General features: G+C 71.0%; 118 protein-coding genes and 1 tRNA gene (1 of these 119 cut by a window edge). 74 read left to right on the plus strand and 45 right to left on the minus strand.

Annotated features, from left to right (window positions below; all coding sequences use genetic code 11):
* The 9 genes from pheT to AB0P25_RS12855 form a co-directional block, all read left to right on the plus strand.
* On the plus strand, positions 1-311 hold the 3' portion of the coding sequence (gene pheT, locus AB0P25_RS12815) for a phenylalanine--tRNA ligase subunit beta (RefSeq protein WP_363807802.1). 2230 nt of this gene lie to the left of the window's left edge; 311 of the gene's 2541 nt are visible here — the last part of the coding sequence; its start codon lies off the left edge, out of view; it ends in the stop codon at positions 309-311.
* Positions 312-644: 333 nt separating this feature from the next.
* On the plus strand, positions 645-1691 hold the full coding sequence (argC, locus tag AB0P25_RS12820; RefSeq protein ID WP_363807804.1) for an N-acetyl-gamma-glutamyl-phosphate reductase: 1047 nt from the start codon (positions 645-647) through the stop codon (positions 1689-1691).
* Entirely contained in the window at positions 1688-2842 is a 1155-nt protein-coding gene (gene argJ, locus AB0P25_RS12825) for a bifunctional glutamate N-acetyltransferase/amino-acid acetyltransferase ArgJ (protein ID WP_363807806.1), read from the plus strand. The genes argC and argJ overlap by 4 nt, the downstream gene beginning before the upstream one ends.
* The gene (gene argB / locus AB0P25_RS12830) at positions 2842-3753 is read left to right on the plus strand and encodes an acetylglutamate kinase (protein WP_363807807.1); all 912 of its coding nucleotides are present in this window, start codon (positions 2842-2844) and stop codon (positions 3751-3753) included. Before argJ ends, argB begins: the two co-directional genes overlap by 1 nt.
* Positions 3754-3767: 14 nt before the next feature.
* Positions 3768-4982 (plus strand): acetylornithine transaminase, encoded by a 1215-nt coding sequence (locus tag AB0P25_RS12835; protein WP_363807809.1) that lies wholly within the window; start codon positions 3768-3770, stop codon positions 4980-4982.
* A 36-nt stretch (positions 4983-5018) separates the two neighbouring features.
* Entirely contained in the window at positions 5019-5957 is a 939-nt protein-coding gene (argF, locus tag AB0P25_RS12840) for an ornithine carbamoyltransferase (protein WP_363807810.1), read from the plus strand.
* On the plus strand, positions 5954-7423 hold the full coding sequence (argH, locus tag AB0P25_RS12845) for an argininosuccinate lyase (RefSeq protein ID WP_363807811.1): 1470 nt from the start codon (positions 5954-5956) through the stop codon (positions 7421-7423). Before argF ends, argH begins: the two co-directional genes overlap by 4 nt.
* Entirely contained in the window at positions 7423-7545 is a 123-nt protein-coding gene (locus AB0P25_RS12850) for a hypothetical protein (RefSeq protein WP_363807812.1), read from the plus strand. The genes argH and AB0P25_RS12850 overlap by 1 nt, the downstream gene beginning before the upstream one ends.
* 1 nt (position 7546) lies before the next feature.
* The gene (locus AB0P25_RS12855; RefSeq protein WP_363807813.1) at positions 7547-8176 is read left to right on the plus strand and encodes a DNA-3-methyladenine glycosylase; all 630 of its coding nucleotides are present in this window, start codon (positions 7547-7549) and stop codon (positions 8174-8176) included.
* A gap of 4 nt (positions 8177-8180) precedes the next feature.
* On the opposite strand, the gene AB0P25_RS12860 is transcribed toward AB0P25_RS12855, so the two are convergent.
* Together AB0P25_RS12860 and AB0P25_RS12865 are read right to left on the minus strand one after the other, a co-directional pair.
* On the minus strand, positions 8181-8786 hold the full coding sequence (locus tag AB0P25_RS12860; protein ID WP_363807814.1) for a hypothetical protein: 606 nt from the start codon (positions 8784-8786) through the stop codon (positions 8181-8183).
* Positions 8783-9412 carry a DNA-binding protein gene (locus tag AB0P25_RS12865; RefSeq protein ID WP_363807816.1) on the minus strand — a complete coding sequence of 210 codons (630 nt, stop codon included), beginning with the start codon at positions 9410-9412 and terminating at the stop codon, positions 8783-8785. The genes AB0P25_RS12860 and AB0P25_RS12865 overlap by 4 nt, the downstream gene beginning before the upstream one ends.
* A gap of 134 nt (positions 9413-9546) precedes the next feature.
* Between AB0P25_RS12865 and tyrS the strand changes: the two genes are divergently transcribed.
* From tyrS to xerD, 8 genes are read left to right on the plus strand one after another with little or no spacing between them, the layout of a single operon-like run.
* Positions 9547-10866, plus strand: coding sequence for a tyrosine--tRNA ligase (gene tyrS / locus AB0P25_RS12870; RefSeq protein ID WP_363807817.1), 1320 nt, complete (start codon positions 9547-9549; stop codon positions 10864-10866).
* A gap of 31 nt (positions 10867-10897) precedes the next feature.
* Positions 10898-11053 (plus strand): hypothetical protein, encoded by a 156-nt coding sequence (locus tag AB0P25_RS12875; protein ID WP_363807818.1) that lies wholly within the window; start codon positions 10898-10900, stop codon positions 11051-11053.
* On the plus strand, positions 11040-11840 hold the full coding sequence (locus AB0P25_RS12880; RefSeq protein ID WP_363807819.1) for a TlyA family RNA methyltransferase: 801 nt from the start codon (positions 11040-11042) through the stop codon (positions 11838-11840). The genes AB0P25_RS12875 and AB0P25_RS12880 overlap by 14 nt, the downstream gene beginning before the upstream one ends.
* 58 nt (positions 11841-11898) lie before the next feature.
* The gene (locus AB0P25_RS12885; RefSeq protein ID WP_363807820.1) at positions 11899-12855 is read left to right on the plus strand and encodes an NAD kinase; all 957 of its coding nucleotides are present in this window, start codon (positions 11899-11901) and stop codon (positions 12853-12855) included.
* The gene (gene recN / locus AB0P25_RS12890) at positions 12848-14590 is read left to right on the plus strand and encodes a DNA repair protein RecN (protein ID WP_363807822.1); all 1743 of its coding nucleotides are present in this window, start codon (positions 12848-12850) and stop codon (positions 14588-14590) included. The genes AB0P25_RS12885 and recN overlap by 8 nt, the downstream gene beginning before the upstream one ends.
* 52 nt (positions 14591-14642) lie before the next feature.
* Positions 14643-16370 (plus strand): CTP synthase, encoded by a 1728-nt coding sequence (locus AB0P25_RS12895; RefSeq protein ID WP_363807823.1) that lies wholly within the window; start codon positions 14643-14645, stop codon positions 16368-16370.
* The gene (locus tag AB0P25_RS12900) at positions 16370-17017 is read left to right on the plus strand and encodes an NUDIX hydrolase (protein WP_363807826.1); all 648 of its coding nucleotides are present in this window, start codon (positions 16370-16372) and stop codon (positions 17015-17017) included. The genes AB0P25_RS12895 and AB0P25_RS12900 overlap by 1 nt, the downstream gene beginning before the upstream one ends.
* Positions 17014-17922: a site-specific tyrosine recombinase XerD gene (xerD, locus tag AB0P25_RS12905; protein WP_363807828.1), complete on the plus strand. Its 909-nt coding sequence runs from the start codon at positions 17014-17016 to the stop codon at positions 17920-17922. The genes AB0P25_RS12900 and xerD overlap by 4 nt, the downstream gene beginning before the upstream one ends.
* Here the strand turns inward: xerD and AB0P25_RS12910 are convergent.
* A complete protein-coding gene (locus tag AB0P25_RS12910) occupies positions 17919-18431 on the minus strand; it encodes a GNAT family N-acetyltransferase (protein WP_363808057.1) in 513 nt (170 codons plus the stop codon). The genes xerD and AB0P25_RS12910 overlap by 4 nt on opposite strands.
* A 154-nt stretch (positions 18432-18585) precedes the next feature.
* Here AB0P25_RS12910 and AB0P25_RS12915 point away from each other — a divergent pair, with 154 nt between their 5' ends.
* The 7 genes from AB0P25_RS12915 (at position 18586) to der (ending at position 25216) form a co-directional block, all read left to right on the plus strand.
* Positions 18586-19446, plus strand: coding sequence for a ParA family protein (locus tag AB0P25_RS12915; RefSeq protein WP_363808058.1), 861 nt, complete (start codon positions 18586-18588; stop codon positions 19444-19446).
* Positions 19430-20257 (plus strand): ScpA family protein, encoded by an 828-nt coding sequence (locus tag AB0P25_RS12920; RefSeq protein ID WP_363807830.1) that lies wholly within the window; start codon positions 19430-19432, stop codon positions 20255-20257. Before AB0P25_RS12915 ends, AB0P25_RS12920 begins: the two co-directional genes overlap by 17 nt.
* On the plus strand, positions 20247-20885 hold the full coding sequence (gene scpB, locus AB0P25_RS12925; RefSeq protein ID WP_363807832.1) for an SMC-Scp complex subunit ScpB: 639 nt from the start codon (positions 20247-20249) through the stop codon (positions 20883-20885). The genes AB0P25_RS12920 and scpB overlap by 11 nt, the downstream gene beginning before the upstream one ends.
* Entirely contained in the window at positions 20875-21636 is a 762-nt protein-coding gene (locus AB0P25_RS12930; RefSeq protein ID WP_363807835.1) for a pseudouridine synthase, read from the plus strand. Before scpB ends, AB0P25_RS12930 begins: the two co-directional genes overlap by 11 nt.
* 325 nt (positions 21637-21961) lie before the next feature.
* Positions 21962-23050 (plus strand): prephenate dehydrogenase, encoded by a 1089-nt coding sequence (locus AB0P25_RS12935; protein ID WP_363807836.1) that lies wholly within the window; start codon positions 21962-21964, stop codon positions 23048-23050.
* On the plus strand, positions 23047-23718 hold the full coding sequence (gene cmk / locus AB0P25_RS12940) for a (d)CMP kinase (RefSeq protein ID WP_363807838.1): 672 nt from the start codon (positions 23047-23049) through the stop codon (positions 23716-23718). Before AB0P25_RS12935 ends, cmk begins: the two co-directional genes overlap by 4 nt.
* On the plus strand, positions 23711-25216 hold the full coding sequence (der, locus tag AB0P25_RS12945; RefSeq protein ID WP_363807839.1) for a ribosome biogenesis GTPase Der: 1506 nt from the start codon (positions 23711-23713) through the stop codon (positions 25214-25216). Before cmk ends, der begins: the two co-directional genes overlap by 8 nt.
* 62 nt (positions 25217-25278) lie before the next feature.
* On the opposite strand, the gene AB0P25_RS12950 is transcribed toward der, so the two are convergent.
* The gene (locus tag AB0P25_RS12950; RefSeq protein WP_363807840.1) at positions 25279-27207 is read right to left on the minus strand and encodes a hypothetical protein; all 1929 of its coding nucleotides are present in this window, start codon (positions 27205-27207) and stop codon (positions 25279-25281) included.
* Between the two features lie 360 nt (positions 27208-27567).
* On the opposite strand from AB0P25_RS12950, the gene AB0P25_RS12955 reads away from it, so the two are divergent.
* The 6 genes from AB0P25_RS12955 to AB0P25_RS12980 all read left to right on the plus strand — a co-directional run bounded on the left by AB0P25_RS12955 (position 27568) and on the right by AB0P25_RS12980 (position 34047).
* Positions 27568-29919, plus strand: a complete 2352-nt coding sequence (locus AB0P25_RS12955; protein WP_363807841.1) for a glycosyltransferase family 2 protein — start codon at positions 27568-27570, stop codon at positions 29917-29919.
* On the plus strand, positions 29919-31529 hold the full coding sequence (locus AB0P25_RS12960) for a carbohydrate-binding protein (protein ID WP_363807843.1): 1611 nt from the start codon (positions 29919-29921) through the stop codon (positions 31527-31529). The genes AB0P25_RS12955 and AB0P25_RS12960 overlap by 1 nt, the downstream gene beginning before the upstream one ends.
* Before the next feature lie 291 nt (positions 31530-31820).
* Positions 31821-32246 carry a hypothetical protein gene (locus AB0P25_RS12965; RefSeq protein WP_363807845.1) on the plus strand — a complete coding sequence of 142 codons (426 nt, stop codon included), beginning with the start codon at positions 31821-31823 and terminating at the stop codon, positions 32244-32246.
* A gap of 83 nt (positions 32247-32329) precedes the next feature.
* Positions 32330-32403: transfer RNA gene (locus AB0P25_RS12970), tRNA-Pro, on the plus strand.
* 523 nt (positions 32404-32926) lie between these two features.
* On the plus strand, positions 32927-33523 hold the full coding sequence (locus tag AB0P25_RS12975; RefSeq protein ID WP_363808059.1) for an RNA polymerase sigma factor: 597 nt from the start codon (positions 32927-32929) through the stop codon (positions 33521-33523).
* Positions 33520-34047, plus strand: coding sequence for a hypothetical protein (locus AB0P25_RS12980; protein ID WP_363807846.1), 528 nt, complete (start codon positions 33520-33522; stop codon positions 34045-34047). Before AB0P25_RS12975 ends, AB0P25_RS12980 begins: the two co-directional genes overlap by 4 nt.
* On the opposite strand, the gene AB0P25_RS12985 is transcribed toward AB0P25_RS12980, so the two are convergent.
* Entirely contained in the window at positions 34048-34452 is a 405-nt protein-coding gene (locus AB0P25_RS12985; protein WP_363807847.1) for a hypothetical protein, read from the minus strand. It lies immediately after the preceding gene.
* A gap of 324 nt (positions 34453-34776) precedes the next feature.
* Here AB0P25_RS12985 and AB0P25_RS12990 point away from each other — a divergent pair, with 324 nt between their 5' ends.
* The 3 genes from AB0P25_RS12990 to AB0P25_RS13000 are packed head-to-tail and all read left to right on the plus strand — an operon-like array spanning position 34777 to position 36359.
* A complete protein-coding gene (locus tag AB0P25_RS12990) occupies positions 34777-34902 on the plus strand; it encodes a hypothetical protein (protein WP_363807849.1) in 126 nt (41 codons plus the stop codon).
* 30 nt (positions 34903-34932) lie between these two features.
* Entirely contained in the window at positions 34933-36150 is a 1218-nt protein-coding gene (locus tag AB0P25_RS12995; RefSeq protein WP_363807850.1) for a hypothetical protein, read from the plus strand.
* Between the two features lie 8 nt (positions 36151-36158).
* Positions 36159-36359, plus strand: coding sequence for a hypothetical protein (locus AB0P25_RS13000; protein ID WP_363807852.1), 201 nt, complete (start codon positions 36159-36161; stop codon positions 36357-36359).
* 818 nt (positions 36360-37177) lie between these two features.
* On the opposite strand, the gene AB0P25_RS13005 is transcribed toward AB0P25_RS13000, so the two are convergent.
* The 4 genes from AB0P25_RS13005 to AB0P25_RS13020 form a co-directional block, all read right to left on the minus strand.
* Entirely contained in the window at positions 37178-37492 is a 315-nt protein-coding gene (locus AB0P25_RS13005) for a hypothetical protein (RefSeq protein WP_363807854.1), read from the minus strand.
* Positions 37493-37500: 8 nt separating this feature from the next.
* Entirely contained in the window at positions 37501-38247 is a 747-nt protein-coding gene (locus AB0P25_RS13010) for a hypothetical protein (protein ID WP_363807855.1), read from the minus strand.
* 892 nt (positions 38248-39139) lie between these two features.
* Complete coding sequence (locus tag AB0P25_RS13015) at positions 39140-39760, minus strand: response regulator transcription factor (RefSeq protein WP_363807857.1); 621 nt, start codon at positions 39758-39760, stop codon at positions 39140-39142.
* Positions 39757-40953: a sensor histidine kinase gene (locus tag AB0P25_RS13020; protein ID WP_363807858.1), complete on the minus strand. Its 1197-nt coding sequence runs from the start codon at positions 40951-40953 to the stop codon at positions 39757-39759. The genes AB0P25_RS13015 and AB0P25_RS13020 overlap by 4 nt, the downstream gene beginning before the upstream one ends.
* Before the next feature lie 150 nt (positions 40954-41103).
* On the opposite strand from AB0P25_RS13020, the gene AB0P25_RS13025 reads away from it, so the two are divergent.
* A complete protein-coding gene (locus tag AB0P25_RS13025) occupies positions 41104-42192 on the plus strand; it encodes an FtsX-like permease family protein (protein ID WP_363807859.1) in 1089 nt (362 codons plus the stop codon).
* Positions 42189-42896 (plus strand): ABC transporter ATP-binding protein, encoded by a 708-nt coding sequence (locus AB0P25_RS13030; protein ID WP_363807860.1) that lies wholly within the window; start codon positions 42189-42191, stop codon positions 42894-42896. Before AB0P25_RS13025 ends, AB0P25_RS13030 begins: the two co-directional genes overlap by 4 nt.
* Before the next feature lie 88 nt (positions 42897-42984).
* Here the strand turns inward: AB0P25_RS13030 and AB0P25_RS13035 are convergent, their stop codons facing one another.
* Positions 42985-43203 (minus strand): hypothetical protein, encoded by a 219-nt coding sequence (locus AB0P25_RS13035; RefSeq protein ID WP_363807862.1) that lies wholly within the window; start codon positions 43201-43203, stop codon positions 42985-42987.
* Positions 43204-43317: 114 nt separating this feature from the next.
* Between AB0P25_RS13035 and AB0P25_RS13040 the strand changes: the two genes are divergently transcribed.
* Together AB0P25_RS13040 and AB0P25_RS13045 are read left to right on the plus strand one after the other, a co-directional pair.
* A complete protein-coding gene (locus AB0P25_RS13040; RefSeq protein ID WP_363807863.1) occupies positions 43318-43557 on the plus strand; it encodes a hypothetical protein in 240 nt (79 codons plus the stop codon).
* A 90-nt stretch (positions 43558-43647) separates the two neighbouring features.
* A complete protein-coding gene (locus AB0P25_RS13045) occupies positions 43648-44370 on the plus strand; it encodes a helix-turn-helix transcriptional regulator (protein WP_363807864.1) in 723 nt (240 codons plus the stop codon).
* Between the two features lie 85 nt (positions 44371-44455).
* On the opposite strand, the gene AB0P25_RS13050 is transcribed toward AB0P25_RS13045, so the two are convergent.
* From AB0P25_RS13050 to AB0P25_RS13060, 3 genes are all read right to left on the minus strand, one after another.
* On the minus strand, positions 44456-45226 hold the full coding sequence (locus AB0P25_RS13050; RefSeq protein ID WP_363807867.1) for a hypothetical protein: 771 nt from the start codon (positions 45224-45226) through the stop codon (positions 44456-44458).
* A gap of 254 nt (positions 45227-45480) precedes the next feature.
* Positions 45481-45699: a hypothetical protein gene (locus AB0P25_RS13055; RefSeq protein WP_363807868.1), complete on the minus strand. Its 219-nt coding sequence runs from the start codon at positions 45697-45699 to the stop codon at positions 45481-45483.
* Between the two features lie 10 nt (positions 45700-45709).
* Positions 45710-46486, minus strand: coding sequence for an HNH endonuclease family protein (locus AB0P25_RS13060; RefSeq protein WP_363807871.1), 777 nt, complete (start codon positions 46484-46486; stop codon positions 45710-45712).
* 129 nt (positions 46487-46615) lie between these two features.
* Here AB0P25_RS13060 and AB0P25_RS13065 point away from each other — a divergent pair, with 129 nt between their 5' ends.
* Genes AB0P25_RS13065 through trxA form a run of 3 tightly spaced genes read left to right on the plus strand, consistent with a single transcriptional unit; the run spans position 46616 to position 49349 of the window.
* Positions 46616-47209 (plus strand): PadR family transcriptional regulator, encoded by a 594-nt coding sequence (locus tag AB0P25_RS13065; protein WP_363807872.1) that lies wholly within the window; start codon positions 46616-46618, stop codon positions 47207-47209.
* Between the two features lie 5 nt (positions 47210-47214).
* Positions 47215-48930 carry an AarF/ABC1/UbiB kinase family protein gene (locus AB0P25_RS13070; RefSeq protein ID WP_363807873.1) on the plus strand — a complete coding sequence of 572 codons (1716 nt, stop codon included), beginning with the start codon at positions 47215-47217 and terminating at the stop codon, positions 48928-48930.
* 38 nt (positions 48931-48968) lie between these two features.
* Positions 48969-49349 (plus strand): thioredoxin, encoded by a 381-nt coding sequence (trxA, locus tag AB0P25_RS13075; protein ID WP_064111279.1) that lies wholly within the window; start codon positions 48969-48971, stop codon positions 49347-49349.
* 33 nt (positions 49350-49382) lie between these two features.
* Here trxA and AB0P25_RS13080 read toward each other — a convergent pair whose 3' ends face one another.
* The 4 genes from AB0P25_RS13080 to AB0P25_RS13095 all read right to left on the minus strand — a co-directional run bounded on the left by AB0P25_RS13080 (position 49383) and on the right by AB0P25_RS13095 (position 52016).
* Complete coding sequence (locus tag AB0P25_RS13080; protein ID WP_363807874.1) at positions 49383-50411, minus strand: hypothetical protein; 1029 nt, start codon at positions 50409-50411, stop codon at positions 49383-49385.
* Positions 50408-50554: a hypothetical protein gene (locus tag AB0P25_RS13085; protein WP_363807875.1), complete on the minus strand. Its 147-nt coding sequence runs from the start codon at positions 50552-50554 to the stop codon at positions 50408-50410. The genes AB0P25_RS13080 and AB0P25_RS13085 overlap by 4 nt, the downstream gene beginning before the upstream one ends.
* A complete protein-coding gene (locus AB0P25_RS13090; RefSeq protein WP_363807877.1) occupies positions 50551-50853 on the minus strand; it encodes a hypothetical protein in 303 nt (100 codons plus the stop codon). Before AB0P25_RS13090 ends, AB0P25_RS13085 begins: the two co-directional genes overlap by 4 nt.
* A 143-nt stretch (positions 50854-50996) precedes the next feature.
* On the minus strand, positions 50997-52016 hold the full coding sequence (locus AB0P25_RS13095) for a LacI family DNA-binding transcriptional regulator (protein ID WP_363807878.1): 1020 nt from the start codon (positions 52014-52016) through the stop codon (positions 50997-50999).
* Positions 52017-52177: 161 nt separating this feature from the next.
* Between AB0P25_RS13095 and AB0P25_RS13100 the strand changes: the two genes are divergently transcribed.
* From AB0P25_RS13100 to AB0P25_RS13140, 9 genes are all read left to right on the plus strand, one after another.
* Complete coding sequence (locus AB0P25_RS13100; protein ID WP_363807880.1) at positions 52178-53713, plus strand: sugar ABC transporter ATP-binding protein; 1536 nt, start codon at positions 52178-52180, stop codon at positions 53711-53713.
* Entirely contained in the window at positions 53710-54747 is a 1038-nt protein-coding gene (locus AB0P25_RS13105) for an ABC transporter permease (protein ID WP_363807881.1), read from the plus strand. The genes AB0P25_RS13100 and AB0P25_RS13105 overlap by 4 nt, the downstream gene beginning before the upstream one ends.
* On the plus strand, positions 54744-55784 hold the full coding sequence (locus AB0P25_RS13110; protein WP_363807882.1) for an ABC transporter permease: 1041 nt from the start codon (positions 54744-54746) through the stop codon (positions 55782-55784). Before AB0P25_RS13105 ends, AB0P25_RS13110 begins: the two co-directional genes overlap by 4 nt.
* Before the next feature lie 52 nt (positions 55785-55836).
* Positions 55837-56874 (plus strand): rhamnose ABC transporter substrate-binding protein, encoded by a 1038-nt coding sequence (gene rhaS, locus AB0P25_RS13115; protein WP_363807883.1) that lies wholly within the window; start codon positions 55837-55839, stop codon positions 56872-56874.
* A 69-nt stretch (positions 56875-56943) separates the two neighbouring features.
* The gene (locus AB0P25_RS13120; protein ID WP_363807884.1) at positions 56944-57324 is read left to right on the plus strand and encodes an L-rhamnose mutarotase; all 381 of its coding nucleotides are present in this window, start codon (positions 56944-56946) and stop codon (positions 57322-57324) included.
* Complete coding sequence (gene rhaI / locus AB0P25_RS13125; RefSeq protein ID WP_363807886.1) at positions 57317-58480, plus strand: L-rhamnose isomerase; 1164 nt, start codon at positions 57317-57319, stop codon at positions 58478-58480. Before AB0P25_RS13120 ends, rhaI begins: the two co-directional genes overlap by 8 nt.
* A complete protein-coding gene (locus AB0P25_RS13130; protein ID WP_363807887.1) occupies positions 58480-60516 on the plus strand; it encodes a bifunctional aldolase/short-chain dehydrogenase in 2037 nt (678 codons plus the stop codon). Before rhaI ends, AB0P25_RS13130 begins: the two co-directional genes overlap by 1 nt.
* Entirely contained in the window at positions 60513-61943 is a 1431-nt protein-coding gene (locus tag AB0P25_RS13135) for a rhamnulokinase family protein (protein ID WP_363807888.1), read from the plus strand. The genes AB0P25_RS13130 and AB0P25_RS13135 overlap by 4 nt, the downstream gene beginning before the upstream one ends.
* 11 nt (positions 61944-61954) lie before the next feature.
* The gene (locus tag AB0P25_RS13140; protein ID WP_363807889.1) at positions 61955-63214 is read left to right on the plus strand and encodes an alpha-hydroxy acid oxidase; all 1260 of its coding nucleotides are present in this window, start codon (positions 61955-61957) and stop codon (positions 63212-63214) included.
* 366 nt (positions 63215-63580) lie between these two features.
* On the opposite strand, the gene AB0P25_RS13145 is transcribed toward AB0P25_RS13140, so the two are convergent.
* Complete coding sequence (locus AB0P25_RS13145; RefSeq protein ID WP_363807890.1) at positions 63581-63874, minus strand: hypothetical protein; 294 nt, start codon at positions 63872-63874, stop codon at positions 63581-63583.
* Positions 63875-63978: 104 nt separating this feature from the next.
* Here AB0P25_RS13145 and AB0P25_RS13150 point away from each other — a divergent pair, with 104 nt between their 5' ends.
* From AB0P25_RS13150 to AB0P25_RS13160, 3 genes are read left to right on the plus strand one after another with little or no spacing between them, the layout of a single operon-like run.
* On the plus strand, positions 63979-64470 hold the full coding sequence (locus AB0P25_RS13150; RefSeq protein WP_363807891.1) for a MarR family transcriptional regulator: 492 nt from the start codon (positions 63979-63981) through the stop codon (positions 64468-64470).
* The gene (locus AB0P25_RS13155; protein ID WP_363807892.1) at positions 64467-65123 is read left to right on the plus strand and encodes an NAD(P)-binding domain-containing protein; all 657 of its coding nucleotides are present in this window, start codon (positions 64467-64469) and stop codon (positions 65121-65123) included. The genes AB0P25_RS13150 and AB0P25_RS13155 overlap by 4 nt, the downstream gene beginning before the upstream one ends.
* Before the next feature lie 28 nt (positions 65124-65151).
* Positions 65152-66198, plus strand: coding sequence for an LLM class flavin-dependent oxidoreductase (locus tag AB0P25_RS13160; protein WP_363807893.1), 1047 nt, complete (start codon positions 65152-65154; stop codon positions 66196-66198).
* Positions 66199-66210: 12 nt separating this feature from the next.
* On the opposite strand, the gene treS is transcribed toward AB0P25_RS13160, so the two are convergent.
* Together treS and AB0P25_RS13170 are read right to left on the minus strand one after the other, a co-directional pair.
* Complete coding sequence (treS, locus tag AB0P25_RS13165) at positions 66211-68448, minus strand: maltose alpha-D-glucosyltransferase (protein ID WP_363808061.1); 2238 nt, start codon at positions 68446-68448, stop codon at positions 66211-66213.
* Between the two features lie 106 nt (positions 68449-68554).
* Positions 68555-68971 carry a hypothetical protein gene (locus AB0P25_RS13170; protein WP_363807894.1) on the minus strand — a complete coding sequence of 139 codons (417 nt, stop codon included), beginning with the start codon at positions 68969-68971 and terminating at the stop codon, positions 68555-68557.
* Positions 68972-69140: 169 nt separating this feature from the next.
* Between AB0P25_RS13170 and AB0P25_RS13175 the strand changes: the two genes are divergently transcribed.
* Complete coding sequence (locus AB0P25_RS13175) at positions 69141-69443, plus strand: hypothetical protein (RefSeq protein WP_363807895.1); 303 nt, start codon at positions 69141-69143, stop codon at positions 69441-69443.
* On the opposite strand, the gene AB0P25_RS13180 is transcribed toward AB0P25_RS13175, so the two are convergent.
* Positions 69437-70078 carry an NAD(P)H-binding protein gene (locus AB0P25_RS13180; protein WP_363807896.1) on the minus strand — a complete coding sequence of 214 codons (642 nt, stop codon included), beginning with the start codon at positions 70076-70078 and terminating at the stop codon, positions 69437-69439. The two genes, AB0P25_RS13175 and AB0P25_RS13180, sit on opposite strands and share 7 nt — an antisense overlap.
* Before the next feature lie 144 nt (positions 70079-70222).
* Between AB0P25_RS13180 and AB0P25_RS13185 the strand changes: the two genes are divergently transcribed.
* From AB0P25_RS13185 to AB0P25_RS13210, 6 genes are all read left to right on the plus strand, one after another.
* The gene (locus AB0P25_RS13185) at positions 70223-70534 is read left to right on the plus strand and encodes a hypothetical protein (RefSeq protein ID WP_363807897.1); all 312 of its coding nucleotides are present in this window, start codon (positions 70223-70225) and stop codon (positions 70532-70534) included.
* Between the two features lie 5 nt (positions 70535-70539).
* Entirely contained in the window at positions 70540-70938 is a 399-nt protein-coding gene (locus tag AB0P25_RS13190; RefSeq protein WP_363807898.1) for an ATP-dependent DNA ligase, read from the plus strand.
* Between the two features lie 49 nt (positions 70939-70987).
* Positions 70988-71296 (plus strand): hypothetical protein, encoded by a 309-nt coding sequence (locus AB0P25_RS13195; RefSeq protein WP_363807899.1) that lies wholly within the window; start codon positions 70988-70990, stop codon positions 71294-71296.
* 63 nt (positions 71297-71359) lie between these two features.
* Positions 71360-73261 carry a Na+/H+ antiporter NhaA gene (nhaA, locus tag AB0P25_RS13200; RefSeq protein WP_363807900.1) on the plus strand — a complete coding sequence of 634 codons (1902 nt, stop codon included), beginning with the start codon at positions 71360-71362 and terminating at the stop codon, positions 73259-73261.
* A gap of 39 nt (positions 73262-73300) precedes the next feature.
* Positions 73301-73894 (plus strand): YdeI/OmpD-associated family protein, encoded by a 594-nt coding sequence (locus tag AB0P25_RS13205; RefSeq protein ID WP_363807901.1) that lies wholly within the window; start codon positions 73301-73303, stop codon positions 73892-73894.
* A gap of 96 nt (positions 73895-73990) precedes the next feature.
* Positions 73991-75031: a cupin domain-containing protein gene (locus AB0P25_RS13210; protein WP_363807902.1), complete on the plus strand. Its 1041-nt coding sequence runs from the start codon at positions 73991-73993 to the stop codon at positions 75029-75031.
* Between the two features lie 13 nt (positions 75032-75044).
* Here the strand turns inward: AB0P25_RS13210 and AB0P25_RS13215 are convergent, their stop codons facing one another.
* The 4 genes from AB0P25_RS13215 to AB0P25_RS13230 all read right to left on the minus strand — a co-directional run bounded on the left by AB0P25_RS13215 (position 75045) and on the right by AB0P25_RS13230 (position 78522).
* A complete protein-coding gene (locus tag AB0P25_RS13215) occupies positions 75045-75755 on the minus strand; it encodes a hypothetical protein (RefSeq protein WP_363807903.1) in 711 nt (236 codons plus the stop codon).
* Position 75756: 1 nt separating this feature from the next.
* Positions 75757-76275 carry a hypothetical protein gene (locus AB0P25_RS13220; protein WP_363807904.1) on the minus strand — a complete coding sequence of 173 codons (519 nt, stop codon included), beginning with the start codon at positions 76273-76275 and terminating at the stop codon, positions 75757-75759.
* A gap of 85 nt (positions 76276-76360) precedes the next feature.
* The gene (locus AB0P25_RS13225) at positions 76361-77836 is read right to left on the minus strand and encodes an MFS transporter (protein ID WP_363807905.1); all 1476 of its coding nucleotides are present in this window, start codon (positions 77834-77836) and stop codon (positions 76361-76363) included.
* A 32-nt stretch (positions 77837-77868) separates the two neighbouring features.
* On the minus strand, positions 77869-78522 hold the full coding sequence (locus tag AB0P25_RS13230; RefSeq protein ID WP_363807906.1) for a TetR family transcriptional regulator: 654 nt from the start codon (positions 78520-78522) through the stop codon (positions 77869-77871).
* A 59-nt stretch (positions 78523-78581) separates the two neighbouring features.
* Between AB0P25_RS13230 and AB0P25_RS13235 the strand changes: the two genes are divergently transcribed.
* From AB0P25_RS13235 to AB0P25_RS13245, 3 genes are all read left to right on the plus strand, one after another.
* Positions 78582-79442: an SDR family NAD(P)-dependent oxidoreductase gene (locus AB0P25_RS13235; protein WP_363807908.1), complete on the plus strand. Its 861-nt coding sequence runs from the start codon at positions 78582-78584 to the stop codon at positions 79440-79442.
* A 129-nt stretch (positions 79443-79571) separates the two neighbouring features.
* Complete coding sequence (locus tag AB0P25_RS13240; RefSeq protein WP_363807909.1) at positions 79572-79775, plus strand: hypothetical protein; 204 nt, start codon at positions 79572-79574, stop codon at positions 79773-79775.
* A 57-nt stretch (positions 79776-79832) separates the two neighbouring features.
* Positions 79833-80621, plus strand: a complete 789-nt coding sequence (locus tag AB0P25_RS13245) for an EAL domain-containing protein (protein ID WP_363807911.1) — start codon at positions 79833-79835, stop codon at positions 80619-80621.
* Positions 80622-80696: 75 nt separating this feature from the next.
* Here the strand turns inward: AB0P25_RS13245 and AB0P25_RS13250 are convergent, their stop codons facing one another.
* On the minus strand, positions 80697-80954 hold the full coding sequence (locus AB0P25_RS13250) for a hypothetical protein (RefSeq protein WP_121259778.1): 258 nt from the start codon (positions 80952-80954) through the stop codon (positions 80697-80699).
* A gap of 123 nt (positions 80955-81077) precedes the next feature.
* Here AB0P25_RS13250 and AB0P25_RS13255 point away from each other — a divergent pair, with 123 nt between their 5' ends.
* Both AB0P25_RS13255 and AB0P25_RS13260 read left to right on the plus strand, forming a co-directional pair.
* Complete coding sequence (locus tag AB0P25_RS13255) at positions 81078-81392, plus strand: hypothetical protein (RefSeq protein ID WP_363807913.1); 315 nt, start codon at positions 81078-81080, stop codon at positions 81390-81392.
* A gap of 139 nt (positions 81393-81531) precedes the next feature.
* Positions 81532-81798 carry a hypothetical protein gene (locus AB0P25_RS13260; RefSeq protein ID WP_363807915.1) on the plus strand — a complete coding sequence of 89 codons (267 nt, stop codon included), beginning with the start codon at positions 81532-81534 and terminating at the stop codon, positions 81796-81798.
* Positions 81799-81903: 105 nt separating this feature from the next.
* Here AB0P25_RS13260 and AB0P25_RS13265 read toward each other — a convergent pair whose 3' ends face one another.
* Entirely contained in the window at positions 81904-84459 is a 2556-nt protein-coding gene (locus AB0P25_RS13265) for a DUF4062 domain-containing protein (protein ID WP_363807916.1), read from the minus strand.
* A 126-nt stretch (positions 84460-84585) separates the two neighbouring features.
* On the opposite strand from AB0P25_RS13265, the gene AB0P25_RS13270 reads away from it, so the two are divergent.
* On the plus strand, positions 84586-84861 hold the full coding sequence (locus AB0P25_RS13270) for a hypothetical protein (RefSeq protein WP_363807917.1): 276 nt from the start codon (positions 84586-84588) through the stop codon (positions 84859-84861).
* A gap of 21 nt (positions 84862-84882) precedes the next feature.
* On the opposite strand, the gene AB0P25_RS13275 is transcribed toward AB0P25_RS13270, so the two are convergent.
* The 8 genes from AB0P25_RS13275 to AB0P25_RS13310 form a co-directional block, all read right to left on the minus strand.
* Positions 84883-85530 (minus strand): NADPH-dependent F420 reductase, encoded by a 648-nt coding sequence (locus tag AB0P25_RS13275; protein WP_363807918.1) that lies wholly within the window; start codon positions 85528-85530, stop codon positions 84883-84885.
* 55 nt (positions 85531-85585) lie between these two features.
* The gene (locus tag AB0P25_RS13280; RefSeq protein ID WP_363807919.1) at positions 85586-86782 is read right to left on the minus strand and encodes an OmpA family protein; all 1197 of its coding nucleotides are present in this window, start codon (positions 86780-86782) and stop codon (positions 85586-85588) included.
* A complete protein-coding gene (locus AB0P25_RS13285; protein WP_363807920.1) occupies positions 86779-87666 on the minus strand; it encodes a hypothetical protein in 888 nt (295 codons plus the stop codon). Before AB0P25_RS13285 ends, AB0P25_RS13280 begins: the two co-directional genes overlap by 4 nt.
* Positions 87667-87675: 9 nt before the next feature.
* Positions 87676-88029 carry a hypothetical protein gene (locus AB0P25_RS13290; RefSeq protein WP_363807922.1) on the minus strand — a complete coding sequence of 118 codons (354 nt, stop codon included), beginning with the start codon at positions 88027-88029 and terminating at the stop codon, positions 87676-87678.
* Positions 88016-88630, minus strand: coding sequence for a hypothetical protein (locus AB0P25_RS13295; protein WP_363807923.1), 615 nt, complete (start codon positions 88628-88630; stop codon positions 88016-88018). Before AB0P25_RS13295 ends, AB0P25_RS13290 begins: the two co-directional genes overlap by 14 nt.
* 119 nt (positions 88631-88749) lie before the next feature.
* Entirely contained in the window at positions 88750-89430 is a 681-nt protein-coding gene (locus AB0P25_RS13300) for a glycosyltransferase (RefSeq protein ID WP_363807924.1), read from the minus strand.
* Complete coding sequence (locus tag AB0P25_RS13305; protein ID WP_363807925.1) at positions 89427-90695, minus strand: bifunctional PIG-L family deacetylase/class I SAM-dependent methyltransferase; 1269 nt, start codon at positions 90693-90695, stop codon at positions 89427-89429. Before AB0P25_RS13305 ends, AB0P25_RS13300 begins: the two co-directional genes overlap by 4 nt.
* Complete coding sequence (locus AB0P25_RS13310) at positions 90689-91699, minus strand: acyl-CoA dehydrogenase family protein (RefSeq protein WP_363807928.1); 1011 nt, start codon at positions 91697-91699, stop codon at positions 90689-90691. Before AB0P25_RS13310 ends, AB0P25_RS13305 begins: the two co-directional genes overlap by 7 nt.
* 88 nt (positions 91700-91787) lie before the next feature.
* On the opposite strand from AB0P25_RS13310, the gene AB0P25_RS13315 reads away from it, so the two are divergent.
* Together AB0P25_RS13315 and AB0P25_RS13320 are read left to right on the plus strand one after the other, a co-directional pair.
* Entirely contained in the window at positions 91788-92618 is an 831-nt protein-coding gene (locus tag AB0P25_RS13315) for an ATP-binding cassette domain-containing protein (protein WP_363807929.1), read from the plus strand.
* Positions 92615-93409, plus strand: coding sequence for an alpha/beta fold hydrolase (locus AB0P25_RS13320; protein WP_363807931.1), 795 nt, complete (start codon positions 92615-92617; stop codon positions 93407-93409). The genes AB0P25_RS13315 and AB0P25_RS13320 overlap by 4 nt, the downstream gene beginning before the upstream one ends.
* Positions 93410-93424: 15 nt before the next feature.
* Here the strand turns inward: AB0P25_RS13320 and AB0P25_RS13325 are convergent, their stop codons facing one another.
* Positions 93425-94825: a DUF2252 domain-containing protein gene (locus AB0P25_RS13325; protein ID WP_363807932.1), complete on the minus strand. Its 1401-nt coding sequence runs from the start codon at positions 94823-94825 to the stop codon at positions 93425-93427.
* Between the two features lie 99 nt (positions 94826-94924).
* Here AB0P25_RS13325 and AB0P25_RS13330 point away from each other — a divergent pair, with 99 nt between their 5' ends.
* A complete protein-coding gene (locus AB0P25_RS13330; protein ID WP_363807933.1) occupies positions 94925-95263 on the plus strand; it encodes a hypothetical protein in 339 nt (112 codons plus the stop codon).
* Positions 95264-95318: 55 nt separating this feature from the next.
* Positions 95319-96407, plus strand: coding sequence for an ATP-binding protein (locus AB0P25_RS13335; protein ID WP_363807935.1), 1089 nt, complete (start codon positions 95319-95321; stop codon positions 96405-96407).
* On the opposite strand, the gene AB0P25_RS13340 is transcribed toward AB0P25_RS13335, so the two are convergent.
* The 6 genes from AB0P25_RS13340 to AB0P25_RS13365 all read right to left on the minus strand — a co-directional run bounded on the left by AB0P25_RS13340 (position 96404) and on the right by AB0P25_RS13365 (position 101671).
* Positions 96404-97651, minus strand: coding sequence for an AI-2E family transporter (locus AB0P25_RS13340; RefSeq protein ID WP_363807936.1), 1248 nt, complete (start codon positions 97649-97651; stop codon positions 96404-96406). The two genes, AB0P25_RS13335 and AB0P25_RS13340, sit on opposite strands and share 4 nt — an antisense overlap.
* Before the next feature lie 10 nt (positions 97652-97661).
* A complete protein-coding gene (locus AB0P25_RS13345; RefSeq protein ID WP_363807937.1) occupies positions 97662-98153 on the minus strand; it encodes an SHOCT domain-containing protein in 492 nt (163 codons plus the stop codon).
* Positions 98154-98256: 103 nt separating this feature from the next.
* On the minus strand, positions 98257-99150 hold the full coding sequence (locus AB0P25_RS13350; RefSeq protein ID WP_363807938.1) for an NAD(P)H-hydrate dehydratase: 894 nt from the start codon (positions 99148-99150) through the stop codon (positions 98257-98259).
* The gene (locus AB0P25_RS13355; protein ID WP_363807940.1) at positions 99143-99865 is read right to left on the minus strand and encodes a histidine phosphatase family protein; all 723 of its coding nucleotides are present in this window, start codon (positions 99863-99865) and stop codon (positions 99143-99145) included. The genes AB0P25_RS13350 and AB0P25_RS13355 overlap by 8 nt, the downstream gene beginning before the upstream one ends.
* Positions 99862-100794 (minus strand): hypothetical protein, encoded by a 933-nt coding sequence (locus AB0P25_RS13360; RefSeq protein ID WP_363807941.1) that lies wholly within the window; start codon positions 100792-100794, stop codon positions 99862-99864. Before AB0P25_RS13360 ends, AB0P25_RS13355 begins: the two co-directional genes overlap by 4 nt.
* A gap of 10 nt (positions 100795-100804) precedes the next feature.
* Positions 100805-101671, minus strand: coding sequence for a helix-turn-helix transcriptional regulator (locus tag AB0P25_RS13365; protein WP_363807942.1), 867 nt, complete (start codon positions 101669-101671; stop codon positions 100805-100807).
* Between the two features lie 101 nt (positions 101672-101772).
* On the opposite strand from AB0P25_RS13365, the gene AB0P25_RS13370 reads away from it, so the two are divergent.
* The 3 genes from AB0P25_RS13370 (at position 101773) to AB0P25_RS13380 (ending at position 104067) form a co-directional block, all read left to right on the plus strand.
* On the plus strand, positions 101773-102546 hold the full coding sequence (locus AB0P25_RS13370) for an SDR family NAD(P)-dependent oxidoreductase (RefSeq protein WP_363807943.1): 774 nt from the start codon (positions 101773-101775) through the stop codon (positions 102544-102546).
* A 166-nt stretch (positions 102547-102712) separates the two neighbouring features.
* Complete coding sequence (locus tag AB0P25_RS13375; protein WP_363807944.1) at positions 102713-103786, plus strand: hypothetical protein; 1074 nt, start codon at positions 102713-102715, stop codon at positions 103784-103786.
* A 35-nt stretch (positions 103787-103821) separates the two neighbouring features.
* The gene (locus tag AB0P25_RS13380; RefSeq protein ID WP_363807945.1) at positions 103822-104067 is read left to right on the plus strand and encodes a hypothetical protein; all 246 of its coding nucleotides are present in this window, start codon (positions 103822-103824) and stop codon (positions 104065-104067) included.
* Between the two features lie 25 nt (positions 104068-104092).
* On the opposite strand, the gene AB0P25_RS13385 is transcribed toward AB0P25_RS13380, so the two are convergent.
* Entirely contained in the window at positions 104093-105184 is a 1092-nt protein-coding gene (locus tag AB0P25_RS13385) for a crosslink repair DNA glycosylase YcaQ family protein (RefSeq protein WP_363807946.1), read from the minus strand.
* A gap of 61 nt (positions 105185-105245) precedes the next feature.
* Positions 105246-106331 carry a DUF998 domain-containing protein gene (locus AB0P25_RS13390; RefSeq protein ID WP_363807948.1) on the minus strand — a complete coding sequence of 362 codons (1086 nt, stop codon included), beginning with the start codon at positions 106329-106331 and terminating at the stop codon, positions 105246-105248.
* 155 nt (positions 106332-106486) lie between these two features.
* Between AB0P25_RS13390 and AB0P25_RS13395 the strand changes: the two genes are divergently transcribed.
* Positions 106487-108328: a glycoside hydrolase family 15 protein gene (locus AB0P25_RS13395; protein ID WP_363807949.1), complete on the plus strand. Its 1842-nt coding sequence runs from the start codon at positions 106487-106489 to the stop codon at positions 108326-108328.
* On the plus strand, positions 108328-108876 hold the full coding sequence (locus AB0P25_RS13400; RefSeq protein ID WP_363807950.1) for a hypothetical protein: 549 nt from the start codon (positions 108328-108330) through the stop codon (positions 108874-108876). The genes AB0P25_RS13395 and AB0P25_RS13400 overlap by 1 nt, the downstream gene beginning before the upstream one ends.
* Before the next feature lies 1 nt (position 108877).
* Here AB0P25_RS13400 and AB0P25_RS13405 read toward each other — a convergent pair whose 3' ends face one another.
* Positions 108878-109342, minus strand: coding sequence for a DUF2000 domain-containing protein (locus AB0P25_RS13405; protein ID WP_363807952.1), 465 nt, complete (start codon positions 109340-109342; stop codon positions 108878-108880).
* Between the last annotated feature and the right edge of the window lie 63 nt (positions 109343-109405).

A 109405-nucleotide genomic window follows, 5' to 3' on the forward strand; every position in this document is an offset into this window, starting at 1 on the left:
CGGAGATCGTGGCGGGGGTCATCGCCGGATTCCCGGCCGCGACGCAGGACCTCTCCCTGGTGGTCGCCGCGGACGTCCCCGCGGGTGACGTGCTGCGGGCAGTCCGCGAGGGCGCAGGCGAACTGCTCGAGCACATCCACCTGGTCGACGACTACCGCGGCGCGGGCTTGCCGGAGGGACGCAAGAGCCTCACCTTCGCCCTCCGCTTCCGCGCCGACGACCGCACCCTCACCGCCGCAGAGGCGTCCGAGGCCAAGCTGGCCGGCTCCGCCCACGCCGGCGAGCTGTACGGGGCGACGATCCGCGAGTAGCGGCGCGCGCTCGGCGCGAATGCCGCCGTTTGTCACATCCGCTGCTGTTCGCGCAGCCGCCGATGTGACAAACGGCGGCATTTGTCGTCGGGAGGCGGGGAGGAACACCCCCGCCCCCCGCGATTTGGCGGCGGCGGGGGAGGGCGCGCTAGGGTTGTCCCATGCTTTCCGTCCGGTGCACCCCCTCGACGCGCGCGGCCCTCGCCGCCCGCGCGATGCGCCGACGCCTGCGCGACCGCCGAAGCTAGGCGGCGTTCAGGGCGGTCCGTGCGCGGGCCGACGTGGGCGTCGCCGTCGCCGAGACAACCGTCGTCCACTCGAAAAGGAAGAAGCATGACTTTCTCGGTCGCCGTCGCAGGCGCATCCGGATACGCGGGCGGTGAGCTGCTGCGCATCCTCGCCGAGCACCCCGACTTCGAGATCCGCACCGTCACCGCGCACAACAACGCCGGTCACCCGCTGATCGCCCACCAGCCGCACCTGCGCAGCCTCGCGCACCTGACCCTGCAGGAGACGTCCGCGGCGAACCTCGCCGGTCACGACGTCGTGTTCCTCGCCCTGCCGCACGGAGCGTCCGGCGAGATCGCCGCCCAGATGCCCGACGACACGATCGTCGTCGACTGCGGCGCCGACCACCGCCTCGAGGACCCGGCCGCCTGGGCCGCCTTCTACGGCGGCGACCACTTCGGCGCCTGGGCGTACGGCGTACCGGAGCTGCCGCTGGCCGGCGGCGCGAAGCAGCGGGAGAACCTGGTCGGCGCTCAGCGGATCGCGGCCCCCGGATGCAACGCGAGCGCCGTGTCCCTCGCGCTCGCCCCGGGCATCCAGGCCGGCCTCATCGAGGACGAGGACATCGTCGCCGTGCTCGCGGTCGGCCCGTCCGGTGCGGGGAAGTCGCTCAAGACGATGTACCTGGCGAGCGAAATCCTCGGCTCGGCGAACCCCTACGGCGTCGGCGGCACGCACCGCCACATCCCGGAGATCCAGCAGAACCTCCGGAAGGCCGGAGCAGGAGCGCCGACCGTGTCGTTCACGCCAGTGCTCGTGCCCATGTCGCGCGGCATCCTCGCCACCTCGACCGCCCGCGTGAAGCCGGACGTGACGGCCGAGCAGGTGCAGCAGACGTGGGAGGCCGCGTACGCGGACGAGCCGTTCGTCCACGTGCTGCCGGCCGGCACGCTGCCGCGCACCAGCGACGTGCTCGGCGCCAACACCGTGCTGCTGGGCGTCGCCCTCGACCAGGCCGCGGGCCGCGTCGTCACGGTGCTCGCGATCGACAACCTCTACAAGGGGACGGCCGGCGCCGCCATCCAGTCCGTCAATATCGCCCTCGGCCTCGACGAGACCGCGGGCCTGACCGTGAACGGAGTCGCCCCGTGAGCGTCACCGCTGCATCCGGATTCGCCGCCGCCGGCGTCGTCGCCGGGCTCAAGGCGAGCGGGAACCGCGACCTCGCGCTCGTCCAGAACCTGGGCCCCCTGAACGCCGCGGCCGCGGTCTTCACCACCAACCGCTGCAAGGCGAACCCGGTGCTGTGGAGCGAGCAGGTCATCCAGGACGGCGTCGTCTCCGCGATCGTCCTCAACTCGGGCGGCGCCAACTGCTACACCGGCGCGCGGGGGTTCCAGACCACGCACGCGACGGCTGAGGCGGTCGCCGAGCAGCTGGAGATCTCGGCCGGCGACGTGCTGGTCTGCTCCACCGGCCTCATCGGCGAGCAGCTGCCGCTCGACAAGCTCATCACGGGCGTCACCGCGGCAGCGGGAGCCCTCGCGAGCGACGCGGGCATCGCCGCGGCCGAGGCGATCATGACCACCGACACGCGACCCAAGCAGTCCGCCCACCGCTCCCCGGACGGCTGGACCGTCGGCGGCATGGCGAAGGGCGCCGGGATGCTCGCGCCCGGACTCGCGACGATGCTCGTCGTCCTCACCACCGACGCCGTGCTCACCTCCGAGCAGCTGGATGCGGCCCTGCGCCAGGCGACGCGCGTCACCTTCGACCGCCTCGACTCGGACGGCTGCATGTCCACGAACGACACGGTCGCCCTCCTCGCCTCCGGCGCGAGCGTCGTCGAACCGGCCGAGGCCGACTTCGCCCTCGCGCTGACCGAGGTGTGCCGCGACCTCGCCGAGCAGCTGCAGGCGGACGCCGAGGGCGCCTCGCACGACGTCGCCATCCAGGTCGTCAACGCGACGTCCGAGGACGACGCGGTGACGGTCGGCCGGGCGGTGTCGCGCAGCAACCTGTTCAAGGCCGCCATCTTCGGCAACGACCCCAACTGGGGCCGGGTGCTGGCGGCGGTCGGCACGACCGACGCCGAGTTCGACCCGTACGGGATCGACGTGGCGATCAACGGCGTCCAGGTCTGCACCGCGGGCGAGCCGGACCAGCCGCGCGAGCTGGTCGACCTGACGCCGCGGAAGGTCCACATCCTGATCGACCTGCATGCGGGCGAGGAGACGGCGACCATCCTGACCAACGACCTCACGCACGACTACGTGCACGAGAACAGCGCGTACGCCAGCTGATGGACACCGCAGAGGACATGACGGACACCGCCGAACGCGAGGAGGCGGCGTCCAAGGCCGCCACCCTGATCGAGTCGCTGCCGTGGCTCAAGGCCTTCCACGACGCGATCATCGTCGTGAAGTTCGGCGGCAACGCGATGGTCAGCGAGGAGCTGCAACGCACCTTCGCCGAGGACATGGTCTACCTCCGCTACGCCGGGATCCGCCCGGTCGTCGTCCACGGCGGCGGCCCGCAGATCTCGGCCATGCTCGACCGGCTCGGCATCGAGTCCGAGTTCCGCGGCGGCTACCGCGTGACCACCCCGGAGGCGATGGATGTGGTGCGCATGGTGCTCACCGGCCAGATCAACCGGGACATCGTCGGCAACATCAACAAGCACGGACCGCTCGCGGCCGGGCTGTCGGGCGAGGACGCCGGGCTCTTCCAAGGCCGCCGCCGCGCGGCGGTGGTCGACGGCGAGGAGGTCGACCTCGGGCTCGTCGGCGACGTGGTCGCGGTCGACCCGGAGGCGGTGCTCGCGCAGCTCGCAGCCGGGCGCATCCCGGTGGTGTCGTCCATCGCGCCCGACATCGACGACGCGGGCCAGGCGCTCAACGTCAACGCGGACGCGGCCGCGGCCGCCCTCGCCGTCGCGCTGGGCGCGTCCAAGCTCGTGATCCTGACGGATGTGGCCGGCCTCTACAGCGACTGGCCGAATCGTGATTCGCTGCTCTCGAAGATCGGCGCCGACGAGCTGCGCGAGCTGCTGCCGTCGCTCGAGTCGGGGATGATCCCGAAGATGGCGGCCTGCCTGGACGCGGTCGACGGGGGAGTGGCGAAGGCCGCGATCATCGACGGACGGGTGCCGCACTCGATCCTGCTCGAAGTCTTCACGCAGTCCGGAATCGGGACGGAGGTGGTGCCCGCGTGAGCGAGGCACAGGCAATGACACGATACGAGACGGACGAATGGCGGGACGGGGCCTGGAAGGGCCCGTTCGGCGACCGCTTCATGCGCACGCTGGCGACGCCGAAGCTGATGCTGGTGCGCGGCGAGGGCGCCCGGGTCTGGGATGTGGACGGCAACGAATACCTCGACTTCCTCGCGGGGATCGCCGTCAACTCCCTCGGGCACGCGCATCCCGCGCTCGTCGAGGCCGTGACCGCGCAGGTGGGAACCCTCGCGCACGTGTCCAACTACTTCTCGACCCCTCCGCAGCTGGAGCTGGCCGAACGCCTCCGGCGCATCACCGGCGCCGGGGAGAGCGGCCGCGTCCTGTTCGGCAACTCGGGCGCCGAGGCGAACGAGGCGGCCTTCAAGCTGGCCCGCCTCAACCGCACCGGCCCGCACGGGCGCCGCACGCGGGTCCTGGCCCTGCACAACGCCTTCCACGGCCGCACGATGGGCTCCCTCGCGCTCACGGGCAAGCCGCCGATGCGGGAGGCGTTCGAGCCGCTTCCGGGCGGGGTGGAGCACATCGACTCCACGATCGAGGCACTGGAGGCATCCATCGACGGCCATGTGGCCGCGCTGTTCGTCGAGCCGATCAAGGGCGAGGCCGGGGTGCTCGACCTGCCCGACGGCTTCCTGGAGCGGGCGCGCGAGCTCACCGAGAAGCACGGCGCGCTGCTCATCGTCGACGAGATCCAGACCGGCGTCGGCCGCACGGGCGAGTGGTTCGCCTACCAGCGGGCGGGCATCCTCCCGGACGCGGTCACGGTCGCCAAGGGGATGGCCGGCGGCGTGCCGATCGGCGCGTTGGTGACCTTCGGCTGGGCCTCCGAGCTGTTCAGCCAGGGTCAGCACGGATCGACGTTCGGCGGCAACCCGCTTGCGACCGCCGCAGGCAATGCCGTGCTCGCCGAGATCGAGCGGGCGGGTCTCGTTCAGAATGCCGCGCGCCGCGGCGAGGAGCTGAAGCAGATCATCCGCGACTTGGACCACCCGCTGATCGACGCGGTCCGTGGTCACGGCCTGCTCATCGGCATCGGGCTGACCGAGGGGGAGGCGCACCGCCTCTCCGATGCGGCGCTCGCCGAGGGCCTGATCATCAACGCGCCGAACGAGTCCAGCATCCGACTGGCGCCTCCGCTCATCATCGGCGACGCCGAACTCGCCGGCTTCCGGGAGCGCTTCGGACGCGCGCTCGCCGCCGTCTGACACCGACCACCTCCAGCACCACGAAAGGGCGGGTACATGACCCGGCACTTCCTCCGCGACGACGACCTCTCGCCTGCCGAGCAGGCGGAGGTGCTGGCCCTGGCGGCCGACCTGAAGCGCGACCGCTTCTCGGCGAAGCCGCTCGCCGGTCCCCAGACCGTCGCCGTGATCTTCGACAAGACCTCCACCCGCACGCGCGTCTCGTTCTCGGTCGGGATCTCCGACCTCGGCGGCAGCCCGCTGGTCATCCAGAGCGGCGAGAGCCAGCTCGGCGGCAAGGAGTCGATCGCCGACACCGCGCGCGTCCTGGAGCGGATGGTCGCCGCGATCGTCTGGCGCACCTACGCGCAGGCGGGGCTCGAGGAGATGGCCGAGGGGACGCGCGTCCCGGTGGTGAACGCGCTCTCGGATGACTTCCACCCGTGCCAGATCCTCGCCGACCTGCTCACCGTTCGCGAGCACAAGGGCCGCACCGAGGGGCTGACCATGACCTACGTCGGCGACGGCGCGAACAACATGGCGCACTCTTACCTGCTCGGCGGCGCGACCGCCGGCATGCACGTGCGGATCGCGGCCCCCGCGGCGTACGCGCCCGACGCATCCATCGTCGCGGACGCCCGCGCCATCGCCGAGCGGACCGGCGGCTCGGTCGCCGTGCTTACCGACCCCGCGGAGGCGGCGGCCGGTGCGGACGTCGTGGTCACCGACACCTGGGTGTCGATGGGCCAGGAGGCCGAGAAGGCCGAGCGGGTCGCCGTCTTCGGCGACTACACGGTCGACGGCCGCCTGATGGGGCTGGCCGCGTCCGACGCGATCTTCCTGCACTGCCTGCCCGCCTACCGCGGCTACGAGATGAGCGCGGATGTGCTCGACGGACCGCAGTCGGTGGTGTGGGACGAGGCGGAGAACCGCCTCCACGCGCAGAAGGCCCTGCTGGCTTGGCTGCTGGAGAAGAACACGGAGGCGGGCGCATGACCGACGGAACCGCTGCATCCGCAGGCGCCGGTGGCGGCAGGACCGGCGAGGGCTCGCTCTGGGGCGGACGGTTCGCCGGAGGCCCGTCGCCCGAGCTCGCCGCGCTGAGCAAGTCCACCCACTTCGACTGGGAGCTCGCCGCCTACGACATCGCGGGCTCCCGCGCGCACGCCCGGGCGCTCGCCGCGGCCGGCTACCTCACCCCCGAGGAGCTGGATGGGATGCTCGCCGCCCTCGACGCGCTCGACGCCGACGTCGCCTCCGGCGCCTTCACCGCAGCCGACACCGACGAGGACGTGCACGGCGCCCTCGAGCGCGGCCTGATCGAGCGCGCGGGCGCGGACCTCGGCGGCAAGCTGCGCGCCGGCCGCAGCCGCAACGACCAGATCGCCACGCTCATCCGCCTCTACCTGCGCGACCACGCCGGCGTCATCGCCGAACAGCTGATCGCGTTGATCGACGCCATCGCGTCCCAGGCCGACGCGCATTCCGCCGCCATCCTCCCCGGCCGCACGCACCTGCAGCACGCTCAGCCGGTGCTGCTCGCGCACCACCTGCTCGCGCACTGCTGGCCCCTGGTCCGCGATCTGCAGCGACTGGCCGACTGGGATTCCCGCGCGAACGTCTCGCCGTACGGCTCCGGGGCGCTCGCCGGCTCGACGCTCGGCCTCGACCCGCTGCTCGTCGCCCGCGAGCTCGGCTTCGCCCGGAGCTCGGAGAACTCCATCGACGGCACGGCCGCGCGCGATGTGGTGGCCGAGTTCGCGTTCGTCGCCGCGCAGATCGGCGTGGACCTCTCCCGGTTCGCCGAGGAGATCATCCTCTGGAACACCCGCGAGTTCGGCTTCGTCACGCTCGATGACGGCTACTCGACCGGGTCGTCGATCATGCCGCAGAAGAAGAACCCCGACATCGCCGAGCTCGCGCGCGGCAAAGCCGGCCGCCTGATCGGCAACGCGACCGGCCTGCTGACGACGCTCAAGGGTCTCCCGCTCGCGTACAACCGCGACCTGCAGGAGGACAAGGAGCCGGTCTTCGACTCGGTGCGCACGCTGGAGCTGGTGCTCCCCGCCTTCACCGGCATGGTCGCGACCCTGCGCTTCCACACCGAGCGGATGGCGGAGCTCGCACCGCAGGGCTTCTCGCTCGCGACGGATGTGGCCGAGTGGCTGGTGAAGCAGCACGTCCCGTTCCGCGTCGCGCACGAACTGAGCGGCAGCCTGGTCCGCGTGGCGGAGGAGAACGGGCTGGAGCTGCACGAGGTGTCCGACGAGCAGCTTGCCGCCGTGTCGCCGCTGCTCACCCCGGAGGTGCGGTCGGTGCTCTCGGTCGAGGGCTCGGTCGCCAGCCGCGACGGTGTCGGCGGCACCGCTCCCGACCGGGTCGCGGACCAGCTCGCCGCCCTGACAGACCACGTCCGGAAGGCCGCGCTGGCCCTCCGCGCAGCGAAGAGAGACCTCGTCTGATGGCCCGATTCCAGCCCGAGCGCAAGTACCCGTGGATCATCCCCGTGATCGTCACGGTGGCCGTCGCGGTGATCGTGGTCGGCCTCATCGTCGCCGTGGTCGCGGGCGGCCGGATCTTCTGACGTGACGCTGTACCGGCCTTCGCGCGACGAGTTCCTGGCGTCGTCTCTGGAGGTCGCGTCGCGGCTCCTCGGCGCCGTGCTGCGGCACGAGTCGCCGGAGGGGACGGTCGCGCTGCGCATCACGGAGGTGGAGGCGTACATCGGCGACGGCCTCGACCCGGGTTCGCACGCGTTCCGCGGCCGCACCAAGCGAAATGCGGTCATGTACGGGCCGCCCGGCCACATCTACACGTACTTCACCTACGGGATGCACGTGTGCGCCAACATCGTCTGCTCGCCGGAGGGCGAGGCGTCGGCGGTGCTGCTGCGCGGTGCGGAGGTGATCGAAGGGGAGGACCTGGCCGAGCAGCGACGCGTCGGGGCGAGCGGGAGGCGCATCCCGCCCCGCGATCTCGCCCGTGGACCCGCCCGGCTGGTCGTGGCGGCCGGGATGAGCCTCGCCGACGACGGCGCCGACCTGTTCGAGCCGCCGTTCTCGATCGAGCTGCCGGCGAACCAGACGGAATACGAGACCGGACCGCGCACCGGCGTCTCCGGCGCCGGAGGTGGGCTGGCGTTCCCATGGCGCTACTGGCTGCCGGGGGATCCGACGGTTTCGCCGTATAAGCGGCATCCCAAGTCGGACGACTGACGCGTCAGCCCGCGGCGATCCGGAACACGCCGGCGCAGATGCACGCCCAGATGATGCTGGTCAGCGTGCCGATGAGGAACCGCTCGCGCGCTTCCGCCTGCTCCAGCTCGGTGAACCGGCCGACGCCCTTGATGGCGATCAGCACGGCCAGGCCCTCGGGGAAGCCGGCCATGATCGTGCCGGCCGCGGCGAGCCGTTCGAGCAGGCCGATCGTGGTCCCACCGCGCAGCACCTCGCGCGTCGTGACCCCCTCGGGCGTGAGCGCCCGCACCAGGATGCCGTCGTGCGCGCTGGGCTCGGTCGTGCTGCGGGTGGCGAGCACGAGGACCAGCTGCGATGCCGGCCAGCCGCCGAGCACCGCGAGCGCGAGCGCCAGGATGCCGATGACGATCCGCACCGCGAAGGGCGCGTGCTGACTCGGGATGAGGACGACGACGACGGCCGCGGCGAGCAGGGCGGCGGCGCTGTAGACGAGCGGGCGCCGCGGGGTGCGCAGGGTGGCGACGATGCAGCCGAGGGACGCGGCGAGCAGCAGCACCACGAGCGTCCAGAGGACGACGGGGACGGCCTGGTTCAGCAGAAGGGGCAGCGGCAGCGGCCAGCTCGTCATGCGTCCTCCCGGGTTCCCGTGTCGCCGGCCTGGGCGGCGTCGGCGCGTTCCAACAGCCTAGTGAGGGCGGGCAGGGCGGCGAGCTCGACGCGCAGGCCTGCGGCACGGGCGCGGTCGCTCGCGGACTGCGGGGTGATCCCCAGGCGGGCTCCGGCCTCCTTCTGGCTGAGGCCCGAGCGCACCAGGTCGTACAGCTCCCAGCCCGCGGGCGTCCGGGCCGCCCGCACCGCGAGCAGGAGGGTGAGCAGCGCCTCGACGTCGGCCGCCTCCTCGGGGGAGGCGACGGCTTCGACCGCGAGCCGGTAAGGCGTGCGCTTCGCACGGGTGACGGCGGCGCGTGCGGCCACGAAGGCGTCGCCGGTGGCCTCGCGCGTGCTCTCGGGGAGGGGGAGCCGGACCGGCCCGAGACCGAGCCCGATGCTCCAGGCGTCGTCCCGGGAGAGCGTCAGGAGGATGTCCAGCGCGGTGGCCGCGTCCTCGGTGAGGACCTGGAGCTCGTCTCCGGCGTTCCGGTCCGGCGGAAGCGCCAGCCGCGGGCCGAAGCGCCCGCGCAGCGCCGCGAGCGCGGGGGCGACGGCGTCCGTACGCCCGCGACTGTCGATCTGGTCGGCAGTGATGGCGAACATCTCGCCTCCTCATCAGGTCTGTGCGCCTGACCGACATGCTATCAGGTCTACACACCTGATCGCTAGTGAATCAGGTCTCTGATCCTGATCGGAGTTGCGGAAGCGGCCTCCCGCGCATTGGTACGGTTGTACCCATGTCCGACACCGCGACCTCCCGCGCGCAGAGCCTCACCGCGCAGACCAACGACGCGTCCTTCGACGACGTCTGGGACGAGCTCGTCTGGCGCGGCCTCATCCACGTCTCCACGGATGAAGCCGCCCTGAAAGAGCTCCTCGCTGGGGAGCCGATCACGTATTACTGCGGTTTCGACCCGACGGCGCCGAGCCTGCACCTGGGCAACCTCGTGCAGCTCCTCACCATGCGCCGCCTCCAGCTCGCCGGCCACAAGCCGCTCGGCCTCGTCGGCGGCTCGACCGGTCTCATCGGCGACCCGCGCCCGACCGCCGAGCGCACTCTGAACACGAAGGAGACCGTCGCCGAGTGGGTCGGCTACCTGCAGGCCCAGGTCACGCGCTACCTCTCCGACGAGGGCGACAACGCGGTCCGGCTGGTCAACAACCTCGACTGGACGGCGCCGCTCTCGGCGATCGACTTCCTGCGCGAGATCGGCAAGCACTTCCGCGTCGGCACCATGCTCAAGAAGGACGCGGTCGCCGCGCGCCTGAACTCCGACGAGGGCATATCGTACACGGAGTTCAGCTACCAGATCCTGCAGGGCATGGACTTCCTGGAGCTGTACCGCCAGTACGGCTGCGTGCTGCAGACCGGCGGCAGCGACCAGTGGGGCAACCTGACCAGCGGCACCGAGCTCATCCGCAAGGTGGAGGGCGTCCACGTCCACGCGATCGGCACGCCGCTCATCACCAACAGCGACGGCACGAAGTTCGGCAAGAGCGAGGGCAACGCCATCTGGCTCGACCCGCGGCTCACGACGCCCTACGCGATGTACCAGTTCTGGCTGAACACCGACGATGCCGACGTGATCGCGCGGCTCAAGGTGTTCACGTTCCTCTCGCGCGCCGAGATCGAGGAGCTGGAGCGCAAGGTGGCCGAGGAGCCGTTCCGCCGCGAGGCGCAGCGCCGGCTCGCGTTCGAAGTGACTGCGCTGGTGCACGGGGTGGAGGCGACGGAGGCGGTCATCGCCGCGTCCGAGGCGCTGTTCGGCCAGGGCGACCTGGCCGCGCTCGACGCCGCGACCCTCGAGTCCGCGCTGCGCGAGCTGCCGAACACCACGGACACGGCGCCCTCGTCGACGGTGGCGCAGGCCCTGGTCGACACCGGCCTCACGTCGAGCCTCGGCGAGGCGCGCCGGGCGGTCGCGCAGGGCGGCGTCTACGTCAACAACACCAAGGTCGAGGACGCCGAGCAGGCGATCGGCGACGCCGTGCTTCCGGGCGGCATGGTGGTGCTTCGTCGCGGCAAGAAGACGCTCGCCGGCGTGTTCGTCGCGTGACGACGGGCGATGCGGGACGTACGGTGGCCTCATGACCGATGAACCGCAGCCCGGCGACGGCGCGCTCGTCGAACGGCTCGACGTGATCGAGGAGCAGCCGCTGGCCGACCGCGCCGACGCGTACGCGCAGCTCCACGAGCAGTTGCGGCGCACCCTGGAGGGCGACGACGAGCATGGCCGGGGCTGACCGCCGCCTCGACGTCGCGCTGGCCGAGCTGGGGTTGGCCCGCTCGCGCTCGCACGCGGCCGCGGTGATCGCCGAAGGCCTGGTGACGGTGGACGGGCGTCCCGCCGTGCGTGCATCCCTCAAGGTGTCGGAGGGGCAGGACATCCGCGTCGCGGGCGCCGACCACTACGTCAGCCGGGGCGCGCACAAGCTCCTCGCGGCGCTCGACGCGTTCGCGATCGACCCCGCCGGGCGGATCGCGCTCGACGCGGGCGCCTCCACCGGCGGGTTCAGCCAAGTGCTGCTGGAGCGCGGCGCCGCCCGGGTGATCGCGGTCGACGTCGGACACGGCCAGTTGTCGCCCGCCCTGGCCGGGGAGGAGCGGCTGGCGTCGTACGAGGGCGTCAACGTGCGCTCGCTGAGCCCGTCCTCGCTCGCGGCGCTGACCGGCGACGACGCACGTCCCGATCTCGTCGTTGCCGACCTGTCCTTCATCTCGCTCACGCAGGTCATCCCGGCGCTCGTGGCCACGGCCGCGCGGGGCGCCGACTTCGTGCTGCTGATCAAGCCGCAGTTCGAGGTGGGACGGCAGGGGATCCGGGAGGGCGTGGTCCGGGACGCGGGACTGCGTGCCGATGCGATCTCCGACGTGCTCTGGGCCGCGCACGATGCCGGCCTCGGTACGGCCGGCCTCATCGCGTCCCCGATCGCCGGCGGCCACGGCAACCGGGAGTTCCTGGCCTGGTTCCGTGCGGGCGCGCCCGACCCGTCGGGGCTGCGCGACGAGGTGGTCCGGCTTTCGCGGTAGGTGAACGTTCTCCACAATCCGGGCCGACGGCCTGGTCCTGCTCCCGAAACCGGTAAGAATGGGAGGACGGCTTTCGAGAGGAGACGACGTGGCACAGATCGGTGCAGCGACGCGCTACATCCTGGTCGTCGCGCACACCGGTCGGCAGGACTCGCTGGAGGCGGGCGTGCGGGTGTCACGGCAGCTGCTCGACGCGGGCGTCGTCCCGGTGCTCAGCGCGGACGAACGGCGCGACATCCTCGAGGCCGATCCGTCTCTGGACGCGGTGCGGGTGCTCGGCGACGACGTGGCGCCGAGCGAGCTCGAGCTGGTCATCGTGCTGGGCGGCGACGGCACCATCCTGCGCGCGGCGGAGCTGGTGCGCGGATGCTCGGCGCCGCTGCTCGGCGTCAACCTCGGTCACGTCGGGTTCCTCGCCGAGAGCGAGCGCGACGACCTCGAGACGGCGGTGGCGCGGGGGCTTGCGAAGGACTACGAGGTCGAGGAGCGCATGACGCTCTCCGCGCGGGTCAAGGTCGGCCGCGAGGTGGTCTACGAGAGCTGGGCGCTCAACGAAGCCACGGTCGAGAAGGCGAGCCGCGAGCGGATGCTCGAGGTCGTCATCGAAGTCGACGGCCGGCCCATGTCGAGCTTCGGCTGCGACGGCGTCGTCATGTCGACGCCGACCGGCTCCACGGCCTACTCGTTCTCCGCGGGCGGCCCGGTCGTCTGGCCGGGCGTCGCCGCCCTGCTCCTCGTGCCGCTCAGCGCGCACGCCCTGTTCTCGCGGCCGCTGGTCGTCGACGCCGACTCGTCGCTCGCGGTCGAACTGCTCGACCGCGCGGGTGGCGCGGGCATCCTCTGGTGCGATGGCCGCCGCCCCTTCGACCTGCCGCGCGGCGCCCGCGTCGTGGTGCGCCGATCGCCCATCCCGGTGCGCCTCGCACGCCTCCACCCGGGGCCGTTCACCGACCGCCTGGTGCACAAGTTCGACCTTCCCGTGACGGGATGGAGGGGGCCCGCCGGCCGTGACTGACGTACGCGGAGGAATCGAGGAGATCTCGATCAAAGACCTGGGCGTCATCGCCGACGCCTCGCTGCCTCTCGGCTCGGGATTCACGGCGATCACCGGAGAGACCGGCGCGGGCAAGACCATGGTGGTGTCCGCGCTCGGTCTGCTGCTGGGCGAGCGCGCCGACAGCGGCGCCGTGCGGCTGAACAGCCCGCAGGCGTGGGTGGAGGGCCGCTGGCGCGTGCCGTCCGCCGGGGACGTGGTGGAGCGGGTGCGCGACGCCGGCGGCGATGTGGATGCGATCGACGCATCCGAGGCCGAGCTCGTGCTCAGCCGCTCCGTGTCGGCCGAGGGCCGCTCGCGGGCGGTCGTCGGGGGCCGCAGCGCGCCGGTCGCTGTCCTGACCGAGCTGGGGGAGCAGCTGGTCGTCGTGCACGGCCAGTCCGACCAGATCCGGCTCCGGTCGGCCGTCGCGCAGCGCGCCGCGCTCGACCGGTTCGCCGGGCCCGCGTTCGCGGAGCAGCAGGCCGCCTACGAGCAGGTGTTCCACCGCTGGCGCGACAACCGCTCCGAGCTGGACGAGCTGGTCGCCGACCAGGAGCGCCGCGCCCGTGAGGCCGACGACCTTCGGGTCGCGATGGCCGAGATCGAGACCATCGCCCCGCAGCCGGGTGAGGACGACGAGCTCGCCGACCGCGCCGAGCGGCTGACCAACCTCGAAGAGCTGCGGCTCGCCGCTGCGGCCGCGCGCGAGCTGCTGAGCGCCGAGGAGTCCGAGGGCGCCGACGCGCTCGGTCTGCTCGACAACGCCCGCCGCCAGCTGGAGCGCGTCGCCCCGCACGACAGCGCGCTGCAGCCGCTCGCCGAGTCGGTCGCAGAGGCCAACTACCTGATCTCCGACATCGCGGCGCAGCTGTCCACCTACCTCGCCGCACTCGACACCGACGGCGCCGCCGAGCTGGAGGTCGTGCAGGATCGCCGGGCTCAGCTTGCCGGACTCGTGCGCAAGTACGGCCCGACGCTCGACGACGTGATCCGCACGCTCGAGACGGGCAGCCTGCGACTCCTCGAGCTCGACGGCGACGCCGACCGCATCGACGAGCTGACCCGCGAGGTCGCCGACGACGAGGCGCTGGTCCGCGAGCTCGCCGCCGGTCTCAGCGCCGAGCGCACGGCCGCGGCCGCGCGCCTGTCCGAGGCTGTCAGCGACGAGCTCTCGGCGCTCGCGATGCCCGACGCCCGCATCGTGGTCGAGGTGACCCAGCGCGACGCCGACGACCCCGGAACGTACAGCGCGTCGGGACGCGACCAGGTCGCCATCCTGCTGCAGCCGCATCCCGGCGCGGAGCCGCGTCCACTCGGCAAGGGCGCGTCGGGCGGCGAGCTGTCGCGTGTCATGCTCGCGATCGAGGTCGTCATCGCCGGCAGTGACCCGGTCCCGACCTTCATCTTCGACGAGGTCGACGCCGGCGTCGGCGGCGCCTCCGCCATCGAGATCGGCCGCCGCCTGGCCCGCCTCGCCGAATCGGCGCAGGTGATCGTAGTGACCCACCTGGCGCAGGTCGCCGCGTTCGCGACCAACCACCTCACGGTCGTCAAGGGCAACGACGGCGCGGTCACCGCCTCCAGCGTCCGCCGCCTCGACGGCGACGAGCGCATCGCCGAGATGGCGCGCCTGCTCTCCGGCCTGCCCGACTCCGAGAGCGGACTGGCGCACGCGCGCGAGCTGGTCGAGATGGCGTCCGCCGCACGTCGCTGACACGGGCGCGCGCGGACGGGAGCGGCCGCCGGGGGTGATAAGCTATAAGCCCGTGGTGGATTATTCAGACGCGGGCACAAATAACGGCATTACCAAGCACATCTTCGTGACAGGTGGTGTCGTTTCTTCGTTGGGCAAGGGCCTCACGGCCGCCTCTCTCGGCAATCTTCTGACGGCCCGCGGACTCCGCGTCGTCATGCAGAAGCTCGACCCGTACCTCAACGTGGACCCGGGAACGATGAACCCGTTCCAGCACGGCGAGGTCTTCGTCACCGACGACGGCGCCGAGACCGACCTCGACATCGGCCACTACGAGCGCTTCCTCGACATCAACCTGGGACAGTCGGCCAACGTCACGACCGGCCAGATCTACTCGAACGTCATCGCCAAGGAGCGCCGCGGCGAATACCTCGGCGACACCGTGCAGGTCATCCCGCACATCACCGACGAGATCAAGCGCCGGATGCGCCTCCAGGCCCAGCCGGGCCCGGACGGGCAGCCCGCACCGGACGTCATCATCACCGAGATCGGCGGCACGGTCGGCGACATCGAGTCGCAGCCCTTCATCGAGTCCGCCCGCCAGGTGCGCCACGAGCTCGGCCGCAAGAACTGCTTCTTCGTGCACGTCTCGCTGGTGCCCTTCATGAACGCCTCGGGCGAGCAGAAGACCAAGCCGACGCAGCATTCCGTCGCCGCGCTCCGCTCCATCGGCATCCAGCCGGACGCCCTCGTCCTCCGCAGCGACCGCCCGGTCTCCGACAGCAACAAGCGCAAGATCGCGCTCATGTGCGACGTCGACGAGCAGGCCGTCGTGAACGCGGTCGACGTGCCGAGCATCTACGACATCCCGACCATGCTCCACGAGCAGGGCCTCGACGCGTACATCATCGACCAGCTCGGTCTCGACCAGGCGGGCGACGTCGACTGGAACGGCTGGGCGCGCCTCCTGGAGGCCGTGCACGACCCGAAGCACGAGGTCACCATCGGCCTGGTCGGCAAGTACATCGATCTGCCCGACGCCTACCTCTCGGTCACCGAGGCGCTGCGTGCCGGCGGCTTCGCGCACCGCGCCAAGGTGAAGCTCAAGTGGATCGCCTCCGACGAGTGCCAGACGCCCGAGGGTGCGGCGCACCAGCTGAGCGACGTGGACGCGATCTGCGTGCCCGGCGGCTTCGGCGTCCGCGGCATCGAGGGCAAGGTGGGCGCGCTGCGCTTCGCCCGCGAGAACGGCATCCCGGCGCTCGGCCTGTGCCTGGGCCTCCAGTGCATGGTCATCGAGTACGCGCGGCACGAGGCGGGCCTCGGCGGCGCCTCGTCGTCGGAGTTCGACCCCGAGACCGAGTTCCCGGTGATCGCGACCATGGCCGAGCAGGTGGACATCATCGCCGGCGGCGACCTCGGCGGCACCATGCGCCTGGGCCTGTACCCGGCCACGCTCGCCGAGGGCTCGATCGTCGCGGAGCTGTACGGCGCGAACGAGGCCTCCGAGCGTCACCGCCACCGCTACGAGGTGAACAACAACTACCGCGAGCAGATCGCCGACGCCGGTCTCTGGTTCTCCGGCACCTCGCCCGACGGCCACCTGGTCGAGTACGTCGAACTCCCGCGCGACGTGCACCCGTTCTACGTGGGCACGCAGGCGCACCCCGAGCTGCGGTCGCGGCCGAACCGGGCGCACCCGCTGTTCGCCGGCCTCGTCGGCGCCGCGCTCGACCGCCAGAAGGCCGCCCTGCTCTTCGAGGTCGCCGAGGCCGACGCGGAGATGGTGGCCGAGGCCTGATGTCGGACGCCGCCGAGACCACCGCCACCGACCTGAACGACCAGCCGTTCCGCCCGGAGATCGTCTCGAGCGAGACGGCCTTCGAGGGCAAGATCTGGAACGTCCGCCGCGACGTCTTCCGCTACAACGGCGAGGAGATCACGCGCGAGTACGTCGACCACACCGGCGCCGTGGGCATCCTGGCGATGGACGACGACGGCCGGGTGCTGCTCATCCGCCAGTACCGCCATCCCGTTCGTCACCGCGACTGGGAGATCCCGGCCGGCCTGCTCGACCAGCACGGCGAGGAGCCGCTGGTCGCGGCCCAGCGCGAACTGGGCGAGGAGGCCGATCTCGAGGCGGACGAGTGGAACGTGCTCGCGGACGTGTTCACGAGCCCGGGCGGCAACGACGAGGCGATCCGGATCTACCTGGCCCGCGGCATCCGCTCGACCGGCTCCGCGTTCGCGCGCGAGGCGGAGGAGGCGGACATCGAGGTGCGCTGGGTGCCGCTCGACGAGGCGGTGGATGCGGTGCTGCAGCGGCGCGTCCACAACGCCCCGCTGATCATCGCGCTGCTCGCCGCCCGTACCGCGCGCGAGCAGGGATGGAGCACGCTCGGCGCGGCGAGCGAGCCCTGGCCGAGCCACCCCAAGCTGTCGGTATGACCGTCGCCGCCGATGTCGACGCCTTCCTGAGGCACGTCGCCATCGAGCGCGGCCTCTCGGCGAACACGGTCGCGGCCTACCGCCGCGACCTGGGCGTCTACAGCGGTTGGCTGGAGGCGCAGGGCGTGAGCGACGTGCGCCTCGTGACGCCGGCGACCCTGTCGGCGTTCGCCGTGCACCTCGGGACGCGCGAGGAGTCGCCGCTCACCGCATCCTCGCTGGCCCGCATGCTGTCGACCGTGCGCGGCTTCCACCGGTTCCTGCTGGAGGAGGGCCGGGTCGATGTGGATGCGGCGCGCGACCTGCGCCCGCCGAAGCTCCCGAGCCGCCTGCCGAAGGCGATCTCGGTGGAGCAGGTGTCGGCGCTGCTCGCTGCGACCGACGGCGACGACGTCGCCGCGCTGCGTGACAAGGCGCTGCTGGAGCTGATGTACGCGACCGGCGCGCGGGTGAGCGAGGCGGTCGGACTGAACGTGGACGACGTGATCGACGCCGACGTCGTCCGCCTCACCGGCAAGGGCAGCAAGCAGCGGATCGTGCCGCTGGGGTCGTACGCGCGCGAGGCGGTGTCCGCGTACCTCGTCCGCGCGCGGCCCGTGCTCTCGGCGAAGGGACGCGCGACGCCGGCGCTGTTCCTCGGGATGCGCGGGGCCCGGCTGTCGCGCCAGAACGTGTGGCTGATCATCCGCGCCGCCGCCGAGCGGGCCCAGCTCGACGGCGAGCACCTGTCGCCGCACACGCTGCGCCACTCGTTCGCGACGCACCTGCTGGCCGGAGGAGCGGACGTCCGCGTGGTGCAGGAGCTGCTGGGCCACTCGTCCGTCGCGACGACGCAGATCTACACGCTGGTCACCGCCGACACCCTCCGCGACGTCTACACCTCATCCCACCCCCGCGCCCGCTAGACGCGGTGGCGGCGGCGCGGGGCACGGCGCCGCAGCCAGACGTAGACCGAGCCGCCGTCGAAGCCGGCACGGCGGGTCGCGGTGAAGCCGAGCTTCGACAGCACCCCGAACGACGGCGCGTTCCAGGTCGCGACCGTCGCCCACAGGACCGGGAACCCGGCGTCGAACGCCGCGTCCGCCGCGGCGGCGGCCGCCTCCGTCGCGTAGCCGTGACCCACCTGTCCGCGCAGCAGCTCGTACGCGAGCTCCGGCTGGGACGTGTTCGCTCGGCCGACCACGAGCCCGCAGTAGCCGACCACCTCGCCCGATGACGCGTCCTCGATCGTGTACAGCCCGAACCCGCGCTCGTCGAAGGCCGCGCGCTGCGCATCCAGCCGCTCCCGCTCCTCCTCGAGGGTCCCCGGCGGGCGGCCGACAGGATGCTCGGCGAGCAGCGCGAGGTTCCACTCGGCGTCGCGTCCGTCGCGCGGGCGCAGGCGCAGACGCGGGGTCTCGAGAGCGGACGGCATCGGCTGCACGCGACCACCGTACCGAACCGCCGGGCGTGCGGCCCGCAAGCGGGGCACGTCGCGCATAGACTGTTCCCTTGAAAGACCGCCCACGAGAGGGACGAGGAACACCCAGGTGACGCGCAACGACGAGGTCGAGACCCAGCTTCCGGGCATGGATGAGGCATCCGTCGCCGCGAAGCCCGGGCCCACCGGCCGTCCGCTGCGCGCCTTCCCGGTGCCGGCCCCGCTCGCGCAGCACGGTCCCGCCAAGATCATCGCCCTCTGCAACCAGAAGGGCGGCGTCGGCAAGACGACGACCAGCATCAACCTCGGCGCGTCGCTCGCCGACTACGGCCGACGCGTCCTCGCGGTCGACTTCGACCCGCAGGGCGCGCTGTCCGCGGGCCTCGGCGCACGGACGCACGACGTCACGACCATCTACGACCTGCTGCTCAACCGCAATGCCGACGTGCAGGGAGCCATCCAGCACACCTCCGTGCCGAATCTCGACATCATCCCGGCCAACATCGACCTGTCGGCCGCCGAGGTGCACCTCGTCAACGAGGTGGCCCGCGAGCAGATCCTGGCCGGCGTGCTGCGCAAGGTCGCGAACGACTACGACGTGATCCTGGTCGACTGCCAGCCGTCGCTCGGCATCCTGACCGTCAACGCCCTGACCGCGAGCCACGGCGTCCTCATCCCGCTGGAGTGCGAGTACTTCGCACTGCGCGGCGTCGCCCTGCTCATCGAGACGATCGACAAGGTCCGTGAGCGGCTGAACCCGGCGATCGAGCTGGACGGCATCCTCGCCACGATGTACGACTCCCGCACGCTGCATTCGCGCGAGGTGCTGGAGCGCGTCGTCGACGCCTTCGGCGACCGCGTGCTCGAGACCGTCATCTCGCGCACGGTGAAGTTCCCGGACGCGTCGGTCGCGGCCACCCCGATCACGCAGTTCGCGCCCGAGCACCAGGCTGCGGAGGCGTACCGGCAGCTGGCGCGGGAACTGGTGTTCCGTGGCGCCGTCGCCTGACCTGCCCGACGTCGCGCAGCCGGAGGACGCCCCGGGCTTCCGCGTGTCCCTCGGCGACTTCGAGGGTCCGTTCGACCTGCTCCTGTCGCTGATCACCAAGCACGAGCTCGACATCACCGAGATCTCGCTCAGCAAGGTGACCGACGAGTTCATCGCCTACCTCCGCCAGCTCGACACCGACGACAGCCTGGATGAGGCGAGCGAATTCCTGCTCGTCGCCGCCACCCTGCTCGACCTCAAGGTGGCCGGACTCCTGCCCCAGGGCGAACTGGTGGATGCGGAGGACGTCGCGCTGCTCGAAGCCCGCGACCTCCTCTTCGCCCGCCTGCTGCAGTACCGCGCGTTCAAGGAGGCCTCGGCCTGGTTCGCGCAGCGACTCGAGGCCGAGGGCGCCCGGCACGCGCGCCTGGTACGGCTGGAGGACAAGTTCCGCCAGCGCACCCCGGAACTGGTATGGACGCTGAGCCTCGACGACTTCGCCGCCCTCGCGACCCTGGCGATGACGCCGCGGGAGGTGCCCGTCGTCGGGCTGGACCACCTGCACGCGCCGCTGGTCAGCATCCGGGAGCAGGCGGCGATCGTGGTGGGGATGCTGCGGCACGGCGAGCCGATGAGCTTCCGGCAGCTGGTGGCGGGCGCCGAGCAGAAGGGCGTCGTCGTGGCGCGGTTCCTTGCGGTGCTGGAGCTGTACCGGCGTGCGGCGCTCGCCTTCGAGCAGCTGGAACCGCTCGGGGAGCTGACCCTGCGATGGACCGCCGAGCACTGGTCCGAGGAGAACCTGTCGAACTTGGGAGCCGACTATGACGGTTGAGGATGTGGCCGACGACGTCGTCGTCGAGGGCGACGAGGTGACGGACACCACCGAGGTGCCGGCGCCGGTCGAGGACGCGCAGATCGAGCGGGCGCTGGAGGCCATCCTGATGGTCGCCGACGAGCCGATGAGCCTGGTGACGCTGGCGACGGCGGTCGGCGCGCCCGTGAAGCGGGTGCGCACGGCGATCGCGGCGCTGGTGGCCGACTTCGACGGAGAGGGCGGCGGCGTCCGGCGCGGGTTCGAGCTGCGCGAGGTCGGCGGTGGATGGCGGATCTACGTCCGCGAGGAGTTCGACGCCGTGGTCTCGGGCTACGTGCTGCAGCAGAACCCGACCAAACTGTCCCAGGCGGCTCTGGAGACGCTGGCGGTGATCGCCTACAAGCAGCCGATCAGCCGCGGCGCCATCGCATCCATCCGTGCCGTCAACGTGGACTCGGTGGTGCGCACGCTGCTCGGCCGCGGCCTGATCACGGAGCTGTTCACGGACAGCGAGACCGGCGCGATCAACTACGGCACCACCGACCTGCTGCTTAGCCAGCTCGGCATCAACTCCGTAGACGAGCTGCCGAAGATCTCGCCGCTGCTCAGCGACGGCGTGGACGGGTTCGAGGGCGATGTCCGCTGAGAACGGGGCGCAGGGCTCCCAGGGAGAGCGCCTGCAGAAGGTGATGGCGGCCGCCGGCGTGGCGTCGCGGCGCGTGTCGGAGGAGCTGATCGTCGCCGGGCGGGTGACCGTGAACGGGAAGGTCGTCCAGGAGCTCGGCACGCGCGTCGACCCCGCGGTCGACAAGGTCGCGGTGGACGGCACGGCCGTGCAGCTCGACACCTCCCGCCGCTACGTCATGCTCAACAAGCCGGTCGGCGTGGTCAGCTCGATGCGCGACGAGCAGGGGCGGCCCGACCTGTCGCGGTTCACGGCGCAGTACCCGGAGCGGCTGTTCAACGTCGGCCGGCTGGATGCGGAGACCTCGGGTCTGCTCATCCTCACGAACGACGGCGAGCTGGCGCACGTGCTCGCGCATCCGTCGTTCGGGGTCACCAAGACCTACATCGCGCGGGTGCGCGGCGTGATGACGCCGCAGACGATCGGACGGCTGACGAAGGGCGTGGAGCTCGAGGACGGGCCGATCGCCGCCGACAAGGCGCGCCTGCTGCAGTCGAACCAGCGGGACGGCGAGTCGCTGGTCGAGATCACGCTGCACTCTGGGCGCAACCGAATCGTGCGGCGCATGCTCGCCGAGGTCGGGCACCCGGTGGTCGAACTGGTGCGGCGGCAGTTCGGCCCGCTGCACCTGGGGACGCTGAAGGTTGGCCAGCTGCGCGACCTCACGAAGGACGAGCTCGGCAAGCTGCTGACCATCTCCCGCGAAGGCTGACACGGCCCGACCCGCCGGCGGCCCGCTACGCCTCGGCCGTGACGGAGGAGATCCGGACTCCGCCGCCGGCCGCATTCCTCCCTTTCGCGCGCCGGCCCGGCGTGTCGGGCCGGAACTCCTCCGTTTGGCACGCTGCCGCGCAGAGCGGCGCCGGAGACGCCTGGCCGGGGGCGCGTCGCGCCTCCTGAGCAAAAGGGAGGAATTCCGGGGCGACGCGCCGATGGAACGCCTGGAACGGAGGAATCCGCGACTCGGAGGACCGCATCCTCCTCCCTTCGCAACGGACGCGAAAACGAGGGTCGGCGGCGCTGGCTAAGGTGGACGGGTGACTGACACTCCCGCCCGCCTCGCCGGCCCCGTCCGCGTCGTCGGCGCGGGGCTGCTCGGCGCCTCCGTCGGACTGGGGCTGCGCGCCCGTGGTGTCGACGTGGTGCTCGCCGACGCCTCGCCCGCCCACCTGCGGCTGGCGGCGGACTATGGCGCGGGTCGCGTGGACGACGGGGGAGTGGAGCCCGCGCTGATCGTGGTGGCGGTGCCGCCGGATCTGACCGGCCGCGTCGTCGCCGACGAGCTGGCGACGCATCCGGAGGCGGTGGTCACGGATGTGGCGAGCGTCAAGGTCGCGCCGCTCGCCGAACTCGAGGGCTCCGGGCTCGACCTCTCGCGCTACGTCGGCGGCCATCCGCTGGCCGGGCGCGAGCGCGGCGGCCCCTCCTCTGCCCGCGCCGACCTCTTCATTGGGCGGCCGTGGGTCGTCGCCGCGCGTCCCGAGAACCCGCGCTCGGCGGTCAGCCTGGTCGAAGCGCTCATCCTCGACCTCGGAGCCACGCCGGTCGAGATGGCCGCCGACGAGCACGACGCCGCCGTCGCGCTCGTCTCGCACGCGCCGCAGATCGTGTCGTCGCTCATGGCGAAGCGGCTCGCCGACTCGCCCGACGCCGCGCTCGCGCTGGCCGGCCAGGGCGTCCGTGACGTGACCCGCATCGCGGCGAGCGAGCCGGAGCTGTGGGTGCAGATCCTCGGAGCGAACGCGCCGGCGATCGTCGAGATCCTGCGCGCCTACCGGGATGACCTCGACCGGGTGCTGGTCGCGCTCGGCGACGTCGACGCCGCCGGCGCCCGGCGCACGATCGCGGAGGAGATCGCCGGCGGCAACACCGGCGTCTCGCGCCTGCCGGGCAAGCACGGCCAGGACCGGAGGTATGCGCGCTTCGTGGTGATGGTCGAGGACCGCCCGGGCGAGCTGGCCCGGCTGCTGCACGAGCTCGGCGAGCTCGGCGTGAACATGGAGGACCTGCGGCTGGAGCACTCGCCGGGAGCGCCGTTCGGCCTCGCCGATATCGCGGTGCTCCCCGAGGTCGAACACCGGACCGTGACGGACCTGACCGAACGTGGATGGAGGATCACCGGATGACCGAGACGATCGTGGTCGCGGTCGACGGGCCCGCGGGCAGCGGCAAGTCGAGCGTCAGCAAGGCGGCCGCACGCCGGCTGGGCTGGGCGTACCTCGACACCGGAGCCGCCTACCGCGCCCTGGCCTGGTACGTCGTCGCGCGCGAGCTCGACCCGACCGACTCGAACGTCGTCATCGACGCGCTGCCCGACTTCGACTACCGGATCGGGACCGACCCGGACACCTACCACGTGTTCGTCGGCGACACCGACGTGACCGAGACCATCCGCACCCCGGACGTGACGGCCGTCGTCGCGCCGATCGCACGGGTGCCGGAGGTGCGGGCGTTCCTCACGCAGCTGTTCCGCGACATCATCCGGCACACCGACCGCGACGGGATCGTCGTCGAGGGCCGCGACATCACCACGGTGGTGTGCCCGGATGCGCCGGTCCGCATCCTGCTCACCGCCGACGAAGCCGTTAGAATGGCGAGGCGTTCCGCGGAGCTGACCGGCCATTCCGCCGCCCACGTCGGTGAGGCCCTGCGCAGGCGCGATGCGGCGGACTCCCGCGTCGTCGACTTCATGAACGCCGCAGAAGGCGTCACCACCGTCGACTCCACCGACCTCGACTTCGACCAGACCGTTGACGCGGTCATCCAGGTCGTACAGAAAGCAGCCCATGTCTGACATCGAAAACGAGCCCACCGGCGACGACGACCTCGTCGCACGGCTCTCCGAGCTCGACGAGGACCTCGCGGTCCAGCGCGCCAACGCGCTGCGCAGCGGCCTCGAGGAGTACGAGCTCGACGAGAGCGACCTCGACATCCTCGACATCGCCGGTGAGGACGTCGAGGGCATCACCTACCTTCCCGCGCTTCCGGTGCTCGCCATCGTCGGCCGCCCGAACGTCGGCAAGTCCGCGCTCGTCAACCGCATCCTGGGTCGCCGCGAAGCAGTCGTGGAGGACACCCCCGGCGTCACGCGCGACCGCGTCTCGTACCAGGCGGAGTGGAACGGCCGCCGCTTCACGCTCGTCGACACCGGCGGCTGGGAGCCCGACGCCCGAGGCATCGACGCGTCCGTCGCCGCGCAGGCCGAGGTCGCGATCGACCTGGCCGACGCGGTCCTCTTCGTCGTGGATGCGACCGTCGGCGCGACCTCGACCGACGAGCACGTCGTCCGGCTGCTCCGCAAGACCAAGAAGCCCGTCTTCCTCGCCGCCAACAAGGTGGACGACGCGCGCCAGGAGCCCTACGCCACCGAGTTGTGGTCGCTGGGACTGGGCGAGCCGCATCCCGTCTCCGCCCTGCACGGGCGCGGTGTCGCGGACCTGCTGGACGAGATCCTGAAGGTGCTCCCGGAGGAGTCGGCGGTCGCCAAGCGCGAGATCGGCGGACCCCGCCGCGTCGCGATCATCGGCCGTCCGAACGTCGGCAAGTCGTCGCTCCTGAACAAGACCGCGGGCGAGGAGCGCGTGGTCGTCAACGAGCTCGCGGGCACCACCCGCGACCCGGTGGACGAGCAGGTCGAGCTCGGCGGCAAGGTCTGGCGCTTCGTCGACACCGCCGGCATCCGCCGTCGTGTGCACCTGCAGCAGGGCGCCGACTTCTACGCGTCGCTCCGCACGTCCACTGCGCTGGAGAAGGCCGAGGTCGCCGTCGTCGTGCTCGACGTGTCCGAGCCGATCAGCGAGCAGGACGTGCGCATCATCGACCTCGTCCTCGAATCCGGCCGCGCGCTGGTGCTCGCCTTCAACAAGTGGGACCTGCTCGACGACGACCGCCGCCGATACCTGGAGCGCGAGATCGAGCAGGACCTCGCGCATGTCTCGTGGGCGCCCCGCGTCAACATCTCGGCGCGCACCGGCCGTCACCTCGAGAAGCTGGTCCCCGCGCTGGAGCTGGCGCTCGAGTCGTGGGACACCCGCATCCCGACGGGCAAGTTCAACGCCTTCCTGGCCGAGCTGACCGCTGCGCACCCGCACCCGGTCCGGGGCGGCAAGCAGCCGCGCATCCTGTTCGGCACCCAGGCGTCGAGCCGTCCGCCGACATTCGTGGTGTTCACCACCGGGTTCCTGGACCCGGGATACCGGCGCTACATCATCCGCCGGCTCCGCGAGGTCTACGGCTTCGAGGGAACGCCCATCGTCCTCAACATGCGCGTCCGGGAGAAGCGCAAGCGCTAGCCCTCCCGCACTCGGTCGACGAGTGGTGACTAGTGGCTCCCATCCGCAACGGATGGCGACATCTAGTCACTACTGGCGCGCTGGAAGGCGACGTCGAGGACGGGCGCGAAAGCGTCCGGTGGGTGGATGACCACCACGGGCGCCGTGCCGCCCGGGAACAGGCGGGCGACGTCGGACGGATCGGCGCGGTCGTCGACCGTGATGTCGACGGCCTCGCGCCACCGGCCGTCCGAGAGCCGCTGCAGTGTGGCCTCCCACGTGATCCCGGGCGTCTCACGCGCCTGCAGCCGCAGGTGGATGCCGACGGCGCGACGCCGCGCCAGGAGGGACAGCAGACCGCGATAGACCGCCGTCCGTCCCGCCGCGACCAGCCACGGGTCGAGCACCCGGACGAGGATGTCGGCGTTCCAGAGGATGGTCGTCGCGAATCCGCTGCGCGACTGGTAGACGTCGACGGCGATCACGCCGGGCAGTCGGCGCACCGTCTGGCGGAGCGTCCCGCGCGTGATGCCCTCCTGGACCGTGCTGTGGAGGTACAGCGGCACCGAGGGTCGCGGCGGCAGCCCCGGCCGCACGGCTGAGCGATCGTGGATGCGCTGAGCGCCGCGGAGGAACGGCGCGAGCTCCGCGAGCAGCGTGGCGACACGGACGTCCGGCGGGCTCTCCTCCACGGCGGCCGCCGTGTCCGCGTAGGCCGTCGAGGCGTGCAGCGCGCCGATCTTGAAGCCCACAGCGAGCGGCGGCCGCGCCTTCACGGTGAGGAACGGCCGGCCACCCTCGGTGCGCAGCGGGTTCTCGCGTCCCTCCACCCGTGGCACCGGGTCGAGCACGTGCTCCAGCGCCAGCACCGCGGTCGAGTCCGGCACCGGGATGCGCCCGAGCGGCGACCCGGCGACAAGGAGGTGCGACACGGTGTAGCCCTCGTCGACCGCCGCTGTCGCGACCTGGGCGGCGATCATCCCGCCCAGGCTGAAGCCGGCGAGACAGACCGGCTCGCCGGACCGCACGCCCGCCCGTCGCAGCGCCTCGATCGCCGCGCGCGTCACGGTCGGCCGCTCGTCGCCGCCGATCACAAGGTCGGCCGTCAGGTCGTTCGGCGCCGCGCCCGCGCGCGGGTGCCACGTCCTCGTGCTCGCGAACTGGGCGATCCAGCGGCGCCCGTCCGGTGCGTCCACCTGCACCAGCCGCACGAGGGCGGTGTCGGGGCGGTCGTCGAGGTCCGGGTCGCACAGGTCGTCGATCTCCCGCTGGCTGAGCAGCAACTCCCTCAGCGTCCGGATCGTGCGGCGCCGCATCGCGCCCGCGGCGATCCCGGGTTGGCCCAGCGGGTCGGGAGAGGGGCCCAGCGGCAGGCCGAGCAGGCCCGCCGGCACGTCCGGCAGACCCGGTGTGGGGGTGTAATCGTCGCCGCGCGCGGGGTCGTCCCACCAGTCGAGCACATCCTTGATCAGCGGGAACGCGCGCGCCAGGAAGTCGTCGTACGGAACGATCACGGCGTCCTGGCCGTCGCGGAGGAGTCCCCGGCGGTGCCCGAGCCCGACGACCTTGCGCAGGAGGGCGGGCAGCGTGAACACCGCGAGGTACGGCCGCGCCCGCCAGCGGGGGAGGACGACGCCGACGAGCGAGACCAGCAACGCCAGCGGTGCCAGCAGCCAGCCCGCGAGACGTGCGATCCCGCCGATGGCACGCGGGGCCAGCGACAGGTAGAGGCCGCTCAAAGCGATCCGCCGGGCCCGGCGGGATACCGGCTCGGGCGTGCCGAACGGATACGGAACGGACCGGGATCGCTGGATCCAGAACCACACCCACGCCGCCGCGACGCCGATCAGCCACCCGATGAGCGCGACCGCACCGGCCACCGCGCCGAGGACGAGCAGCACCAGGCCGAGCGCGAGCGCGACCGGGATGCCGACGACCAGCCCGAGGACCAGCGCCAGGAGTCCGCCTGCCGTGCGGCCCCGCCACAGCTGCGGGGACGGCTGCGACGGCATGCGGCCAGCCTAGCCCCGGCCCTCCGACATCCCCGCAGAAGCGCGAACAGAAGGGAGGACGGCGAACAATTCCGCCGGGTGCCGCCACGGAAGGGAAGACATCGGGTGTCGCGGCGGCGGCTGATCCCTCAGAGATGGATGCGCCGGGTTCGATGCGTATGCATGAATCGCCGTCGCGCAAGAGCGACACGCCGACGCAGGGTGTGCAAGATCACGCGTCCTCACCCCCAAAGAAGGGGCGACCAGAAGGGGGGTATTTGTACCCCGGCTTGTCCTCACTAGTGTGGACAACCGGAAGCCACCCGACCGTGCCCACCCGAGGGCCGGGCTTCCGACCCGATCAAGGACGCATACCCGAAAATGAGTTCTACAACCCAATACACCCCTGCCCGGAAACGCCAGCTCGGCTCCGAGAAGCGCACCGAACCGCTCCCGACGGTCCACCCGAAGCCGTCGGACCGCAAGATCACCTGGAGTCGCGTCGCCATCGTGCTGACCGTGCTGTTCTGGGCGATCTACGTCGTCACCACGATCATCCGCCAGTTCATCGACAGCGGCAGCCAGAACTTCCGCTTCACGATGGAGGCGATCGGCTACACGGTCGTCGTCACGTTCCTGACCTTCTCGGCCCTCATGTACCTGGTGGCCCGCCAGGGCGCGCTGCAGCGGTTCCAGAAGCACGTCCGCGTTCCGCGCGCCGAGCTCGACCGCCACTTCGCGGAGAACCAGCCCAGCATCACCGTGCTCGTGCCGTCGTACGCGGAGGAGCCGGAGGTCGTCAAGATGACCCTGCTCTCGGCCGCGCTGCAGGAGTTCCCGTCCAAGCGAGTCGTCCTCCTCCTGGATGACAACCCCGACCCGACCGACCGGGCCGTCCGCGAACGTCTCGAGGCGACCCGCGACCTCGCGCACGACATCACCGCGATGCTCGCCGAGCCGCGCTTCCGCTTCTCCGACGCGCTCCTGCGCTACGAACTGGGCGACGCCGGCGTCTACGCCACCGACGAGGCCGGCCTCGAGCTCGCCGAGCACTACCGCTGGGCCGCGCAGTGGCTCTACGAGCAGGCCGACGCCCACACCGTCGAGGACCACGTCGACGTCTTCTTCGCCGACCAGGTGCTCCGCGCCCTCGGCGACGACCTGGCGCTCACCGGGGAGGCCGTCGCGGCGGCGATCGCGGAGGGCGCGTCCCTCACCTCCAAGCGCGTCGCGCAGCTCTACCGCCGTCTCGCCTGGACCTTCGACGCCGAGCTCGCGGTCTTCGAGCGCAAGAAGTGGGCGTCGCTGTCGCACGAGGCCAACAAGGCGATGAACCTCAACGCCTACATCGGCCTGATGGGCGGCACCTACCGCGTCGAGGAGACGCCGGAGGGCCCCATCCTGAACGCCGTCCCCGCCGGTCAGCGCCGTGCCGGCGACATCGAGATCCCGGACAGCGACTTCCTCCTGACGCTGGACGCCGACTCCATCCTGCTGCGCGAGTACTGCCTCCGGCTCACGTACTTCCTGCAGCAGCCCGACAACGCGCGCGTCGCGGTCACCCAGACCCCGTACTCGTCGTTCCGCGGTGCGGGCACCCGCATCGAGCGTCTGGCCGGTGCGACCACCGACATCCAGCACATCCTGCACCAGGGCAAGTCGTACTACGGCGCCACGTTCTGGGTGGGCGCGAACGCGGTCATCCGCAAGCGCGCGCTGGACGACATCGTCGAGACCGAGTTCGTCGGCGGTTTCGAGGTGCGCCGCTACATCCAGGACCGCACGGTCATCGAGGACACCGAGTCGAGCATCGACCTCGGCACCCACGGGTGGACGCTGTCCAACTACCCGGAGCGCCTCAGCTACTCGGCCACGCCGCCGGACTTCGGTTCGCTGATCGTGCAGCGCCGCCGGTGGGCGAACGGCGGACTCCTCATCCTGCCGAAGCTGTGGCGCCAGGTGAAGGAGCGGAAGCGCCGCGGTGAGACCGTCTCGAAGATCGAGCTGCTGCTGCGCGTCAACTACATGGCGTCGATCAGCTGGGCGAGCTTCGGCCTGGTCTTCCTGCTGGCCTACCCGTACGACGGCCGCCTGCTCAGCCCGATGGTGCTGCTCGCCGCGCTGCCGTACTTCATCAGCCAGGCCGCGGACCTCCGCTACAGCGGGTACAAGGCCACCGACATCTTCCGGATCTACGGCTTCAACCTCATCCTGCTGCCGGTGAACCTCGCGGGCGTGCTCAAGTCGATCCAGCAGTCGCTGACCGGCAAGAAGATCCCGTTCGCCCGGACCCCGAAGGTGAAGAACCGCACCGCGTCGCCGCTGCTGTACGTGATCGCGCCGCTCGCGATCGTCGCGTTCTCGTTGTTCACCCTGTGGCGCGACGTCAACGCGCACAACTGGGGCAACGCCGCGTTCGCCGCCTTCAACGCGAGCCTCGCGATCTGGGCGATCGTCGCCTACATCGGCATCTGGAACACGATCGTCGACATCTGGCTCGGAATGACGAAGCCGCTCTACGTCTCCACGTCGCGCAAGCGCACGGCCGACGTCGCGGAGCCGGCGACGGCGTCCCTCGACTGGCGCTCGGTGCTGTACCACGGTCACGCCGGCGGCGAGGTGCCGCACCTGGCCGGTGTCGGCGCAGTCGTGGAGTCGGCTGCTGCGTCGAACGAGGGCGCGGAGTCCGAGTCCGCCGCCGCTGCCTCCTCGAACGAGAAGCAGGCCGCCTGATGTCGAAGCAGAAGAAGGCGACGGCCGCAGACGCCGTCGAGCGGGCCCAGGCCCCCGAGGCCGACAGCGGCCGCCGCCTCTCGCCGTGGCGGGTCATCGGCGCCGGGCTCGTCGCCGTCATCGTGGTCACCGCCGGCGCCGTCGGCTTCCAGTGGTGGAGCGCCCGGGCGGCGGTCGACGCCAAGCCGTGGTTCGCCTCCTATGTGGATGTGACCGCGACCCCGCGGTTCGCGTTCGAGAACCTGGGCGGAACGTCGACGAAGGACGCGGTCCTCTCGTTCGTGGTGTCCTCGAAGGACGACGGATGCGAGCCCAGCTGGGGTGCCGCGTACTCGCTCGACGAGGCCCGTGGCTCGCTCGATCTGGACCGCCGCATCGCGCGCCTGCAGCAGCAGGGCGGGACGGTCGCCGTCTCGTTCGGCGGTCAGCGGAACGACGAGCTCGCCGTGGGCTGCGATGACCCGTCCGCGCTGAAGAAGGCCTACGCCGAGGTGGTGGACCGCTACAAGATCGGCACGATCGACCTCGACCTCGAGGGCGCCGGTCTCACGGACCGCGACGCCGCCGCGCGCCGCGCCTCCGCGATCGCCGCGCTGCAGCAGGATCGCCGCGCCGCCGGCACGGGCCTCGCCGTCTGGCTGACCCTGCCGGTCGCGCCGACCGGTCTCACCTCCGACGGCACGGATGCGATCGCCGCCATGCTGAAGGCGAAGGTGGACATCGCCGGCGTCAACGTCATGACCATGGACTTCGGCGACGCCAAGAACGCCAAGACCTCGATGGCGAAGACCGCCGAGCAGGCCGTCTCCGCCACCCAGCGCCAGCTCGGCATCCTGTACGACCGCGCGAAGCTGCACCAGAGCGACCCGAGCCTGTGGGCGAAGCTGGGCGCGACCCCGATGATCGGCCAGAACGATGTGGAAGCCGAGGTCTTCTCGCTCGCCGACGCCGCCACCTTCAACACGTGGGCCGTGTCGAACGGCCTCGGCCGCATGTCGATGTGGTCGGCGAACCGCGACAAGACGTGCGGCTCCAACTATGTGGATCTGACGGTCGTGTCGGACGCCTGCAGCGGTGTCAGCCAGGGCAAGAAGACGTTCGCCGGCGTGCTCTCGAAGGGCTTCGACGGCCGCATCGGGCTGGGGGAGGGCCAGGTCACCACGGCCGAGCCGACCTCCGCCGCCACCAAGGACGACCCCGCCACCTCGCCGTACCCGATCTGGACCACGAAGAACTCGTACCTCAAGGGCGCGAAGGTGGTCTGGCACCACAACGTGTACCAGGCGAAGTGGTGGACCAAGGGCGACGTCCCGGACAACCCCGTGCTGAACGCGTGGGAGACGCCGTGGGAGCTGGTGGGCCCGGTGCTGCCGGGTGAGACGCCCATCCCGCAGCCGACCCTGCCCGCCGGGACGTACCCGAACTGGAGCGGGACGGCCACCTACGACAAGGGCCAGCGCATCCTGTTCGACGGCGTGCCCTTCGAGGCCAAGTGGTGGACGCAGGGCGACAGCCCCGAGGCCGCCAGCGCCGACCCCGACTCGTCGCCGTGGGCCCCGCTCACGCAGGACGAGATCGACCAGATCGTCGGCGGCTCCCCGAGCCGCTGAACCAGAATCGGCGGCGGGACGCTGAACCCCCCATCGTGTCCCGTCGCCGACCCCACCTGGACTCCCGCTGCGGGGCGGGAGTGCCCGGGCGCCCGCGTGCCGTGATTTCGGCCGGTGCGCGGCGCAGTGCCGGCGGGGACGCGTGTGCCTTCGGGTGGTGCACGGCGTCGCCGCCGGCACGATAGAACGACCGTGATGCGATCGTGATGGGTCGGCTCTACGTCGCGGGTTCGCCGATCCCTATGCTTGCGTTGCTGCAGCGCGCAGCGATCGATGATTCGGGGGAATCACATGAAATCACTGAGGGGGATGACGCTGTCGGCGGGGGTTGCCGCAGCGTTGCTTCTGGCGTTGTCCGGCTGCGCCGGGGGAGCGGCCGTGGGCACGACGCCGGCGACGACGGTCACGGTCACCTCGACCGTCACCGCCACGCCGTCGCCCGCGTCGGGCGACGAGCCGCTGGATGCGCTCTCGGCCTGGACGGCGTGCGCCGTGCTGGCCCAGGAGGTTTACGCGAAGGACGAGCCGACGGCCAAGCAGATGCCGTACGACCCGGCCCACCCGCCGACGCAGAACGCCGACGGATCGTGGCAGGTGACCATCGGCTTCCCGATCGTCCCGCCGGTGCAAGGGGCAGGGTCGGTCATCGTGATCTGCCACCTGGCCGGCACCAAGGGGGAGCCCAAGCTCCTCGAGTGGGCGACCAAGGACGTCTGACCGGACGTGCGCGAGGCACCCCGCCGACACGGTAGGATGGACGGGTTGCCTCGCGTGGCGCTCCGGCCCGCGCGCGACGACATCGGGCTGTGGCGCAGTTTGGTAGCGCACTTGACTGGGGGTCAAGGGGTCGCAGGTTCAAATCCTGTCAGCCCGACGTAACGAAAGAGCCGGTGGGCACGAAGGTCGCAAAGCGACCACGTGCCCACCGGCTCTTTCGTTACTCGCTGCTGTCAAATGGGGTCCCCGCGCGCGAGGGGCCCCGGGCGCCGCTGCTCGCTCCGCGAGCGGCGGCGTTTGGGGTAGCGCGTGGGGCGCAGCCTGGCGACGGCCGTGGAGAACTGTTAGCGATGGTGATTGAACCGAGCCCGCCCTGCAGCTGAAGCCAGCGCAGATCCCGTGGGCAACCTTTCGGCGCGCTGACGCCGGCCGCCCTATTCCCTATTCGCGTGGGACGGAGCGCCGCCAGCCGACCCCCGGCTGGGCGGCGCTCACCTCGTGGGGAGGAAGCCTCTCTCCACGTGGATCCCGTCCGACGTTCGCCCCTTTTCGACGTCCTGGGCGGGCTCTACTAGGAGATGTCCGGACGGGCCCGCATGGTTCCATCTGAGGGTGAACCGGCTTGTCTGCCGTTCGTGTTATTCTCGCGTGGTTCGCGAACGGAGGTCGGAGTGAGCCTGATGCATGAGGCGTCGGACTCCGCCCTCTGGTTGGAGGCGAGCTCCGGGACGGAGCGCTCCTTCGCCGTACTGTTCGACCGCTACCGCACGCGCGTGTTCCGGAAGGCGTACGCGCAGGTGCGGAGCGTGGCGGACGCCGAGGATGTCGTCGCGCTCGTTTTCCTGGAGGCGTGGCGCAACCGCGCGAAGGTGCGCATCGTCGACGGGTCGTTGCTTCCCTGGCTGCTGACCGTGACCAATTACGTGCTGCTCAATCAGGCGCGCACGGCGCGGCGGTACGGTCGGCTTCTCGCCGCGATGCCGTCGCCCGAGCAGGAGCCCGACCACGCGGACGACGTCCTCGATCGCCTCGACCGGGACGGCCAGCTAGTCGCCATCCGCGCCGCGATGCGCAGACTGAGCGCCCAGGAGCAGGCCATCCTCGACCTCTGCGTCATCGAGGAACTGCCGATCGCAACCGCGGCGGCCGTGCTTGACATTCCGACAGGTACCGTGAAGTCGAAACTTCATCGCGCGAAAGAGAAGCTCCGGAAGCACCTTCCGGCGCGATCGACGGCGATGGACCTCACGGCCCGACTGGACGGAGCACAACCGTGACCCCCGCGTACGACCGCGACGACATGCCGGACATGACCGAGCGTCGCACGGATGCCATCCGTGAGACGCTCCTGACGCAACTCCGGACGGAGACGTCACGGCGACGTCAACGACTCCGGCGCCGCTTCGCGCTGTGGGGCGGGATCGGGATACTCGCGATCGGCGGCGTCGCGACTGCCGCGACCGCGGTGCTTTCGGCACAGCACGTCACCAATAAGGATGGCGTCTACTGCTTCGCGTCGGCGGAACGTGGGGCCAACGGCGAGTACGACATGTCCGGTGCGACGATGTACGACCCCGAGAGCGGCGGCGGTCGTGTCGAGAACGCGCTCGAGCTGTGCCGGACGATGTGGCGGCAGGGCGTGTTCAACAAGGACCACGACCCGCTCGCCGCCACTGCTGCGCCGGGAACCGTGCCCGATCAGCTCCAGGTGTGCGTCATGGACGACGGCACGGCAGCCGTCGTGCCGGGGCGGCCCGGCGTGTGCCAGGCGGTCGGGCTCGCCCCGGAGAAGACGGACTGATCAGCCGATCGTCCCGGTCGGTCGGAAGACCAACGACTTGGTCCGGTCATTAAACGACGGCAGGCTCGCGCAGTTGGGCGTGCAGTTGTACCGTTGGCCGGCATACGACGCCGAGTCGTAGAGCGTGACCCAGCACGACGAGTACGCCTTCGCGCTGCTGATGGAGTTCTGCCAGTCCGACGACAGGCTCGGGAACCCGTAGGTGACACCCGCACACGAGCCCGAACCGTAGAAGGTGTAGCTGCCGCCGCCGTAGTTGTCGTCCCGGAACACGGTGCCGATGAGCACCGAGCTCGCGGCTGTGCGCGCCGACGTGTTCGGCGCAAGTATGGCGCCGAGATAGTCGTCCACGTCGGCCTGGGTGTCGAAGCACACCGACGACGCCTGCGGGGCGGTCGAATCCACTGGCTGAATACGAACGGCGCAGTAGGCGCCATTTTCGGATGGGCTTGCTCCGGCAGGGCCGGACGGAAGCGCAACCAGGGCGGCCGCGACGGACAGAGAGAGAACAAGACGCATGACTTCACCTCGCGTGATCTGAGGCCGGAACACCGGCCTGCACCGGGGCCGGCGGATGTGCGGGCCCACACGCGTATGTCCGTCATCACCACGCTGGTTCCTCGCCGCGCGTGCCGGAACTTTCATGGAACCGGTGGCCACCGGGCGGACATCCCCTTGTAGCCGCAGCCGTTCCGCTGCGACGCACATCAGTTCGGGGAAAGGAATCAGATGTCGAAATCACCGACGAAGCGGACGTGGGGGATTGCGTTCGCTCTAGCGGCCGGCGCCGCTCTCGCGCTGACCGGAGCGGCCCTGCCTGCACAGGCGGCCGACGACACGACTGCGCTCTCGTAGCACCTGTCGGAGTTCTGGTCGGACAACGGGGTGGACCAGTCGACGGTGCAGCGTCTCGTCGCGACGTTCGAGAACGGGGGGCGGGTCGACAGCCTCACGGGGACGGAACAGCCGGCGCGCGTCGAGACCGCCGTGTCCGCGGGCGTTAAGAAGAGCGTTCAGGTGTACGCGGATGGATCGGTCGCTGTCACGAGTCAGCAGATCGAATCCAGTCAGGCGCGCTCGATCAGCGGTTGCACCGTGGTGTCCGGAAGCGGTTTCCGCAGTTACAACCGTTGCAAGGTCGCCGGAGACAACGGTCTGGTCGTGCTGGGCTATTACGCCAGCTACACCTTGGTGCAGGGGGGCTTCGACTACATTTCGTCGGCCGACGGCATCGTCGCGAACTGCGCGATCACCACCTGCAGCAATCCCACGTTCCCGACGGGCGGGACCTTCCCCAAGCGGGAGCCCTCGGCGGCGACGGCGATTGTCATCGGGAGATCAAGTATGTGGGCGGCACCAGTCAGCTCCGTCTCGATGTCGGCCGGGACTCGGCCACGTCCACGTTCCAGTAAGGGGAGACACGCCATGAAGAGACGAAACGCGTTCCTCGGCTCCGCTGTGGGCATCCTTCTGATCGCCACGCTGGGGGCTGCTCCTGCTCACGCCTCCGGTGTCGACTGGAGCCAATTGCAGGTCTACTGGACCCAGCACGGCGTCTCGGCGGCTACGCAAGAGGCGCTCCTCGCCGGCATCGAACGCGGGGAGCTGCCCGACAGCTTCACGGGCGCCACACCGGTATCCGAGAGCACCATCGAGACGCCCACCAGCATCGAGAAGGTCAGCACGTACGCCGACGGTTCCGTCAGCTCCGCCGGCGTGAACGCGCATCGTGTGCCATCGCAGGCGGCGGTGGCACCGCGCGGCATCATCAACTGCACCGTCTCGTCGGGCAGCGGATACCGCACCTTCAGCAACTGCCGGGTCGAGGGGACGAACGGCAACGTCTCCGTCTGGTTCACCGCCACCTACACGCTGGTCCAGGGTGCGGGGGACTACATCTCGAACAAGACGGCGGCGGCGGCGAGTTCCGCTCCCGGGACCTCCACTAGCATTCCCTATTGGAACGTGGTGCGGCTCAACGAGATCGCCGGCACTAGGGCACAGGTGACGGCGACCACGACATGGAACTACGGTGTCGGAAGCAGCACGTACAGCACCTCGCTGTTCGTCGGAGCCGATTCCGCGTCCACTTCGTTCGGGTAAGGAGAATCATGCGTCTCGACGGTTTCAACGGTCCGACGATCAACGACTTCCCGGGTATTGCCACGTCGCGGCTGATCCTCGGCATATACATCGTCGTGCTCGTGGTCTCGCTTGCGGTGACCGTCTCGCTCGTCGTCTGGGCGGTCCGGAACCGGCGGCGTGCCGCTGCGGACGGCCGCACGGAGGCGGGTGCCGGTTCCGGAGGCTGACCGTCGAGACCACGCACAGCGACCTCGAGTGATAACAAACACCGCGACCCCTCTAGCCGCCACCCGCCCACTTCCTCGTCATCTGACTGAACGACGACGAACTAGGTGAGCGGGTGGCCGCATGAGCAGTGACGGAGACCGGCCCGCCGGGCTCGCGAAGCCGACCCGGGTGCTGATCGCCGTCGCCGGGGTGGCGGCGTGGACCGTGCAGGCCGCCGGCGACATTCTCGGGCCGTTGCTCCTCGCGGCAATACTGGTCGTCGTCGTGCATCCCGTCCGGCGCCCGCTCGTTGTACGCGCTAGTGCGGTACTTGCAGGCAGGGACCAGGCGCACGATGACGTCATGCGTGACTACTTTGCAGCTGAGCGGGCGCAGCTGGATGCGTTCAAGACAATGATTTCGACCGCCAGCCGCTCCCACTCTCGCATTGATCCTGATCTAGATCGCGAGTGGCAGCGTCTCTCCGCCCAAACCGTTGTCGCGACTGATCCGTTTGAGAAGGTGTTCGGCGCCCGGCCGCCGGGACACACTGCCGACGCGTTCCGTAAGGGTCCTCGGGGCGTCGGCTACTCCAATTGGGAGTTGCCGTCCGGTGCCATGCAAGGGTATCCATCCCATAGTTCTGGCGACGGCGGAGGAAAAAGGTGTGGGGCGCGGAGGAAAATGCCAACGGCTAACCCCGAGGGAACATCTTTACCAAGGGTTTCATAAACAGCCCGACAGAGAAAAGTCCCGGCAAGCCGAGAGTCGGTTTACCGGGACTTCTGCGTTTCAGGCGACGTGAAAACCACGGTCCGGGCTGCACTAGCCGATGCGGCTACTCAGCAGGTTCGGGGCCACCATCGTCGTTGAGTGCAAATCGAAGGTAGTCCTGATTGCCAGACGAGTTGATCGTTTCATCAAGGTGGACCATGAACAGTCCGAAGCCGCGCTCAGCGTCGGATGTCCCTCCCATCCAGTCGAGGTCGGTTCTCGATGCCATCCGTGACACGCTGGCGACGCTTACCCGAAGCGACACGACTCGGCCGTCTAGCGCTTTCACGTACACCGTGTTGCTGACTCGATCGATTCTCTGGATGGGCTCGCCCCAGTTCTCCAAGTACTCGTAGAACTGGTCAAGGCTGTTTGTCATGCGTCCACCTAGCTGAAGTATTCAGTGATGATCCTGAAGTCACCCTTACTAACGGAGACGTGGTTCGTGTAAGTCTTATAGAGGCGACCGTTACTCCAAATCTGAATGAGCGTGTAGTAGACGTACGTGTTGTTGCTTGCTTGGTAGGCGGCGGACGACGGAACACCGAGCGTCTGCCCCAAGCACCACTTGGCGTAGCTGTCCCACGACTTTCCCATCAGCGACGAGATACGCCCGTAGTCTCCGGCATGGCCCGACGTGATGTGCCGCCACCCCCACCCCGCCGGACCCGCAACTCCACACCGAAGATCAGCGATGCCACGAGGCGCACCACCTTTCGCTGCGCGGTTGAACCGCTGGAGGCTGCGGTTCTTGTCCTGACCTACACAACCAGTCGCCTCCATCTTGAGGCCCCCACGGAGGCTTGACCCCTTGCTTCCGAGCAATTCGGAGGCTCCAAGCGTCTGGAGGGGCGCGAAGCCTCCCTCCACCTCCGTGGCTTCGGCCTGAGCTTCGGGGATATCGATGCCCGCGTCGGCGTACTGCTCGACATATTCATCGATCGAGGCAACGGGCTCCAGGTCAGCGTTGTACACCTCCCCGCCTGCCACCAAGGTCAAACCTTCCAGGTCGTCATCGACAACGCTCAGGTCCTCCGGCGGGTCATCCGCCGCGGCGAATCCGGTAAGGCCGGCACCAAGTATGCAGGATGCAACCAGAGCTGTTGCGGACATGAAAACACGGGACTTCTTCACTGAGGTCTCCCTTATCGTTCCTCGTAAGAACGAAGTGAACACATAGCCATCACCCGGCGGAGCCGGAACGGTCGTCAGTCCACTACCGGGCGAGCGGTATCGCTCTCCATCGGTGAGGACGCGGAATGCAGGCGACCATGACGCAGCGCTGGACGGTATGCATGCAAATGCGCCGCCGATTGCACGCGGAGCCGTGTATCTTTTCGCCGTGGAACCGCCACCGCTCGAGTCTCCGGCGCGACGCGGAGGCCGTCCTCCCGGTCACCGGGCAGTCGGCGCAAAGCGGTCAAGGGGACGAGCGCCGAGGCCCGCTCGGCCCCTTCGGAGGGCGAAGGGAATGGGCATCGGTGGCAACACGTCGGAGTCGACAGCGCTCCGAGCGTACGAGAAGGGTAGCCCGAGGAATTGCTGATCGAGAACGTCCGGCGCGCCGGGAAGCCAATGCGTGTGTGCTATCCCACCGGCTTGTTTTGCTCGCTGGCGGTCAGTGCGCGCGAGGACCGTCGACAACGGTAGCGCCGCCACCGTTGACCAAGAAAATACAGTCCGGGACCACCGAGCGCGGTCGCCACAACAGCCTGCGCTGACCCGCCCATCATGAGAAAGACCGCCGCTACGGCTGAACCGACGAGCATCGAGACGAAGAAGTCCTCGACCAGGTAATAGAGAGGCGACTTCGGTTGTTCAGCACGTGACATCGTAGATAAGCCCCCGTCCGACGTGGACGAGCAGAATTGCCCTCCACTGGTGGGGACATGGCGACGAAGAGAGCGTGACGCGGCGCACGTTGCTAAGCATGCATTTCGACAACGTCGTGGTGGGTGAAAGAGAGTGAAGATCGCGACCTAATGAGGCGTTGGCAGCTGTCGATGCGCGCGCACACGCCCACCCTTCACCGCAGAATCCCCACCTCCCGCGCCGCCGCGACCGCGGCCGTGCGCGACGACACCCCCAGCTTCGTGTAGATGTGCACCAGGTGGGACTTCACTGTCGCGTCGCTGATGTACAGGCGGCCCGCGATCTCCGTGTTCGCCGCGCCGTCCGCGACGAGCTGCAGCACTTCCAGCTCTCGCCTGCTCAGGGTCGGGCGCGGCGTGCGCATCCGGGCGAGCAGGCGGCCGGCGATGGCGGGGGCCAGGGCCGTCTCGCCTGCGGCCGCGGCCCGGATCGCGGCGATCAGCTCGTCGGGCGGTGCGTCCTTCAAGAGGTAGCCGCTGGCTCCCGCCTCCACGGCGCCCAGGATGTCGCCGTCGGTGTCGTAGTTCGTCAGCACGAGCACGGCCGGGGGCGCCGGGAGGGCGCGGATGCGTCGCGTCGCGTCGGCTCCCGTCTCCTCGGTGCCGAACTGCAGGTCCATCAGCACGACGTCGGGCGACTGCTCGCTCGCTAGCGCGACCGCGTCGTCGGGGGTGCCTGCCTCGCCGACGATCTCCAGCTCCGGATCGCCGGCCAGCATGGCGCGCAGGCCGGCACGGACGACCGGATGGTCGTCGGCGAGGGCGATCCGGATCATGGACGCACCCCTTCCGCCCGCGCCCGGGGCAGCCGGGCGGTCACCGTCGTGCCGGTGCCCGGCGCGGAGACGATTCCGAGCGTGCCGTCGAGCTGGTCGATCCGCTCCTGCATGGCCTGCAGACCGAACGAGTCGGTGCCGTGAAGGTCCGCGAGCGCCGCGTCCACGTCGAAGCCGCGTCCGTCGTCCTGGACAGCCAGCGACACGGCGTCGCCGTCCTCGCTCAGCTCGATGTCGACGTGCGACGCGTCCGCGTGGAGGACCGCATTCGACAGGGCGCCCTGGGCGATGCGCAGGAGGGCGGTCTGCACGTCCATCGACAGCTCGAGGTCGTCTGCGCGCACCTCGATCGGGACGGAGGACCGGTCCGCCTGCTCTCGTGCCAGTCGGCGGAGCGCTGCGGCGAGGCCGCCGTCGAGGCGGGCGGGTGTGAGCTCGCGGATGATCTGCCGCGTATCGGCGAGGCTGTCCGCCGCGGTCTCGCGCGCCAGCCGCACGTAACCCGCGCCGGGTTCCGGTGTGTCGCGCTCCGCGGCGCGCAGCAGCATCTGGATGCTGGCCAGGCCCTGCGCGACCGTGTCGTGGATCTCGCGGGCGAGGCGGGCGCGCTCGGTCAGCGCGCCCTGTTCGCGCTCGGTCTCGGCGAGCTGCTGCCGGGTGCGGAGGAGTTCGGCGAGCAGGAGTTCGCGCTCCCGGGCCTCGCGCCGCAGCGCCCGGTACGCCAGCCCGATGAGCACCGCGACGCCCGCGGCGATCAGGGGACCGACGACACCGCCGACGCTGAACCCGAGATGCAGCCCGAGAGCGACGATGGCGAACACCGTCGTCGCGGCGATGGCGGCGATCGCACCCCTCGTCGGAAGGACGTGCAGGTAAAGAAAGAAGAGGGGGAAGACGATAAAGGCGCCCTCCGGGGAGAGCCACACCAGCACCGCCCAGAGCAGCGTGAGGAGGGCGATCCACACCAGGGCGGACCCGCGGCCGCCGCGGAAGCCGCTCGCTGCCGTGCGTGCCGTCGCCGCACCGGCGACGTACACCGCGACGAACGCGACCCCGACCGTGAGCGTCCACCATTCGGACGGCGAGGAGACCGCGAACGCGCGCACGACGGCGAACGCAGCGAGCCCGACCACGAGGACGTGCAGGCCGATCCGGAGGCCGGTGAACACCGGGTCGAGGGTCGAGTGGGACATGACCCCCTCAGACTAGGCGAGCGCGCGGCCGCAGCCATCGACCAAAAGGTGGAGTGCGGATGCGGTGGAAAGGGCGATGTGGCTGCCGCACCGTCCGACGGAGGGTGGAACCGTTGCTCGCGCAGACGCCGCGAGCGGAAAGGCACCATCGTGTTCGTCGCGTGGAGAGAGCTGCGGTTCGCCCGTGGCCGGTTCCTCCTCATCGGGGCCGTCGTCGCCCTGATCACCCTGCTGGTCGGATTCCTGTCCGGCCTCACCGGCGGCCTCGCCGCCCAGAACGTGTCGGCCGTCCTGGCGCTGCCCGGCGACCGGATCGTTCTCCAGCAGCCCGCCACCGGAAGCCCCAGCTACGCGACCTCAGCCGTCGACGCGGATGCGGTGCGCGGGTGGGAGGACGCGGACGGCGTATCCGCGGTCCTGGCCATCGGGATCGCACAGTCCCGCGCGTCTGCGGCCGCAGGCGACCCGGCCGGCGTCGCCCTCTTCGGGATGCCGACGGATGTGCGGCGCACCTCATCCGATGCGCTCTCCCGGCTGGCTCCGCACTCGGATTCGGGTGTGGGGCTGTCGGCCGGCGCCGCGAAGGCACTCGACGCCCGCGCGGGCGACACGGTCACGATCTCCGGGTCGGAGTTCACCGTCGAGAAGGTCGGCGGAGACCTCTGGTACAGCCACACCCCGGCCGTCGTGATGACCGGGACCTCGTGGAGCGCGGCGAGCCTGCGCACCGGGGGCACCGGCGAGGCCACCGTGCTCGCCGTGAGCGGCAGCCCCGACTGGGATGCGGTCGGGCAGCGCACCGGGACCGTCGCCCTGACACCCCTCGCCAGCCTGACGGCTCTCGAGACCTTCAAGTCCGAGGTCGGCTCGCTCGGTCTGATGATCGCCCTGTTGTTCGGCATCTCCGCGCTCGTTGTCGGCGCCTTCTTCACTGTCTGGACCATGCAGCGCGCGGGCGACATCGCCGTGCTGAAGGCGCTCGGCGCGAGCACCGCATCCCTGATCCGGGACTCCCTCGGGCAGGCATCGGTCGTCCTCGTCGCCGGGATCGCCGTCGGCCTTGCCGCCGTCCTCGGCCTGGGGGCGCTGGCCGGGCAGGCCCTGCCCTTCGTCGTCAGCCCGCTCACGACCGTCGCACCGGCCGTCGCGCTGGCGCTGCTCGGCCTCGCGGGGGCGGCCTTCGCCCTGCGCTCCGTCACCACCTCCGACCCCCTCACCGCACTCGGGAGCAACCGATGATCACCCTGCAGAACGTCACCCTCACCTTCCCGGACGGGCTTGACCGCATCACCGCCGTGGATGCCGTCACCCTGCACGGCCGGAACGGCGCCGTCACGGGCATCACCGGACCGTCCGGCTCGGGGAAGTCGAGCATCCTCGCGGTCGCCGCCACCCTGATCCGTCCCGATACGGGAGGCGTGCTGATCGGCGACGGCGAGGACGTCGTCGACGCCGCCCGGCTGTCGAAAGCCGATGCCACCGCACTGCGGCGCGACCGCATCGGCATCGTGTTCCAGCAGTCCAACCTGCTCCCGGCGCTGACGGCCCGGGAGCAGCTGCAGGTCATGAGCAGACTCGGCGGCCGCGTGAGCCGCCGCGACAGGACGGGGATGGACGCGCGCGCCGACGAACTCCTCGACGCCGTCGGCCTCGCATCCCACGCCGCCAAGCGCCCGGACCAGCTCTCGGGCGGTCAGAGGCAACGCGTCGCCATCGCCCGGGCGCTCATCCACGAGCCCGACGTGCTGCTTGTCGACGAACCGACCAGCGCCCTCGATCAGGAGCGCGGCACCGAGATCATGCAGCTGATCGCCCGCCTGACCCACGAACGGGACACGGCCACGCTGCTCGTGACGCACGACCTGATCCACCGCGACACGCTCGACGAGCTGGTGACCGTGGTGGATGGGCGGATCACCGAACGGGCCCTCGCGGCTCGATGACGGCAGGGTCTCATGCCGGGCCGAGCGCGACGAAGTCCCGGAGTCGCTGCGGATACGGCAGGGCAGGGACGACTGAGACAGCGTCCCCTCAGCCCCGGTGCCGCCGCCAGTACACGTACGTCGCCCACTCCACGGCGGCGAGCACCGCGCACAGAATGCCCAGCAGCACGTTCCACGAGCTGCCTCCGCCGACTGCGATCAGTACGAAGAGGATGAAGAGCACGGTGTAGCCGATCCCCGTGATGAGCGCGCCCCTCTCCGTGCGGGCGGCCAGCCAGCGGGGACGCTTGGGCTCCTGATCCGTCATGTCTTCACTTTAGGGGCCCGCGCGGCGGCCTCGAACGCATACGCGGATCTGCGGATGGCACCCACGCCGCTCCGCCCCGCATCCTCGTTCCGGAGGGGTGGAACGGGGTGCACCATGTCGGTCGCGGGAGTCGTGCTGTTGTCGTGTCTGTGCCTCTCTCCGTCGCCCTCGCCGCAGGAGTCGCCGGTCGCGCCCGACGCCGTCGAGTTCTCGCCGTCGTGGGCGCAGCAGTCGCCGGAACTGTGCCTGGCCCGCGCGCGAGCGTGGAGCCACCTCGATCTGCGGTGCCCGCGCATACCGTTCGACCCGTTCGAGAGCGTCGGCGCGCGACTCCTGCTGCTTCGTGTGAGATGACGCGCACCCGTACCGGCCCCCGGCGTTTGCGGTCTGCCGCGCGACGGTACGGGTGTTCTACCCTGTGGTCCGACGAACGGGGACGGGGGAATGTACGCGGTCCGATCGGAGTGGCTTGACGCGCTGGTCGCGGCGACCGAGCGGGGGCCGATCACGCTCACCCGCCTCGCGTCCCTGATCTCCCGGTCCATCCGGTGCGACCACGTCCTGTACGTCGAGCTGGATTTCGCCGCGGCCGACGTCGTGCTGACAGACCTCGTCAACGGGCATCGCTTCACCAACACCGGCATCCTGGTCACCGAGTACGGGATGCACCCGCTGACCACCAGCTACCTGCTGGACCCATCCGACCTGACTCCGCGGCGCATCTCGGACGTGAGCAGTCAATGCGCGTGGGAGGCGACGGCCGCGTACGCGGAGGTGTTCCGGCCGGACCGCGGGCGATTCCAGTTGAGCATGGTCACCTCGCTGCGCGCCCCGGTGGTGGGGCGTGGGTGGACGCTGACCCGCTCCAGCACGGACTTCGACGAGGACGATCTCGATCTGGCGGCCGAGTTGCTTCCCCTGCTCGCGGTGATCACCAACCGCGTGACGTTCCCGGGCGGTGTCGCGGCAGCGCCGGCCGTGCTCACCGGCCGCGAACGCGCGATCATGGCGGCGCTCGCCGAAGGCTGGACGTCGGCGCGGATCTCGTACGAGCTGTCCATCAGCGAAGGGACCGTGCGGAAGCATCTCGAGCACGTCTACCGCAAGCTGGGGGTCACCAACCGGGTGCTCGCGGTGCAACGGGCGACGGAACTCGATCTGCTGTGACTCGACCCAGGCCGCATCGCACGCGAAACGGCCCCGGCCCGCCACCCGCGAGGGCGACGAACCGGGGCCGCTGCATCCACCCGGGTCAGTGACCGGAGGCGATCCCCTGCTGGGCCTGCTGGGCCAGCTGCTGGATGTCGCTCCCGTAGCCTCCGGCGAGGGCGGTCGCGGCGATCTTCTGCACGTCCGGGGTGCGCTCCGCGGCCGGGGCCTTCGCCAGGTCGCCGAGGTCGCTGCGGAGCGAGTCCGGCAGCTTCGCGGCGAGCTGCGCGTCGGCGGTCACATCCGCCGCGATGGTCGCGCCGGTGTCGCCGAGCTGCGGCGACGAGAGGTCGCCCGAGCGGAGGTCGCGGATCAGATCCTTCAGCCCGGAGAGACCCGACAGGCCGGCGTGCTCGCCGCGCGCGTGCTTCAGGTGAGTGGCGAGGTCCTTGATGGCCGAGCCGTAGCCGCCGTCGAGGGCGGTCGCCACGATCTTCTTGGCGTCCGCCGTGCGGTCGGACGCCGGCGCCTTCGCGAGGGTCGTCACATCCTGCTGCAGCGCGTCCGGCAGGAGCGCGAACAGCGGCTTGTCGGCGATCACGCGCTTCGCGAGGGCCTGCGCCTTGGCGCCGCTCAGGTGGCCGGCGAAGAGCTCGTGGCCGGCGTCCGTCGAGACGTGGGCCTGCGCCGTCGCCTGCGCGCCCGAGCCCGAGCCGGAGCCCGAGGCGCCGCCGTCGACGGTGGTCGCGAACGCTCCCTGCGCGCCGACGCCCACCAGCGCGGTGGCCGCGAGGAGCGATGCCGCGCCGACGGCCGCGCGCTTGGCGGTGAAGGCGCTGGTCTTCCGAACGGAGGGGTTCTTCGTGTAATCCATGGGATCCTTTCCGTGCCCGCGCTGCGGCCGACCGGTCTGCCGGCCCGCTTCGGATCGCAGGCGTCGGCGACGTTACGGAACCCGTCTGGACCGTTCGTGCGGACACTCTGCGAGGTCCCGCAGGGTGGTTGACCCGCCTCCGGACGGTTGTTATTGGAGCGCGTCGCCGGTCAGAAGATGACGAGCAGCACGGGCGGGACGATGAGGACGGCCGGGATCGACCCGTACAGCAGGCGGAAGGCGGCTCCTCCGCGTCAGCTCGCCTGCGCCCGCATCGCCTGCCAGAGCGCCTGGCGGAGCTGCGCCTCGATGCGGCGGGCCTGCTCGCTGCTGACGCCCTCGTTGTCGCGGCGGCGCTCCGAGCCGTGGCAGCGGTCGCCGTCGCGGGTGAAGTGGATGGCGATCCGACCGTCCGCGAGCACCGGCTGCTGCTCGTTGCAGTGCCCGCATTCGGTGAAGGAGAAGAATCCCATGCCACTCACGTTACGGTCGGCGTGTTTCCTCCCCGTTGCCGGTACGAGAAGTGTGGATGACGACCGTGGAGGTCGCAGCGGGCTGCCCGGGGCATCCGGCGAGCACGCGGATGATCGCGTCGTGCTCGGCCGGTGTCACCCAGAGTCCGTACACCGCCTTCACCGACACTTGCCGGGCGACGTAATCGCAACGGAACGCCTTATTCGCCGGAAGCCAGGTCGCGGCGTCGCCGTCCGACTTCTGCTGGTTGGCGGGGCCGTCCACGGCGAGCAGGTTGAGCGGGTCGTTGGCGAGGTGGATGCGCTGCTCCTCGGTCAGCTGCTGCGCGCCCGTGATCCAGGCGTTCTTCAGAGCGACGACGTGGTCGATCTGCACGAGCGGCGACGTCTTCTCGCCGCGCACGAAGTGGATGGTCGCGCCGGTGTACGGGTCGGCCAGCGTCCCGGAGAGGACTTTGCAGGTGCCGGCGCGCGCCACGTCCGACAGGTCGCGAGACAGGATGTCGTTCCTGGTGTCGCAGCCGTTGTGGTCGACGTCCAGCCAGGCCGTCCCGAAGTCCTCGGTGCGCTGGTAGCCGGTCGCGGGCGCCTTGCCCTTCACCGGCAGGGTGGAGAGCAGGTCGAGTGCCGAGTTCGCGGCACCCGGCGCGGGAGCAGGGGTCGGGGCTGGGGATGCGGGCGCAGGAGCCGTCGCGACGGGCCAGGACGCGGTGGCGGTGGTGGTGCAGCCGGTCAGCAGGAGCGCCAGCGCGACGACCGCGGCGGGCAGGGTGGGGATGCGGTTCAACGTCTTCCTCGGTTCGGGGACCCGAGCAGCCTAAGCTCGCCGTGCCTTCGCTGAGCGATGCGACGCACCCCTTCCCGTCCCGCCCTCAGCGACATATCGTGAACTATCGCTGACGATAGGAGGCATCCCATGTCCACCTCATTCCCCACCGGCGGGTTCGGCGCCCGCATGGATCCGGACGCCATGTGGCAGGCGTTCGAGCAGCTGCGGTCGACGTTCGAGAAGAAGGTCGGGTCGCGGATGGGTCGCGGTGACGTCCGCGCCGCCGTCCTCAGCCTGCTCGCCGAGAAGCCGATGCACGGCTACCAGATCATCCGCGAGATCGAGGAGCGCAGCGGCGGCAGCTGGAAGCCGAGCGCGGGGTCCGTCTACCCGACCCTGCAGCTGCTCGCCGACGAAGGGCTCATCACGGCCGAGGAGTCGAACGGCCGCAAGACGTACGCGCTGACCGAGGAGGGGCGCGAGGTCGCAGCCAGCGAGGGCGCCACTCCGTGGGCCGACGGCGCGGGCACCACTGGCGCAGGCAGCGGCACGAACGCCGGTTCCGGCACCCCCGGCGCCGACCGTCGTTCCGCCTCCGGACGCCTTCCCCGCGCCGGCGTCGAGCTCGCCCAGGCGGCGGCGCAGGTGCACCGCAGCGGCACCCCGGAGCAGATCCAGGAGGCGGCGACCGTGCTCGACGAGGCGCGTCGCCGGCTGTACGCGATCCTCGCCGAGGGCTGACGGGGGTGACGTCGGACCAGGCCGTCGCCCCCGCCCCACGGCCCGCGGCGACGCCGGCCACCCGCGCGCGCTACCGCCGCATCCTGCGCTTCGCCGGCTGGAACCTCGCCGTCACCTGGTGGTACGAGCTGTTCCTGCCACGGATCGGGCTGGCGAGCGTCGCCGCCCGCACCCGCAGCAAGCGCATGCGGCGGTTCGCCCAGCGCTTCCACGGGCTCGCGGTCGACCTCGGCGGGCTGATGATCAAGGTCGGGCAATTCATGTCCTCGCGCCTGGACGTGCTGCCCCCCGAGATCACGAGCGAGCTGGAGGGGCTGCAGGACGAGGTTCCGGCCGTGCCGTTCCCGCAGATCCGGGCGCTGGCGGAGGCGGAGCTGGGCGTGCCGCTCGAGACGGCGTTCGCATCCATCGACGAGGTGCCGGTCGCGGCTGCGTCGCTGGGCCAGGCGCATCGCGCCGTCCTGACCGCCGAGACCGCCGAGCACAGCGGGCTGAGCGCCGTCGTGCTGAAGGTGCAGCGTCCCGGCATCGACGCGATCGTGGATGTGGACCTCGCCGCCTTGCGCCGTGTCGGCCGCTGGCTCACCCACGTCCGCCTGGTTTCGGACCGGGTGGACGCGCCCGCGCTGGTCGAGGAGTTCGCGACGACGAGTCTGCAGGAGATCGACTACCTCCACGAGGGCGCCAACTCGGAGCGCTTCGCGGAGGAGTTCGCCGGAGACCCGCGGGTCGCCGTGCCGGCGGTGGCCTGGGAGCGCACCACGCGTCGCGTGCTCACCCTGGAGGACGTCACCGCGATCAAGATCACCGACGCCGAGTCGCTGCGCGCGGCCGGCATCGACCCGGCCGAGGTGGCGCCGGTCTTCGCCGAGGTGATGTTCGACCAGCTCTTCACGAACGGCTTCTTCCACGCCGACCCGCACCCCGGCAACATCTTCGTCACGCCCGACCCGGACGCCGCGGGGGAGCGGCCCTGGCACCTGACGTTCGTGGACTTCGGGATGATGGGGGAGGTCCCGCCCGGCACCCGGAAGGGCCTCCGCAAACTGCTGATCGCCGCGGCGTCGCGCGACGGCAAGGGGCTGGTGGATGCCATCCAGGATGTCGGGGTGCTGCTCCCGACGGCCGACACCGCGCAGCTGGAGCGGGCGATGACGCACCTGTTCGGCCGGTTCGGCGGGATGGGGTTCGCGGAGCTGCGGGAGGTGGATCCGCGGGAGTTCCGCGAGTTCGCGGTCGAGTTCGGCGACGTGGTGCGGTCGCTGCCGTTCCAGCTGCCGGAGAACTTCCTGCTCATCATCCGGGCGATGTCGCTGACCTCGGGCGTGTGCAGCGCGCTCGACCCCGCGTTCAACCTGTGGGATTCGGTCGAGCCGTATGCGCAGCAGCTGATCCGCGACGAACGCGGCAACGTAGTCCAGGATGTGGCGCAGCAGGCGCTGGAGATCGCCGGGATCGCGTGGCGCCTCCCCAAGCGGCTCGACAGCCTCGTGACCCGGGTCGAGGAGGGGGACGTCGCCGTGAGCACGCCCCGACTCGAGCAGCGAGTGGGACGCGTCGAGAGGGCGGTGCGCCGGCTCGCGGCCGCCGTCGTCTTCGGCGGGGTCGTGATCGCCGGCGCGATCGTGCACACGACGGATGCCGTACTGGGCACGGTCCTGCTGGTCGCCTCCCTCATCCCGCTGGCGTTCACCGTCTTCACAGGCCGGCGGGGGAACTGAGGCGGAACAAATCCTGGTGGAGTAGCGTTTCACCCATCATGGCAACCACCGAGATCACCTCGACCAACCACGACCAGACCGTCTCCGACGGCATCGTGCTGCTCGACTTCTGGGCCGACTGGTGCGGCCCGTGTCACATGTTCGCCCCCGTCTTCGAGAAGGCGTCGGAGCAGCACACCGATGTCACCTTCGGAAAGATCGACACCGAGGCCCAGCAGGAGCTGGCGGCCTCCTACGGCATCCAGTCCATCCCGACCCTCGTCGCATACCGCGACGGCATCCCCCTGTTCTCGCAGGCCGGCGCACTGCCGGGCGAGGCGGTGGAGGACCTCATCTCGCAGATCCGCGCCCTCGACATGACCGAGGTGCGCAAGCAGTACGAGGAGCTGAAGGCCAAGGCCGAGCAGCAGCAGGGCTGAGCCCGCTCACCCACGCGTCAGGCGCGGCATCCGTCACTCGACGGGTGCCGCGCCTTCGTCGTCTCCGGGCGTGGCGAGTTCCTGCTCGAGTGCTTCGATCTCGAGCGCGAGAACGTCGGGGTAGCCGACGCGGGCGCGGCGGAGTTGCAGGTTGTAGACGGCCTGCGCCTCGTCGTAGGCGCAGCCGAGGATGTCCTGGATGCGGGACAGCGCCCTCTCGTCGTCGCGCAGGTCCCGGATCGCGTCGGCGAGCCGGGGAAACGCATCCCGGCCCACCCGCATCGCCCGGACGATCCGGAGGCGCTCCTCGGCGAGCTCGCGCGGCCGCTGCGGCTCCGGTACGGAGTGCGCGGGCTGTCGTCGGTGCGCGGCGATGACCTCGGCGGTCAGGTGGATGGTCAGAGTCTCGGGCGACGTCAGCCGCAGGAACGGGGAGAAGGCCGTCACACGGTGCGGGCCGGGGTGGAGACGCTCCCACGACGAAGCGTCGACGCGAGCCAGGGTGCGGCGGTACTCGCCCGGGTCGAGCGGTACAGGGAGGTCCGACCCGACGGTGAAGCCGAAGAAGTACGGCGCAGACTCGCTGCCCACCGGCACGAGCGCGGCGAAGGCCGGGAGACCATCGCCGGACGGCATCCACCGCTCGGCCCCCTCGTTCACGATGTCGACGGCGAGAGCGTCGACATCGAGCAGGTCTCGGGTGACGGTCGGCCAGCGCAGGACGAGACCCGCCCGGCGCTCGGCGACGCTGGGGCGCAGCGGCAGGATGTCCGGATGCACGTTGAGCTGCGCCGGGCCGCCGGTGGCGCCACTCGGCTGGGCGACGCGCCACGCGGAGCCGTCGTCGCGGGCCGGTGTGCCGAGCAGCATCGACGCGCCCTCCGGCTCGCCGGGCGTCAGCACGCGCCAACCGTCCGGCGGGGCGTCCGGCGGGGCGTCCGGTGGGACGACGACGTCGAGGCCGAGCTCGGCGAGGAGCGCCGCGAGGCTCGTGCCTCGTTCGGACAATGTGGCGCGATCGATGTCGTGTTGGCCCAGCTGCGGCGCGGTGTCGTCCCTCACTCGGGAGTCCGGCCGTCACGACGTCGGGCGGCGTCGCGAAGGCCGTCGGCCACCGCTCGGCGGATCGTCCAGTACAGCGCGTAGAGCGCCACGGCGCCGACCGTGACGGTCAGGGCGAGGCCGCTCAGCGGATCAGAGGTCACCGGTCCAGCGCCGCGTGGTCGCCCTGGGACGTGCGCGCACCCACCGTGCGCGCGACGTACGCCATGACGACACCGGCCCCGATGAGCGCGGCACCGACCGGCACGACGCCCTGCGCGAGAACGCGCGTGAAGAGATCCAGGACCGTCAGCAGACCCTCGTCGAGTCGGGTCGGCCCCGACGACGGCAGCGCGATGGTGTAGAACAGCTGCGGCACCAGCACCGACAGCAGCAGGCCGCCCGCCGTCAATCCGATTCCCCACCACAGCACGACCCTCGGTCGCAGCTTCCAATCCGTCACGCGTTTCCCCCTCCGTCGCGGTTCTGCGCCGATGCTATCGAAGGAGTTCACCTTTCGGATCTCCGACGATGGGCAGTGTCGCAGGAATTTCGAGCCGGATCCGGCCGAAGTTCCTGCATGACGAATGGCAGGAGGGCGGCGCGTCAGCGGCGGGAGGTGGGGGCGGTGCTCTCACGCGCCACGAGTGACGGCTGGAACTCGACGTGCACCGGGGAGGCGTCCGGCTGGTCGGTCAGCTGGAGCAGCAGGTCCATGGCGGTGGAGCCGATCTCGTGGCTCGGCTGGCGGATCGACGACAGCGGAACGGCCGACGCGGAGGCGAACGCGATGTCGTCGTAGCCGATCAGGGCGATGTCCTCGGGCACCCGGATGCCGTGCTGCAGCAGCGTCTGCAGCAAGCCGATCGCGACCAGGTCGTTGGCGGCGAAGACCGCGTCCGGGCGGTCCTCCGGCCGTCGCGCCGCGAGAGCCGCGCCGACTGCGCGGCCGCCCTCGATCGTGAGGCTGTCGGTCTCGAGCTTCTCGATACCCGCCCCGGGGATGGATGCGGCCAGCTCCTGTTCCGCTCCGCGGTAGCGGTCGGCGACCTGGTCGATCGCGAAGGGACCGCCGGCGTATGCGAGGCGCCGGAAGCCCTGCTCGGCGAGATGGGCGGCTGCGAGTCGTCCGCCAGCCACGTCGTCGACAGCGACGGAGCTGAACGAGCGGTCGAGGCTCGTGCGGTCCACGAGGACCGACGGGATGCCGCGTTCGCGCAGGCGGTGCAGCCGGGGGATGGCGTCGCCGACGGGGGAGATCAGCACGCCGCGGATGCGCTCCTGCTCGAACATCGTCAGGTAGCCGGCCTCGCGCTGCTCGTTCTCGTCCGAGTTGCCGACCAGCACGGAGAGTCCGTCGCGGGCGGCGCGGTCCTCGGCGCCGCGGATGAGGGACGCGAAGAACGGGTTGCCGACATCGAGCACCACCATCCCGATCCCGCTGCTTTGCCCCATCCTGAGCTGACGCGCCGCATTGTTGCGCACGAATCCCAGCTCGGTGATGGCGGCCTGGACGCGCTGCAGCACGGCGTCCGAGACGCGCTCCGGGCGGTTGAGCACGTTCGAGACGGTGCCAACGGAGACGCCTGCGAGCGCGGCGACATCCTTGACGCTGGCGGACGGCATGCGGCTCCTTCGTTCGTGCAGTAGCGCAATAGTACCGACGTTTCATCACGAACGGGCGCCGATCCTTTCGCAGACTTGACGGCGAGCCCCGGGGTCTGGCAAGGTCATTTCAACGTTTCAGTTTGAAACGGTTCACGGCCTCGATGGAGAAGCGTTCGACAATGACGTCCCCCGAAACACCGGCAGCGCCGGCCGGCGGCCCGCCGGTCCTCGAACTCCGCGATGTGGCCAAGGCCTTCGGCCCGGTCATCGCTCTCAGCCGCGCCGACCTGGTCGTCGAGCAGGCGTCCATCCACGCGCTCGTCGGTGAGAACGGCGCCGGCAAGTCCACGCTGGTCAAGATCGTCGCCGGCCTCTACCAACGCGACCGCGGCGAGATGCGGTTCCGGGGAGAGGTCGTCGACTTCACCACGACGGCCGAGGCGAAGAACGCCGGCATCGCCGTCATCTACCAGGAGCCGACGCTCTTTCCCGACCTGTCGGTGACCGAGAACATCTTCATGGGCCGCCAGCCCACCGACCGCCTGGGACGCATCGACCGCAAGGCGATGCGCGCGGAGGCTGTCGGCATCTTCCGTCGTCTCGGCGTCCACATCGATCCCGACCGTCTCGCCGAGGGCCTGTCGATCGCCGACCAGCAGCTCATCGAGATCGCGAAGGCCATCTCGCTGGACGCGCGCCTCCTCATCATGGACGAGCCGACCGCCGCGCTCTCGGGCGTCGAGGTCGAGCGCCTGTTCGCCGTCGCCCGCAGCCTGCGCGACGAGGGCCGCGGGATCGTCTTCATCTCGCACCGTTTCGACGAGGTCTTCTCGCTCTGCGACACCATCACCGTCATGCGCGACGGCGCCTACGTCTCGACCGATCCGACGGCGGACGTCACGGAGGAGGAGATCGTCCGCCGCATGGTCGGCCGCGACGTGACCTCCCTCTTCCCGAAGACCGAGGCCGTGATCGGCGAGCCGCTGCTCGTCGTCGAGGGTCTGACCTCGCCGGGCGTGTTCCACGACGTCAGCTTCACCGTCCGCTCCGGAGAGATCGTCGCGCTGGCGGGCCTCGTCGGCGCGGGCCGCAGCGAGATCGCCCGCGCCGTGTTCGGGGTCGATGGCTACGACTCGGGCACGGTCCGGGTCGACGGCCGCGTGGTGCCGAAGCGCCGCCCGACCGCCGCGATGGCCGCCGGTCTCGCGCTCGTCCCCGAGGACCGCCGCAAGCAGGGCCTGGTGCTGGAGGAGTCGGTCGCCCGCAACGCGACGCTGGCGATCCGCACGAAGCTCTCGAAGCTCGGCTTCATCCGCAGCTCGTCCGAGAACCAGGCTGCGCGCGTCTGGGCGAGCCGCCTCCAGCTCAAGACGAACGCGCTCGACACGCTGACCGGGACGCTGTCCGGTGGCAACCAGCAGAAGGTCGTGCTCGGCAAGTGGCTGGCCACCGACCCGCGCGTCCTCATCATCGACGAGCCGACCCGCGGCATCGACGTCGGCACGAAGGCCGAGGTGCACCGGCTCCTCTCCGAGCTGGCGGGACGCGGGATGGGCGTGCTGATGATCTCGTCCGAGCTGCCGGAGGTGCTCGGGATGGCGGACCGCGTGCTCGTCGTCCGCGAGGGCCGCATCACGGCCGAGCTCGAGCGCTCCGTCGCCGACGCCGAGAACGTGATGTTCGCCGCCACCCACGCGCTGGAGGAGACGCGATGACGACCCCGACCCTCACCCCCGAGAAGGTCCCGAACCCGGCGGTGCGCCTGGCGCGCTCGTTCGTCCGGGCGCGCGAGACCGGCATCCTGGTCGCGATCCTCGTGGTGATCGCCGTGACCACGGCGATCAACCCCTCGTTCCTGTTCAGCGCGGACGGCTGGCGCGACCTGCTGCTCACCCCGGCCATCCTCGCGCTGGTCGCGATCGGCCAGGCGATCGTCATCATCACCCGCAACGTCGACCTCTCGGTCGGTTCGGTGGTGGGACTCACGGCCTACCTGACCGGGCGGCTGTTCGCGGACATCCCGGGCATCCCGATCGTGGCGGTGTTCCTCATCGGCGCGCTCGCGGGTGCGGTGCTCGGACTGGTGAACGGCGCGCTGGTGGCCTTCGGCAAGGTGCCGGCACTGGTCATCACCCTCGGCACGCTGTACGCCTACCGCGGCATCGACGTGCTCTGGGCCGGCAGCAACCGGATCAACGCGGGCGACGTGCCCTCCGACTTCCTGGGTCTCGGGACGGGGTCGTTCCTCACCATCCCGTACCTCACCATCCTCGCCGTGATCGTGATGCTCATCGCGGGCTGGTACCTGCGCAACCGCCGCGGCGGGCGCGAGCTCTACGCGATCGGGTCCGACCCGGCCGCGGCCGAGCTCTACGGCCTCAAGGTGACCCGCCGGATCCTCGCCGCGTTCGTCCTCTCGGGCGCCACGGCGGGCCTCGCCGGCGTGCTGTTCGTCGCCCGCTACGGCACGGTCAGCTCGCAGACAGGCACCGGGCTCGAGCTGCAGGCCGTCGGAGCAGCGGTCATCGGCGGCGTCGCCATCTTCGGCGGCAGCGGATCGGTGTACGGGGCGGTCCTCGGCGCCGTGCTGCTGCTCACCATCAACCGGGCGCTGCCCATCCTCGGCATCCAGGACTTCTGGCAGCAGGCGGTGGTCGGCGTGCTGATCATCGGCGCCATCGTCCTCGACCGCCTGCTCGCCCTGCGGCTGTCCCGCCGCCTCGTCGCCGAAAGGGAGGTCGCCGCGTGACCGACACCCAGGTGCCCACCACCGCCGCCCCCGCCCGGACGTACCCCGATTACGGCCGCCCGCTGTGGCAGCGCTGGCTGCTGACCCGCGAGTCCGCGGTCGTCGCCGCGCTCATCATCGTCGCCGTCGTCGCCTCCGCCACCGTGCAGAACTTCGGCACCCCGGTCACCCTCGGCTTCCTGCTGCTGGATGTGACGCCCATCCTGATGATCGCCCTGCCGATGACCCTGGTCATCGTCTCCGGCGAGATCGACCTCTCGGTGGCGAGCGTGCTCGGCCTCAGCAGTGTCCTCCTGGGCGTGCTGACCAAGGCCGGGTGGCCGATCGAGGCGGCCTTCGTCGCCTGCCTCGTCATCGGGCTCGTCTGCGGGGCGGTCAACGGCTTCCTCGTCACCGTCGTCGGCCTGCCGTCGCTCGCGGTGACGATCGGAACGCTCGCGCTCTTCCGCGGCATCGCGGTCGGCCTGCTCGGCACGACGGCGATCACCGACTTCCCGTTCTTCTGGCAGAACCTGTCACAGCAGCGCTTCGGCACCTCCGGCATCCCGGTCGTGATGGTCCTCGTCGTCGTGCTGATCATCGTGTTCGCCCTGCTGCTCCACTCCACGCCGTACGGACGCGGGCTGTTCGCGCTGGGCCTGAGCTCGGAGGCGGCCGCCTTCTCGGGCGTGAACGTCGCGCGGACGAAGTTCATCGCGTTCCTTCTGACCGGCCTGATCTCGGCGCTCGCCGGGCTCTACTGGACGCTCCGCTACGGGAGCGCCCGCGGCGACAACGCCGTCGGGCTCGAGCTCTCGGTGATCGCGGCGGTGCTGCTCGGCGGGGTCTCGATCTTCGGCGGCAAGGGCGCGCTCGGCGGCGTCGTCGCCGGTGTGCTCCTGATCGGCGTGCTGCAGAGCGCCCTCCGCCTGGCCAACGTCAGCTCCGACGCCATCAACATCATCACCGGCGTCCTCCTCATCCTCTCCGTCCTCTCGCCGCGCATCCTCGCTTGGGCGCGCGGCGCACGGGCGCGCCGACGACGCTCCGTGTCGTAGCGCGCCGCTCCACCCGCACCACCTGCATCCACCCACCCCGAAAGGAACAACGATGTTGCCCTCCACCTCGCGCCGCACCAAGCGCCTGATCGCCCTCGGCGCCGGCGTGGTCGCCGTCGCCCTCGCCGTCACCGGCTGCTCCAGCGGATCGGGCAGCTCCGGCGGCTCCGGCGACAAGAACTACAAGATCACCTTCCTGCCGAAGAACCTCGGCAACCCGTACTTCGACACCTCCGACAAGGGCGGCAAGACGGCCGTCGAGTCGTTCAAGGGCACCTACAACGAGGTCGGCCCGTCGACGGCGACCGCGGACGCCCAGGTCAGCTACATCAACACGCTGACCCAGCAGCAGGTGGGCGCGATCGTCCTCTCCGCCAACGACCCGACCGCGCTCGGCTCGGCGCTCACGCAGGCGAAGTCGGCCGGCGTGAAGATCGTCACGTTCGACTCCGACACCGACGCCAAGTACCGCGACGTCTTCGTGAACCAGGCCACGGCCGACGGTATCGCGAAGGTGCAGGTCGACACGATCGCCAAGGAGATCGGCGACAGCGGCGAGGTGGCGATCCTCTCCGCCGCGGCCAACGCGACGAACCAGAACGCCTGGATCGAGCTCATGAAGAAGGACCTCGCGAAGGACCACCCGAACATCAAGCTGGTGGACACCGTCTACGGCAACGACGACGACCAGACCTCGTTCGACAAGACGGCGGCCCTGCTGCAGACGCACCCGAACCTGAAGGGCATCATCTCGCCCACGACGGTCGGCATCGCGGCCGCGGCGCGCTACCTCTCCACCTCGGACGCCAAGGGCAAGGTCAAGCTGACCGGGCTCGGCACCCCGAACCAGATGCGCGAGTACGTGAAGAACGGCACCGTCGACGAGTTCGCACTGTGGAACCCGGAGGACCTCGGCTACCTGGCCGCCTTCACCGCCAAGGCGCTGATCGACGGCAAGATCACCGGCAAGAAGGGCGACACCTTCGAGGCGGGCAAGCTCGGCAAGTTCACCGTCGGAGACAACGCGACGGTGCTCCTGGGCGACCCGTTCGTCTTCGACAAGGACAACATCGACAAGTTCAACTTCTGATCGAGTCCTCATCCTCGCCCGGCCGGCACTGGTCGCCGGCCGGGCGGCCCATCCCTTCTGGAGGTTCCCATGCAGCGGGTCTGCTTCCGTTTGCGCGTCGACCCCGCGCACCTCTCCGAGTACCGCGCGCGGCACGCGGCCGTCTGGCCCGAGATGCTCGCGGCGCTGAAGGAGACGGGATGGGACAACTACTCCCTGTTCCTCGCCGACGACGGCTGGCTGATCGGCTACGTCGAGGCCCGGGACGACTATGCATCCATGCAGCGGCGGATGGACCTCACGGAGGTCAACGCCCGCTGGCAGGCCGAGATGAGCCGGCTCTTCGACGGACTGGAGGGGGCCGCCCCCGACCGGTCGTTCGAGCTCATCCCCGAGATCTTCCACCTGGAGGACCAGTTGGCGGCGGCGCACCCGCACGCTACGACACGAAAGGCGCACGACGTTGACTGACTTCACGTCCATCCGCGACCGGCTGGCGCAGCAGGCCATCGAACTGCCGAGCTGGGCGTTCGGCAACTCCGGCACCCGCTTCAAGGTGTTCGGCACGCCGGGCACCGCCCGCGACCCGTTCGAGAAGGTCTCGGACGCGGCACAGGTGCACAAGCACACCGGGCTCGCGCCGACCGTGGCGCTGCACATCCCGTGGGACCGCGTCGACTCCTACGCGGACCTGCGCAAGCATGCCGAGGACAACGGCGTCGAACTCGGCACCGTCAACTCGAACACGTTCCAGGACGACGACTACAAGTTCGGCTCGGTCACCCACCACGACGACCGCATCCGCCAGAAGGCCATCGATCACCACTTCGAGTGCATCGACGTGATGAACGAGACCGGGTCCCGCGACCTCAAGATCTGGCTCGCCGACGGAACGAACTACCCGGGACAGGACTCGATGCGCGCCCGGCAGGACCGCCTCGCGGACAGCCTGCAGAAGATCTACGAGCGGATCGGCGAGGGTCAGCGCCTGGTGCTGGAGTACAAGTTCTTCGAGCCGGCTTTCTACCACACGGATGTTCCGGACTGGGGGACCAGCTACGTCCAGACGGCGGCGCTCGGCGACCGGGCGTTCGTCTGCCTCGACACCGGCCACCACGCGCCGGGGACGAACATCGAGTTCATCGTGATGCAGCTGCTGCGGCTCGGGAAGCTCGGGTCGTTCGACTTCAACTCGCGGTTCTACGCCGACGACGACCTGATCGTGGGAGCGGCGGACCCGTTCCAGCTGTTCCGGATCGTGTTCGAGGTCATCCAGGGCGGCGGCTACGGCAACCCGGACGTCGCGTTCATGCTCGACCAGTGCCACAACCTCGAGGCGAAGATCCCGGGCCAGATCCGCTCGGTGCTCAACGTGCAGGAGGCCACGGCCAAGGCGCTGCTGGTGGATGTCGACGCGCTCGATGCGGCCCAGCGGGCGAACGACGTGCTCGCCGCCAACACGGTGTTCATGGATGCGTTCAACACCGACGTGCGCGCCGACCTGGCCGCCTGGCGCGAGTCGCGCGGCCTGCCCGCCGACCCGATGGCCGCCTACAAGGCCAGCGGGTACCAGGAGAAGATCGAGGCCGAGCGCGTGGGCGGCACCCAGGCCGGATGGGGCGCGTGATGACCAACGAGACCGTCGCGGCGCTCATCGCCCGCTCGAACCGCCTCGGGTCCGACCCGAAGAACACCAACTACGCCGGCGGCAACACCTCCGCCAAGGGCACCGAGACCGATCCCGTCACGGGTGAGCCGGTCGAGCTGCTGTGGGTGAAGGGCTCCGGGGGAGACCTCGGCACGCTCACCGAGCAGGGCCTCGCCGTGCTCCGGCTCGACCGCCTCCGCGCGCTGCAGAACGTCTACCCCGGCGTCGACCACGAGGACGAGATGGTCGCCGCGTTCGACTACACCCTGCACGGCAAGGGCGGCGCGGCGCCGTCGATCGACACCGCGATGCATGGGCTCGTGGATGCGGCCCACGTCGACCACCTGCACCCCGACTCCGGCATCGCGATCGCGACGGCGGCGGACGGGGAAGAGCTGACGAAGACGATCTTCGGCGGCCGGGTGGTGTGGGTGCCGTGGCGCCGCCCGGGCTTCCAGCTCGGGCTGGATATCGCCGCGATCAAGCGGGCGAACCCGGACGCGATCGGCACCATCCTGGGCGGTCACGGCATCACCGCGTGGGGCGACACCAGCGAGGAGGCGGAGGCCAACTCGCTGTGGATCATCCGGACCGCCGCCGACTACATCGCCGAGCACGGCCGTCCCGAGCCGTTCGGCGCGCGCATCCCGGCGAACGAGCCGCTGGACCCGGCCGAGCGCCGGGCGAAGGCCGCCGCTCTCGCGCCGACCCTGCGCGGGCTGGCGTCGACCGACAAGCCGCAGGTCGGCTCCTTCACCGATGCCGACGTCGTGCTCGACTTCCTCGCCTCGGAGGAGCACGTCCGGCTGGGCGCGCTCGGCACCTCGTGCCCGGACCACTTCCTCCGCACCAAGGTCAAGCCGCTCATCCTCGACCTGCCGGCCGACGCCTCCATCGAGGACTCGATCGCCCGGCTGAAGGAGCTGCACGAGCAGTACCGCGCCGAGTACACGGCCTACTACGAGAAGTACGCGACCCCGGACTCCCCGGCGATGCGCGGCGCGGATCCCGCGATCGTGCTCATCCCGGGCGTCGGGATGTTCTCCTACGGCAAGGACAAGCAGACCGCCCGGGTCGCGGGCGAGTTCTACGTCAACGCGATCAACGTGATGCGCGGCGCGGAGGCGATCTCGTCGTACGCGCCGATCGACGAGTCGGAGAAGTTCCGCATCGAGTACTGGGCGCTGGAGGAGGCCAAGCTGCAGCGCCTCCCGAAGCCGAAATCCCACGCGGGCCGCATCGCTCTCGTCACAGGCGCGGCCTCCGGCATCGGCAAGGCCATCGCGACACGGCTCGCCGCCGAGGGCGCATGCGTCGTCATCGCCGACCTCGACCTGTCGAAGGCGCAGGCGGCTGCGGCGGAGCTCGGGGGCACGGATGTGGCGATCGGAGTGGCGGCGAACGTCACCAGCGAGTCCGACATCCAGACGGGCATCCAGGAGGCGCTGCTGCAGTTCGGCGGCCTCGACCTGATCGTCAACAACGCCGGCCTGTCGATCTCGAAGCCGCTGCTGGAGACCACCGAGGCCGACTGGGACCTGCAGCACGACGTCATGGCCAAGGGCTCGTTCCTGGTCTCCAAGGCGGCCGCGAAGGTGCTCATCGAGCAGGGACTCGGCGGCGACATCGTCTACATCTCGTCCAAGAACTCCGTCTTCGCCGGCCCGAACAACATCGCCTACTCGGCGACCAAGGCCGACCAGGCCCACCAGGTGCGGCTGCTCGCGGCCGAGCTCGGCGACTACGGCGTGAAGGTCAACGGCATCAACCCTGACGGCGTCGTGCGCGGCTCGGGCATCTTCGCCGGCGGCTGGGGCGCCAAGCGCGCCGCCGTCTACGGGGTGCCCGAGGAGGAGCTGGGCACGTACTACGCCCAGCGCACGCTGCTCAAGCGCGAGGTGCTGCCGGAGAACGTGGCCAACGCGGTCGCCGTGCTCACCTCCGCCGACCTCGACCACACCACCGGACTGCACATCCCGGTGGATGCCGGCGTCGCCGCGGCCTTCCTGCGATGACCACCGGGACGGTCGCGGCGGTCGACCTGGGTGCGACCAGCGGCCGGGTGATGTACGCCCGCGTCGGCGCAGACACCCTCGAGCTGAGCGAGGCCGCGCGATTCCCCAACACGCCCGTTCGGCTCTGGGAGGGCGACCGCGCCGCCCTGCACTGGGATGTGACGGGGCTGTACGCGAGCGTGCTCGACGGCCTGGCCGCCGTGTCCCGCACCGACCCCGCAATGCGCAGCATCGGCGTGGACTCGTGGGCGGTCGACTACGGCCTCCTCCGATCCGGCAGGCTGCTCGGCGAGCCGTACCACTACCGCGACGAGCGCACGGCGCGCGGGGTCGAACTCGTGCACGCTGCCGTCGACCCGGCCGAGCTGTACCGCGAGGGCGGCCTGCAGTTCCTGCCGTTCAACTCGCTGTACCAGCTGGCGGTGGATGCGGCCGACGGGACGTCCGCATCCGCCGACGGCTTCCTCCTCATTCCGGACCTCATCGCCTACTGGCTCACCGGCGCCGCCCACGCCGAGCGCACCAACGCCTCCACCACCGGTCTGCTGACGGCCGAGGGCGCGTGGAACGACCGCCTGATCGACCGGCTCGGGCTGCCACGCAGCGCCTTCGCACCGCTGGTCGACGCCGGGACGCCGATCGGAGGTCTGCTCCCGGCTCTGGCGCACGACCTGCCTTTCGCCGGGACCGGCCCGACCGTCACGGCGGTCGGCTCGCACGACACCGCCTCGGCCGTGGTCGCGGTGCCGATGGACGCCTCCCGGGCCGCGTACATCTCCTGTGGAACCTGGGGACTCGTCGGGGTGGAGCTCGAGCGGCGCATCGTCTCGGACGAGGGGCTGGCCGCGAACTTCACCAACGAGGGCGGCGTGGACGGGCGCATCCGGTACCTCCACAACGTCATGGGGCTGTGGCTGCTCAGCGAATCCATCCGCGAGTGGCAGCGGCGCGGACTCCATGTCGACCTCGCCGGGCTGCTGGCGGAGGCGGCCGAGCTGCCGCGCCCGGCCGAGGTGTTCGACGCCGAGGACCCTCGGTTCCTCGCCCCCGGCGACATGCCGGGCCGGATCGCAGACTGGTTCGACGAGCGCGGGATGCGCGCCCCCGCCTCGCCCGCGGGCATGGTCCGGGTCATCGTCGAAAGCCTCGCGGCCGCCTTCGCCGAGACGGTCGGGACGGCGGCATCCCTCTCGGGCGTGCCGGTCGAGGCCGTCCACATCGTCGGCGGGGGAGCGCGCAACGCGCTGCTCTGCCAGGCGACCGCCGACCGCGCCGGTCTCCCCGTCCTCGCCGGTCCCGTCGAGGCCACCGCCATCGGCAACGTCCTCGTCCAGGCGCGCGCCGCCGGCCTCCTCTCCGGCGACCTGGAGACGCTTCGCGCCCTGGTCGCCCGCACCACCCAGATCGTCCGCTACGACCCCCGTTAGGATCCATTCGCATGGTCGACCGTCAATTCCCCAAACCCGCCGAGCTGCTGGAGCTGATGCAGTTCAAGAAGCCCGAGCTGAATCTGAAGAAGCGGCGGTTGGAGTCGGCGCTGACGATCGAGGACCTGGCGCGGATCGCTCGGCGCAGAACCCCCAAGGCGGCGTTCGACTACACCGAAGGGGCGGCGGAGGGGGAGCTATCACTCGCGCGGGCCAGGCAGGCGTTCCAGGATGTGGAGTTCCACCCGTCGATCCTGCATGACGTGTCCACGGTGGATACGTCGTGTGAGATCTGGGGTGGGCCGTCGGCACTCCCGTTCGGGATCGCCCCGACCGGGTTCACCCGCCTGATGCAGACCGAGGGCGAGACCGCCGGTGCCGGTGCGGCCGGCGCGGCGGGTATCCCGTTCACCCTCTCCACGCTCGGGACGACCTCGATCGAGGGGGTGAAGGCGGCGAACCCGCACGGCCGGAACTGGTTCCAGCTGTATGTGATGCGGCAGAAGGAGATCAGCTACGGCCTGGTGGAGCGGGCGGCAGCTGCCGGGTTCGACACCCTGTTCTTCACCGTGGACACCCCGGTCGCCGGGGCACGGTTGCGGGATAAGAGGAACGGGTTCTCCATCCCACCGCAGTTGACCCTGGGCACGATCGTGAACGCGATCCCCCGGCCGTGGTGGTGGTACGACTTCCTCACCACCCCGAAGCTGGAGTTCGCATCCCTGTCCGCGACCGGCGGCACCGTCGGGGACCTGCTGAACGCGGCCATGGATCCGTCGATCGACTACGACGACCTCGCCGAAATCCGAGCGTTGTGGCCCGGGAAACTCGTCATCAAAGGGGTGCAGAACCTCGAGGACGCGAAGCGCCTGGTGGATCACGGCGTCGACGGGATCGTGCTCTCCAACCACGGCGGCCGGCAACTGGACCGGGCGCCGATCCCGTTCCATCTCCTCCCCGAGGTGGCACGGGAGGTCGGCCAGCACACCGAGATCGCGATCGACACCGGCATCATGAACGGCGCCGACATCATCGCCGCCTACGCCCTCGGCGCCAAGTTCACATTGATCGGACGCGCCTACCTCTACGGGCTCATGGCCGGCGGACGGGAGGGCGTCGACCGCACCATCCAGATCCTCACCGACCAGATCACCCGCACCATGAAACTCCTCCAGGTGCGCACCCTCGCCGAACTCGGCCCCCACCACGTCACCCAACTCACGCGCCTGCAGCCCCTCCGCCGCACCACCCCCGAGCCCGCCGACACCTGACCATTCGTGCCGAATGAGCGTTATTCGTCACGAATACCGCTCATTCGGCACGAATTCCGACCCTCTCGGCCCGGCTTGGAACAGTACTCAGTGAAGGGTCATTGCGCCAGATCATGGTTCTCGCTGGGAAGGGCTCGACGATTCGTGACGAATGCGCAACATTCGTCACGAGCAGCGCGCATTCGGCACGAGTCGCGCGCGAGCGGGGCGAGGGGATGGCGAAGCGCAGCGTCGGAGATCGAGCGTCGAACCCCCGCAGGAGCGACGCATCGGGTGGGCGATTCGTGACGAATACGCGGTATTCGTGACGAATGGTGCGCATTCGGCACGAATCACGGGCGCGGGGACGCGGGCGGGCGCGACGAATCAGCGCGGGGTGTACTCGTAGACGACGGCCGACCAGTGGCCCTCGAGCTCGTCCCACGACTCGGGGCCTTGGTAGGCGAGCGCGTACTGCACGTTCAGGATCGGGCCGAGCACGTCGAGCACGTCCGGGTCGAAGGGCGTTCCGGGCGGGAAGCCGAGGCCGAAGCTATGGATGATGCTGTCGTCCGCCGCGCGCAGCCAGACGCCCCAACCCTGGCTGACCGGCATCGCGACCACGCGGAACACCGTCGCAGGGTCGTAGTCGGCGGGGAGCGCGTCCGGCGGTTCGGTCATGGATGCAACCGTACAAGCACGCGAGCACGCAGGGAACAAACGGCCGTGCCTCTCGGTTGATTGACATGTCAGCTACTTCGACTGACGGACAGAACCGAGGACTCATGACACCGACCGCCGCCCCCGAGCGCCTGACCGACCGCGAGCTCGCCGTCTGGCGATCGCTGCTCGACACCACGGACGAGCTGCGCCGCCTGCTGTCCGCCGAGCTGCAGCGCGTCGAGCTGTCGCCCGGCGACTACGCCGTGCTGCTCGCCCTCACCGAGGCTCCAGACCGCACCCTGCGGTCGTCTGAGGTCGCGGACGCCATCGGCTGGGAGCGCAGCCGCGTCTCGCACCAGCTCGGGCGGATGGAGCGGCGGGGCCTGGTCCTCCGCACCGACTGCCCGGGGGACAACCGCGGCGCGCTCGTCCTCCTCACCGACGACGGCTTCCAGGCGATCCGGCAGGCGTCCGGGCCGCACCTCCGGGCCGTCAAGCGGCTCTTCGCCGACGCGCTCGAACCGCAGCAGCTCGACGCCCTCGCCGACGTGCTCGGCAGCATCCGCACCCGCCTCGACGCCACCCACCTCGACGCAACAGGAGACCGCTCATGACCGCCACCCGACCGCGCGTCGCGATCCTCGGCGTCGGGCACGTCGGCTCGGCGCTCGCGCGCATCCTGCTCGACGCCGGGTACGACGTGGATGTGGCCGCCTCGGGCGACCCGCAGCGCATCCAGCTGATCGCCTCGGTCGTCATGCCCGGCGCCCGCCCGCGCTGGGCGGCGGAGGCCGTCGCCGACGCGGACGTCGTGATCCTCGCCATCCCCCTGCACCGCTTCGCCGGGCTCGACCGTTCGATGCTGGACGGGAAGATCGTCGTCGACTCCATGAACTACTGGGCGCCGACGGACGGCGTGCAGCCGCTGTTCGAGGACGACGAGCTGACCAGCAGCGAGATCGTCCAGCGCGAGCTCGCCGCCGCCCGGATCGTGAAGACCTTCAACCACATCGGCTACCACGAGATGGAGGAGGACCGCCGGCCGGCCGGCGACCCCGACCGCCGCGCCCTCGGCGTGGCGTCGGACGACCCGGACGCCGCCGCGGTCGTCGCCTCCCTCATCGAGGACGCCGGTTACGACACGGTGCTCGCCGAGAGCCTGCGCGACGGCGTCGCGTTCGAGCCCGGCGGTCCCGTCTTCGGCGCGCGGCTCGACGCCGCCGCCTTCCGCGCCGCCGTCGCGGGCGAACTCGAGACGGCCGCCTGAACCACCCACCACCCGAGAGAACCCACAAATGAATACGGAAACCCCGACCTTCCCGCTCGCCTTCGGTCTCAGCACCTTCGGCGACGTCACCGCCGGCGGCGACGGCCGTCCGATCTCGCACGCGCAGACCATCCGCGATCTCGTCGGGCACGGCGTGGCCGCTGAGCAGGCCGGCCTCGACTTCTTCGGGATCGGCGAGCACCACACCGACGACATGCCGCTCTCGGCGGCGGACGTCGTGCTGAGCGCGATCGCGGCCCGCACCGAGCGCATCCACCTCGGCTCCGCCGTGACCGTGCTGAGCTCGGACGACCCCGTCCGCGTCTTCCAGCGTTATTCGACGCTGAACGCCGTCTCCGACGGCCGCGCCGAGATCATCCTCGGTCGCGGCTCGAGCATCGACTCGTTCCCGCTGTTCGGCTACGACCTGTCCGACTACGAGGACCTGTTCGAGGAGAAGACCAACCTGTTCGCGCACCTGCGCGAGGGCGGCCCGGTCACCTGGGAGGGCCGCACCCGCGCCGGCCTGCGCGACCAGGATGTGGTCCCGCACCTCGAGTCGCCACTGCCGACCTGGATCGGCGTGGGCGGCAGCCCGGAGTCCGTCATCCGGACCGCGCACTACGGCTTCGACCTGATGCTCGCGGTGATCGGCGGCCCGGCGGCACGATTCGCGCCGTACGCGGAGCTGTTCCACAAGGCGCTCGAGCAGTTCGGCCGTCCCATACGGCGGATCGGTCTGCACTCCCCGGGACACGTCGCCGCGACCGACGAGCAGGCTCGCGCCGAGTTCTGGCCGCACTACCGCGACATGATCGCCAAGGTGAGCGCCACGCGCGGTTTCGCGGTCCCGACCGAGGCGTCCTTCCAGCGCGAGCTCGGCCCGGACGGCAGCCTCTACGTCGGCTCGCCGGAGACCGTCGCCACGAAGATCGCGGCGAATCTCCGCATCCTGGGCGCCGACCGGTTCGACCTCAAGTACGGCATCCCCGGCATGACGGACGAGTCGCTGCTCACCGCCATCCGGTTGTACGGCGAGGAGGTCGTCCCGCGCGTGCGGGAGCTACTGGCCTGAGCCGGAGCACCGTCACTGTTCGGCGGGCGTCCGCGTCAGGATGAGGAAGCGGGCCCCGTAGGCCGGGACGCTGACCGGGAAGCTCGCCAGGTCGTCCACGGTCCCGACCTCACTGCCGTCGGAGGCGTCGGTCACGGTCGCGCGGTGCGGAAGCGCCTCCGAGCGGACCGTGCCGTCCACGGCGGAGTCCGTCATGTTGAGCACGGTCAGCTGCACGATCGGAAGGCCCTGGTCGTCCAGCGTCTCGAGCTCGTGCACGAGAACGAGCATCCCGGGATGCGCGACGTCCGGCACGTCGACCTGGCGCGCGGTGGCGATGCCCCAGCGGTTGCGGATGCGCAGCAGCTGGCGCAGGCGGCTCGCGAACGAGTCGCGCGTGCGCAGCTGTTCGGGCAGCGTCCCGTAGAGCGAGCGCGCCCGCGGCATCCCGGACGGAGACCGCTCCGCCTCGGGCGCCACACCGAGCAGGTCGTGCGCACCGCGCTCCACCCAGCGCGTGTCGCCCTCGGCGATCAGATCGGCCACCTCCGAGCGCGGGACGGTCAGCGAGCCGAGCAGGTCCCAGCCGGAGAGCGCGAAGACGCCGGGCTGCCAGGCGTTGAACGCGGCGAGGAGCAGGTGCGCGTCCCGGATCGCCGGGATGTCGTCCTCGGTGATCGAGTCGAGCGTCGCGTGACCCTGCGTCGCCGCGATCAGCGACGCCGAGGTACAGGCGATGCCGTTCGTCGTGAAGACCAGGTTGTAGTCGGCGGTCGGGGCGGTGATCGCCTCGGTCAGGTCGGCGCGGATCCGCTGGGCCAGTTCCCCTCCGGTGATCTCCTCGCCGCGGAACGTGTAGACGTCGTTCGCGTGCAGGGTCGCCCAGTGGACCAGTTCGTACGTGAGCTCGTCGTGGTTCTGCATGCCGTGCACCAGGCTCACCGGCTCGACGCCCAGCTCCAGCGACGTGCGCAGGGTCAGCCGCAGGAACTCGGTGTCGCCGGTCGCGAGGGCGTGGTGGTACGCCGGCCGGTTGATGAAGTCGTAGGACAGGTCGGCGCCGACCGCGCCGGTGTCGCGGATGTCTTCGACCGTGAGGTTGAGCTCCTGGAAGGTGAAGCCGCCGACCTTGCGGACCATCCCGGCGATGATGTGGTTCGCCGCGTGGGAGAGGGGATGCCCCTCCGACCAGGCCGGCATCCCCTCGGCGCTCTTCTCGACGCCGAGGAAGCCGTTCGCATCCAGCCGCAGCGCGCTGGTGCCGAGGTCGCCGAGCGAGTGGAGGGCGTCGCCGATGACCAGCCGCATGCCCGAGAAGGTCGGGTCCAGCCAGTTCACGGACGGCTGGCCCTCCTTGAAGTAGTGGAGGTAGACCCAGCGACGGGTGATGCCGTCCACGCCGATCACCGGCGCCGTGGCGCTCCAGTTCGTCTCCTTGACGCCCGGCGCGAAGAAGATCACGCGCTGCAGCTCGCCGATGATGTAGCCGCTCTCGGCGAGGGACGCCTCGGTCGCCGCATCCAGGTTCACCGAGTCGCGGGCGTCGGGCACGTCGGGAAGCAGGTGCCACTCGTCCGGCGGGATCTCGACCATGTGGTAGATGCCGGGGTAGTCCTTGTACGCCATCTCGGCGAGCCGGAAGTCGGCGCCCTTGCCGGTGTGGCCCGGGACGATGTCGTCGATGACGCTGCCGCCGTGCTCCTCGGCGACGTCCGTCAGCCGGCGGAAGGTCTCCTCGTCGCCGAACGCCGGGTCGATCTGGGTTCCGATGCGGTCGAAGTGACCGTCGACGCTCGGCGTCTCCTGCCACCCCCGGATGCCGCCGGCCCGCTTGACCGGACCGGTGTGGAGGCCGTTGATGCCGATCCGCTCGAACGCGGTCCACAGCTCCGGGTCGGCCAGGGCGGTCAGGAAGGACTCACCGGGGCGGGTGATGAGCGAGATGGGGTACGCGGTGAACCAGACGTCCGAGGTAGGGACGGCGCGGCGTGCGTCCGGGCGGGCGTAGGGGTTGCGCCACATGCTCGGCGAGCCGGAGAGCTGGCGGCTCAGCACGTCCGCATCCTTCAGCATGGACTGACGGACCAGCCACTCGACGTATGCCGGGTTCTGGCCGTTGGCCGCGCGCGGGTCCGAGAACGACCGGCGGATGCTGCCGCCGCGCAGGTTCGCCCGCGGACGCAGCCGGCGGGGACGCGCGGGATACAGCTGCTCGTCGTAGGTGATCTCCTCCGGCGGCAGCTCCTCCGTCACCTCCCCGGCGGTCTCCACGCCGGTGTCCGGCGTGTTCTCGGTCACCTCGGGCGCCTCGTCGTCCACTCGGTCTCCTTCCGTGGTAGTCACCGTAGTCCGTCGATCGGGGGTCACTCGCCCGGAGTCATTCGCTCAGCCGCTCGATGAGCTGGCCTTTGCTCAGCTTCGAGACGTTGCGGAGGCCGCGCGTGCGGGCGACGTCGCGCAGGGCCTGGACGGTGAGGCCGTCCAGCTCCGGATCGTGGGGAGCGGAAGTGGTGACCGAACCGGCGAACTCGACGGTCTCCTCGACGCCCTCGTCGCGGACGGAGGGGAGCGGCGGCGTGAGGTCCGCTTGCTGCGAGGCGTCGTCCGTCCGGTCGTCGTCGGCCGTGGTGTTCCGGCCGACGGCGTCCGCGAGCTCCTTCTGCAGTGCCTTGGCCCGCTTCTTCGCCTTTTTCTTGTCCAGTCGTTCGACTGCCTCGAGCGCCTGATCCACGGCCTTCTCGGCGCGCTTCAGCGCCTTCTCGGCCGCCTTCTCGAGCTTCTTCTGCTTCGCCATCCCCGCTCCGATTCCGTCGATCGCGTTCCGCCTTGAACGGTGCCACGGCGCTGCTGACCAGACAAGACGCAGGACGCCGTCTCCCTGGGAATTCGTACCGATTCTCCACCGGAAAAAGCTAGGAGCGTTACTATCTAGCCCGGCTTACCAAATCCCGGAGGGAGCCACCATGGGGCAGCTGCTCGTCGACCGGCGATGCTACGAGATCGACGACGCCGACCTCGTGAACCTCCAGCCCGTCCTCATGCAGGCGCTTTCCCTCAACCGCAGCGTCGCCCTCGCGGTGCACGGGCGTGACGGCGAGGAGCATGTGCTGATCGCCGGACGCCGGCCGCTGTCCCTCCAGTTCTCCTCCGCCGTCACCGCGAGCGGCGAGGTCGTCGAGCAGATGCTCGACGAACTCGCCCTTCTCGGCAGCCTCACGATCGTCGGCGTCCACACGGAGGCGACACCGCCCGAGGCGGTTCAGTAGAAGAAGTGCACCTGGGCGCGCCGGCGGGATGGCGTCTCGATCTCGTCGACGACCGCCGTCGCGAAGTCCTCCGCGCCGATGAAGGAAGCGCCGTCGGCGTCGAACAGGGCGACATCGTCTCCGACGCGGTAGGCGCCGCGCGGGTCCACCTGCGGAGCGTACGCGCCGTACGTCGCTGCCGGGCTGACGAAGACCCAGTCCAGGCCCTCCGGCGCGTTCGCGATCAGGTCCTCCAGCACGGCGTTCAGCTCGCGGGCCTCGTCCGCGAACTCCGGCGGGAGGTCGTCGCCCTCCGCGAACCGGGGGGCGCCCGGCGCCGGACGTAGCGAGCTGAAGCCGCCGATCACGACGAGACGCGCGCCTGCCTCGTCGGCCAGCTCCGCCAGCCGGCTGTAGCGGCGGCCCAGGGTGCCGGCGCTGTCGCCGCGCGGCGAGACGGTCGCCACGATCACGTCCGCGCCCTCGATCGCCTGCTCGGGCTCGTCGGCCGACCCCGTGAGGTAGCGCACGCCGTCCACGGGCTCGGTGGGCTCGGAGCGGCTGAGCGACGTGACGCGATGCCCGCGCGACACCGCCTCCTGCGCGAGATGGGAGCCGGTGAACCCGGTGCCGCCGATGATCGTGATGTCCGCCATGTCGTCCTCCTTCGCGGGGCGGCGCTCGCCCCGTCGAGAAGCGGCAACCCGAGGGAGCCCGGGTTTCTTCCCGCAGAGAGGCTCCCGTCGGCGCCGCTTTGTCAACCGCCTGTGCGGGGTTTTCTCGCGCCTACGGTCGAGCTCATGAAGCACGTCACGTACGGAGAGAAATCGCTGCTCGTCGGCGACGAGGCGGCCGACCTGCTCATGAGCTACGCGACCGTCCTCGGCCGGAACGCCAGCACCGACTCGGTCACGCTGCGCGCCATCGGGCCGGATGGCAACGAGACCGACGCGACCTTCTTGCTCAATCCGTCCACGACCATGGTCATCGAGTCCACCAACGGCAGCGGGAGCGAGCCCGACAACGAGTTCGTGAACGAGTACATGCGACGGGGGATCAACCGCTTGACCCAGTCCTTCGAGATGCGCACCGACGACTCCCTCGGACACTGACCGCCATGGGACACCTCATCTACGGGAACATGCGCATCGAGTTCGAGGATCGTGTGCTCGCCCACATGCAGATCGTCATCGTCAACAAGCTCCGGCGGGCGGAGTCGTTCGCTGTCTCGTGGCGCGACGCCAACGAGATCGGAGACGGCCGGAGCGCGATCTGGGTCGATCCGTCCATTGCGCTGTATTTCAAGTTCGACGGTCCGGTCGCGCCCGATATCGACCGCGAGTGGATCCTGCAGCTCGCGAACTCCGCGGACAGCTCGACCGGGCTGATCGTCACAGACAGGGACGGCGAGACGGTCGTCGGGATGCCCGCCATCGGCATCGCGCTGAGCGGCCGCAGGGCGACCGGCGCCAACGGGAGCGCCGGCGGCGCCACGCGGGGGCGCCGCGAGCGCTGACACCAGGCGCGCGATGGCGCGTGGCGGGATGTGAGGGAGGTACGGGCGCATGGGAGTGCTGGAGATCGGCGGCTACGGCTTTCCGGTCGATGACTTCACGCTGGCGCACGTGCACGCGGTGCTCCAGAACGCGCTGCCGGAGTTCCCGCACCTCGACGTTTCGCTGTTCTTCTCGGAGGACGACCGGGTGGAGTTCCGGGTCTCCGACGAGAGTGAGTTCACGGTCTCCGTGCGCGAGCCGCAAGCGCTCTGCGACCAGTGCCTCGCCGGCCTGGTCAGCGAGGTGCTGGTGACCGGCGGCATCCGAATCGTCAGCGGGCTCCGCGCCAGTGCGCGACCTGCCTCGGATCTGAGCTGAGGGAAACTCGAGCAAGGCCGCGAGGGCGTGACCGCAGACGCCGCACTCGGTAAACTCGCGCCCGTGGCCATCCCCCTCACCGTCATCCAGCGCTCCCCGGACCCCGAGTCGCCGCAGCAGTCGCGCGACCGCCGTCCCACGCTGACCGAGCGGTTCCGCGCGATGGGCCGCAGCCGGATCGGGGCCCTCCTGCTGGTCGCGGCCACGCTGGTCGCGATCGTCTGGGCCAACATCTCGTTCGCCGGGTACGAGCAGTTCTGGGAGACGCACCTCAACATCGGCGTCGGCGACCTGCAGCTCGACTTCACCCTCCATTCGCTCGTCAACGACGCGCTGATGGCGATCTTCTTCTTCACCGTCGGTCTGGAGGTGCGGCGCGAGTTCGCGATCGGGGAGCTGACGAGCTGGTCCCGCGCGGTCGTCCCGGTCGTCGCGGCGATCTTCGGGCTCGCTGTGCCGGCGATCATCTACGTGATGTTCACCCTCGGCACCGGCATGGAGCACGCCTGGGGAGTGGTCATCTCCACCGACACCGCGTTCCTCGTCGGCGCACTCGCCCTCGTCGGCCCGCACGCGACCGGCCGCCTGCGGGTGTTCCTGCTGGCGCTCGCCGTGGTGGACGACATCGGCGCGCTGAGCATCATCGCGCTCGTCTACACGGAGCACTTCTACCCGGTCCCGTTGATCGTGGCGGCGGTGGGACTCGCGGGCGTGTACTTCACCCGCTACCTGCGCGGAGGGCGCGGTCCCGTTTATGCGACGCTCGCCATCATCGTCTGGCTGGCGTTCCTCGCATCGGGCGTGCACCCCACGCTCGCGGGCGTCGCGATCGCCCTGCTCATCCCGGTCTACCGGCCGAACCGGCGGGATGTGGAGCACGCGCTCGACCTCGCCCGCACCTTCCGGCAGTCCCCGAACACCGAGTACGCCCGCGCGGCCGCCAACAGCCTGCGCGAGTCCATCTCGATCAACGAGCGGCTGCAGTCGGCATGGGGGCCGTACGTGGCGTACGTCGTGCTGCCGTTGTTCGCGCTCGCCAACGCCGGGGTGCGGCTGAGCGGCGACATCCTCCTCGGCGCGATCGTCTCGCCCATCGCCTGGGGTGTGCTGGTCGGCCTCGTCGTCGGCAAGTTCGTCGGCGTCTTCGGCTCGACCGCCCTGCTGCGGGTGCTGCGGATCGGCGACTTCGGTCCGGGCCTCACTCTCGACCGGCTGGCCGGCGGCGCGGCGCTGTGCGGGATCGGCTTCACGATCTCGCTGTTCATCGTCGACCTCGCCATCCCGGGCGAGGAAGCGCAGAACGCGGCCCGTGTCGGTGTGCTCGCTGCGACGATCGTCGCGTTCCTCGTCGCGACCGTGCTGTTCCGCATCTCGGACGCGCACCGGCCGAAGGAGGAGGCCGGCGTGCGGCTCATGCGCCCCGTCGACCCGGCACGCGACCACGTCTTCGGGTCGCCGGACGCGCCCTTCGAGATCGTCGAGTACGGCGACTTCCAGTGCGGCTTCTGCCTCAAAGCGACCGGCTCGGTGGTGGAGGTGCAGCGCGAACTGGGCGACCGGCTCCGCTACGTCTGGCGGCACGCCCCGCTCACCCGCTTCCACCCGAACGCGCTCGCGGCGGCCGAGGCGTCCGAGGCGGCGGCGCGGCAGGGCAAGTTCTTCGAGTTCGAGCGCAGCCTGTTCGCCGACCAGGAGCACCAGCTCCCGTCCGACATCATGCGCCGCGCCGAAGAGCTCGGCCTCGACCTGGATCGCTTCGAGGACGACCTCGCCTCTTCGGAGGTGGCGGCCCGCGTCCGCGACGACATGCTGGACGCGGAGGCGATGGACATCACCGCCGTCCCCACCTTCTTCATCAACGGCCGCCGCCACGTCGGACCGTACGACGCGCGATCGCTGATCCGCGCGCTGCAGGAGACGACGGACGCGCCTGTTGCGGAGCAGCCGCACCCGGGGACGGTCTAGGCGCCCCTCACTGTCGGAGGTCGCCCGTAGGATCGCGGCATGGCCGAGGACGACGCACCCGCACCCGCGCAGCTCGTGGTCGCCGATCAAGCGGCGTGGCGGGCGTGGCTCGACGAGAACGAGACCACCTCCGACGGCGTGTGGCTCGTGCTGGCCAAGAAGGGCGTCACCGAGCCGACCAGTCTGACCTACCAGGAGGCCCTGATCGAAGCGCTCTGCAGCGGGTGGATCGACGGGCAGCGCATGTCGCGCGACGAGACCACCTTCGTGCAGCGGTACACGCCGCGGCGCAAGACCTCGCTGTGGTCCGAACGCAACATCGGCATCGTCGAGACGCTGATCGCCGAGGGGCGGATGCGGGCAGCCGGGCACGCGGAGATCGAGCGCGCCAAGGCGGACGGCCGCTGGGAGCGTGCGTATAGCGGCGCCGCGACGATCGGGATGCACGACGCCCTCGCCGCCGCCCTGGCCGCGTCGCCCGCGGCGACGGCGACCTTCGAGCGGCTGAACGCCCAGAACCGGTACGCCGTGCTGTGGCGCGTGAACACCGCGCCGAGCGAGACCAGCCGCGCCAACCGGCTGGCGAAGCTGATCGGGATGCTGGAGCGCGGCGAGACGCCCTATCCGCAGTGATCCCTACAGGCAGCGAGCGTCCTCCCGCAAGCGTTGTCGTGAGCCGCGGGCTGCCCCTAGCGTGGCGCTGAAGCCGCTCACCGAAGGGAAACCCGCATGTCCACGACCTCCCCGCACGTCGCCTCTCTGATCGACTCCACCGACACGTACGAGAACGACTTCGGCCGCATCTCCCAGCTCACCGCCGACGACTTCCCGATCCTGAAGCGGATGTCGCTCAAGCGCATCGTGCTGGAGCCGGGCGGGGTGCGCGAGCCGCAGTGGAACGTCAACGCCAACCAGATCGCCTACGTCGTGCGCGGCACCGTCCTCGTCTCCCTGCTGGCGAACGCCGACGAGTTCGCGAGTTTCGTCGTCCAGCCGGGCCAGATGTACCACGTGGCGTCCGGCGCGATCTACCACATCGAGAACGTGGGGGAGGAGACGGCGGAGATCATCGCGTCCCTCCGCACCGCGCGTCCTGCGCACTTCTCGTTGCAGAACAGCTTCAACGCGATGACGGATGCTGTGCTCGGAAACACCTACGACCTGCCGTCGCCCGCGTTCGCCGCGTTCGACCGGCACGACGCGCAGCAGATCGTGCGCCGGGAGGGCGCGGCGCGCATCCCGGACACCGCGGGCCTGCCGAACGCGCACCTGTTCGACCTGGGCGGCCAGAACCCGCCGCTCTCGTACGACTACGGCAGCGCCCGCCTCGGTCGCAAGCAGTTCTGGGCGGCCCTCGACGACCTCTCGATGTATTCGCTCGAGGTGGCGAACACGGGGATGCGCGAGCCGCACTGGCACCCGGTCACCGCCGAGCTCGGCTACGTGCAGAGCGGGCACGCCCGCATGACGGTGCTCGACCCGGACGGCACGCTCGACACGTATGAGCTGGAGCCCGGCAACGCCTACTTCATCCCGCGCGCCTATCCGCACCACATCGAGGCGCTGGGCGAGGAGGGCATCCACTTCCTGATCTTCTTCGACCAGCCGACCCCGGGCGACATCGGCTACCGGGCGACCGCGTCGGCGTTCTCGCGCGAGGTGCTGTCGGCCGCGTTCGGGGTGCCGGAGGCGCAGCTGCCGCAGTTCCCGTTCACCCCGGTCGACCCGCTGATCGTCGGGCGGACGAACCCCGTCGATCCGATCGGTTGAGAGGAACGCCGCGTCAGCGCGTCGTCAGGCCGCGCAGCGCGGCGGTCGTCGACCCGAAGTCGACGTGGATGTGCGTGCAGTAGTCCGCGAACCGCGAGATGTTGGCGAGCGGCGGCATCCAGTACGCGCCGCAGCCGTCGCTGCCCGCGGCCTGGCCCGCGCGCGATCCCGGCGGCATGAACGAGTCGAGGAACGGCAGCAGCACGTTCGTCGACACGTCGTTGCCGCGGGTGCGCCCGCCGCCGATCCAGGTGAGGTCCATGGCGTTCGGTGAGCCGGCCGGGGTGCAGTGCCGGGACGTCGGGTTGCTCGCGCAGGTGGCGACCCCGTCGTTGGCGCAGTGCCGGTTGAGGTCGCTGACCTGCACCGAGCCGTAGTTGCGGATCACGATGATCAGCGTCTGCAACGTCCGGAGGTCGATGTTGCACTGCGGGGTCGCGCCGATCGTGCCGTCGGCGATCGGCTGGATCTCCTTGGGGATGATGTCGCGCTCGGCCCATTCGATGATGAGCTGGCCCGACGCGTTGTACTCCAGAAGCTTCTGCGCGGCCGCCTGCGGCGTCGTGGGCACGTTGACGCAGGTCTCGACGCATCGGCTCTCGGCGGGCTGCGAGAGCCATGCCTGCGCGGGGGCGGCAGGGGAGGCGGCCGTCGCGGCGCCCGCCACCAGGGCGACGACCAGCAGCAGGGCGGCGCGGAGCACGGTCCGTGGGGAGCGTCGCATGTCAGTCCTGGCTCACGGTGACGCCGGCCAGCGTGAAGCAGTCGTGCGCGGCCGCGGTGGAGGAGTCGACCGTCTGCTGCGGGCCGACCCCGGTCTGCGGGTCGATGGGATGGGTGCGGATGAACTCCAGGTCGTTCGCGAGCGGCTGCCAGACGGCGTCGCCGGTGGCCGCCTGCGCGGCCAGGGGTGCGGCCGCGGCGACGCTCGACGCCGCGAAGCCGTCCGCGATCGTCTCGCACGCCTGCACCGCGAGCGCTTTCGCCGCGGCGGGATCGTGGGGAGCGGGCGCGGTCGCCGGAGGGTCGACGACAGGGTCTCCGGTGGGCGTGGGAGTCGGCGATGCCGTCGGGGTGCCGCTCGGCGTCGCGAGAGGGGTGGCGGTCAGCGGGTCTTCGCTCGGCAAGGCGGCCGGCGCGTTGCCGAACTTGCCCGCACAACCGCTGAGCGCTGCGAGGACGAGGAGACCGGCCGTCGCGCCGGCGGCGAAGGGCGCACGACGGCGCGCAGTCTGCGAGAGCATCGGACCCCCATCCCGAGCGGCTGAATACACGTTCAGGCTACGGTGCGGCACGCGGCTTCCCCGGGAGTGACGCGCCAGCGCCGGCTCAGACGCCGCGCTTGCCTGCCTTGTGGCGTTCGCGGAGGTCCACCAGCCCGACGATCAGCGCGACCGCCAGCAGCCCGAGGGTCATCAGGTATCCGCTGCGCACCGCGTCGTGGTACTGCGCCACGGGATGCGACCCTCCGCCCGGAACCGTCGCGAAGAACACCGCCGTCACCAGGGCGATGCCGACGGCCGTCCCGATCCGCTGTCCGAGCTGCGCGATCGACCCCGCGGCGCTGCCCTCCTCCGGCGGGATCTCGGACAGCGTCAGCGTCTGGTTCGGCGAGATGACGAACCCGCCGCCGATGCCGCCGATCAGCGTCGAGCCGGCCATGAACCACGCCGCCGTCGACGGCGGCGCCAGGGTCGCGGACGCCAGCAGCGCGCCGATGCCGACGATCACGATGACGAGGCCCGTCACCACCAACCCGCGGCCGAACCGCTGCACGAGCCGTCCGCCGACGAATGCCGACACCGCGGCGCCGAGCGCGAACGGCACGCTGACCAGGCCGGCGGTGAGCGGCTGCGCGTGCAGTCCCTCCTGCAGATAGAGCGTGGTCACGAGGAAGCTTGCCGGGAGCCCGGCGAAGTACACCGCCGCGATCAGCAGACCGTTGCGGTACGAGGCGATGCGGAACAGCTCCAGGTGCACGATCGGCGACAGTCCGCGCCGCCGGTAGGCGCGCTCCCACAGCAGGAAGGCCGCGCCCGCGACGACGAACGCGATCAGCCACAGCCAGCGCTTCGGATCGTCGGTCGAGGACCCGGTGGTGAGGAGGAACGGCAGCATGAGGCCCAGGATCGAGACGGCCAGCAGCACCAGCCCGATCGGGTCGAGCTGCGTCCCGCCTTCGCCGCGTTCCTGGTGCTTCGGGAGGTAGCGCAGAGCGAAGAACAGCGCGATCGCGCCGCACGGCACGTTGAACCAGAACAGCAGTCGCCAGCCCTCCGTCGCGCCGCCGATCGCGATGAGGGAACCGGCGAGGGTGGGCCCGATCGCCGTCGCGATGCCGACCATCGCGCCGAAGACGCCGAACGCGCGTCCGCGCTCCTCTCCCCGGTAGAGCTGCTGGATCATCCCGAGAACCTGCGGCATCTGGACGCCCGCCGCAGCCCCCTGAAGGAAGCGCGTGACGGTCAGCCACACGATCCCGGGCGCCAGGGCGCAAAGGGCGCTCGCCAGGCTGAAGCCGATCAGCCCGATGACGAACATCGCCTTGCGCGACCGGGTGTCGCCGAGTCGTCCGGAGGGGATGAGGGTGAGCCCGAACGCGAGCGCGTACCCGGCGACGATGAGCTGCAGTTGCGTCGAGTCGGCGTGCAGTGAGCGCTGGATGGACGGGAGCGCCACGTTCACGCCCGACAGATCGAGGATGGTGAGCGCGCCGACCGCGATGCAGACCGCGAAGGCGGGGGTGCGGCCGGACGGCGCGCCGCTGCGGACGGTCGACGTGGGGGCGGTGGAGGCGTCGGTCACGACGACACCGTACGCCCGGCAGCGCGGGCGGTTCAGCCCGCGAGGGCGCCAGTGAGGTAGGCGGTGAGGATCCGGCGCAGCCGGGGTTCGAGATCGACGAGCGCGTGTCCGAGCCGCGGGTCGGAGCGGTAGAGCTCCGCGATCGGAGGCGGCGGCGTGGAGATCTGCCAGAACGTGCCCGCCAGGGAGGTCGCGGCGGCGACGAGGTCGCGCGCGGCCGCGTCCGCGAGGTCCGGCAGCGCTTCGCGGACCGCCTCGGCGATCCGCGCCAGGCTGTCGCCGGTAGTCAGCTTGAAGGCGCGGACCGCTTCCACCGAGACGTTGCGTTCGAGGTTGAGCGGCGCCTGCGCGAGGAGGTCGCAGAACGGCCCCCGCTCGGTGAGCGTGGACGCGAACGCGGCGGCGACACCGGAGGGGGTGGATGCAGCGCGTACGCGGTCGCACAGGACGGGCGTCCACTCGCGCCAGCCGTCGGCGGTCAGCCGAAGGAAGATCTCCTCGCGCGTCTCGAAGTAGCGGAGCATCGCCGACTTGTGCATCCCGACCGCGTCCGCGATGTCGGTGAGGGTGATCTCCCTGATGCCCCGCTCGGACGCGAGGGTGCGCGCGGCATCGAGGATGGCCTGCTCGCGGGCGGCCTTCGCCTCGGCGGAGCGGGCCCTCTGAAACGTGTCGGCGGAGCTCATGCGCCCAGCTTAGCGCAACGGAGTTGCATTATTTAGTGAAACGGTGTTTCATTAAGTTCATGGAACAGACATGGTTCATCACAGGGTCCTCGCGCGGCTTCGGCCGCGCCCTCGTCGTCGCCGCCCTCCAGGCCGGCGACCGGGTCGCCGCCACAGCGCGCCGGCCGGAGCAGCTGGACGACCTCGTCGCCGAGTACGGCGACCGCATCCTCCCGCTCGCCCTCGACGTCACGGACGCCGCGCGCGCCGCCGCGGCCCTCGCCGAGGCCCGCGACCGCTTCGGCCGCATCGACGTCATCGTCAACAACGCCGGCTACGCCAACGTCGCGCCGATCGAGACGGCCGACGATGCCGACGTGCGCACGCAGTTCGAGACCAACTTCTGGGGCGTCTACAACGTCAGCAAGGCCGCCATCCCGCTGCTGCGCGCGCAGGGCGGGGGACTGGTGATCCAGTTCTCGTCGGTCGGCGGCCGGGTGGGCGGTTCCCCCGGCATCGCCTCGTACCAGGCCGCCAAGTTCGCGATCGACGGGTTCAGCCGCGTGCTCCGCGCCGAGACGGCACCGTTCGGCGTGAAGGTGCTGGTCGTGGAGCCCAGCGGCTTCCGGACCGACTGGGCGGGCGCCTCGATGGAGGTGCACGACATCCCGGAGCAGTACGAGCAGACCGTCGGCCTCATGAACGCACGGGTCCGTCAGAGCGGGAACGCGCCTGCCGGCGACCCGGTGCGCGCCGCCGAGATCCTGGTGGCCGTGACGAAGCGCGACGACATCCCGACGAACCTCCCGCTCGGCGTCACGGCGAGCGAGATGAGCGTCGCCCAGGACCGGCGCCTCCTCGCCTCCGACCTGGCCTGGGAGCCGGTCAGCCGCTCGGCGGACGCCGACCAGCCCTACCCGGCGGAGTTCCCCGCCCAGTAGGGTCGGGGCCATGACGACGGCGTCCGGCTGGTGACGATTCGGTAAACACGGCAGGTGCTGTCTGCCCGACGGGGTGCCGGGTGGCTATAGTCCCGACCGTACGAAGGCCTTCGGACGGGGGATGAGGCCATGCAGGGACTGTCATCGGCGGGAGCTTTCGCCGCAGCGATCGCGCTGGCGGCGATCGTGCTGGCGTTCGCGCCGGTCGGAAACGCCATCGAGCCCGCCGTCGTCGCGGTGGATCTGGTGGTCGCGGGTGTCGCGGGGGCGGCGGCGGCGACCTTTCTGGCCATCGCGGGAGGCGTGCGGCACCGCAGACGCCGGGCGCGCTAGCGGGTAGGGGGCGGTTTACGCAAGGGGTCGGCTGAAAAGTTGACAACCCTCCCGCCCATGGGGACCATCGGAAAGATGACGTTGGTGGACGGGACCCTCGAGGACTTCGCCCGCGATCTCGAGATCGCGCTGGCGCAGCGCCAGGTCCTTGCTGCCTATCAGCCGCAGGTCGCGGTCGCCGACGGCGCCGTCGTGGGCGTCGAGGCGCTGGCCCGCTGGACGCATCCGGCGCGGGGGCCCATCGCTCCCGATGTCTTCGTCGACGTCGCCCAGAAGACCGGCCTGCTGCCGCTCCTCACCGCGCGCATCATCTCCGACGTCACCTCCGAGTACGTCCCCGGCTGCGTCATCGACGTGGCGGTGAACGTCTCGGCCACGCAGCTCGAGGACCCCTCGCTCTACGACATGTTCGACGGGGCCTTCGCGACCGGACGCTGCAATCCGAACACGCTGGTCGTGGAGGTGACCGAGAGCCACAGCATCGAGCACCCGGAGCGCGTAGCGGCCCCGCTGGAGGCGCTGGCGGCTCGGGGGGTGACCATCTCGGTGGACGACTTCGGCACTGGGCACTCGTCGTTCGCTCGAGTGGAGTCGCTGCACGCCCGTGAGCTGAAGCTCGACCGGAGCCTGGTGCAGGACGATTCCCGAGTCCGCGAGGTCGCGCAGATCATCACCGAGGCCCACCACCGCGGCATCCGTGTCGTCGGCGAGGGCGTCGAGGAGCAGCTGCAGTTCGACCGGTTGGCCGAGGCGGAATGCGACCGCGCCCAGGGCTACTGGATCTCGAAGCCCCAGCCGGCCAACGCCCTGCGCTCCTGGTACCGCGCCCGCACGAAGCGCGCCTGAAACGACGAATGCGCGCGACCTGACGACAGGTCGCGCGCATCCATGATGCTCAGAGCGCAGAAGCTCAGCGCGTGCTCAGAGCGCGTCGAACGAGTCGATGTCGACGCGCGGCTCCTCCTGGCGGGTTGCGGGAGGGTCGACCTCGATCTGCGCCCACGTCACCGGCATGCCCGGGGAGAAGAGCACGTCGACGCCGGGACCCCCGCGCAGCGGCGGGATGGTGACGTAGCCGCCGCCGGCGCGCACGGCCTCCAGGATCTTCCCGCGCAGGTCGTCCACCGGATCGGGGAGGAAGTAGTCCTTTCCGTCGACCGTGAGGCGGTGAACGATCATGCGGTGATTCCTTTCATCGGCTTGCGAAAAACTCTATCGCGCGGTCACGATACACCTGTATCGGGCGCGTATATGCTTCGGTGAGCACAGAACGCGCGCCAACCCGACACACGAAAGGCACCCGTGGGCACCCTCCGCTACGACGGCGAAAGCTACGAGCTCGACGACCGTCTGCTCTTCCACATCCAGATCGCGATCAGCACGAAGCTGCGTCGCGGCGAGAACTTCTTCCTCACCTGGCCGGTCCCCGCGGAGCTCGGGAGCGGCCGTCACACCATCTGGGTCGACAACGGCGTCCCCCTCCACATCTTCTTCTCCGGCTCCAAGGTTCCGACGCTCAACAAGGACTGGATCGAGGCCATGATCCAGACCGGCGCCCGCGCCTCCGGGATGGTCGTGATGGAGGAGTCGGAGCTGCGTCCGCCGGCCCAGCGATGACGCTGGGCCACTGCTTATAGCGGATGGTCTGAGGGAAAACAAGGCCCCGCCATTTTCTTGATTCGTTCCGTGGATAGTTCGATCATCTGAATAGATCTTGCGATCGACCCCGACGGAAGAGAAGTAAGGAAAAACGACCATGGCCGAGCAGCTCGCCGACATCATCGACCTCCCCACCGAGTACGTCACCTGGCACTCGCCTGCGGAGGCGCTGTGGGTGGCCTCGACCCCGACCGCCTACGTCGGCATGGTGGACCGCAACCACGACGGTTTCGTCGCCACCGACTGCACCGGCCGCGAGCTGGGCGTCTACGCGACCCAGGAGTCGGCACGCGTCGCCGTCTACGGCGCCTGGGTGTCCCCGGCTCGCGCCGAGGAGGCCTCGGAGCAGGCGCTCATCGCCTGACCCTCAGACCATCCCGGCCGGCGTTTCGGGTGCGCCCACCGGGATCTGGCGGAACCCCGGCACCGCTCTGGTGCCGGGGTTCCAACGTTTAAGCGGTCCCAGCTGTCAGTTGATCGCCGGCTCGGTCAGCGCCTCCGCCACCGCCTGCTCGACGCCGAGCTCGCGTCCCTCCGCGACCGCCGCGGCCAGGCGACCGGGAGCAGTCACCGCGGCCAGTCGATCCAGGTAGCGCTGGTGGAACGTGAATGTCGGGCCGTTGTGCGTGCCCGACCGCTCGCGCAGCGCGTGCGCCGCCCCGGCGAGGCGCCCGGCCCGGTCCACGTCGCCCGCGAGAGCGGCGACCGCGGCCAGTCCTTCGAGCCCGTACGCGATGCCCTCGATGTGGCCGAGCGAGGTCGAGAGGGTGACGCTCAGGGCGAAGTCCTTGCGGGCGTCCTCCGGCGACCCGAGCAGGAGGTGCGCCCAGCCCAGGTGGTAGGCGGCGATGCGGCCGCCGACGGCATCCCCGCTGCGCTGCGTCAGGGCCAGCGACTCGTCGAAACGCTCGAAGGCGGTGTGGAGGTGCTGCTGAAGAAGGGCCACGCGCCCGAGCAGGACCAGTGCCATCGACTCGCCCCAGCCGTCACCGGTCTCCCGGAACAGCGCGAGGCTGCGGTCCATCACCTCGCCGGCCCGGGCGGTGTCCGGCTTCTCGCCCGCCATGAGGGCGAGCGCGAGGGAGATCATCGCCATCGCCTCGCCGGAGCGGTCCCCGCAGCGGCGGAACAGGTCGGCGGCCTCGGAGAGGTCGGCGGCGACCCGGCCGTCCGGGTCCTTCCAGAAGCGGATCGTCCGCGTGAAGTAGAGCGCGATGGCCCGCGTGCGGTCCTGCAGCGTGTCGCCGGACTGCAGTGGTTCATCCATCCATGTGCGCACCTCGCCGAGCAGCCCGGTGACCCAGAAGTAGAGGAACAGCGGGAAGGCCAGCTGAGCGGCGCGGTCCCAGTCGCGGGCATCCAGGAGGTAGCGCTCCGCCGCCCGCAGGTTGTCGCGCTCGTCGCCGAGCCGCTGCATCCACTCGCGCTGCCCGCCGGCCTTGAGCGGCAGCCGAGCCCGCGCACCGAGGTCGATGAAGTACCGCGCGTGGGCCTCCCGCGCGCTGTCCAGCTCGCCGTCGGTCGCCAGCTGCTCCCGGGCGTACTCGCGCACGATGGCCTGCATCGTGAAGCGCGGGCGGTCGTCGCTGTCGTGCTGCGACACCAGGCTGGAGTCGATCAGCACCGCGAGCTCGCTGAGCACGTCCATCCCGTCGCCGTCGCCGACCGACTCCGCCGCCTCCAGGGTGAATCCGCCCTCGAAGACGCCGAGCCGGGCCAGCATGCGACGCTGGTCGGAAGTCAGCAGCTGCGTGCTCCACTCGATGGTGCGGCGGATGGTCTGCTGTCGCTCCGGGAGGTCGCGGGAGCCGCCGACGAGCACCGACAGCCGGCGGTCGAGGCGGTCCAGCAGTTCGGCGGGGGAGAGGACGCGGATGCGGGCCGCGGCGAGCTCGATCGCGAGCGGGGCGCCGTCGAGGGCGGCGCAGACGCGCGCGACCGCTTCCTGGTTCTCCGGCGTGATCTCGAAGTCGGGCTTCACGGCGTGCGCGCGCTCCACGAACAGGTTCACCGCCGAGTCCTCGGCGAGCGGACCCACCTCGTAGCTCTGCTCCGCGCTCACGCGCAGCAGGGAGCGGCTGGTCACCAGGATGGAGAGGCCGGGCGCGGCGGCGAGCAATCCGGTCAACTGGGGGGCCGCGTCCAGCACCTGCTCGAAGTTGTCGAGCACGAGCAGGATGCGCCGGTCCCGCAACGCGGTGACCAGATTGTCCAGGATGGGCGCGTCTCCGGTGTCGCGCACGCCGAGCGCCTGCGCGATGCGGTTGGGCACCCGCTGCGGGTCGTGCACGGCCGAGAGGTCGACGAAGACGGCGCCGTCCTCGAAGTCCTGCGCGGCTGCGCGGGCGGCGGCGATCGCGAGCCGGCTCTTGCCGATCCCTCCCGGGCCGGCCAGCGTGACGAACCGGGTGCCGTGACGCAGCCGGTCGACGATCGAGGCGATGTCGTCGTCGCGTCCGACCAGGCCGGTGAGCGGCACCGGGAGGCGCACCGGCTCGACCACGCGGTCGGCGTCGCTGGCCACGTCGGCGGTGACGGCGGACCGGCTCATGTCGAAGCGCTCGGCGAGCAGCGTGGCCAGATCGTTCTCGATCAGTCCCGCCAGCTCCTTCGGCGTCTCGAAGTACTTGTAGGCGGCGCGGTCGTCGTCCCGGATGCGAGCGAGCAGGGCGGCGAGCTTCGGCTCCCGGTCGTCGGCGGGGCTCTTCACGTAGAGGAGGCGCGGCAGCTCGGGCGGGCAGAGGTTGTACTCGTCCTCGAGTCCGGAGACCTCCTCGTCCGGTGCGGTCCAGCCGTAGCGCTCCCAGTACAGGCCGATGAACACGTCGCTCTGCTCGAGGTAGGCCCGGTAGAGCTCTCGCGGGGGATGGGGACGGGCGCCCAGCTCGAACATCACGGGGGCGAGATGGAGGCGTTCGATGGCCGTCCGCGCGGCCCGGCGCTCGGCGGCGAGCTCCTGCAGCGTGGAGGAGACGAAGATCCGGAGCCGCTGGTCCGGCGTGCGGATCACGTGAGGACTGCTCATGTAACGTCATTCTGTTGCGTTCGTATGCGCTTGTACAGAGGTTTGTGCGCGCGACGCGTATAACACGGTCGCCGTAGGCAGCACAAGGCTCTACAGCCGCCTCGCGGACGGGCGTTTGCTAGGCGTGTGAAAGAAATCGCCTGGTACGTCCTCGGGTTCTCCGCCGCCGTCTGCGCGCTGGCGTTCGGGCTGCTCCTGGCACCGGATGCGGGCGACGCCCGCGAGGTCTCGGGAGGGCTGCTGCAGCACCTGTCTCCCACCGAGTGGGCCGACCTCGTCGTCGCACTCGTGTTCGGGCTGATCGCGTTCGTCAGCGGCAGCTACCTGACGTCTCGCGCGGCCGCCGAATCCGACGACACCGTGGTGACGGTGGAGCTGCTTCCGGCCGAGACGGCCGCCTGAGCCCCACCGCCACACGGTGAGTCACATGTCGCGGTAGCGCTTCGCCGCCGCCAGCGCGTCGCGCAGTCCCGCCGCGTCGAACCGCTTCACGTACGCCGGGGTGTCGCGCTGGGCGCGCCATCCTTCGGCCAGTTCGCCGATGTCCACCGGGTCGAAGCCGAACTCGTCGATGAGTTCGGCGACCCGCTCCCGCGCCCCGGCGTCATCGCCCGCCACGATGAGCGCGCGGCGCCCCTCGCTGCCGGCCGGCTGGCTCTGGCTGGTGAGCTCTCGGGCGCCGATGTGGTTGAACGCCTTCACGACCTTGGAGGTCGGCAGCACCTTCTGCAGGCGCTCGGCGACGGTCGTCGACTCGTCGTCCAGCTCCGCGATGTGGCCGTCGCGCTGCGGGTAGTAGTTGTTGGTGTCGATCACGATCTTGCCCGCAAGCTCGTCGACCGGCAGGGTGGCCTCCGCGGCGAGCGGGGTGGTCACCACGACGATGTCGCCCGCAGCGGCCGCCTCGGCGGGGGTCGTCGCGCGGGCGTGCTCGCCGAGCTCGTCGACGAGGCCCTGCAGGGTCTTCGGGCCGCGGGAATTGCTGAGCACCACGTCGTAGCCGCGCGCGACCGCGAGGCGCGCGAGCTGGGATCCGATGTGGCCTGAACCGATGAGTCCGATAGTGGTCATGGTCGGGGCAACCGCGGGCGTCGCCGCCGGATTCCCGTCCGGGGTGAGAGTCCGCTCAGCCGCAGAGCCCGACTCCCGCCGAGGTGAGGATCACCGTGCGGTTCTGCTCCGCCAGCGCGTCCGAGTAGGCGCCCGACGCATCCGTCTCCGCCTTCCAGCCGCACCACTCGTAGCCGACCCCGGCGGTCTGCAGCGACGCGGCGGGCACGCCGAGCGCGACGAGCGCCGCCTTGACGGCGTCCGCCCGTCTCAGCGACAGGGCCGTGTCGGCGGCGTTGTTCTTCGCCTGGTCCTTGGAGGCGGTCCCGGTGATCGTCACGGTCTTGCCGTTCTGCTCGATGGCGGGCACCAGGGTGGCGAGCACCTTCTGCGCGGCAGCCGGGTCGGAGAACGACGCGGTGTCCTTCGTGAACAGCAGGTCGCTGTTCCGGATGACGACGGGCTTCGTCCAGTCGGTCTTGGTCGCGACCGCCTCGACCGTCACCGGCGTGACGGCGGGGAGGGACGCGGCGGCGGTACCCGACGCGGGCTCCGGCAGCAGCGACAGCGTGCCGCCCGCGGCCGTGATCACCGCCGACCAGATCGCCTCGAGGTTGCTGCGCGCCGGGACGGTGAGCGGCTGCTGCGCGCCCGCGACGTCGCCCATGCCGGACCAGTAGACGGTCACGCCCTTCAGGTCGGAGGGGAGGAGGTTGCGCGCGGTGAGGTCGGCGACGACCTGCGCCGGATCGGCGTAGAGCAGGCCGGTGCCGGCGAAGTTCAGCGGGTCGGTGGTCTGGAGGCCGCTGCCGACGACGATGACGCCCATCGGGTCGCTGCCCAGGTTGCGCGCCGCCTGGTCGATCGCGCCGAGGAAGTCGACCTCCGGCGCGCTCGCCTTGAGTCCGTCGATGTACGACGTGATCTGGGTCAGCTTCGTGCGCTGGTCGTTCTGGCAGACGATCGCATCCTGCGCCGACGATCCGAGCGCCGTCGTTCCCATGACCTGGGGGGTGCCGGAGGGGACGACGACCGTCACCGAGCCGTTCGTCTTGCCCGCCGCCTCCAGCTGCGAGGAGGCGGACGCGGGGAGTGCGACGGCGGGAGCGTTCGCGGTGCTGCCGGCCACCACGCCGAGGTTGCGCTTGTGCGACTGGTCGCAGGCCTCGCCGGAGGCGGTGGCGGGCGTGCACGCGGTGAGGCCGGCCGTGATCGCGACGAGGGCGGCCGCGGCGGCGACCAGGCGGGGGCGGATGCGGGGACGGGGACTCACTGGGCGCCTCCGCTCGGGCCGGCCGGGGCGGTCGGCGGCAGCGGCGGCACCACGTCCGGCGCTTCGACGCTGCGGCGCGACCGCAGCTCGCGGATGATCTGGCTGGTGCTCTCGGGATCGCGTTCCCGCTGCGCCAGGCGGGTGGCGAGCTGGGCGCGCACCACATCCATCCGCGAGTGGAAGGTGACGCGCGCTCCGGTGTACCGGACGGCGTCGTGCGCGTCGAGCAGCATCGCGGAGCGGGTGCGCTCCTGCGCGGCGACGGCCTCGCCGAGCAGTCGATCGCGGTGCACGCGCAGCCGCGCCGCGTGTGCGTGCGCCTTCTCGGCCGCGGTCAGCAGCGGCCTGGTCGTGAGCCAGGCGACGACGAAGCTGATCGCTCCCGAGGTGACGAGCACGCCGAGCATGAGAAAGGCCATGATCGTGTCCGGGGCGGTCCACGAGAAGCCCGCGGGCGCGGCGGTCTGCGAGCCGCCGACCAGGCCGGTGAGGCCGCCCGCGCTCTGCGCGTCGATGCCCGCCTTGATCCGGGCGACGGTGATCGCCGCCAGGATGGCCGCCCAGACCAGAGCGAGCACGATCGAGACCGCGATCCACCGGCGCGACATGACCCCGGCCTGCACGCGACGCAGCAGGATGGCGGTCACGTGCGGGAGCGTCACCACGGCGAGCGAGATGCCCAGGGTGATCACGTACATCTGCACGCCGATGGACCCGTACTGGCTGTCGTTGCGCAGCAGAAGGGTCAGCGCCTGCGCGAGCAGGATGTAGTCCACCGCGATCATGGCGACCAGCAGCACGTAGACGAGCACGTGCGCGAGCGGGGAGACGTGCCCGACGCGCGGGCGCATCCGGGGAGGGCGGGAGACGATGTCGCGAGCCATGGCGGCCTCTCAGGCGTAGGTGTGGAAGTCGGGATCGTGACCGGCGAGCTTGGCGTCCAGCCGCTCGGCGTCCACGTCGGCGCGGCGGATGTCCGTCTCGACCCGGTCGAGGGCGCGTCGGATCAGCTCCTCACGCGCCTGCGCCTCCGCCACGCGGGCGGACGCGACGGCGACGTTGCGGGTGCGCTGCCGCTCCAGGTCGGCGACGCCGGCCCGCTCGAAGGCGGCGAGCTCGTGCTCGAACACCTCCAGGGTCTCGACGTCGACCGCGTGGCGCATCCGGCGCAGCCGCCAGAGCAGACGGCGGCGCAGGCCGCCGGTGCGGGGGACGCGGTAGTCCTTCAGTCGTTCACGCCGGGGCATCGGTCCTCCTGGGGTCGGTCTCGTGCGGTGCGATCGGATGCAGCGCATCCACCGCGGTGCCGCGCGACGACAGCCAGCCGGCGCGGCGGATCGGGGCGGGCTGCGCGGCCACGCGCCCGGACGTCGCCCGCCGCAACGCGCCCCAGTACACGGCGGTCCGCTCGTCGGTGCGGTCGAACCTGCGGGCGGCGCGGAGCTGCGCGGCGGTGAAGCGGGCGTTGATGAGCGCGCTGAGCTGGTCCGCGCGGCGGTGCGCCCGGCGGATGCGGCGCTCCAGGCGGCGCAGCTCCTCGAAAGCGGGGCCCTGACCCTCGGCGATCCGCAGCCGGTCGGCCTCGGGCAGCCGCTCCAGCCGGTCGTCGTACGCGTCGAGATCGGCGCGCAGCGCAGCCGTCACGACCCGGTGCTCGGTCAGCTCGCCGCGCATGTCGCGGAAGAAGCGCTGCTCCTCGCGCCGGGCGTACGCGTCGGCGCCGGCCTGCAGCGCGGCGACCGTCGGCGTGGTCGTCTCGGGGCCGGCGGCCGGTGCGTCGTGCACGGCCGCCGCGTCGCTGCGCGCCTGCCGGGACAGGCGCCATCGGGCCAGGGGTCCGGCTCTCACCGGCGCTCCGGGTGTCGCTGCGTCATAACGCGGCAGCGTAGGGAGCGGGCCTGTGCGTCGGCTAGGTAGCAGTCGAAGGAACCCCGAACGTGACCGAACCGTGACCCGCTGCGGACGCCTCAGCCGGCCTCGACCGCGAGGGCGTCCAGGTAGCCGGCGTAGCCGCGCGGAGCACGGCCGGCCAGGCGTGCGGAGGTGATGACCGGCTCGCGCTCGGACGACAGCACGACGGCCCCGGAGCGGCGCAGCCGCTCGGCGAGGTCGACGTCCTCCGCGGTGTCCAGCGGCGCGACCCCGCCCGCCGCGCGGTAGGCCGACGCCCGCATCCCCAGGTTGGCGCCGTGCACGTGGCCCAGCGTCGCGCCGGGCGGGTGGCTGTCGAGCCACACCGTGCGGCGCACCGGGTCCAGGTCGTCCAGCACCGGAACGACCGCGCCGATGTACGCGTCCGCCCGGGCGGCCGCGCGCAGGTGCTCCGCGAGCCAGTTACGCGGGACGGTGCTGTCGGCGTCGGTGAAGGCCAGCCAGAGGCCATCGGCGGCGCTCGCCGCCAGGGCGAGCTCCACGCCGTGCGCCCGGCTGCGGCCGACGTTGCTGAAGGCGACGGACGCGGTCCGCACCTGCGGATGCCGGTCGGCGATCTCCGCCGAACGGTCGGTGCACGCGTCGAGGACGAGCACGACGTCCACGGGCACGCCGACGCGATCGGCGGCAGCCTCGACCGAGGAGAGGCACGCGTCCAGCGTCCTCTCCTCATCGCGCGCCGGGATCACCACGGCGATCCGGCGGACCGGCGTCACGCGAACACCTCCAGCACGAACCCGGCGTCCTCGTGCACCACGACCCGAGACAGCGCGGAGCGCTCGCGGAACCGCGCATGCGCCGACGTCCCGGACTGCGCGAAGTCGTCCGCGTCGCCCGTCCAGTGGCACAGCAGCACCTCGCCGCCGGGGCGCAGCGAGGCGTGGATGCGGTCGATCACGGCATCCCATTCGTCCTCCGGCAGGTAGTAAGCGAGCTCCGAGACGACGACGAGATCGGCGTGGCCGGGCGGCCAGTCGCCGGGCACGCGCATCCGCTCGACCGTGGCGTGGGGCCGGTCGCGGACGCGCTCGGCGGCGGTCTCCACGGCGGCGGCCGACCCGTCCACCGCGAGCAGTTCGTCGCAGCGGTCGGCGAGGAGCGCCGTCGTCTCGCCCACCGAGCAGCCCAGCTCGATCACGCGTCCGTAGCGCTCATGGGGGAGGGACGCCGCCAGCACGGCCCGCCGCCGGCGTTCGTACCAGCGGGTGCGGACCCGCCAGGGGTCATCCCGCTCCCGGTGCATCCTTTCGAAGTGCTCCTCGGCGCTGGGCGGCGGCGCGATCAGGATCTCGCGGCCGGTCGCGGCGCGCTCGACGAAGCCGGGTTCCAGCACGCCGTCGCGGTTCGCGGAGGTGCGGAGCTGGCTCGCGAAGCGGGACAGGGCCGCCCGTTTGCTGCGGCGGTCCGTCTCGGTCAGCGGGACGAGGTGCACGCGTTCCCACGGCACGTCCTCCAGGGTGCCCCACTGCCACAGCCAGACCGGGTACAGCAGTGCGCTCTCTCCGCGATCACGCACCGCGGCGGCGACCTCGCGGCCGAGCGTGCGGTGGTCGCCGTGGCGGTCGCCCGTCCACGGTGCGAGCAGCAGACGCTCGGCGTGACTCTCGGTGGGCAGCCGGTCGAGCAGGTCGGCGATGAGCGTCCGCAGGGCGGGCGCGTGATGCTTGAGCGCGCCGTCGGGAAGGCCGAGCACCGTCACGCGGTCGGGGGCCGCCGCGACGCCGAGGTCGTCGAGGGCCGCCTCCAGCTCGCCGACGCGCTCCGGCGGATCGGCGGTCGCCACGACGACGCGGACGACCGATCCCGACCGCGCCGCACGGGCGATCAGGCCGCCGGCGCCCAGCGTCTCGTCGTCCGGATGGGCGGAGAAGACGACCAGTTCCTCCGGGAGCTCACCGAGCGGGGGCACCGCATCCCACTGGGTCGCGGCCTCCCACGCCGCCGGCGTCGTCACGGAGACGCGCGGATCGAAGCTCACCACCAGGCCGACTCGCCGTCCAGCCCGGGCAGGCGGTTGGCCAGCGAGACGTCGTCGCGGCCGCGGTGGTACTGCGTGGCATACAGCTCGAGGTCGGCGGCACGCCGGGCGTGCGTCTCGTCGAAGGCGAGAGCGGCCGGTCCCAGCAGATCGAGGACGGCCGCCAGGGTGAGCGCGACCGCGTCAGCGGCGGCGCCCCGGACCGTGTGCGCGAGCACCGCGGCCTCGTCCCCGGAGACGCCGGCGTCGATCGCCTCGGCCGCGCGTGCCAGGTGCAGGCGCGCCGACTCCAGGACGCGGTAGAGCTCGCCGGTGCGGGCGGCGCGGAGCGGGTCGTCGGACGCGGCGGCACGGTCGGCGAGCGCCCGGAAGAACGGCACGCAGCCGCCCCACCAGCAGGCGGCGACGCCGATCCCGCCCCAGCGGAAGCCGGGACGCTCCAGGTACCAGCCCGGATCGCCGACGGGTTCGGCCGGCACGTGGTCGAACTGCAGGGACCCACTGGTCACTTCGGCCAGCCCGCGTGCGACCCACGCGGTGGGTTCGGCGGCGACCCCGGGCGCGCGGAGGCCGACGGCGAACATCCGCCGGTCGTCTCCGTCGCGGGCGGTCACGAGCGCGTGGCTGAGCCGGCCGCCGAGCGAGCACCACGGTTTCACGCCGGTCAGCGTCCACCCGTCCGCGGTGCGTTCGGCGGTGAGGGAGGTTCCCGGCGCCTCGGCCGCGAAGACGCCCCAGGTCGTGCCCGCGGCTGGAGCCGGGTGCCCCGCATCCGCGAGGATGGCGAGCGCGTCGAGGTGCGGTTCGAGCACGCGCGCCGCGGTGACGTCCGACGCGGCGACCCGGGCCAGCGCGGCGAAGCGCTCGCGCGTCCGTCCGCCGCCGGGGAGGGGGACCGCCGCGGGATCCGTCGCCCCCAGCGCATCCAGGAGCGGGTCGACCCGGCCGGACGACGTCTCCGCCGCGGCTTCGTACGTCGCCAGGCCGGCAGGCGCGATCGTCGTCATGTCACCACCCTCCCACCGCCCGCACCGGGCGGCGAGGGCCTTGACGGGTGGCGGCGATCCGGTCGCCTGCCGCGGATAGGGTGGATCGGTGACCCCGAACTCCGTCCTCGAACTGCACGACGTGACCTTCCGCCGCAACGGGACGCACATCCTCGAAGGCATCGACCTCACGGTGCGGGCGGGGGAGCACTGGGCGCTGCTCGGGCCGAACGGCGCCGGCAAGTCGACGGTGCTGGGGTTCTGCGGCGCGGTCGCGTTCCCGACCTCCGGCACGGTGGAGGTGCTGGGCAGCCTGCTCGGCCGCGTCGACCTCCAGGAGCTGCGCCGCCACATCGGGCACGTCAACCCGCGGCACCCGGTGCGCTCGCCGCTCACCGTGACCGAGGTCGTGCTCACCGGGATCACCGGAACGCTCGAGCCGCCGATGCGCTGGGAGCCGTCGGAGGGCGACCTCCGCCGGGCCCGGGACCTCATCCACTCGGTCGGCCTGGACGACCGGCGCGAGGCCCGCTGGCCCACGCTGTCGCAGGGGGAGCGGGGCCGCGCGCTGGTCGCCCGCGCCCTCATCTCCGACCCGCGCCTCCTCCTGCTGGACGAGCCCACGACCGGTCTCGACGTGGCGGCCCGGGAGCAGCTGCTCGAGACGATCGACGGCCTCGCGCACAGTGCGCCCGACCTCGCGTCGGTGCTTGTGACGCACCACCTGGAGGAGCTGCCCGAGACCACCACGCACGCCCTGCTCATCGCGCACGGGCGCACGGTCGCCGCGGGCTCCATCGACGACGTGATCACCACGGAGACGGTCTCACGGGCGTTCGAGCACCGGATCCGGGTGTCGAAGGCCGAGGGACGCTGGAGCGCGCGGGCGGTGCGCGAGCGTCCCATCCCGGTGCCCACCGCTGCCGAGGCGGCGCGGTGACGGAGTTCGCGAGCGCCGACGACGGGACGCCGATCGCGTACGAGGAGCAGGGCGTCGGCGTGCCGGTGCTGCTGATCGCCGGCCAGGCGACGGGCATGCACGGCTGGGGCCCGTTCGCGGACGCGCTCGCCCGCGACTTCCGCGTCATCACGTACGACCACCGCGGGATCGACGAGAGCGGTCTCGGCGACCCGGCGCAGTACTCCACGAGGGCGTTCGCGGATGACGCGGTCGCAGTCCTGGACGCGGCCGGCGTCGCGGCGGCCCACGTGGTCGGACACTCGATGGGCGGGCGCGTGGCGCAGTGGCTCGCGGCCGACCATCCGGAGCGGGTGCGGCGCCTCGTGCTCATGGCCACCACCTCCGGAGACCGCAGCGCCTCCCGCCGCGACCCGGCGGCGGTCGCGGACCTCCTCAGCGGCGTCCGCGAGCGGATGGTCCCGCTGTTCTTCGACGGCGAATGGGCGCGCACCCACCCGGCGGACGTCGACCGCTTCTTCACCCGCACCGCGTCCCGCCCGGCGCTGCGCGGCCACTTCGCCGCCAGCCGCGACCACGACGGCGCGGACGTGCTCGCCCGCATCCGCGCCGAAACGCTCGTGGTGCACGGCGCCCACGACCCACTCACGCCGCTGCCGCACGGCGAGGTGCTGGCCGAACGCATCCCGGACGCGACCCTCGCCGTTTTCGACGCCGGCCACGGCCTCCACCTCGACACCCCGGAGGTGCTGGAGACGGTGCGCGCGTTCCTGCTGCCGGCGGGGCAGCGGGTCGCGTCACGTACGGCCTAGCGACCGCGCGCGTGGTCACGCGACCGCGAAGTACCCGTCCCGCGCCGCCGCGACGAACTCCGCGTAGTCCGCCTCGGCCTGGTCGGCGTACCGCTCCGCCCACTCCGTGGCTGCGCGCACGAACGACGCCCCCGAGCCGATGTACCCGGAGATGAACGCCGACTTCGGGGAGCGGGCGTGCGCCCGGGCGAGGACCGCCCCGCACATCCGGGCGTAGTCGAAGAACTGCGCGGGGTTCATCGTCGGGATGTCGAACGACGCGTTCCTGTTGCGGAACTGCCGCATGTAGAACGCGAAGCCCTCCACCCGCAGGAAACCGAGGAACGGGTCCGACACGGCCTGGAGGATGCGCTGGCAGGCGACCACCCGGTAGCCCTGCTCGCCGGGCAGCAGCGACAGGTCGAGGTAGCCGGGGAGCGCCGCGACGCCGCCGAACCGCTCCACCACGGAGGGCTCCGCCTCCTTCAGCTGCAGGATGACGATCTCGCCCGTCGGTCCGCGCAGGGCGATGAGGAAGCACCGGGTGCCGACGCTGCCGACTCCGACGACCCGTCGCGCCACGTCGTCGAGCCGCAGCTGGGAGGCGAGGAGCGCCGTGTTCGGCAGCAGCGTCTCGCGGTACCGGTCGTAGGCGTTCTGGGCCAGAGCCTGCACTTCCGGCTCCGCGCGCCGCAGGATCGGCGGACGGTCGACGAAGCGCAGGACGCCGTCGTCGTCGGTCTCCAAAGTCTTGCGGGCCACGTGCTCGGTGGTGCGCTTGCGGGACTCCTTCATCACCGTATCGATCAGCTTCAGCATGTCGTTGCTGAGCAGGCTGCGCCCGCTGCCCGTCTCCACCGCCGCCGGCGAGAAGTAGCGGGCGTACAGCGGCGCGTCCAGCGCGCGACGCAGCCAGATCCGGTAGGTGGAGACCGTGCCCTCCGTGGTCTCCCGGATGCGGTGCGCCGGGAGGCCGATCGAGCGGCCGGCGAGCACGACGCTGGCCAGCAGGCGCTTGAGGTCCCACTCCCAGGGTCCGACCGTCGCCTCGTCGAAGTCGTTGATGTCGAACACCATCGCGTTCTCGGGCGACCGGTAGATGCCGAAGTTGCCGAGGTGCGCGTCCCCGCACACCACGACCTCCGCACCGGTGTCCGGGCCCGCGGCCAGGTCGGCCGCCTGGATCGCCGCGGTGCCGCGGTAGAACGCGAACGGGTCGGCGCTCATCCGCTCGACCCGCAGGTCGATGAGGTCCTGCAGGCGGTCCTCGTGCTGCGCTCGCAGGATGCCGAGCGGGTCTCGATCCGGCGCCGGGTCGTAGACGGCGTGCGCGGAGCGCGGAACGCCGGCCCGCGCCGCGCGTCCCGCCTCGAACAGCTCGTCCGCGGACAGCGGCGTCTCCGCCCGCTCGCCCGTCGCAGCCACATCCATGGTCATGGCGCACCTCCCTCGGCCACCGGCGTCCGCGCGTCGCCCAGAGGCCCGGGTGCGGACGCGCACATCATAGGTCCGCGCGAGCCCGCTAGGGTATCCGGAATGCAGGGATGGATCGAGCACCGCCGCGAGGACGGTGAACGCGTCGGCTGGCTGCGGCCGCAGGGTGAGGGGTTCGTGCCCGTCGACCTCCTCGGCCGCGAGCTGAGCGGCCCCGTGGACTGGCTGACGGGGGAGGAGCTGCTGGAGTCGGCCGGGATCGGCTACCTCGCCGACCGGTACGAGCTGGCGCTGGCGGACGGCCGCCGGCTGCGCGTGCGCCTGACGGAGGTCTCCACCGAGCGCATCGTCGTGAAGAAGGACGACTTCGGCGCCATCGACGCGCCGCAGCTCATCTACACGCTGCCGTTCCCCATCCCGGAGTCGCTGCGGCCGGTGTGAGCGGCGCGGGATTCCGGGGTGCCCAAGCGGGAGAGAGCGGCGTTAGCATCCGCCCATGATTCCGCTCACCGTGGGGACGCTGGCCGATGCGCCTGATACGCCGGCCGTGATCGACGGCTCCCGCTTCAACCGGCACACGTTCTGGTGCGGCCAGAGTGGATCGGGCAAGACGTACGCGCTCGGCGTCGTGCTAGAGCAGCTTCTGCTGCACACCGAGTTGCCGATCGCCGTGCTCGACCCGAACGCCGACTTCACCGAGCTGGGCCGGACGCGCGACGAGGTGGATGCGGTGGATGCGGAGCGCTGGTCGCGGCTCGGCATCCGGGTCTTCCACTCCAGCACCCCGCGCGAGCCGCAGCTGCGCATCCGCTTCGTCGACCTCAGCGTGCGGTCGAAGGCGGCGGTGGCGCGCCTCGACCCGATCGTCGACGAGGAGCAGTTCAACGCGCTGCTGCACCTCGACGTGAGCCCGGAGGACTTCGCGCGCGACACCTTCCTGCAGACCCTCGCCGCGTCCAACGACTCAGCCAGACGCCGCCTCGGCCTGCGGATCGACAACCTCGAGATCCTCGACTGGCCGCTGTGGGCCTTCGGCGGCGCCTCCTCGGCGACGACGGTGGAGGACCGGCCGCAGGCGGTCGTCCTCGACGTCGGCGGCTTCTCGCACCCGGGCGAGCCGCAGGCGGCGGCGCTCGGCATCCTCGAGGACCTGTGGGAGCGGCGGATGGAGCGGCGCCCGCTCCTCATCGTGATCGACGAGGCGCACAACTTCTGCCCGCCGTCGCCCCGGTCGAGCGTGGAGGCGCAGCTGACCGAGCAGCTGATCCAGATCGCCGCGGAGGGCCGCAAGTTCGGCCTCTGGCTGTTCCTGTCGACGCAGCGGCCGACCAAGATCCACCCGAACGTGCTGTCCCAGTGCGACAACCTGGGGATGATGCGGATGAACTCCCCGCGCGACCTCGCCGAGCTCGGCGACGTGTTCGGCTTCGTCCCGCGCGACGCGCTGGCGGAGTCACCGCACTTCCGCAAGGGGGAGGCGCTGTTCGCGGGCGCGTTCTCGGAGCAGCCGCAGCGCGTGCGCATCGGGCGGCGGCTGACCGTCGAGGGCGGGAGCGACCTGGCGGTCGCGGAGCACGTGGGCTAGGCGGCCGGCGGCGGGAGGGAGACCCCCGCTCCGGCCTTCGCCTGACGGCGGTCCTCCTTGCGTGCCAGCGCCTCGGCCTTCATCAGCTCGCGGGTGTGTTTGAGGTCGCCGAGGATGGGACGCCACATCCGGGAGCGCGGGTCGGAGTCGACCAGCACCGCCCGCACCAGCAGTGTGAGGGGCACGGCCAGGATCGCGCCGATGGGACCGAGGACCACCGCCCAGTAGAGCACGCAGAAGAAGGTGAGTGTCTGGCTGAGCGCCACGGCGTTGCCGACGACCTTGGGCTGCACGACCGATTGGACGACGGCGTTGATGAGCCCGTAGACGATGATGATCGCGATGACGGTGCCCCAGCCGCCGGTCAGGAAGCCGAAGACGAGCGGCGGGATGAGAGCGAAGAAGTAGCCGACGTTCGGGATGAAACTGCACAGGAAGGACAGGATCGCCCAGAGCAGTGCGGCCGGGACGCCCAGGATCACCAGCACGATGCCGTTCAGGACGCCCTGCGCGATTCCGAGCAGGGTGGTGACCACCATGTACCGCCGCACGGAGTGGCCGAACGTCACGAACGCGTACACGACGTTCGGGCGGGTGGGCTCCAGCTGCCGGAGCAGGCTCGGCGTGTACGCGGCATCGGCGGGCATCAGGATCAGCATCGTCAGCACGATGACGAGGAACGCCACGAGCCCGAACGCGTTGCCCAGCAGGCTGGTGAAGAAGCCCAGGAAGTTGCTCGGCTTGAAGCCCGCCTCGATGTCCTTGACCTGCTGCGGGCCGACGCCGATGCTCTGCAGCCAGGACCCGATCTGCGCGCCCAGCTGCTCGAGCTGCGGCTTGTACTGGGGCAGCATCCCCACGAACTGGGCGGTCGCCACCCAGAGCAGGCCGATGAAGCCCGCAAGCAGCGCGAAGACCGTCAGACCGACGGCGCCGGTGGCGAGCCCCTGGGGTGTGCCGTGACGCTCCAGCCAGACGCGGACCGGCTGCGCGCAGATGGTGAGGACCAGCGCGAGCAGCGTCGGCGCCAGGATGCCGGTGATCGCGGCCATCCCGAACGAGATCACCACGCCGGCGGCGAGCCCTATCAGGATGCGGGTGCCGCGGCCGACGCCGCCTCCGGCCCCGGTCTCGCTGTCAGGCGCGCCCGGCGCCTCCTCGGGCGCCGGGCGGGTGCGGCGCCGGAACGGCCAACGACGCTGCCCGTGTGCCGGAGGCGGCGCTGCCGGTTCTCCGGCACTCATCGGACCGGGGTCAGACCGTCGGCGCGGCCGGCGGCGGGGTGGCGGGACCGGCCGGAGCCGCGGGCGGGACCGGTGCGGCGGCCGCGGCGGGCGCGGGCGCGGCCGGAGCGGTGTGCTGACCGGAGAGGGCGCGCGCCTTCAGGTGGTCGAACTCCTGCTGCGTGATCGCGCCGCTGTCCAGCAGCGCTTTGGCCTTCGCGATCTCATCGGCCGGGCTGGACCCCGCGACCTGGCGGATGTAGTCGTCCGTCGCCGTCTGCACCTGGCGCGCCTCCTTCTGGCTGCGCTCGGCCATGCCGGGCCCGCGGGCGATCAGGTAGACCAGGGCGGTCAGGAACGGCACGAAGATCAGGAAGATGATCCACAGCGCCTTCCACCACCCGTTCAGCTTGTGGTCGCGGAACAGGTCGCTGATGATCGCGAACAGCGCGAACAGGTACGCCACGAAGGCGAAGCTCCAGAAGAACAGCCAGATGACACTCCAGAAGTTGCTCCAGTCCATGGTGGACTCCCCTCTCGACTCCAGCTCCCGTGTCTGGATGTGGCGTGAGAGTAACGCGGTGCCGGTTCGCACGGCTAGAGGGCACTTTCGCGGGGGCACCGCGTCAGGAGAGGGCGCTGAGCTCCGTCGTCAGACGGTCCACGATCTCCGATGCGAGGAACCCCAGCGGACCGATCGCGGTGGTCAGGTGGCGTCCGGCGGCGGCGTGGAGGTAGGTGCCCCAGACGGCCGCCTGCAGCGGTTCGGCACCGCGCGCGGCGAGCCCGGTGATCGCTCCGGCGAGCGCGTCGCCGCTGCCGGAGGTGCCCAGTCCGACGTCCCCGTCGCCGACCGTCAGCAGGCGTCCGTCCGGCGCGGCGATGCGTCCGAAGCAGGAGACGACCGCGCGGTAACGGCGGGCGAGCTCGCGCGCGTCGGCGTCGAGGTCGCCGGTGTCGCGGCCGAGCAGGCGGGCGGCCTCCTCGGTGTTGGGGGTCAGGATGCGCGGGCCGTCGCCGGCCAGCCGCGGGTGCCCGGCCAGGGCCCCGAGGGCGTAGGCGTCGAGCACGAGCACCGTGTCGCGACCGGCGGCCCGGGCGGCGCGAGGCAGCATCCGGGCGGTCTCCGCCGCGTCGTCGAGCCCCGGTCCCAGCAGGACCGCGTCGGCGCCCGCGAGGTCGGCGGCCGCCGCCCGGATCCCCGTGCCCCGGATGCTCCCGCCCGCCGTCTCGGCCAGCGGCACCACTCCCGACTCGGGCACGGCGACCGCGACCTGGGCGGCGACGGCGGAGCCCACAGCCAGGGTCAGCCGTCCCGCGCCCACCCGCAGGGCGGCCCGTCCCGCGAGCATCGCAGCGCCGGGGGAGCGGAGCGCCCCTCCCACGACCAGGACCTCTCCGCGCGACTTCTTCGACCCGGACGGCTCGGGCAGCGGCCAGGAGCGCAGCAGCTCGGGCGTGACCGTCTCGGCCGGCGCCCGTCGAGCATCCTTCCGGTGGGCATCCATCCGGTCACGCATCGGCGCGCGCCTCGCCCGGGTGGTCGGTCGAGGGCAGCCCCGCCGCGGCCAGGTGGGCGTCATCGGCGAAGGCCTCGAGCGTCCACTGCCGGCCGTCGAACGTCAGCTCGGTCACCGATGCGTTCGCGACGGGATGCGTCAGCAGATGCTCGGCGAGCTGCGCCTCGGTCATCCGCAGCAGCACGTAGAGGAACAGGCTGACGACGGCGTCGTGCGCGAAGACGACCACCACGTCGTCGTCGCCCGGGGCCGCGTCCAACGCGTCGCGGAGGAACGAGCGGATCCGCAGCGCCACGTCCGTCCACGCCTCGCCCCCCGGCGGCCGGTAGTAGAACTTGCCGGTCCAGCGCCTCCGCTCGGCCTCGAGGGGCAGCCGGCGCTCGACGCCGACGGCGGTCAGCCGGTCGAGGATGCCGAGCTCGCGGTCCCGCAACCGCTCGTCGATCCGGAGCGGCACCTCCTCGCCGAGGGCGAAGCGCGCCGTCTGGATCGCGCGATGGTACGGCGAGCTGAAGACGACGGCGCCGGCCGGGAGCCCTGGGCGGAGCCGTGCCCCGAGCGCGGAGGCCTGCAGCTCGCCGAGCGGGGAGAGGGTCACATCGGGATCCCGGGCCTCGACGACGATGACTTCGGCGCCGGCGACCTCGGCCGCGGCGGCCGCGACGTTCGCCGTGCTCTCGCCGTGACGGATCAGGAGCAGGGTGCGGACGGTCATGCGAGGGACTGTACGCCCGCCCACTCCAGCACGCGAAGCGCCCGGAGGGTGTTCCACCGGCTCGGCTCACCGGCCTCCTCGAACGGCACCGCCGGCCGGCCGTGCAACACGGCGTCCAGCGTCCATCGACCGTCGGCACCGCGCTTCGACCGCACCAGCTCGACCGCCTCGGTGGCGCGCTCGTCGTACGGAACGCCGGACGCTCGGAGGTGGTCGAGCCCGCGCAGCACGTCGTAGTGCCAGTAGTACGGGAAGCGGAACTCGAGCCAGGACTCGTCGATCAGCTCTCCGGTGCTCTTGCGGCGCATCAGGCCGCGGTCCAGCAGGTACTCCTGCCCGCGGCGCAGCGGCTCGGCCACGTCGGTCGGCCCTCCGGCGTCGCGGTACGCGGCCAGCGCCTCCACGACGCAGATCGTGCTGTGGAACGAACCGGGGTCGTCGCGCGTCTCCGCGTAGCAGTTCCAGCCGCCGTCGGTCTGCTGCGTGTCGAGCAGCTTGCCCAGGATGGTCTCGGTCGCGTGCCCGTACGGCGCGGCGGCGGTGAGCACGCGGCCGTTGATGCACGGCTCGACCTCGCCGTCGAAGAACGCGGAGAAGCCCCACTCCTCGCCCCAGTCGACGCCCGCGGCCGTGCGGTCGAGGGCTGCCCGGGTGCGCTCGCCGTCGGCTCCGAGCTGCGCGAGCAGCAGCACGACGATGTCGGTGGCGTCGCGGTCCTCGGGCTTCCACACGGTCCCGCCCCAGGTGCCCGACGCGTCCTGACGGTCGAGCAGCGCCGCACCCCAGCCCTCGCGTTCGACGCGGGCGCGCTCGGCGGCGACCTCCGCGTCGGGTGCGTGCACGACATCCCGCAGCGTCTGCCAGCGGAGGGACGGGTCGCCCTCCAGCAGCCACGACACGGTCGGATCGTCGACAGCCCCCGCACTCATGCGGGCCAGGCTACCGGGCTTCGCCGCCCGGTGCAGCAGGCGCGAAGGACTGCGTGCCGAGCACCGAGAGCAGTGCCAGCTTCTCCGCGGCCTCCGTACGCGGGGCCGCGGTGAGCACCAGCAGGCACTGCGACTGGTCCTCGGTGAACAGCGCCTGGCAGTCGAGCTCGATCGCGCCGAGCTCGGGATGCAGCAGCGTCTTGTGGTCCTCGAACCGCCGGGCGACGTCGTGGCGGTCCCACAACTCGGCGAACTCCGGGCTCTCCGCGAGGAGCGCCCGCACCAGCTCGCCGGCCCGAGACCGCGGCCCGAGGGCGCCGTACGCGTCGCGCAGGGAGGCGACCTGCGCGCGGCTCTGCCGGGCGCGGTCCTCCTCGGGGTACTGCGCCCGCGCCGTCTCCGGCTCGGTGAACCAGCGGTAGTACTCGCTGCGCGCGAGCCCGGTGTACCCGGAGCGGTCGCCGAGCAGCGCGACGGCCATCCGGTTCTGCACGAGCGTTTCGCCGAGGTTCGAGAGCACGAGCGCGGGGGTGTCCTCCAGCCTGTCGAGCACGCGCAGCAGGGCCGGCGGGACATGACCGCCGCCGGAGAACCGGTCGGGCGTGTTGTGGCCCGCGACCCGGTACAGGTAGTCGCGCTCGTCGTCGGTCAGCCGCAGCGCGCGCGACAGCGACGACAGCATCTGCTCGCTCGGCTGCGGGCCGCGGCGCTGCTCCAGCCGGGTGTAGTAGTCCGTCGACATGGCCGCCAGCAGCGCGACCTCCTCGCGCCGCAGGCCGGGGGCGCGGCGGCGGGCGCCCTCGGGCAGGCCCACGTCCTCCGGGCGCAGCGCCTCGCGGTGGCGGCGCAGGAAGTCGGAGAGGGCGGTGCGGTCCATTCCTCCATGATGGCTGCGCGGGCGCCGGCGAACCAGGGACCGCGGATCCCTGGATGACCGCTCCACTTCCTCCGCCTCGCCCGCCACCCGATGGTGGAGGCATGAACATCACAGGGAACACCGTCTTCATCCCCGGCGCCACCAGCGGCATCGGGCTCGCCCTCGCCGTCGCCCTCCACGAGCGCGGCAACACCGTCATCGTCGGCGGCCGGCGCACCGAATTGCTCGAGCAGATCGCCGCAGAGCACCCCGGCATCGACACCGTCCGCATCGACACCGCCGACGCCGACAGCATCCGGGAGGCGTCCGCGCGGGTGCTCGAGGCCCACCCCCACCTGAACGTGCTCGTCGCGATGGCCGGCATCATGCGGGTCGAGGACTGGCACACGCCCGCCGGCTTCCTGGACTCGGCGGAGTCGATCGTCACCACCAACGTGCTCGGCCCCATCCGCCTGATCGCCGCTTTCGTCGAGCACCTGCAGACTCGGCCGGACGCGACCATCGTGACCGTTTCGTCTGGGCTGGCGTTCACGCCGCTCAAGGCCACGCCGAGCTACAACGCCAGCAAGGCGGCGGTGCACATGCTCAGCGAGAGCATCCGCCTCCAGCTCGCCGACACGTCCGTGAAGATCGTGGAGCTGGAGCCGCCATCGGTCGCGACCGACCTGATGCCCGGCCAGCGCGAGAGCGAATTCGCCATGCCGCTCGACGAGTTCGTCGGCGAGGTGATGGACCTCATCGAGACCCAGCCCGACGCGAAGGAGCTGCAGGTCGAGCGCGTCAAGTTCCTGCGGTACGGCGAGGCGCGCGGCGACTACGACCGCGTGGTCCAGGTGCTCAACGCCGCCGATCCGCACGGGAAGGATGCGGCGTAGTACTCCTCGCCGATCGCGCCGCTGCCGCTGACCAACGCAAAAGCATGCTTAGCAATGCGCGACACGTCACATTCCCTCGGCGTGCGTGTCCTCATGAGTGAAGGGCATCGTGCCCGCTCTCAATTGGAGGACATAAGTGACGAAGTCTCGTGCAATGAGGTCAGCGGTGACCCTGGCGGGGGCGTGCGTGATCGGTGCAAGCCTGACCGGTTTCGCCGCGACAGATGCAGCTCAGACGAATGCGGAGGACGCGGTGGCGGCGTTGCAAGCAATAGCGCCGCAGGCCCTCTCGGGTGTGGCCACAACGCGAGGAGCCGAGGGGACCGCTGTCGAGGCACCCACGCCGGAGGGTGCTTCAGTGGAAGTGCCGGACGACCCGTCCGACGGCGTGACTCTTGGAACGCCCGATGACAGGGTCGGCGTCACCATCGGCCTGCCGTTCGCGGACCAGGCCACTGACGCCGCCGAGTCACAGAGGGACGGGGTGGTGGTTTACGACAACATGAATGGTTCCTCGACCGTCCCCGTCGCGCGCTCGGATGGCAGTGCGCAAATCATCACGGTGATCGACAACGCTGGAGCCCCCAAGCGGTACGAGTATCCCGTCGAGCTGCCGCCGGGCGCTTCGTTGGCCCTTGCCGACGATGGGTCCGTCGAGTCGGTGGGGGCCGAGGACGAGAACGCCCCCGTTCTGCACGTCGCGACGCCGTGGGCCAAGGATGCGAATGGAGACAAGGTCCCCACGCACTACGAGGTTTCGGGTTCGACCCTGACGCAGGTCATCGACTTCACGAAGGGCTCCGCGTTTCCGATCGTCGCCGACCCCGCCACCTACGTCGACTACACCAAGTCCGAGGTCATCAACCTGCGTGACTACGGCGCGCAGACGAAGTGGCGGTACCTCAACGGGTGCTCCGCGGCGGCAGGAAAGTCCTGCAGCATCAGCAGGACGTACACGGTCAACGCGACGGTCGAAACGGCGCTGAACGTGTCGGCGGCTACCGTGGGTGCATCGATCGGCGTTTCGGCCGGGGCGGGCCTGTCTGTTGCGGTCACCTGCGGTATCAGCCGCGGACCGGCAAGCGTCAGCCTGTACGCGCAGGCGGTCAAGAAGACCTACCAGGTGCGGACGACTCGTTACTACGGTGTCCCGGTTCCCGGACGAGGCTTGTCCACTCAGGTGAAGACCAGTGGCACCCTCACGGCCTACAAGCCGAACGGACGGTACTCGTGCGTGTGAGCCCGTGGGGGCTGATCGCGGCCACGGCCGCAGGCATGCTCGTCATCACGGGCTTCGTTCTCGCGGACCTGTCGGGCGCCAACGTGTGTAGCGCCGCTCTCTATGACACGAATCTGTGCGAGGCGGCTCGTCTGCGCCAGTCGATTTTCGCCTCAGCTTTGACGGCGTCCGGTGTCATCGCTCTCGCGCTGCTGGCGACTGCTTTCCCGCCGCGCACGTCACGCGGTCGCTCGGACGCGAACTCGGAAAAGCTTCCCGAAGGAGCTTCGAAAGAGAGCTAGTTTCGTGCGCGTCTCGGCGCCGGGCTCACGGTCGCTCGACCGCGAGCCCCAGCCACGCCGCCAGGTCGTCGATCGCCGCGTCGACCTCGTCGCGCGCGGACGGCCCGAGCGGCGCGTCCTCGTGGACCGCGTCCAGGCGGAGTACGCCCCGCTTGCGGTCCGCCGCTGCGTCCAGCTTGCCGACCAGCCGGTCCTCGTGGAGGATCGGCAGCGCGAAGTAGCCCCACCGGCGCTTGGCCGCGGGCTTGTACATCTCCAGCAGGTACTCGAAGCCGAAGATGTCCTGGCTGCGCACCCGGTCGTGCACGAGCCGGTCGAACGGCGAGAGCAGCGCCGTGCGTCCCTCGAACGGCAGGCCGACGGCGTCCGGGTCGACCCGCCACTCGCGGTCGCTTCCGTCGACCCGGGCGGGGACGCCGGCGCCGCCGACCAGCTGCGGCCGGGCGATGCCGAGCGCGCGCAGCCGCCGCTCGTCACGCAGCGGCGCGGCCTCCGCCTCCGGCACGGCCTCGATGCCGGTCGGGTAGACGCGCTCGGCGAGGTCCCAGGTGCGCTGGCGGCCGACGCGGCCCGCGACCGCGACCACGCCGCGGCCCTGCAGCAGCTCCAGCATGTGGGTCACGTTGCGCTCGTGCGTCCACCCGGTCGACTGCCACGGCACCTCGGCGGTGTCCGGGATGTCCTTCGACAGCAGCGGGCCGGCGTCGCGCAGGCGGTCGAGCACGTCCTGACGGAAGCGGGCGTTGGCATCCAGCCAGGCGGTCCAGCTCGCGGCGATGGGGCCGTTCGCCATCCGGTCGAGGTTGAGCGCCAGATCCGAGACCGGGCGGAGCATGGCGAACGGAGGCTGCACCGGGTCATCCTGCGCCTTCCACTCGTACAGCGTCCGGTCGCTCTCGACCGCCGCCGCCAGGTGCTCCGGCCGGTACGACGCGCCGAGGCGCGTGTACGCGATGAGGTCGGCGCTCGGCGCGATGGCCGCGGTGGGGTCGAGCTGCAGGAACGTCAGGTGCTCGACGAGCGGCACCAGCCCCTCGGGGCGGGCCGCATCGAGCCGCTGCGCGCGCACGGCGATCCGTCGCGCCTCCTCCCGGTCGAGCACGATCTCGGATGCCATGGCCCGACGCTACCGGCTGCGACCGACACCCGCCCCGCTCACCCGCGCGCGGCCGCGCCGCTCACCCGCGCGCGGCCGCGCCGCTCACGCGCAAGAACACCGTCAGCCACGCGAACACCACGACCCCGGCGATCAGCTCGGTCGCCGTGAGCACGTAGTAGCCGGTGACGAAGAAGACGGCGGCCAGCACGATCACACCGAACAGCACGTACCCGAGCAGGAAGAACGACCTCGGCGCTTCGGGCAGCGCCCGCCGGACCCAGAACACGAGCAGTGAGAAGGCGATGAGCATGCCGACCGCCGAGCCGTTGTGCAGGATCTGCGACACGTTCAGCGGGAACAGCCCCACCCCGGCGAGCAGCAGCCCGATCAGGATGAGGCACACACGGACGCGCAGACGGGCCGGTCGCACGGCGGGGTCCACTCCCGTCAGGTCGGTCGCGTAGCGGGCGATCGCCGCCATCATCAGGCCGGCCACGATGAGCGTCAGGTTGAAGGTGAGCGACGACACGCTCCGCGTCATCCCGAGCGCACTGAGGTGGAACTCCCACCAGTGCGGGTCCGGTGCGCTCAGCATGGCGGCGAGGATGCCGAACGCGGCGAACACCGCGAGCACGGTCGACAGCCGCATCAGGTCCATCCTCGCCGCGGACAGGAAGATGACGTACGCGCTGAAGCCGACCGCCACGCCCGCGAGGACCGTGGCCGACAGCGCGTACACCGTCGCGTCCTGGAAGCCGTCGGCGAGGATGGCGCCGAGCACCAGCCAGCCCAGCACGGCGATGATGCCGTGCGCCAGGGCGATCACCACGGTGTCGAACAGAGCCGGCCGGGTCAGCGAGCGACGAGCGGCCGGCGCCTCCGCCGGCCGGTCGGCGCGGCCCCCGAACGGTGTCAGGGCGTCCCGGTGCCACAGGCGGCCGACGATGTACGCCGCGATGCCGACCACCCCTGCCGCGAGCGCCGCGAACTGCGACAGGGAGCCCGGGCCCGCGATCGGCAGCGACCGCCCCCAGAAGAACGGCAGCGACGCGATCGCGCCGACGACGAGGGCGGCGGCGCCCACGACGATGGCCGATCCCTCGAGATCGAGGGCCGCCGCCCGCACCGCCACCCGCTCGGTGCTCCGCTGACGTACGCCGGTCATCCAGCACCTCCTCCGTCGGCCGCATGATGCCGTGCGGCACGACGCCCTGGCAACAGCGGATTCTGCGCACGGGTCTGCCTTCCCGCGGTGCCGATGTCGGCGTTAGCATGCGCGCGAACCGGTCGCCGGGGGAGCACGGGTCGGAGAGGGCGGACATGGCTGCGCAAGCGCGGGACGACGGAGGCTTTCCGGACATCGACCAGCACGGCATGATCGGCGACCTGCAGACCGTCGCTCTGGTCTCCACCGAGGGCACCATCGACTGGTTCTGCGCGCCGCGGTTCGACTCGCCCTCGATCTTCGCCTCGCTGCTCGACCGCGAGAAGGGCGGCTACTTCCGCATCCACGCGCTCGGTGACGGGATGCGGGTGAAGCAGATGTACTTCCCGCAGACGGCGATCCTCATCACGCGGTTCATGTCGGACAGCGGCGTCGGCGAGGTGATCGACTTCATGCCGATCGCGGACGAGCCCACCGTCGCGACCACGAATCGCACGATCGTCCGCGGGATCCGTGTCGTCCGGGGCGAGCTGACCTTCCGGGTGCAGTGCCGCCCGCGGTTCGACTACGGGCGGCGCACGCACACGGCGTCGGCCGTCGACACCGGCGTCCGCTTCGACGCCGAGGGGATGAGCGCCGAGCTCCACGGTGTCACCGCCGACGCGATCGTCGACGGCGATGTCGACACCACGCTCACGTTCTCGGACGGCAAGCTCCACATCATCGCCTTCGAGACCGAGCCGGACGCCGACGCCCGGAAGATCGGCCGGGGGCGCGGCCAGCGGCTGTTCCGCGAGACCGCGGCCTTCTGGCGCGAGTGGCTGTCGCGGGGCACCTACACGGGCCGCTGGCGCGAGTCGGTGGAGCGCTCCGCCATGGTGCTCAAGCTGCTGCAGTACGCGCCGAGCGGCGCGCTGGTCGCGGCCCCCACCGCCGCGCTGCCCGAGCAGCTGGGCGGGGTGCGCAACTGGGACTACCGCTACACGTGGGTGCGCGACGCCTCGTTCAGCGTCTACGCCCTGCTCTCGCTCGGCTACGCCCAGGAGGCCCTGTCGTTCATGCTCTGGCTGGGGGACCGGGTCGCCGAGCAGGTGGGCGACGGATCCGGGCCGCTCAAGATCATGTACCGCATCGACGGCTCGTCCGACCTGGAGGAGCTCGACCTCGACGACTTCGAGGGCTACGCCGGATCGCGACCGGTGCACGTGGGGAACGGCGCGGCCGATCAGCTCCAGCTCGACATCTATGGCGAGGCGATGCAGTCGCTGGCGGTCGGCGAGAGGCTGCGGCCGATCGGCAACCCGGGCTGGATGAAGCTGCGAGGGATCCTGGACTGGCTCGCCGACAACTGGGACCAGCCCGACGAGGGCGTCTGGGAGACCCGCGGCGGCCGCAAGGACTTCACCTACGGCCGGATCATGTGCTGGGTGGCCTTCGACCGCGGCATCCGGCTGGCGCGCGACCGAGGCCTCCCGGCGCCGCTCGACCGCTGGGAGGCCGAGCGCGATGCCATCTACGAGCAGGTGTTCACGAAGTGCTGGAACCCGCAGCGCAAGGCGTTCACCCAGTACCCCGGCACGGACGTGGTGGACGCGATCACCCTGCTGATGCCGAAGGTCGGGATGATCGCGCCCCGCGACCCGATGTGGCTGTCGACCCTCGACGCGATCACCGAGGAGCTGGTGACCGACAGCCTGGTGTACCGCTACAACCCCGCCGCCTCGCCCGACGGTCTGCCGGGCGAGGAGGGGACGTTCTCGCTCTGCTCCTTCTTCTACGTGATGGCCCTCACCGACGCCGGCAAGCTCGAGGAGGCGCAGTACGCGTTCGAGAAGATGCTCACCTACGGCAACCACGTCGGCCTCTACGCCGAGGAGATCGACCCCTCGGGGCTCCAGCTCGGCAACTTCCCCCAGGCGTTCACGCATCTTGCGCTGATCCAGGCGGCTAGCGAGCTGGACGCGGCGCTCGAGGCGCGGGCGGCGGCCCGGCACTGATGGACCTGAATGAGCCGGACGCCCGCACGTCCGGGGACCCCGGCGCACTCCACCGCGGGATCTGGCGGCACTGGGGGACCCCCGCCGCCATCTACGGCACGATCGTGTACGCGAGCGTTGTGGCCGCCGCCTCCGGAGCCGACGACGACCGGGAGTCCGCCGTCCGGCTCCTCGTGCTCAGCCTGGTCAGCATCGTCGTGTTCTGGCTCGCGCACGTCTACTCGACGGCGCTCGGGTTCCAGGGAGACGAGCAGCGGGCCGGTGACCGGATCCGCGACTCCATCCGCCACGCGCTCGGCGAATCGGGAGGCATGCTGGAGGCCGCGATCGTGCCGAGCGTCCCGCTGCTCCTCGCCGGGCTGGGCGTGCTGGAGCCGGACGTCGGCGTCGCACTCTCGCTGTGGCTCACCGTTCTGATGCTGGCGCTGCTCGGATTCTCGGTCTTCCGGCTGCGCGGGCGACCGATCATGGTGTGCCTGCTCGGCGCGGTGGTGACCGCGTCGTTCGGCATCGTGGTCATCCTGCTCAAGAGCGCCCTGCAGCACTGAGTCAGAGCAGAGCGAGCCGCCCGACGATCCGGTCGACCCGGTTGCGCGGGCCGACGACGCTGATCGCGTAGTACGGGAGGTCGCCTGAGGGGGCTTCTGCGACCGTCTGAAGGTACTCGTCGTAGACGCGGGTGAGCTGGGCGGCGGCCGGCATGTCCGCGACGAACACGCCCTCGGCGACCTGCGCTTTCGACCGGATGCCGCCCAACTGCTCGGGGGAGGCGCGCAGCACCGAGACGCCGGCCCACGGGAGACCGGGGTGGATGCTGTCCTCCGCATCCACCGCATCCGGCCCGAGCAGGCCCGGGACGCGGGTGGCGGTCGCGGCCGCGGTGCAGATCGCGGCGTTCGCGGCGATGCCGGCGGGCAGCGACTCGTCGACGACCACCACCCACTTGAGGCGGGCCTGCCGGGTGGGCGCTCCGGTGTCGATCTCCTCGGGCAGGAAGCCCACGATGTCGTGCATTCGTCATCCTCTCGTTCGGCGTCGTGGAGGAGAATCTACCGAGAACACGGGATGCATGCTGAG

Source organism: Leifsonia sp. NPDC077715 (assembly GCF_040686855.1).
GTDB lineage: Bacteria > Actinomycetota > Actinomycetes > Actinomycetales > Microbacteriaceae > Leifsonia.

What these genes read in the sequence shown, in the direction of transcription:
- AB0P25_RS13395 (WP_363807949.1), top strand. Translation starts at nt 106,487, where the DNA reads ATGGCTGCGCAAGCGCGGGACGACGGAGGCTTTCCGGACATCGACCAG.
- argB (WP_363807807.1), top strand. Translation starts at nt 2,842, where the DNA reads ATGGACACCGCAGAGGACATGACGGACACCGCCGAACGCGAGGAGGCG.
- AB0P25_RS12990 (WP_363807849.1), top strand. Translation starts at nt 34,777, where the DNA reads ATGTCGAAATCACCGACGAAGCGGACGTGGGGGATTGCGTTCGCTCTA.
- AB0P25_RS12965 (WP_363807845.1), top strand. Translation starts at nt 31,821, where the DNA reads ATGAAATCACTGAGGGGGATGACGCTGTCGGCGGGGGTTGCCGCAGCG.
- AB0P25_RS13005 (WP_363807854.1), bottom strand. Translation starts at nt 37,492, where the DNA reads ATGACAAACAGCCTTGACCAGTTCTACGAGTACTTGGAGAACTGGGGC.
- AB0P25_RS13190 (WP_363807898.1), top strand. Translation starts at nt 70,540, where the DNA reads ATGGGACACCTCATCTACGGGAACATGCGCATCGAGTTCGAGGATCGT.
- AB0P25_RS13120 (WP_363807884.1), top strand. Translation starts at nt 56,944, where the DNA reads ATGCAGCGGGTCTGCTTCCGTTTGCGCGTCGACCCCGCGCACCTCTCC.
- AB0P25_RS13215 (WP_363807903.1), bottom strand. Translation starts at nt 75,755, where the DNA reads ATGCGACGCTCCCCACGGACCGTGCTCCGCGCCGCCCTGCTGCTGGTC.
- AB0P25_RS13235 (WP_363807908.1), top strand. Translation starts at nt 78,582, where the DNA reads ATGGAACAGACATGGTTCATCACAGGGTCCTCGCGCGGCTTCGGCCGC.
- AB0P25_RS13180 (WP_363807896.1), bottom strand. Translation starts at nt 70,078, where the DNA reads ATGGCGGACATCACGATCATCGGCGGCACCGGGTTCACCGGCTCCCAT.
- AB0P25_RS13055 (WP_363807868.1), bottom strand. Translation starts at nt 45,699, where the DNA reads ATGGGATTCTTCTCCTTCACCGAATGCGGGCACTGCAACGAGCAGCAG.
- AB0P25_RS13195 (WP_363807899.1), top strand. Translation starts at nt 70,988, where the DNA reads ATGGGAGTGCTGGAGATCGGCGGCTACGGCTTTCCGGTCGATGACTTC.
- AB0P25_RS13365 (WP_363807942.1), bottom strand. Translation starts at nt 101,671, where the DNA reads ATGGACCGCACCGCCCTCTCCGACTTCCTGCGCCGCCACCGCGAGGCG.
- AB0P25_RS13400 (WP_363807950.1), top strand. Translation starts at nt 108,328, where the DNA reads ATGGACCTGAATGAGCCGGACGCCCGCACGTCCGGGGACCCCGGCGCA.
- AB0P25_RS13205 (WP_363807901.1), top strand. Translation starts at nt 73,301, where the DNA reads ATGGCCGAGGACGACGCACCCGCACCCGCGCAGCTCGTGGTCGCCGAT.
- AB0P25_RS12930 (WP_363807835.1), top strand. Translation starts at nt 20,875, where the DNA reads ATGTCCGCTGAGAACGGGGCGCAGGGCTCCCAGGGAGAGCGCCTGCAG.
- AB0P25_RS13340 (WP_363807936.1), bottom strand. Translation starts at nt 97,651, where the DNA reads ATGAGTGCCGGAGAACCGGCAGCGCCGCCTCCGGCACACGGGCAGCGT.
- AB0P25_RS13350 (WP_363807938.1), bottom strand. Translation starts at nt 99,150, where the DNA reads ATGCGTGACCGGATGGATGCCCACCGGAAGGATGCTCGACGGGCGCCG.
- AB0P25_RS13000 (WP_363807852.1), top strand. Translation starts at nt 36,159, where the DNA reads ATGCGTCTCGACGGTTTCAACGGTCCGACGATCAACGACTTCCCGGGT.
- AB0P25_RS13265 (WP_363807916.1), bottom strand. Translation starts at nt 84,459, where the DNA reads ATGAGCAGTCCTCACGTGATCCGCACGCCGGACCAGCGGCTCCGGATC.
- AB0P25_RS13370 (WP_363807943.1), top strand. Translation starts at nt 101,773, where the DNA reads ATGAACATCACAGGGAACACCGTCTTCATCCCCGGCGCCACCAGCGGC.
- xerD (WP_363807828.1), top strand. Translation starts at nt 17,014, where the DNA reads ATGACCGTCGCCGCCGATGTCGACGCCTTCCTGAGGCACGTCGCCATC.
- AB0P25_RS13285 (WP_363807920.1), bottom strand. Translation starts at nt 87,666, where the DNA reads ATGGCTCGCGACATCGTCTCCCGCCCTCCCCGGATGCGCCCGCGCGTC.
- AB0P25_RS12860 (WP_363807814.1), bottom strand. Translation starts at nt 8,786, where the DNA reads ATGACGAGCTGGCCGCTGCCGCTGCCCCTTCTGCTGAACCAGGCCGTC.
- AB0P25_RS12915 (WP_363808058.1), top strand. Translation starts at nt 18,586, where the DNA reads ATGGATGAGGCATCCGTCGCCGCGAAGCCCGGGCCCACCGGCCGTCCG.
- AB0P25_RS13105 (WP_363807881.1), top strand. Translation starts at nt 53,710, where the DNA reads ATGACGACCCCGACCCTCACCCCCGAGAAGGTCCCGAACCCGGCGGTG.
- AB0P25_RS12835 (WP_363807809.1), top strand. Translation starts at nt 3,768, where the DNA reads ATGACACGATACGAGACGGACGAATGGCGGGACGGGGCCTGGAAGGGC.
- AB0P25_RS13135 (WP_363807888.1), top strand. Translation starts at nt 60,513, where the DNA reads ATGACCACCGGGACGGTCGCGGCGGTCGACCTGGGTGCGACCAGCGGC.
- AB0P25_RS13160 (WP_363807893.1), top strand. Translation starts at nt 65,152, where the DNA reads ATGAATACGGAAACCCCGACCTTCCCGCTCGCCTTCGGTCTCAGCACC.
- AB0P25_RS13310 (WP_363807928.1), bottom strand. Translation starts at nt 91,699, where the DNA reads ATGACGACGATCGCGCCTGCCGGCCTGGCGACGTACGAAGCCGCGGCG.
- AB0P25_RS13150 (WP_363807891.1), top strand. Translation starts at nt 63,979, where the DNA reads ATGACACCGACCGCCGCCCCCGAGCGCCTGACCGACCGCGAGCTCGCC.
- AB0P25_RS12865 (WP_363807816.1), bottom strand. Translation starts at nt 9,412, where the DNA reads ATGTTCGCCATCACTGCCGACCAGATCGACAGTCGCGGGCGTACGGAC.
- AB0P25_RS12875 (WP_363807818.1), top strand. Translation starts at nt 10,898, where the DNA reads ATGACCGATGAACCGCAGCCCGGCGACGGCGCGCTCGTCGAACGGCTC.
- AB0P25_RS13345 (WP_363807937.1), bottom strand. Translation starts at nt 98,153, where the DNA reads ATGGACTGGAGCAACTTCTGGAGTGTCATCTGGCTGTTCTTCTGGAGC.
- AB0P25_RS12885 (WP_363807820.1), top strand. Translation starts at nt 11,899, where the DNA reads ATGGGAGGACGGCTTTCGAGAGGAGACGACGTGGCACAGATCGGTGCA.
- AB0P25_RS12850 (WP_363807812.1), top strand. Translation starts at nt 7,423, where the DNA reads ATGGCCCGATTCCAGCCCGAGCGCAAGTACCCGTGGATCATCCCCGTG.
- AB0P25_RS13035 (WP_363807862.1), bottom strand. Translation starts at nt 43,203, where the DNA reads ATGACGGATCAGGAGCCCAAGCGTCCCCGCTGGCTGGCCGCCCGCACG.
- rhaS (WP_363807883.1), top strand. Translation starts at nt 55,837, where the DNA reads ATGTTGCCCTCCACCTCGCGCCGCACCAAGCGCCTGATCGCCCTCGGC.
- der (WP_363807839.1), top strand. Translation starts at nt 23,711, where the DNA reads ATGTCTGACATCGAAAACGAGCCCACCGGCGACGACGACCTCGTCGCA.
- AB0P25_RS13335 (WP_363807935.1), top strand. Translation starts at nt 95,319, where the DNA reads ATGATTCCGCTCACCGTGGGGACGCTGGCCGATGCGCCTGATACGCCG.
- argF (WP_363807810.1), top strand. Translation starts at nt 5,019, where the DNA reads ATGACCCGGCACTTCCTCCGCGACGACGACCTCTCGCCTGCCGAGCAG.
- AB0P25_RS13140 (WP_363807889.1), top strand. Translation starts at nt 61,955, where the DNA reads ATGGTCGACCGTCAATTCCCCAAACCCGCCGAGCTGCTGGAGCTGATG.
- AB0P25_RS13230 (WP_363807906.1), bottom strand. Translation starts at nt 78,522, where the DNA reads ATGAGCTCCGCCGACACGTTTCAGAGGGCCCGCTCCGCCGAGGCGAAG.
- AB0P25_RS12975 (WP_363808059.1), top strand. Translation starts at nt 32,927, where the DNA reads ATGCATGAGGCGTCGGACTCCGCCCTCTGGTTGGAGGCGAGCTCCGGG.
- AB0P25_RS13260 (WP_363807915.1), top strand. Translation starts at nt 81,532, where the DNA reads ATGGCCGAGCAGCTCGCCGACATCATCGACCTCCCCACCGAGTACGTC.
- tyrS (WP_363807817.1), top strand. Translation starts at nt 9,547, where the DNA reads ATGTCCGACACCGCGACCTCCCGCGCGCAGAGCCTCACCGCGCAGACC.
- AB0P25_RS13330 (WP_363807933.1), top strand. Translation starts at nt 94,925, where the DNA reads ATGCAGGGATGGATCGAGCACCGCCGCGAGGACGGTGAACGCGTCGGC.
- AB0P25_RS13095 (WP_363807878.1), bottom strand. Translation starts at nt 52,016, where the DNA reads ATGCCGTCCGCCAGCGTCAAGGATGTCGCCGCGCTCGCAGGCGTCTCC.
- argC (WP_363807804.1), top strand. Translation starts at nt 645, where the DNA reads ATGACTTTCTCGGTCGCCGTCGCAGGCGCATCCGGATACGCGGGCGGT.
- AB0P25_RS12950 (WP_363807840.1), bottom strand. Translation starts at nt 27,207, where the DNA reads ATGCCGTCGCAGCCGTCCCCGCAGCTGTGGCGGGGCCGCACGGCAGGC.
- AB0P25_RS13050 (WP_363807867.1), bottom strand. Translation starts at nt 45,226, where the DNA reads ATGGATTACACGAAGAACCCCTCCGTTCGGAAGACCAGCGCCTTCACC.
- AB0P25_RS13380 (WP_363807945.1), top strand. Translation starts at nt 103,822, where the DNA reads ATGCTCGTCATCACGGGCTTCGTTCTCGCGGACCTGTCGGGCGCCAAC.
- AB0P25_RS13045 (WP_363807864.1), top strand. Translation starts at nt 43,648, where the DNA reads ATGTACGCGGTCCGATCGGAGTGGCTTGACGCGCTGGTCGCGGCGACC.
- AB0P25_RS13325 (WP_363807932.1), bottom strand. Translation starts at nt 94,825, where the DNA reads ATGACCATGGATGTGGCTGCGACGGGCGAGCGGGCGGAGACGCCGCTG.
- cmk (WP_363807838.1), top strand. Translation starts at nt 23,047, where the DNA reads ATGACCGAGACGATCGTGGTCGCGGTCGACGGGCCCGCGGGCAGCGGC.
- AB0P25_RS13275 (WP_363807918.1), bottom strand. Translation starts at nt 85,530, where the DNA reads ATGACCACTATCGGACTCATCGGTTCAGGCCACATCGGATCCCAGCTC.
- AB0P25_RS13185 (WP_363807897.1), top strand. Translation starts at nt 70,223, where the DNA reads ATGAAGCACGTCACGTACGGAGAGAAATCGCTGCTCGTCGGCGACGAG.
- AB0P25_RS13170 (WP_363807894.1), bottom strand. Translation starts at nt 68,971, where the DNA reads ATGGCGAAGCAGAAGAAGCTCGAGAAGGCGGCCGAGAAGGCGCTGAAG.
- AB0P25_RS13020 (WP_363807858.1), bottom strand. Translation starts at nt 40,953, where the DNA reads ATGTCCCACTCGACCCTCGACCCGGTGTTCACCGGCCTCCGGATCGGC.
- AB0P25_RS13240 (WP_363807909.1), top strand. Translation starts at nt 79,572, where the DNA reads ATGCAGGGACTGTCATCGGCGGGAGCTTTCGCCGCAGCGATCGCGCTG.
- AB0P25_RS13210 (WP_363807902.1), top strand. Translation starts at nt 73,991, where the DNA reads ATGTCCACGACCTCCCCGCACGTCGCCTCTCTGATCGACTCCACCGAC.
- AB0P25_RS13030 (WP_363807860.1), top strand. Translation starts at nt 42,189, where the DNA reads ATGATCACCCTGCAGAACGTCACCCTCACCTTCCCGGACGGGCTTGAC.
- AB0P25_RS12960 (WP_363807843.1), top strand. Translation starts at nt 29,919, where the DNA reads ATGTCGAAGCAGAAGAAGGCGACGGCCGCAGACGCCGTCGAGCGGGCC.
- AB0P25_RS13290 (WP_363807922.1), bottom strand. Translation starts at nt 88,029, where the DNA reads ATGCCCCGGCGTGAACGACTGAAGGACTACCGCGTCCCCCGCACCGGC.
- AB0P25_RS12910 (WP_363808057.1), bottom strand. Translation starts at nt 18,431, where the DNA reads ATGCCGTCCGCTCTCGAGACCCCGCGTCTGCGCCTGCGCCCGCGCGAC.
- AB0P25_RS13100 (WP_363807880.1), top strand. Translation starts at nt 52,178, where the DNA reads ATGACGTCCCCCGAAACACCGGCAGCGCCGGCCGGCGGCCCGCCGGTC.
- AB0P25_RS13155 (WP_363807892.1), top strand. Translation starts at nt 64,467, where the DNA reads ATGACCGCCACCCGACCGCGCGTCGCGATCCTCGGCGTCGGGCACGTC.
- AB0P25_RS13145 (WP_363807890.1), bottom strand. Translation starts at nt 63,874, where the DNA reads ATGACCGAACCGCCGGACGCGCTCCCCGCCGACTACGACCCTGCGACG.
- AB0P25_RS13390 (WP_363807948.1), bottom strand. Translation starts at nt 106,331, where the DNA reads ATGACCGGCGTACGTCAGCGGAGCACCGAGCGGGTGGCGGTGCGGGCG.
- AB0P25_RS12900 (WP_363807826.1), top strand. Translation starts at nt 16,370, where the DNA reads ATGTCGGACGCCGCCGAGACCACCGCCACCGACCTGAACGACCAGCCG.
- AB0P25_RS12880 (WP_363807819.1), top strand. Translation starts at nt 11,040, where the DNA reads ATGGCCGGGGCTGACCGCCGCCTCGACGTCGCGCTGGCCGAGCTGGGG.
- AB0P25_RS13015 (WP_363807857.1), bottom strand. Translation starts at nt 39,760, where the DNA reads ATGATCCGGATCGCCCTCGCCGACGACCATCCGGTCGTCCGTGCCGGC.
- AB0P25_RS13220 (WP_363807904.1), bottom strand. Translation starts at nt 76,275, where the DNA reads ATGCTCTCGCAGACTGCGCGCCGTCGTGCGCCCTTCGCCGCCGGCGCG.
- argH (WP_363807811.1), top strand. Translation starts at nt 5,954, where the DNA reads ATGACCGACGGAACCGCTGCATCCGCAGGCGCCGGTGGCGGCAGGACC.
- scpB (WP_363807832.1), top strand. Translation starts at nt 20,247, where the DNA reads ATGACGGTTGAGGATGTGGCCGACGACGTCGTCGTCGAGGGCGACGAG.
- AB0P25_RS13040 (WP_363807863.1), top strand. Translation starts at nt 43,318, where the DNA reads ATGTCGGTCGCGGGAGTCGTGCTGTTGTCGTGTCTGTGCCTCTCTCCG.
- AB0P25_RS12955 (WP_363807841.1), top strand. Translation starts at nt 27,568, where the DNA reads ATGAGTTCTACAACCCAATACACCCCTGCCCGGAAACGCCAGCTCGGC.
- AB0P25_RS13175 (WP_363807895.1), top strand. Translation starts at nt 69,141, where the DNA reads ATGGGGCAGCTGCTCGTCGACCGGCGATGCTACGAGATCGACGACGCC.
- AB0P25_RS13130 (WP_363807887.1), top strand. Translation starts at nt 58,480, where the DNA reads ATGACCAACGAGACCGTCGCGGCGCTCATCGCCCGCTCGAACCGCCTC.
- trxA (WP_064111279.1), top strand. Translation starts at nt 48,969, where the DNA reads ATGGCAACCACCGAGATCACCTCGACCAACCACGACCAGACCGTCTCC.
- AB0P25_RS13360 (WP_363807941.1), bottom strand. Translation starts at nt 100,794, where the DNA reads ATGAGTGCGGGGGCTGTCGACGATCCGACCGTGTCGTGGCTGCTGGAG.
- AB0P25_RS13250 (WP_121259778.1), bottom strand. Translation starts at nt 80,954, where the DNA reads ATGATCGTTCACCGCCTCACGGTCGACGGAAAGGACTACTTCCTCCCC.
- AB0P25_RS13385 (WP_363807946.1), bottom strand. Translation starts at nt 105,184, where the DNA reads ATGGCATCCGAGATCGTGCTCGACCGGGAGGAGGCGCGACGGATCGCC.
- AB0P25_RS13405 (WP_363807952.1), bottom strand. Translation starts at nt 109,342, where the DNA reads ATGCACGACATCGTGGGCTTCCTGCCCGAGGAGATCGACACCGGAGCG.
- AB0P25_RS13065 (WP_363807872.1), top strand. Translation starts at nt 46,616, where the DNA reads ATGTCCACCTCATTCCCCACCGGCGGGTTCGGCGCCCGCATGGATCCG.
- AB0P25_RS13355 (WP_363807940.1), bottom strand. Translation starts at nt 99,865, where the DNA reads ATGACCGTCCGCACCCTGCTCCTGATCCGTCACGGCGAGAGCACGGCG.
- AB0P25_RS13245 (WP_363807911.1), top strand. Translation starts at nt 79,833, where the DNA reads ATGGGGACCATCGGAAAGATGACGTTGGTGGACGGGACCCTCGAGGAC.